107 protein-coding genes (1 of these 107 running past the window's edge) are annotated in these 115,343 nt (G+C 46.7%); 99 read left to right on the top strand and 8 right to left on the bottom strand.

What is annotated here, in order from left to right; genetic code table 11:
• From FYJ39_RS04315 to FYJ39_RS04250, 14 genes are all read left to right on the top strand, one after another.
• Positions 1-945, top strand: the 3' portion of a protein-coding gene (locus tag FYJ39_RS04315) for an alanine/glycine:cation symporter family protein (protein WP_154471225.1). The gene continues 444 nt to the left of window position 1, outside the view; the window shows 945 of its 1,389 coding nt (coding positions 445-1,389); its start codon lies off the left edge, out of view; it ends in the stop codon at positions 943-945.
• Between the two features lie 820 nt (positions 946-1,765).
• Positions 1,766-2,677: an SGNH/GDSL hydrolase family protein gene (locus FYJ39_RS04310; RefSeq protein ID WP_235919734.1), complete on the top strand. Its 912-nt coding sequence runs from the start codon at positions 1,766-1,768 to the stop codon at positions 2,675-2,677.
• Between the two features lie 12 nt (positions 2,678-2,689).
• The gene (locus FYJ39_RS04305) at positions 2,690-3,154 is read left to right on the top strand and encodes a YhcH/YjgK/YiaL family protein (RefSeq protein ID WP_154471224.1); all 465 of its coding nucleotides are present in this window, start codon (positions 2,690-2,692) and stop codon (positions 3,152-3,154) included.
• A gap of 22 nt (positions 3,155-3,176) precedes the next feature.
• Entirely contained in the window at positions 3,177-4,046 is an 870-nt protein-coding gene (locus FYJ39_RS04300; RefSeq protein ID WP_154471223.1) for a helix-turn-helix domain-containing protein, read from the top strand.
• Between the two features lie 282 nt (positions 4,047-4,328).
• A complete protein-coding gene (locus FYJ39_RS04295; protein WP_154471222.1) occupies positions 4,329-5,675 on the top strand; it encodes an ABC transporter substrate-binding protein in 1,347 nt (448 codons plus the stop codon).
• Complete coding sequence (locus FYJ39_RS04290) at positions 5,650-6,639, top strand: carbohydrate ABC transporter permease (protein WP_353847272.1); 990 nt, start codon at positions 5,650-5,652, stop codon at positions 6,637-6,639. The genes FYJ39_RS04295 and FYJ39_RS04290 overlap by 26 nt, the downstream gene beginning before the upstream one ends.
• Complete coding sequence (locus FYJ39_RS04285) at positions 6,639-7,472, top strand: carbohydrate ABC transporter permease (protein WP_154471221.1); 834 nt, start codon at positions 6,639-6,641, stop codon at positions 7,470-7,472. The genes FYJ39_RS04290 and FYJ39_RS04285 overlap by 1 nt, the downstream gene beginning before the upstream one ends.
• A gap of 54 nt (positions 7,473-7,526) precedes the next feature.
• A complete protein-coding gene (locus FYJ39_RS04280; protein WP_154471220.1) occupies positions 7,527-8,648 on the top strand; it encodes a Gfo/Idh/MocA family protein in 1,122 nt (373 codons plus the stop codon).
• 125 nt (positions 8,649-8,773) lie between these two features.
• A complete protein-coding gene (locus FYJ39_RS04275; RefSeq protein WP_154471219.1) occupies positions 8,774-9,292 on the top strand; it encodes a peptidylprolyl isomerase in 519 nt (172 codons plus the stop codon).
• A 48-nt stretch (positions 9,293-9,340) separates the two neighbouring features.
• Positions 9,341-10,165: a GNAT family N-acetyltransferase gene (locus tag FYJ39_RS04270; protein WP_154471218.1), complete on the top strand. Its 825-nt coding sequence runs from the start codon at positions 9,341-9,343 to the stop codon at positions 10,163-10,165.
• A gap of 88 nt (positions 10,166-10,253) precedes the next feature.
• Complete coding sequence (locus tag FYJ39_RS04265) at positions 10,254-10,988, top strand: YesL family protein (protein ID WP_154471217.1); 735 nt, start codon at positions 10,254-10,256, stop codon at positions 10,986-10,988.
• Between the two features lie 148 nt (positions 10,989-11,136).
• A complete protein-coding gene (gene ispE, locus FYJ39_RS04260; RefSeq protein WP_154471216.1) occupies positions 11,137-12,036 on the top strand; it encodes a 4-(cytidine 5'-diphospho)-2-C-methyl-D-erythritol kinase in 900 nt (299 codons plus the stop codon).
• Positions 12,037-12,152: 116 nt separating this feature from the next.
• Entirely contained in the window at positions 12,153-12,860 is a 708-nt protein-coding gene (locus tag FYJ39_RS04255; protein WP_154471215.1) for a GntR family transcriptional regulator, read from the top strand.
• Positions 12,860-13,063, top strand: a complete 204-nt coding sequence (locus FYJ39_RS04250) for a hypothetical protein (RefSeq protein WP_154471214.1) — start codon at positions 12,860-12,862, stop codon at positions 13,061-13,063. The genes FYJ39_RS04255 and FYJ39_RS04250 overlap by 1 nt, the downstream gene beginning before the upstream one ends.
• A 57-nt stretch (positions 13,064-13,120) precedes the next feature.
• Here the strand turns inward: FYJ39_RS04250 and FYJ39_RS04245 are convergent, their stop codons facing one another.
• Positions 13,121-13,795: a stage II sporulation protein R gene (locus FYJ39_RS04245; protein WP_154471213.1), complete on the bottom strand. Its 675-nt coding sequence runs from the start codon at positions 13,793-13,795 to the stop codon at positions 13,121-13,123.
• Positions 13,796-13,909: 114 nt separating this feature from the next.
• On the opposite strand from FYJ39_RS04245, the gene FYJ39_RS04240 reads away from it, so the two are divergent.
• Together FYJ39_RS04240 and FYJ39_RS04235 are read left to right on the top strand one after the other, a co-directional pair.
• Positions 13,910-14,971: a D-alanine--D-alanine ligase family protein gene (locus tag FYJ39_RS04240; RefSeq protein WP_154471212.1), complete on the top strand. Its 1,062-nt coding sequence runs from the start codon at positions 13,910-13,912 to the stop codon at positions 14,969-14,971.
• 17 nt (positions 14,972-14,988) lie between these two features.
• The gene (locus FYJ39_RS04235) at positions 14,989-15,417 is read left to right on the top strand and encodes a DUF1934 domain-containing protein (protein ID WP_154471211.1); all 429 of its coding nucleotides are present in this window, start codon (positions 14,989-14,991) and stop codon (positions 15,415-15,417) included.
• Between the two features lie 53 nt (positions 15,418-15,470).
• Here FYJ39_RS04235 and FYJ39_RS04230 read toward each other — a convergent pair whose 3' ends face one another.
• Positions 15,471-15,917 carry a hypothetical protein gene (locus tag FYJ39_RS04230; protein WP_154471210.1) on the bottom strand — a complete coding sequence of 149 codons (447 nt, stop codon included), beginning with the start codon at positions 15,915-15,917 and terminating at the stop codon, positions 15,471-15,473.
• Between the two features lie 310 nt (positions 15,918-16,227).
• Here FYJ39_RS04230 and rpoB point away from each other — a divergent pair, with 310 nt between their 5' ends.
• The 24 genes from rpoB (at position 16,228) to FYJ39_RS04110 (ending at position 47,459) form a co-directional block, all read left to right on the top strand.
• Positions 16,228-20,106: a DNA-directed RNA polymerase subunit beta gene (gene rpoB, locus FYJ39_RS04225; protein WP_154471209.1), complete on the top strand. Its 3,879-nt coding sequence runs from the start codon at positions 16,228-16,230 to the stop codon at positions 20,104-20,106.
• Positions 20,107-20,122: 16 nt separating this feature from the next.
• Entirely contained in the window at positions 20,123-23,833 is a 3,711-nt protein-coding gene (rpoC, locus tag FYJ39_RS04220; protein WP_154471208.1) for a DNA-directed RNA polymerase subunit beta', read from the top strand.
• Positions 23,834-24,242: 409 nt separating this feature from the next.
• The gene (locus tag FYJ39_RS04215; RefSeq protein ID WP_287847304.1) at positions 24,243-24,974 is read left to right on the top strand and encodes a GntR family transcriptional regulator; all 732 of its coding nucleotides are present in this window, start codon (positions 24,243-24,245) and stop codon (positions 24,972-24,974) included.
• Between the two features lie 219 nt (positions 24,975-25,193).
• Positions 25,194-25,937 (top strand): amidohydrolase family protein, encoded by a 744-nt coding sequence (locus FYJ39_RS04210; RefSeq protein ID WP_154471206.1) that lies wholly within the window; start codon positions 25,194-25,196, stop codon positions 25,935-25,937.
• Positions 25,938-26,067: 130 nt separating this feature from the next.
• A complete protein-coding gene (locus FYJ39_RS04205; protein WP_154471205.1) occupies positions 26,068-26,463 on the top strand; it encodes a PTS sugar transporter subunit IIA in 396 nt (131 codons plus the stop codon).
• A 198-nt stretch (positions 26,464-26,661) separates the two neighbouring features.
• Positions 26,662-27,150 (top strand): PTS system mannose/fructose/N-acetylgalactosamine-transporter subunit IIB, encoded by a 489-nt coding sequence (locus FYJ39_RS04200; RefSeq protein ID WP_154471204.1) that lies wholly within the window; start codon positions 26,662-26,664, stop codon positions 27,148-27,150.
• A gap of 18 nt (positions 27,151-27,168) precedes the next feature.
• Entirely contained in the window at positions 27,169-27,915 is a 747-nt protein-coding gene (locus FYJ39_RS04195; RefSeq protein WP_154471203.1) for a PTS mannose/fructose/sorbose/N-acetylgalactosamine transporter subunit IIC, read from the top strand.
• Between the two features lie 22 nt (positions 27,916-27,937).
• Positions 27,938-28,771 (top strand): PTS system mannose/fructose/sorbose family transporter subunit IID, encoded by an 834-nt coding sequence (locus FYJ39_RS04190; protein ID WP_154471202.1) that lies wholly within the window; start codon positions 27,938-27,940, stop codon positions 28,769-28,771.
• Between the two features lie 16 nt (positions 28,772-28,787).
• Entirely contained in the window at positions 28,788-29,525 is a 738-nt protein-coding gene (locus tag FYJ39_RS04185; RefSeq protein WP_154471201.1) for an amidohydrolase family protein, read from the top strand.
• An 84-nt stretch (positions 29,526-29,609) separates the two neighbouring features.
• On the top strand, positions 29,610-30,584 hold the full coding sequence (locus FYJ39_RS04180) for an IF-2B domain-containing protein (RefSeq protein WP_154471200.1): 975 nt from the start codon (positions 29,610-29,612) through the stop codon (positions 30,582-30,584).
• 26 nt (positions 30,585-30,610) lie between these two features.
• Positions 30,611-31,399, top strand: coding sequence for a BtpA/SgcQ family protein (locus tag FYJ39_RS04175; protein ID WP_154471199.1), 789 nt, complete (start codon positions 30,611-30,613; stop codon positions 31,397-31,399).
• A gap of 296 nt (positions 31,400-31,695) precedes the next feature.
• Positions 31,696-32,115: a 30S ribosomal protein S12 gene (rpsL, locus tag FYJ39_RS04170; protein WP_154471198.1), complete on the top strand. Its 420-nt coding sequence runs from the start codon at positions 31,696-31,698 to the stop codon at positions 32,113-32,115.
• Between the two features lie 284 nt (positions 32,116-32,399).
• Positions 32,400-32,870, top strand: coding sequence for a 30S ribosomal protein S7 (rpsG, locus tag FYJ39_RS04165; RefSeq protein ID WP_178258542.1), 471 nt, complete (start codon positions 32,400-32,402; stop codon positions 32,868-32,870).
• 48 nt (positions 32,871-32,918) lie between these two features.
• A complete protein-coding gene (fusA, locus tag FYJ39_RS04160; protein WP_154471197.1) occupies positions 32,919-35,036 on the top strand; it encodes an elongation factor G in 2,118 nt (705 codons plus the stop codon).
• Positions 35,037-35,155: 119 nt separating this feature from the next.
• Positions 35,156-36,349, top strand: a complete 1,194-nt coding sequence (tuf, locus tag FYJ39_RS04155) for an elongation factor Tu (protein WP_154471196.1) — start codon at positions 35,156-35,158, stop codon at positions 36,347-36,349.
• A gap of 385 nt (positions 36,350-36,734) precedes the next feature.
• Complete coding sequence (locus tag FYJ39_RS04150) at positions 36,735-37,646, top strand: YitT family protein (RefSeq protein WP_154471195.1); 912 nt, start codon at positions 36,735-36,737, stop codon at positions 37,644-37,646.
• 380 nt (positions 37,647-38,026) lie between these two features.
• Positions 38,027-39,709 (top strand): ABC transporter substrate-binding protein, encoded by a 1,683-nt coding sequence (locus tag FYJ39_RS04145; RefSeq protein ID WP_154471194.1) that lies wholly within the window; start codon positions 38,027-38,029, stop codon positions 39,707-39,709.
• 207 nt (positions 39,710-39,916) lie between these two features.
• Positions 39,917-40,879 (top strand): ABC transporter permease, encoded by a 963-nt coding sequence (locus FYJ39_RS04140; protein WP_154471193.1) that lies wholly within the window; start codon positions 39,917-39,919, stop codon positions 40,877-40,879.
• A gap of 12 nt (positions 40,880-40,891) precedes the next feature.
• Positions 40,892-41,812 carry an ABC transporter permease gene (locus FYJ39_RS04135; RefSeq protein WP_022512455.1) on the top strand — a complete coding sequence of 307 codons (921 nt, stop codon included), beginning with the start codon at positions 40,892-40,894 and terminating at the stop codon, positions 41,810-41,812.
• Between the two features lie 12 nt (positions 41,813-41,824).
• Positions 41,825-42,847: an ABC transporter ATP-binding protein gene (locus FYJ39_RS04130; protein WP_154471192.1), complete on the top strand. Its 1,023-nt coding sequence runs from the start codon at positions 41,825-41,827 to the stop codon at positions 42,845-42,847.
• On the top strand, positions 42,837-43,880 hold the full coding sequence (locus tag FYJ39_RS04125; protein ID WP_154471191.1) for an ABC transporter ATP-binding protein: 1,044 nt from the start codon (positions 42,837-42,839) through the stop codon (positions 43,878-43,880). Before FYJ39_RS04130 ends, FYJ39_RS04125 begins: the two co-directional genes overlap by 11 nt.
• Positions 43,853-45,508: an FAD-dependent oxidoreductase gene (locus FYJ39_RS04120; protein WP_154471190.1), complete on the top strand. Its 1,656-nt coding sequence runs from the start codon at positions 43,853-43,855 to the stop codon at positions 45,506-45,508. The genes FYJ39_RS04125 and FYJ39_RS04120 overlap by 28 nt, the downstream gene beginning before the upstream one ends.
• A 23-nt stretch (positions 45,509-45,531) precedes the next feature.
• On the top strand, positions 45,532-46,521 hold the full coding sequence (locus FYJ39_RS04115; protein ID WP_154471189.1) for an acetylxylan esterase: 990 nt from the start codon (positions 45,532-45,534) through the stop codon (positions 46,519-46,521).
• Positions 46,503-47,459 carry an acetylxylan esterase gene (locus FYJ39_RS04110; protein WP_235919733.1) on the top strand — a complete coding sequence of 319 codons (957 nt, stop codon included), beginning with the start codon at positions 46,503-46,505 and terminating at the stop codon, positions 47,457-47,459. Before FYJ39_RS04115 ends, FYJ39_RS04110 begins: the two co-directional genes overlap by 19 nt.
• A gap of 39 nt (positions 47,460-47,498) precedes the next feature.
• On the opposite strand, the gene FYJ39_RS04105 is transcribed toward FYJ39_RS04110, so the two are convergent.
• Positions 47,499-48,590 carry an acyltransferase family protein gene (locus FYJ39_RS04105; RefSeq protein ID WP_154471188.1) on the bottom strand — a complete coding sequence of 364 codons (1,092 nt, stop codon included), beginning with the start codon at positions 48,588-48,590 and terminating at the stop codon, positions 47,499-47,501.
• A gap of 266 nt (positions 48,591-48,856) precedes the next feature.
• Between FYJ39_RS04105 and FYJ39_RS04100 the strand changes: the two genes are divergently transcribed.
• Both FYJ39_RS04100 and FYJ39_RS04095 read left to right on the top strand, forming a co-directional pair.
• A complete protein-coding gene (locus tag FYJ39_RS04100; protein ID WP_154471187.1) occupies positions 48,857-49,291 on the top strand; it encodes a hypothetical protein in 435 nt (144 codons plus the stop codon).
• 289 nt (positions 49,292-49,580) lie between these two features.
• A complete protein-coding gene (locus FYJ39_RS04095; protein ID WP_154471186.1) occupies positions 49,581-51,332 on the top strand; it encodes a DUF5722 domain-containing protein in 1,752 nt (583 codons plus the stop codon).
• Between the two features lie 154 nt (positions 51,333-51,486).
• On the opposite strand, the gene FYJ39_RS04090 is transcribed toward FYJ39_RS04095, so the two are convergent.
• Positions 51,487-52,245, bottom strand: a complete 759-nt coding sequence (locus tag FYJ39_RS04090; RefSeq protein WP_154471185.1) for a DeoR/GlpR family DNA-binding transcription regulator — start codon at positions 52,243-52,245, stop codon at positions 51,487-51,489.
• A 182-nt stretch (positions 52,246-52,427) separates the two neighbouring features.
• Between FYJ39_RS04090 and FYJ39_RS04085 the strand changes: the two genes are divergently transcribed.
• The 12 genes from FYJ39_RS04085 to FYJ39_RS04030 all read left to right on the top strand — a co-directional run bounded on the left by FYJ39_RS04085 (position 52,428) and on the right by FYJ39_RS04030 (position 66,487).
• A complete protein-coding gene (locus tag FYJ39_RS04085) occupies positions 52,428-53,849 on the top strand; it encodes a rhamnulokinase (RefSeq protein ID WP_154471184.1) in 1,422 nt (473 codons plus the stop codon).
• A 28-nt stretch (positions 53,850-53,877) separates the two neighbouring features.
• Positions 53,878-55,659 (top strand): L-fucose isomerase, encoded by a 1,782-nt coding sequence (locus FYJ39_RS04080; protein ID WP_154471183.1) that lies wholly within the window; start codon positions 53,878-53,880, stop codon positions 55,657-55,659.
• Between the two features lie 67 nt (positions 55,660-55,726).
• Entirely contained in the window at positions 55,727-56,380 is a 654-nt protein-coding gene (locus tag FYJ39_RS04075; RefSeq protein ID WP_154471182.1) for an L-fuculose-phosphate aldolase, read from the top strand.
• Positions 56,381-56,404: 24 nt separating this feature from the next.
• On the top strand, positions 56,405-57,895 hold the full coding sequence (locus FYJ39_RS04070; protein ID WP_154471181.1) for a sugar ABC transporter ATP-binding protein: 1,491 nt from the start codon (positions 56,405-56,407) through the stop codon (positions 57,893-57,895).
• 13 nt (positions 57,896-57,908) lie between these two features.
• Positions 57,909-58,889 (top strand): ABC transporter permease, encoded by a 981-nt coding sequence (locus tag FYJ39_RS04065; RefSeq protein WP_178258563.1) that lies wholly within the window; start codon positions 57,909-57,911, stop codon positions 58,887-58,889.
• A 120-nt stretch (positions 58,890-59,009) separates the two neighbouring features.
• Positions 59,010-60,125 carry an ABC transporter substrate-binding protein gene (locus FYJ39_RS04060; protein ID WP_154471180.1) on the top strand — a complete coding sequence of 372 codons (1,116 nt, stop codon included), beginning with the start codon at positions 59,010-59,012 and terminating at the stop codon, positions 60,123-60,125.
• 36 nt (positions 60,126-60,161) lie between these two features.
• A complete protein-coding gene (locus FYJ39_RS04055) occupies positions 60,162-60,602 on the top strand; it encodes an RbsD/FucU family protein (protein ID WP_154471179.1) in 441 nt (146 codons plus the stop codon).
• Positions 60,603-61,078: 476 nt separating this feature from the next.
• A complete protein-coding gene (locus FYJ39_RS04050; protein ID WP_154471178.1) occupies positions 61,079-62,530 on the top strand; it encodes an acyl-CoA carboxylase subunit beta in 1,452 nt (483 codons plus the stop codon).
• 17 nt (positions 62,531-62,547) lie between these two features.
• Entirely contained in the window at positions 62,548-63,342 is a 795-nt protein-coding gene (locus FYJ39_RS04045) for an OadG family transporter subunit (protein WP_154471177.1), read from the top strand.
• 55 nt (positions 63,343-63,397) lie between these two features.
• The gene (locus tag FYJ39_RS04040; protein WP_154471176.1) at positions 63,398-63,772 is read left to right on the top strand and encodes a biotin/lipoyl-containing protein; all 375 of its coding nucleotides are present in this window, start codon (positions 63,398-63,400) and stop codon (positions 63,770-63,772) included.
• Positions 63,773-63,822: 50 nt separating this feature from the next.
• Positions 63,823-64,968 carry a sodium ion-translocating decarboxylase subunit beta gene (locus FYJ39_RS04035; protein ID WP_154471175.1) on the top strand — a complete coding sequence of 382 codons (1,146 nt, stop codon included), beginning with the start codon at positions 63,823-63,825 and terminating at the stop codon, positions 64,966-64,968.
• Between the two features lie 106 nt (positions 64,969-65,074).
• Positions 65,075-66,487, top strand: coding sequence for an oxaloacetate decarboxylase subunit alpha (locus FYJ39_RS04030; protein WP_154471174.1), 1,413 nt, complete (start codon positions 65,075-65,077; stop codon positions 66,485-66,487).
• A gap of 465 nt (positions 66,488-66,952) precedes the next feature.
• Here the strand turns inward: FYJ39_RS04030 and FYJ39_RS04025 are convergent, their stop codons facing one another.
• Complete coding sequence (locus tag FYJ39_RS04025; RefSeq protein WP_154471173.1) at positions 66,953-68,203, bottom strand: S8 family peptidase; 1,251 nt, start codon at positions 68,201-68,203, stop codon at positions 66,953-66,955.
• Between the two features lie 162 nt (positions 68,204-68,365).
• Complete coding sequence (locus FYJ39_RS04020) at positions 68,366-70,657, bottom strand: glycogen/starch/alpha-glucan phosphorylase (protein ID WP_154471172.1); 2,292 nt, start codon at positions 70,655-70,657, stop codon at positions 68,366-68,368.
• A gap of 172 nt (positions 70,658-70,829) precedes the next feature.
• Here FYJ39_RS04020 and FYJ39_RS04015 point away from each other — a divergent pair, with 172 nt between their 5' ends.
• Both FYJ39_RS04015 and FYJ39_RS04010 read left to right on the top strand, forming a co-directional pair.
• Entirely contained in the window at positions 70,830-71,729 is a 900-nt protein-coding gene (locus FYJ39_RS04015; RefSeq protein WP_287848277.1) for an AraC family transcriptional regulator, read from the top strand.
• Positions 71,730-72,006: 277 nt separating this feature from the next.
• Entirely contained in the window at positions 72,007-75,201 is a 3,195-nt protein-coding gene (locus FYJ39_RS04010) for a diguanylate cyclase domain-containing protein (protein ID WP_154471171.1), read from the top strand.
• Positions 75,202-75,244: 43 nt separating this feature from the next.
• Here FYJ39_RS04010 and FYJ39_RS04005 read toward each other — a convergent pair whose 3' ends face one another.
• Positions 75,245-75,832 (bottom strand): GNAT family N-acetyltransferase, encoded by a 588-nt coding sequence (locus tag FYJ39_RS04005; protein WP_154471170.1) that lies wholly within the window; start codon positions 75,830-75,832, stop codon positions 75,245-75,247.
• 277 nt (positions 75,833-76,109) lie between these two features.
• On the opposite strand from FYJ39_RS04005, the gene FYJ39_RS04000 reads away from it, so the two are divergent.
• The 35 genes from FYJ39_RS04000 (at position 76,110) to FYJ39_RS03835 (ending at position 111,106) form a co-directional block, all read left to right on the top strand.
• On the top strand, positions 76,110-77,780 hold the full coding sequence (locus tag FYJ39_RS04000; RefSeq protein ID WP_154471169.1) for a putative manganese-dependent inorganic diphosphatase: 1,671 nt from the start codon (positions 76,110-76,112) through the stop codon (positions 77,778-77,780).
• A gap of 11 nt (positions 77,781-77,791) precedes the next feature.
• On the top strand, positions 77,792-78,415 hold the full coding sequence (locus FYJ39_RS03995; protein ID WP_154471168.1) for a flavin reductase family protein: 624 nt from the start codon (positions 77,792-77,794) through the stop codon (positions 78,413-78,415).
• Positions 78,412-78,927 carry a shikimate kinase gene (locus tag FYJ39_RS03990; protein WP_154471167.1) on the top strand — a complete coding sequence of 172 codons (516 nt, stop codon included), beginning with the start codon at positions 78,412-78,414 and terminating at the stop codon, positions 78,925-78,927. The genes FYJ39_RS03995 and FYJ39_RS03990 overlap by 4 nt, the downstream gene beginning before the upstream one ends.
• A 293-nt stretch (positions 78,928-79,220) precedes the next feature.
• Positions 79,221-80,066, top strand: a complete 846-nt coding sequence (locus FYJ39_RS03985; protein ID WP_407923825.1) for a tyrosine-type recombinase/integrase — start codon at positions 79,221-79,223, stop codon at positions 80,064-80,066.
• A gap of 314 nt (positions 80,067-80,380) precedes the next feature.
• On the top strand, positions 80,381-81,745 hold the full coding sequence (locus FYJ39_RS03980) for a transposase (RefSeq protein ID WP_235919732.1): 1,365 nt from the start codon (positions 80,381-80,383) through the stop codon (positions 81,743-81,745).
• Between the two features lie 269 nt (positions 81,746-82,014).
• Complete coding sequence (locus tag FYJ39_RS03975) at positions 82,015-83,595, top strand: hypothetical protein (protein WP_154471166.1); 1,581 nt, start codon at positions 82,015-82,017, stop codon at positions 83,593-83,595.
• Positions 83,588-85,180 (top strand): phosphoenolpyruvate mutase, encoded by a 1,593-nt coding sequence (gene aepX / locus FYJ39_RS03970; RefSeq protein ID WP_154471165.1) that lies wholly within the window; start codon positions 83,588-83,590, stop codon positions 85,178-85,180. Before FYJ39_RS03975 ends, aepX begins: the two co-directional genes overlap by 8 nt.
• The gene (locus tag FYJ39_RS03965; RefSeq protein WP_154471164.1) at positions 85,177-86,244 is read left to right on the top strand and encodes a thiamine pyrophosphate-dependent enzyme; all 1,068 of its coding nucleotides are present in this window, start codon (positions 85,177-85,179) and stop codon (positions 86,242-86,244) included. The genes aepX and FYJ39_RS03965 overlap by 4 nt, the downstream gene beginning before the upstream one ends.
• Entirely contained in the window at positions 86,241-86,936 is a 696-nt protein-coding gene (locus FYJ39_RS03960; RefSeq protein ID WP_154471163.1) for a metallophosphoesterase family protein, read from the top strand. Before FYJ39_RS03965 ends, FYJ39_RS03960 begins: the two co-directional genes overlap by 4 nt.
• Before the next feature lie 20 nt (positions 86,937-86,956).
• Positions 86,957-87,916 carry an NAD-dependent epimerase/dehydratase family protein gene (locus FYJ39_RS03955; RefSeq protein ID WP_195840372.1) on the top strand — a complete coding sequence of 320 codons (960 nt, stop codon included), beginning with the start codon at positions 86,957-86,959 and terminating at the stop codon, positions 87,914-87,916.
• Positions 87,892-88,689, top strand: a complete 798-nt coding sequence (locus tag FYJ39_RS03950) for an NTP transferase domain-containing protein (protein WP_154471161.1) — start codon at positions 87,892-87,894, stop codon at positions 88,687-88,689. Before FYJ39_RS03955 ends, FYJ39_RS03950 begins: the two co-directional genes overlap by 25 nt.
• On the top strand, positions 88,674-89,768 hold the full coding sequence (locus FYJ39_RS03945) for a hypothetical protein (protein ID WP_154471160.1): 1,095 nt from the start codon (positions 88,674-88,676) through the stop codon (positions 89,766-89,768). The genes FYJ39_RS03950 and FYJ39_RS03945 overlap by 16 nt, the downstream gene beginning before the upstream one ends.
• On the top strand, positions 89,758-90,285 hold the full coding sequence (locus FYJ39_RS03940; RefSeq protein WP_154471159.1) for a class I SAM-dependent methyltransferase: 528 nt from the start codon (positions 89,758-89,760) through the stop codon (positions 90,283-90,285). Before FYJ39_RS03945 ends, FYJ39_RS03940 begins: the two co-directional genes overlap by 11 nt.
• The gene (locus tag FYJ39_RS20430; protein WP_195840371.1) at positions 90,278-90,454 is read left to right on the top strand and encodes a hypothetical protein; all 177 of its coding nucleotides are present in this window, start codon (positions 90,278-90,280) and stop codon (positions 90,452-90,454) included. Before FYJ39_RS03940 ends, FYJ39_RS20430 begins: the two co-directional genes overlap by 8 nt.
• Before the next feature lie 5 nt (positions 90,455-90,459).
• Positions 90,460-91,479: a LicD family protein gene (locus FYJ39_RS03935; protein ID WP_195840370.1), complete on the top strand. Its 1,020-nt coding sequence runs from the start codon at positions 90,460-90,462 to the stop codon at positions 91,477-91,479.
• Complete coding sequence (locus FYJ39_RS03930) at positions 91,472-92,362, top strand: LicD family protein (RefSeq protein WP_195840369.1); 891 nt, start codon at positions 91,472-91,474, stop codon at positions 92,360-92,362. The genes FYJ39_RS03935 and FYJ39_RS03930 overlap by 8 nt, the downstream gene beginning before the upstream one ends.
• Complete coding sequence (locus FYJ39_RS03925; protein ID WP_154471156.1) at positions 92,352-93,491, top strand: asparagine synthase-related protein; 1,140 nt, start codon at positions 92,352-92,354, stop codon at positions 93,489-93,491. The genes FYJ39_RS03930 and FYJ39_RS03925 overlap by 11 nt, the downstream gene beginning before the upstream one ends.
• Positions 93,492-93,570: 79 nt before the next feature.
• Positions 93,571-94,704, top strand: a complete 1,134-nt coding sequence (locus tag FYJ39_RS03920; RefSeq protein WP_154471155.1) for a LicD family protein — start codon at positions 93,571-93,573, stop codon at positions 94,702-94,704.
• 2 nt (positions 94,705-94,706) lie between these two features.
• On the top strand, positions 94,707-95,540 hold the full coding sequence (locus FYJ39_RS03915) for a TylF/MycF/NovP-related O-methyltransferase (RefSeq protein ID WP_154471154.1): 834 nt from the start codon (positions 94,707-94,709) through the stop codon (positions 95,538-95,540).
• A gap of 13 nt (positions 95,541-95,553) precedes the next feature.
• Entirely contained in the window at positions 95,554-96,267 is a 714-nt protein-coding gene (locus FYJ39_RS03910; RefSeq protein WP_154471153.1) for a radical SAM protein, read from the top strand.
• 137 nt (positions 96,268-96,404) lie between these two features.
• Complete coding sequence (locus FYJ39_RS03905) at positions 96,405-97,448, top strand: asparagine synthase-related protein (RefSeq protein ID WP_154471152.1); 1,044 nt, start codon at positions 96,405-96,407, stop codon at positions 97,446-97,448.
• A gap of 5 nt (positions 97,449-97,453) precedes the next feature.
• Positions 97,454-98,680, top strand: coding sequence for a DUF362 domain-containing protein (locus FYJ39_RS03900; RefSeq protein ID WP_195840368.1), 1,227 nt, complete (start codon positions 97,454-97,456; stop codon positions 98,678-98,680).
• A 15-nt stretch (positions 98,681-98,695) separates the two neighbouring features.
• The gene (locus FYJ39_RS03895) at positions 98,696-99,124 is read left to right on the top strand and encodes an adenylyltransferase/cytidyltransferase family protein (protein WP_154471150.1); all 429 of its coding nucleotides are present in this window, start codon (positions 98,696-98,698) and stop codon (positions 99,122-99,124) included.
• A 214-nt stretch (positions 99,125-99,338) separates the two neighbouring features.
• Positions 99,339-100,025, top strand: coding sequence for an N-acetylmannosamine-6-phosphate 2-epimerase (locus FYJ39_RS03890; protein WP_154471149.1), 687 nt, complete (start codon positions 99,339-99,341; stop codon positions 100,023-100,025).
• A gap of 76 nt (positions 100,026-100,101) precedes the next feature.
• Positions 100,102-101,019, top strand: a complete 918-nt coding sequence (locus FYJ39_RS03885) for a dihydrodipicolinate synthase family protein (protein ID WP_154471148.1) — start codon at positions 100,102-100,104, stop codon at positions 101,017-101,019.
• A 258-nt stretch (positions 101,020-101,277) separates the two neighbouring features.
• Positions 101,278-101,733 (top strand): YhcH/YjgK/YiaL family protein, encoded by a 456-nt coding sequence (locus FYJ39_RS03880; protein ID WP_287848259.1) that lies wholly within the window; start codon positions 101,278-101,280, stop codon positions 101,731-101,733.
• Between the two features lie 101 nt (positions 101,734-101,834).
• Positions 101,835-102,743, top strand: a complete 909-nt coding sequence (locus FYJ39_RS03875) for an ROK family protein (RefSeq protein WP_154471146.1) — start codon at positions 101,835-101,837, stop codon at positions 102,741-102,743.
• A gap of 26 nt (positions 102,744-102,769) precedes the next feature.
• The gene (locus FYJ39_RS03870; protein ID WP_154471145.1) at positions 102,770-103,600 is read left to right on the top strand and encodes a MurR/RpiR family transcriptional regulator; all 831 of its coding nucleotides are present in this window, start codon (positions 102,770-102,772) and stop codon (positions 103,598-103,600) included.
• 342 nt (positions 103,601-103,942) lie between these two features.
• On the top strand, positions 103,943-104,329 hold the full coding sequence (locus tag FYJ39_RS03865) for a type II toxin-antitoxin system PemK/MazF family toxin (protein ID WP_154471144.1): 387 nt from the start codon (positions 103,943-103,945) through the stop codon (positions 104,327-104,329).
• Positions 104,330-104,809: 480 nt separating this feature from the next.
• Positions 104,810-107,854, top strand: coding sequence for an SrtB-anchored collagen-binding adhesin (locus tag FYJ39_RS03860; protein ID WP_154471143.1), 3,045 nt, complete (start codon positions 104,810-104,812; stop codon positions 107,852-107,854).
• A 12-nt stretch (positions 107,855-107,866) separates the two neighbouring features.
• Complete coding sequence (locus tag FYJ39_RS21455; RefSeq protein ID WP_235919731.1) at positions 107,867-108,025, top strand: hypothetical protein; 159 nt, start codon at positions 107,867-107,869, stop codon at positions 108,023-108,025.
• Positions 108,026-108,091: 66 nt separating this feature from the next.
• Positions 108,092-108,418 carry a YdcP family protein gene (locus FYJ39_RS03850; RefSeq protein ID WP_005340715.1) on the top strand — a complete coding sequence of 109 codons (327 nt, stop codon included), beginning with the start codon at positions 108,092-108,094 and terminating at the stop codon, positions 108,416-108,418.
• Positions 108,419-108,433: 15 nt separating this feature from the next.
• Complete coding sequence (locus tag FYJ39_RS03845; RefSeq protein WP_154471142.1) at positions 108,434-108,817, top strand: YdcP family protein; 384 nt, start codon at positions 108,434-108,436, stop codon at positions 108,815-108,817.
• Positions 108,818-108,915: 98 nt separating this feature from the next.
• The gene (locus FYJ39_RS03840; protein WP_154471141.1) at positions 108,916-109,674 is read left to right on the top strand and encodes a helix-turn-helix domain-containing protein; all 759 of its coding nucleotides are present in this window, start codon (positions 108,916-108,918) and stop codon (positions 109,672-109,674) included.
• A gap of 64 nt (positions 109,675-109,738) precedes the next feature.
• On the top strand, positions 109,739-111,106 hold the full coding sequence (locus FYJ39_RS03835; RefSeq protein WP_154471140.1) for an FtsK/SpoIIIE domain-containing protein: 1,368 nt from the start codon (positions 109,739-109,741) through the stop codon (positions 111,104-111,106).
• Between the two features lie 5 nt (positions 111,107-111,111).
• Here FYJ39_RS03835 and FYJ39_RS03830 read toward each other — a convergent pair whose 3' ends face one another.
• Entirely contained in the window at positions 111,112-111,312 is a 201-nt protein-coding gene (locus FYJ39_RS03830; RefSeq protein ID WP_004612745.1) for a helix-turn-helix domain-containing protein, read from the bottom strand.
• Positions 111,313-111,423: 111 nt separating this feature from the next.
• Here FYJ39_RS03830 and FYJ39_RS03825 point away from each other — a divergent pair, with 111 nt between their 5' ends.
• The 8 genes from FYJ39_RS03825 to FYJ39_RS03790 all read left to right on the top strand — a co-directional run.
• Complete coding sequence (locus tag FYJ39_RS03825; protein WP_154471139.1) at positions 111,424-111,834, top strand: hypothetical protein; 411 nt, start codon at positions 111,424-111,426, stop codon at positions 111,832-111,834.
• A gap of 238 nt (positions 111,835-112,072) precedes the next feature.
• Positions 112,073-113,269, top strand: a complete 1,197-nt coding sequence (gene mobT / locus FYJ39_RS03820) for a MobT family relaxase (protein WP_005428611.1) — start codon at positions 112,073-112,075, stop codon at positions 113,267-113,269.
• An 11-nt stretch (positions 113,270-113,280) separates the two neighbouring features.
• The gene (locus tag FYJ39_RS03815; protein WP_021374396.1) at positions 113,281-113,415 is read left to right on the top strand and encodes a DUF3789 domain-containing protein; all 135 of its coding nucleotides are present in this window, start codon (positions 113,281-113,283) and stop codon (positions 113,413-113,415) included.
• Positions 113,416-113,637: a hypothetical protein gene (locus tag FYJ39_RS03810; RefSeq protein WP_002323342.1), complete on the top strand. Its 222-nt coding sequence runs from the start codon at positions 113,416-113,418 to the stop codon at positions 113,635-113,637. It begins immediately after the preceding gene.
• 83 nt (positions 113,638-113,720) lie between these two features.
• Positions 113,721-114,029, top strand: coding sequence for a hypothetical protein (locus tag FYJ39_RS03805; RefSeq protein ID WP_154471138.1), 309 nt, complete (start codon positions 113,721-113,723; stop codon positions 114,027-114,029).
• 91 nt (positions 114,030-114,120) lie between these two features.
• Positions 114,121-114,417 carry a conjugal transfer protein gene (locus tag FYJ39_RS03800; protein ID WP_154471137.1) on the top strand — a complete coding sequence of 99 codons (297 nt, stop codon included), beginning with the start codon at positions 114,121-114,123 and terminating at the stop codon, positions 114,415-114,417.
• Positions 114,336-114,839, top strand: a complete 504-nt coding sequence (locus FYJ39_RS03795; RefSeq protein WP_154471136.1) for an antirestriction protein ArdA — start codon at positions 114,336-114,338, stop codon at positions 114,837-114,839. The genes FYJ39_RS03800 and FYJ39_RS03795 overlap by 82 nt, the downstream gene beginning before the upstream one ends.
• 17 nt (positions 114,840-114,856) lie before the next feature.
• Positions 114,857-115,343 (top strand): antirestriction protein ArdA (locus tag FYJ39_RS03790; protein ID WP_154471135.1); only part of this gene is annotated, 487 nt, incomplete at its 3' end.

Here is a 115,343-nt window from a genome sequence, read left to right as displayed (position 1 = left end):
TTGGGAATTTTATATAGCTTTCTGTGCCTGATGTGCTCGCTGAGCATGGGAAGTATGGTACAGGCCAACTCAGCTGTCAGTACCATGGAATATACCTGGCATGTACCGGAACTCACAGGCGGGCTGATTTTTACCATTCTATTAATGCTGGTTATCTGCGGCGGCATCAGCCGTATCGGGGGTGTGGCTGAACGGCTGGTTCCTGCTGCCTCTGGTATTTACATTCTCTTTTCCTTGATAATACTTATCTCCTGTGTCGAAGCGGTTCCAGGCGCTTTTTTTGCCATGTTTGAATCAGCCTTCCGGCCAGAGGCTGCGGCTGGAGGAACCGCAGGCTATGCAGTCAGCCGAAGCGTCCGCTATGGTATTTCCAGAGGGGTATTTTCCAATGAGGCGGGCCTTGGCACTCTGGCAGTGCTCCATGGCCCGGCGGAGAATACCACATGTCATGAGCAGGGAATGTGGGCTATGTTTGAGGTATTCTTCGATACGGTGGTTTTGTGCACCCTGACAGCGCTGGTGATTTTGTGCATGACAGGATCTGCGCCTGAAAAGATACCTTACGAGGGAGCTGCATTGGCTTCCTGGTGCTTTGGTGGACGGCTGGGAATGCTTGGAGAGTATTTGGTCAGCGGCTCTATGGTGGTTTTTGCCTTTGCCACTGTCATGGCATGGTTTTATCTGGGAAAGCAGGCGGCTTCGTATTTAGCAGAGGGAATCGGACTGGGAGTAGACACGGGCGCTTTTTTTTCATCACGTGTCTATCCGGCTCTGTTTCTGGGAGCCGTGTTCTTTGGAAGCGAAGCCCGGCTTAACATGGTTTGGATGTTGTCGGATATATGGAACGGTCTTATGGCCTTTCCTAATCTTACTGCCCTTCTCTTTTTATCCGGGGAGGTGACTTTGCCAGATGAATTTTCGGAGAATCGTAAAAAAGCGCACTAGCCTTAGCCTTTTTTCCATGTTGCCCGGCGGATGCACAAGAAAAAAGAGGGGCAAGAAGCAATCGCTTCTCACCCCTCTTTTTTCTTGCCCTGTATGGCAACTGCATAATTTCAGTGGTTTGGCCGATACTGTTTTATGAGCAGCAGCCAGGCTTGATTTTTAAAAAGTATTATCAAAAAGGGAGGAGAGCTGATAATTACTTATCAGCTCGAGTATTATGAAAAAAATCTTATAAGCAATTTTGTATAACAGCTATGGTTAACTGTTTATAATCAAAGTATATAGAGCAAACATGAAGAAATAATGTTGATTGTGTAAAATGTTTTTGAATGCAGTATGAACAAATTGTAAATAGAATAACTTTCTTGGAAAAGGGAACTGGAAAGAAAAACTGAAAATTTCTTAAGATTTAACGTTTTAATCTGGTCTGTCTGTGCTATAATGATCTTGCAGTTCATTGAGATCAGCTGATTTTAGGATATGAAAGACAGGTTTCTGAGATCCTGTTTTCGGATGCTTAGACTGTTTTTGCCAGGGAAGATGTCAGAGTGATAAGGCTATGACAAACCAGTTATATGTGCCGAACATAAGTGTATTGTGCTATTATTGCGTGATTGGTTTGTAGAAATGCACAAAGGCAGGGTGTAATATATACATATAAAGAAGCAAAAGCGCTTATGCCAATGGGACTTCTTAACCCGATCCGGCCAGCGGTGGAGCTTTTGAGGCTATCGGTTATTTATATATCCATATGAAAGATGATTTCGGGAATTTGCCAGTCCACAAAAGGAAAAGCGGGGATGTTATAGAAGGAGGGTTCATGGCCCGGCTTTATGTTGCGGCTCAAGTGTACCGGGAGGTGACAGCCTTGCCAAACGTCAGTTACCGCCATGGCTGGATGCGCCGGGCGAAATTAGGGAACAGGGAGGGAGGAATAGGAACGGCTCTGTTTGGCTTCCGGCTATTTTCAAGAATTGGAACATATAACAAGGAAATAAAGATGCCGGAAAGGAGCAGGCCTATGATGACAACAGAAGATGGCTATATGCGGCTTGAATATTTTTCGCAGTATGCGGCGGCAGATAGCCGGAGAAAGGAATTTGATATACGGAATCATTCTTTGCTTCGTATGAGAAGGAAGCCGGATTTTCTGTTTATTGGGGATTCCATTACACATTATTGGGAGCTGGGGGCCTTTTTTCACAGGCCGGAGCAGCTGATTGTTAATCGGGGGATTGGAGGAGATACTACCGCTTATCTTAGAAAGCGGTTTTATGTGGATGCGTTACAGCTTCAGCCGGTCAACTGCATTCTTGGGATTGGGATTAATGACTCCATTGATCTGGAAGGAGATTACTGGAAACAGTTGAAGCCTCTCCCCTACGACACTGTGTGTTCGGAAGCCTGTGAAAACGTTGCGGATATCATCCGGCAGGCTAAGGAAAGCAAAAGCCGCCTGATTCTTACATCCCTGCTGCCCATCCGTATCCCTATCCTTCAGAGGGAGCCCATACGCAAGCAATATATTCGGGATATGAATGGATGGCTTGAGGAAACAGCCCGGCGGGATGGACTGATCTTTGTGGATTATTATTCCGCAATGACTGATTGGCAGACAGATACGGTAAAGGATGGGCTTACCTATGACGGTCTTCATCCCAATGGAAGGGGTTATGAGGTTATGGCTGAGGTTTTACAAAAAAAACTATTGGAATATGACATTTTACTGTAAAGGAGAACCTGCATGATATTTGATTCTATTAAAAATAAGGAAAATTATAAAGAGTATGGTACGCTTTACCAAATTCTTTGCTATCTTGACTCACTGGCTCCAGGAGAGCTTCCGGTTCCGGGTACTGTTTTAACTCCGAATGAGGTTTTCTGCAACCCGGTTTCTCTGACATCAAAGCCGGAAGAGGAATGTATCTATGAAGCCCATAGGAGGTATGCGGATCTGCATTATATCGTCAGAGGAAAAGAGCGGATTGCCACAGCAGATGTAAAGAATCTGACTGAGACGGTTCCCTATGACTCAGACCGGGATATCGCATTCTACTCTGGGAAAAAAGCAGGAAGCTATCTGCTGCTGCCGGGAGATTTTATGGTATGCTATCCCAGCGACGCTCATATGGTCGCTGTTATGGAGGAGGAGCCAGGACATATCGATAAGGTTGTGTTTAAGATAAAGATGGGCGTCCATGGAGGCTGATCTATCTGGAAAGGAATAGTTTATGTCGCTCAGCGTAAGCGATAACATCCGTTTTGTATTTCTGTATGCAGACTGCTATTCCATGGGAAGTACCTGGGTGTACCCGGAATCCCGGATTCCCTATAGTATGTTCCGATATATTGCCAGGGGGAAGGCAGAATTTCGCATGAATGGGGAGCCGGTCGTTGTGAAGGAGGGGCAGATCGTGTATATTCCCTGCGGATGTACTCTTTTTTGCCAGGCCTTAAGCCAGCCCTTTGAATTCTTCAGTGTTCGCTTTACGACCTCTGTTTTCTACGACAGGGAGGATCTCTTAAAGGATTATTATAGGATCGCAAAGGTTTCGGAAAATCAGGGGGAGGATGTCTATTTCAAAGAAATCTATCGGTGGGCCAAGACTGCGCATCCGGCAAAGAAATGCTTCCTGCGGGGATATTTAGAGCTGCTGATCGGTTCGCTTTCCTTTCGGGAAGAAGCTATGGTGCCCCGAATGCTGGAAATTCAGGCGGAGCACTACGATCTGGAAGAAATACGCCGCAGAGAGAAGGCTCTGCGCCGGACGGTAGATCCACGAATCCAAATCGTGGCAGATTATGTGTCCCTTCATCCCACAGAACGGTATACGCCGGAGCGTATGGCCGGGATGGCGGAGCTGAGCAAACAACGCTTCAGCAGTCTGTTTAAGTCCAACATAGGGAAAACACCCATGGAATATGTCCGGGAGATCCGGCTGACTGCCGCAGCTCGTCAGCTTCTGGTGAGCACAGACAATATTAGTGATATTGCCTACGAGCTGGGCTATGAAAGCTCCAATTATTTTATTCGGGAATTTAAAAAAGCCTTTGGTTTTACGCCGAATCAGTATCGGAAAAATGGGCGCGAGGGGGGATAAAGGCCGATTTTGGTCAACTTTACCAACAATACTTCTGTCAACAGCAGGACAGGAGTATTTTTTATATAATTATAAGCGCATCGTGCTATCATTGAGCGTATGGTTTATAGAAATACACAATAAAACAGCGTAAAATATACATATAAATAAGCAAAAACACTTATACTGATATGAAGGCAAAACGGAACGCATTCTAACAGCTTAAGCAACAAGATGGATAATGACCTAACTGGCTGTTAGGTATATCAACCATAAATATATTGTAGTAGAAAGGGGAAGCTTATGAGAAAAAAATCAGCAGGTTTATTAATGGGGGCTATCCTGTCTGTTGCAATTCTGTCAGGCTGTGGTTCTCAGACAGAGAGCAGGGAGGCTGCGAAAGTTTCAGAGGAAGGGACAGGAGCGTTGCAGGGAGATATTACCTTTTGGCATTCCTTTACCCAGGGACCGCGTCTGGAGGTTATCCAGAAGACGGCGGATCAGTTTATGAAGGATAACCCTGGCGTCAATATCACGATAGAAACGTTTTCATGGAGCGACTTTTATACGAAGTGGACTACCGGTCTGGCTTCCGGAAACGTGCCGGATATGAGTACGGCCCTTCCCGGGCATGTGGTGGAGATGATGGATGCCGGTGCGCTGATCCCTGTAAACGATCTGGTCGATGGGATCGGGCGTGAACGCTTTTTTGAAGCAGCTTTGTCAGAGGGAAAAAAGGGCAGCGATTATTTTTCCATTCCTCTCTACTCCCATGCCCAGGTTATGTGGTATCGGAAGGATCTGCTTAAGGAGATTGGAGCGGAGGTTCCCGCTACATGGGAGGAGTTCGCCAAGACAGCTAAGAAGCTGACCAAGGATGGAGTATACGGATGCTCCTTCCCCTGCGGTTCCAGCGATATGATGGCAACCCGCTTCCTTAACTTATATGTCAGGAGCGGAGGAGGGAGCCTGCTTACGGATGATCTGAAAGCCAATCTTACCAGCGATCTTGCAATCGACGGGATCAACTTCTGGCTGTATATTTACCGGAACTGCTCTCCGCAGGATTCCATCAACTATGCAGTTTTGGATCAGGCGAACCTTTACTATCAGGGTAAGACGGCATTTGACTTCAATTCTGGTTTTCAAATTGGCGGTGTAGAGACGAACTCTCCTGATTTGTTGGATCAGATTGATTGTGCACCTCTTCCCAAGATTCATGCAGATGACCCGGATTATGGGGCAGAGACATCCAATATCCCCATGGTGGTCTGGAAGAACTCGAAACACCCGGAGATATGTAAAGCATTTATGAGGAAGCTGTATGAGAAGGATATCTACATCAAGTTCCTGGAAGCGACTCCTGTAGGTATGCTTCCCTCCATTACCGGGATTTCTGACACAGAGGAATATAAGTCCAACCCCATGGTTCAGAAGTTTTCCAATGCAGCTACAGTAATCACAGAAGCCATGGATATGGGGACGGCCATTGGATTTGAGCATGGTCCCAGTGTTCAAGCGGGCCTGCTTACATCTCAGGGCATCATTGAGGCCATGTTCCAGGATATCATCACCAATGGAACGCCGGTTGAGGAAGCAGCTCAGGCTGCCCAGGATCAGTTGAATGAGATCTTCCGTACGGTGGAATAATGCCATTTCCATGTCCCAGGGGCTGCGCAAAACCTTATGGGCAGCCCCGTATTTTATAAGAAAGGTGGCAAATATATTGAAACAGGCAAAACACAAGAACTATGCCCAATGGGTTTTTGTTCTCCCGGCAATGCTGGTTGTGGGTGCGCTGCTGATTTACCCGATCTTCTCCAGTCTTTACTACAGCCTTACCACAAAGCATCTAATCAAATCCACCTATGAATTTGTTGGGTTAAAAAATTACAGTATTGTATTACAGGATAAAAATTTTTATCGTGCTTTCCTTACATCTATTATCTGGACAATCTGCTCCCTGACAGGACAGGTGCTAATCGGATTCAGCGCAGCTCTTGCAGTCAACCGGGTCAGACGCGGGAAGGGCATCTACCGGACGCTGATGATTATACCCTGGGCATTCCCATCTATCGTCATTGCTCTTTCCTGGAAATGGATCTTAAATGGTGTGTCTGGCTATATCCCTAACATTCTGGTTCGGCTGGGTATCTGCAGCCAGCTTCCTCAGTTTTTAAGTGACAGCTCTCTGGTGCTTTTGACACTGGTATTTATCAATGTTTGGTTTGGCGCTCCTATGATTATGGTTAATGTTTTGTCTGCCCTGCAAACCATTCCCAGGGATCAATATGAGGCAGCTCAGATTGACGGAGCATCCCATTTCCAGCAATTTTGCCACATTACCATGCCTCACATCCGGGTGGTTGTAGGCCTGCTGATGGTGTTGAGAACCATCTGGATCTTTAATAATTTTGACTTGATCTATCTGATTACAGGCGGGGGCCCGGCCAACGCCACCACCACCGTGCCGATCTACGCCTATAACATGGGATGGGGAACAAAGCTTTTAGGACGGTCATCTGCGGTTACCATACTGCTTCTGGCGTTCCTGCTGTGCATCTGTGCCATTTACTTTACTGTGATTGGAAAATGGGAAAGGGAGGATAAGTGATGAGGAATTATAAAGGAAAGATAGGCAGCTTTTTCTGCCACTGTTATCTGATCGTACTATCCGCTGCCGCCTGTTTTCCCCTTCTGTGGGTGTTGCTGTGCTCTGTAAAGACCTCCGGTGATATGACCTCCAATCCTACCCGTTTTTTTCCAAAGGTATTTACATTGGAAAATTTCACCCATGTGATCCATGACCTGGGATTTTCCAGAAACATGTGCAATAGTGTGCTGATTGCTCTTTGTACGACTCTGATTGCCATTGTGATCTCCTCCATGGCGGCCTACGGGATCGTCCGCTTTTTCCCCAGGCTGGGTTCGCTGATGTCAAAGGCGATGGTGGCGACTTATATGTTTCCTCCCATCCTTTTAGCGATTCCCTATTCCCTGGTTATGGCAAGGCTCGGTTTGGTCAATACGCGGGTGGGACTGGTAATCGTATATCTGTCCTTTAGCGTGCCCTATGCAGTGTGGATGCTGGTGGGATTCTTCCGGACGGTTCCCATTGGGATTGAAGAAGCCGCCCGGGTGGACGGAGCCAATAAATTTCAGACTTTTGTCCGAGTGGTGCTTCCCTTAGTGATTCCCGGCATCGTGTCCACGGCCATCTATACCTTTATTAATGCGTGGAATGAGTTCCTTTATTCTCTCATCTTGATCAACAGTACCAACAAGATGACTGTGTCTGTGGCGCTGAAATCCCTTCAGGGCGCTGAGATATTGAATTGGGGGGATATGATGGCAGCTTCTGCTCTGGTTGTGGTTCCATCTGTGGTCTTCTTTATGTTGATCCAAAACTATATCGCAGGTGGGATGACGGACGGGGCTGTGAAATAAGAGAGTGGTGCTCTAAATTCATTTATAAAACGATTGTAGCAGGAGGAAAAGAAGATGAAAACAGTAGGTTATGCGATCGTAGGCGTAGGGTATTTCGGTGCAGAGCTGGGACGTATTATGAAGGAAGAGGAAGGCGCCTCCATCGTAGCGGTTCTGGACCCGGAAAATGCCGGGCCCATCGCCCGGGAGTTAGGCTGCGACGTGGAAACAGATCTGGATACGCTGTACAGTCGAAGCGACGTAGATGCAGTGATTGTGGCAACACCTAATTATCTCCACAAAGAGCCTGTGATAAAGGCAGCAAAGCATGGCGTTCATGTGTTTTGTGAGAAACCCGTTGCTTTGAGCTATCAGGATTGTGATGAGATGGTAAAAGTCTGCCAGGATCATGGGGTGATCTTTATGGCAGGGCATGTGATGAATTTCTTTAACGGCATTCACCATGCAAAGCAGTTGATTAATGATGGGGTGATCGGAGATGTGTTGTACTGTCATTCAGCCCGCAATGGCTGGGAAGAGCAGCAGACTTCCATTTCCTGGAAGAAAATCCGGGCTAAATCCGGCGGCCATCTGTATCATCACATCCATGAGCTGGACTGTGTTCAGTTCCTGATGGGAGGCATGCCTGCCACCGTTACCATGACCGGCGGCAATGTGGCACACCAGGGAGCTGGGTTTGGAGATGAGGATGATATGCTTTTTGTTAATTTGGAATTTCCTGGAAGACGGTACGCAGTCCTGGAGTGGGGGTCTGCCTTCCGCTGGCCGGAGCATTACGTGCTGATCCAGGGCACTAGGGGCGCGATTCGAATTGATATGTGTAACTGCGGCGGTACCCTGCGGGTGGGTGATAAGGAGGAGCATTTCCTGATCCATGAATCCCAGGAGGAGGATGACGACCGCACCCGGATCTATCACAGCACGGAGATGGATGGAGCCATCATGTACGGACATCCCGGCAAGAAGCCTCCTATGTGGCTCCATAGCATTATGAGGAAGGAGATGGGGTATTTGAACAATATGCTCCACGGTGCAGAGGCAGATGATGAGTTCCGTCCCTTGCTTACTGGAGAAGCAGCGCGGGCGGCTATTGCTACAGCAGATGCCTGCACAAAGTCCCGGTTTGAGGGACGGAAGGTGAAGCTGTCGGAGATTGTTGGGGAGGTGCCTGTCTGACCAAACAAATCCAGAAGCTAAAGCTTTGGTTCAATTAGAGGCCTGTTAAGTGATTTTAGAATGGACAAAGAAGGTATAATTTGCTATAGTGGAAAAGGATTCTAATTGAAAAGGAGAATAGTAATATGGCAAATCCAGTAGTTACCATAACCATGGAAAACGGAGATGTGATGAAGGCGGAGCTATATCCAGAGATAGCCCCTAATACTGTAAATAATTTTATCAGCCTTGTAAAGAAGGGCTATTATAACGGCCTGATTTTTCACAGAGTGATAAACGGCTTTATGATTCAGGGAGGATGCCCTGACGGAAATGGCACAGGAGGCCCTGGCTATACTATAAAGGGCGAGTTTTCTCAGAACGGCGTGCCGAATGATCTGGCTCATACAGAGGGAGTCCTTTCTATGGCGAGAGCGATGCACCCTGACTCTGCCGGCTCCCAGTTCTTTATCATGCATAAGAATGCCCCCCATCTGGACGGAGCATACGCGGCCTTTGGAAAGGTAACGGAGGGGATGGACATTGTGAATAAGATTGCAGAGGTTCAGACGGATTACAGCGATCGTCCTTTGAGGGAGCAGAAAATAAAGACTATGACAGTGGAAACCTTCGGCCAGGAGTATCCACGGCCAGAGACATGCTGAGAAGAGAGAGGAGCACAGCCAAAGTCCGTGAAACAATAGGCGAAATGAATGGTAAGGAAATATAAGGCTTTTATAGAGAATCGCTCTTATGTCGTAGTGGTATCAGATGAGATACAGGCCCTTCTGGAAGCGCAGGCTGCCGGAAGGGCCGTTGTCGGCGTTGCGGAAATAGACGAATGGGATATGAAGGGGATTCCTTATGTGGTTCCCTCCTGGGAGGATGCAACAGAGGAGCTTTTGGATTTGGTGCTGCGCCGCCATCTGGGGCTGCCCTGGCTGATTGATAAGACAGAGCGGCTTATTATAAGGGAATTTGTGAGGGAGGATGCTCTGTGTATTCCGGAGGAGGAGTATGGGCAGGAGGAGGCAGTTTTTCGCTGTTCTGATTCTCTCGCCCTCTATATTAAGAATCAGTATAGATTCTATGAGTACGGTACCTGGGCGCTTGTTCACAGGGAAACAGGACAACTGATAGGAATGGCGGGGGTTTCCAATCCCAGGCTGCCGGCTCATATGGAAGAATATTTGGAAAAGCTGGAACCATGCCAAAGAAGTATGGGAGAGGAAGGGCATGTGGGGCCGGCAGCCTGGCTGGAGCTGGGATATCATATTTTCAAGCCCTGGAGGGGGCAGGGGTATGGAAGGGAGGCCGCAGCGGCTGTGATGTGCTACAGCCATGAGGCGCTGGCCGCCCGCCTGTGCGCTCTGATTCACAGGGATAACCAATTCTCCTGCCGGTTGGCGGAGAGCCTGGGTATGAAACCTGTAATGAAAGACGGCCTGTCTGGAGGAATCCGGGGTGAGCAGCTTTTATATGTGGAGGAGCCTTTGCTATTTGGGCGTTCCTATGGTATACTAGCTTTACAAAGCTGACTGCTCCCAACAGGCGGCATATGCCAGTCCGTCTTGCAGGCTTTTCCTATGGGCGGCGGGCTAATTTACAGAAAGAAGAGGATATAACATGCTGCAAGGGCTATTTAACTATGACAATCCTATATGGAGATTTATCGGCAAGCTGGCCGATTTGATGATTTTAAATTTGCTTTGGATTATCTGCTCCCTTCCTGTTTTTACCATAGGAGCATCCACTACCGCTCTTTACTATGTGACCCTGAAGTTGGCAAGAGACGAAGGAACATCCACTGCAGCCTCCTTTTTCCGCTCCTTTAAAAGCAACTTCAGGCAGGCCACAGCCCTATGGCTGCTTATCATTGCGGCAGGAATCGTGCTGACGGTGGACTGCTGGTTCTTTTTTACTGGTCAAATGCCTATGGCTGAACCGGTAAAGCTGCTGCTTACGTCCCTGTCAATCTGTCTGTTTATTTTCTATCTTTTTATAGTAATATACATATTTCCACTTCAATCCCGGTTTTATAATCCGGTCATGAAAACCCTTGTGAATGCCTTCCTGATGTCCGTCCGCTACCTGCCTATTACCATCGGTATACTAATAACCGATTTATTGATTGGAGCGGTTTTTTGCTTCAGCTTTTTTTACCTGCCTCAGTTAAGTGTATTTTTGACTCTTTTTGGGCTTCCTTTGGCAGCGTTTATAAATTCATTTTTTTTAAATTATGTATTCAAGCGCTTTATGCCCAAAGAAAGCCAGCGTGATGAATTTCAGATTTCTCCCCTTATTGGACAGGAGGATGAAGCCTTAAAAGAGGCCATTGAAAATCTGAAAAACAGAAGCTGATAGTAAAAAACTTGGAAATTAGATCCGCAGGAAAAAATCTACCGGCTTTATAGAAATTTCACTTGATAAATCTTCGAATGTATTGTATACAAAATAATGTATTATAAAAACAGAAATACAAACAATGTACATAGAGGGGAAATGCGGTATGATAACACATTTACGGTTAAAAGCATACGGTAAAATTAACCTTGCTCTGGATGTGCTGGGAAAGCGTGAGGATGGCTATCATGAGGTGCGGATGATTATGCAGACCGTTGGCCTTCACGACAGTATTGATCTTTACAGGATCGGAGAGCCTGGCATACGAATAGAGACGAATCTGTTTTATCTTCCCAACAACGAGCAGAATCTGGCCTACAAGGCTGCCAGCCTTCTGATGGAAGAATTTGGAATCCGGCAGGGGATAGCCATTAGCCTTCGGAAGTTTATTCCTGTGTCTGCAGGTATGGCGGGGGGGAGCGCTGATGCGGCCTCTGTACTGTTCGGGATCAATAAAATGTTCGGCCTGGGCTTGTCTGCCCATGAGCTGATGGAGCGGGGAGTGAGACTGGGGGCGGATATCCCTTACTGCCTGATGAGAGGAACCGCCTTGTCTGAAGGAATTGGAGAGAGGCTTTCCCCATTGCCTCCTATGCCTCAGTGCCAGGTACTGATAGCAAAGCCAGGCATCAGTGTGTCTACCAAAGCGGTATATGAAAGACTGGATACCATGAAGCTGGAAGCTTCCGCTCATCCGGATATCGACGGTATGGTAGATGCCATCCGACGTGGCGCCTTGCTGGAGGTGGCTGGAAAGTTCGGCAATGTACTGGAGCTGGTCACAGGGAAAGGGTATCCCGTGATTGCCCAGATAGAACAGGTGATGAAGGATTACGGTGCGATTAATGCCATGATGAGCGGCAGCGGGCCCACGGTATTTGGGTTGTTTACCAGCCCCCAGGCGGCTCAGGCGGCTTACCAGGCGCTTCGGTTTGGCAAAGCGTCGGAGCTGGCAAAGCAGGTATATCTGACTAACTTTTTCAACGTGCGCCAGAACGGGCTGTAAAAAGCGGCAGGCTTTGTAAGGATAGGTTTTAATTGCCGGCAGCAAGCCTCTAAGGGGCTGACGCAAGAATGAATGAGGAAAATGTGACGTATATACAAGAAAGGGGCCATGATTGAATGGAAAATTATTTCAAGGTAAACATGAACGAGTATTTGCCTCTTCGGGACGTGGTCTTTAACACCCTCCGTCAGGCCATCTTAAAGGGAGAGCTGGCTCCGGGGGAGCGCCTGATGGAAATTCAGCTGGCTGAGAAGCTGGGGGTGAGCCGGACTCCCATCCGGGAGGCTATCCGTAAGCTGGAGCTGGAGGGGTTGGTGCTGATGATACCCCGCAAGGGAGCTGAGGTGGCTAAAATTTCGGAGAAGAGCTTAAGAGATGTTCTGGAGGTTCGCCGTTCCCTGGAGGAGCTGGCGATTGAGCTGGCGTGCCACAGGATGAGCGAGGATGACATGAGAGAGCTGGAGGTAGTCCAAGGCCGGTTCCGCGAAGCAATCGCAAAGGGGGAAGCCATGGCCATTGCTGAGACAGACGAGCATTATCATGATGTTATTTATCAGGGAACAGGCAATGACAAGCTAGTGCAGATGCTGAACAACCTTCGGGAGCAGATGTATCGCTACCGCCTGGAATATATTAAGGACGAGGATAAGCGCCAGGTGCTGCTGGTGGAGCATGAGCATATCCTGACTGCCCTTAAAAGCCGCAACATTGCCGAGGCGAAGGATGCGGCCAGAGAGCATATTGATAACCAGGAAATTACGGTTTCACGCAATATCAAGGAGAAGGAGCAGGAACATGCAGGCGGCAGCCGGGGGAGAAGGTAATGGGAGAGACTACATTTAAAGAGCGGTATCTGGCAGGAGAAATAGAATTTGCGGAAATAGACCGCTACATTAGCCGCTGGAACAACAGCAACGACCCCCGCACACTGGCCCAGTATCTGGGGCTGAACGGGGAGGAAGAGGATGTGTGGATTGATGTCAGCGATGAGGCTCTTAAGGAGCTGCTAGACAGCAGGAAGGAATAAGAGACAGGCCCCGTATGGATACCTCAGCTGTAGAGGGGCAGAGATGAAGCGTGTATATTAGGATGAAGAGATTTTGGAGGAAGCCTGTTTCTTGCCGATTCCCAGAACTTCTAAAAGCCGGAATCTTACATGTACCTCCGGCTTTTTATGCACTTTGCTCTCCGGGGCCAGAAGGGCATTATAGTCATCCTCAGCTAAGAGGGAGGCCAGGGTTTTTCTGGAAGGCTCCGGCACAACTGCATGGATCGGATCTGTATAGCAAAGAGTTGGATAAAGAACGCACCACCAGTTGCGTCCCTTTCCCTGACCGATGGTAATCCGTAAAGCATCATACATACCACAGGGAAATACCATATCACCGTAGGACTTAGTGGGGAAATAATCCCTGGTTACTTCCAGCTGCACAGGATATTCGGCTCCATGGTCTAAAAGCCAGTTTTCAGACATGGCTTCAATGCTGTCTTTATTTTGATTCAGCCATAGAATCAGCTGATTCTTGGAAATCTTTTCAGGAGCCTGGCTATGGACATAATCCAGTACCAGCCCTTTGACCCCAAGCTTTAGGCGTTGGTCATAGGAGCTGTTGCTTTCTGCCAGAATATGGAATCTGAGGATTTCCGGGGCAATGCGGGAAGCCAGAGCTTCCTCACTGGTGGTCCTGGATGACAGGATAATCAGAAATGCGGTAAAAAAACAGAGTGCGGATGCACAAAGGCTGACTTTGCGTTTCATCGATTGAAACCTCCTTGGTTTGAATCAAATTTAATTTCTGTTTGTAATTATTGACACATATGTTATACTATAAACATCAACAAGACGTATTGTTTGCGAGCAAAAGGAGACAGCATGGGTAAGCTTCAGGCAGTTGTTATATTTGGTGGACAATCATCAGAGCACATTGTGTCCTGCATGTCGGCAGTGAATGTAATTAACCATATAGACAGGGAACGGTACAACCTATTATTGATCGGAATAACCCAAGAGGGCCGATGGCTTAAGGTGGAATCGGCTGAAGCCGTAAAGAGCGGCGCATGGAAGGAGGGAACTGTTTGCGCGGCTTTGCTTCCGGATGCCACAAAAAGGTGTGTGCTGGTAATGGACGGGGAACGGACTGAGGAGGTAAAGGTGGACGTGGTATTTCCTGTTCTCCATGGCCTGTACGGAGAGGATGGCACATTGCAGGGGGTGTTGGAGATGGCAAGAGTGCCGTATGTGGGCTGCGGCGTTTTGGCCTCAGCGGTGTCCATGGATAAGCTGTACACAAAGATTGTGGTAGACGCTTTGGGCATCCGCCAGGCAGAATATGAAGCAGTGTACAGGGAGCAGCTTGAGGATATGGAAAGGGTGGTTATGCGGGTGGAGCAGCATTTTTCCTATCCTGTATTTGTCAAGCCCTCCAACGCAGGCTCATCCAGAGGCGTTACCAAGGCAGAAAACCGCCGGACGCTCATGGATGGGCTTATGAATGCGGCAAAACATGACCGCAAGATTTTGGTAGAGGAGACGATTTGCGGAAGGGAGATAGAATGTGCCGTATTTGGCGGCGGCGGTCGGCCGGTGACTGCCTCAGGCGTGGGGGAGATTCTGGCCGCTGCAGAATTTTATGATTTTGACGCCAAATATTTTAATGAAGCCTCCAGAACTGTGGTTAACCCGAAGCTTCCAGGAGGGGCGGCAGAGAACGTCCGCCAGGCAGCGATGGCTATATTTAAGGCTGTGGATGGATACGGCCTTGCGCGTGTAGATTTCTTTGTTAAGGATGACGGAGAGATTATATTTAATGAGATTAATACCATGCCCGGTTTTACAGCCATCAGCATGTATCCCATGCTGTGGGAGGCCCAGGGGATCGGAAAGGCTCAGCTGGTGGAGATGCTGCTGGCCCATGGCATGGAACGCTACGCATAAGGGAAAGAGGAAGGAATATGACAAGAGACGTATTGATAACCATCAGCGGTATTCAGATGATAGATGAGGACGATTCGGATGTGGAGATGATGGTACGGGGGGATTATTACCAGAAAAACGGCAAGCACTATATTCTCTTTGAGGAGATGATGGAAGGCTTTGAGGGCAAGGTGAAAAATGTGATCAAAGTGTCAGGCCGGGGGATTGATATTATCAAAAGAGGCATAGCCAATGTCCATATGCAGTTTGAGAAAAACAAAAAGAATCTGTCCTGCTACACCACTCCGCTGGGAGATATGGTTGTGGGGATACAGGCTAATAAAATTCGGATCAACGAGGAGCCGGACAGCTTGAAGGTAGATATTGACTACTCTCTGGATGTCAATTATGAGCATTTGTCAGAGTGCAGCATCCGGGTGGATGTACAGTCCTGTCCTCAGATGTGAGATGCAAATGAGATACAAAAAAGAAGCGGTTCATTGTGAGCCGCTTCTTTCTCTTACTTCTTTTTAAATTTTGCGAAAAACCCCTTTTTCTTAGGTGGTGCAGAAACTGCGCCGCCTCGCACACTCTTGATTTGTGTTATGTAGATACCGCTTAGAACAACCTTTGCCTCTGTCTTAACCGGCAGAGATTCAAATACCCGTCCATCTGCAATGAGGGTCATGATTTTAGGGCCAATTTTGGCTTTTACCACCGGCACCTTAGCCCAGCGCATGTACTTGGGAGTCTGGTCTGTAACCGCCTTGGGAAGCCCCGCCTGCGTCAGCTTCATTTTCTTCTTGTCAATGACCAGAATGGAAATGGTCTGGGCAGCGGCGTCCAGTAGCTGCTGCTGCTCGACCTGCCGCTTTTGGAGCTTTGTTCCCAGAAAATAAAGAACCGCAAGAACGACTGCTGCGATGATCAGGATGATAAGCACTGCGTTAAGAATGGTTTGCACCATAAAGGTATACCTCCAACCTGTAATGATTATAATTCCCTTTTCCCCTGTTGGCACACCTGTTAAATAGTCAACGGTATCAGGAGACATTCCATAGTAGTATATCATTTATACAGGGAAAATGCAAGCGAAAAATGCTTGACACCTTGACATGGCTATGATATTATGGAGTGTGCACTATTGTGGCGGGGTGGGCTTTTTTTGCCTTATTTCGTCTGATTACAGAGAACGACAGTGATGTCTTGGCTTTTCCGGCATTGGCCGGGGGGCGTTACATCACGGATCAAATTTAGAAAACAGGGGTGAAACGTCAATGGAGAAAAGCAGAATACGTCCGGTGCCGGCCGGGAAAAGCGTAAGAATGAGCTATTCAAGACAGAAGGAAGTTCTTGAGATGCCAAACCTGATTGAGATTCAAAAGGACTCCTACCAATGGTTCTTGGATGAAGGACTGAAGGAAGCATTTGATGATATCTCTCCTATCGCAGACTTTGCAGGACATTTAAGCCTGGAATTCGTTGACTTTACACTTTGTAAGGATGATATTAAGTATACCATCGAGGAGTGTAAAGAACGGGATGCGACTTACGCAGCGCCACTAAAGGTAAAGGTTAGACTGTACAATAAAGATAAAGACGAAATGAACGAGCACGAGATATTCATGGGCGACCTTCCCTTGATGACAGATACCGGTTCCTTTGTGATTAACGGTGCAGAGCGTGTGATTGTCAGCCAGCTGGTACGTTCCCCTGGTATCTATTACGGAATTGGTCATGACAAGGTGGGCAAGGAGCTGTATACCTGTACCGTCATTCCAAACCGTGGCGCATGGCTGGAGTATGAGACAGATTCCAATGACGTATTTTATGTCCGGGTGGACAGAACCCGCAAGGTGCCTGTTACTGTGCTGGTTCGGGCTTTGGGCTTTGGCACCAATGCGGAGATTCTGGATCTTTTCGGCGAGGAACCTAAATTATTAGCCAGCTTTGGTAAGGATACTTCCGATAATTACCAGGATGGCTTATTAGAGTTATACAAGAAGATTCGTCCCGGTGAGCCCTTATCTGTTGACAGCGCAGAGAGCTTGCTTAACAGCATGTTCTTCGACCCCAGAAGATATGACCTGGCAAAGGTGGGCCGTTATAAATTTAATAAGAAGCTTTCCTTTAAATACCGCTTGAACGGGCAGACGCTGGCAGAGGATGTGGTAGATACCTCTACAGGCGAGATTCTGGCAGAGGCAGGCACTAAGCTGAATAAAGAATCTGCTATGAAGATTCAAAACAGCGCCGTTCCGTTTGTGTGGATTGACGGACCTGAGAGAAAGCAGAAGGTTCTCTCAAATATGATGGTAGATCTGAGTTCCTATGTTTCCTTTGATCCGGAGGAGGCAGGGATTACGGAATTAGTATACTATCCTGCTCTGGCTTCTATTCTGGAAGAAGCTGGGGCTGATGAGGAAGCTCTTAAGGAGCATATCCGCAGGAATATCCATGATTTGATTCCAAAGCACATTACAAAGGAAGATATTATCGCTTCTATCAATTATAATATGCATTTGGAGCAGGAGGTGGGAACTCCTGACGATATTGATCATTTAGGCAACCGGCGTATCCGTGCCGTAGGGGAGTTGCTGCAGAACCAGTACCGTATCGGTCTGTCCCGTATGGAGCGGGTGGTAAGAGAGCGCATGACTACCCAGGATATGGATGGCATTACTCCGCAGTCTTTGATTAATATTAAGCCGGTAACTGCGGCGGTCAAGGAGTTTTTTGGAAGTTCCCAGCTGTCCCAGTTTATGGATCAGAATAATCCTCTGGCAGAGCTGACCCATAAGCGCCGTCTTTCAGCCCTGGGCCCCGGCGGTCTGTCGAGAGACAGAGCTGGATTTGAGGTGCGGGATGTACATTATACCCATTATGGCCGTATGTGTCCGATTGAGACGCCTGAAGGCCCGAATATCGGCCTTATCAATTCTCTGGCTACCTATGCAAGGGTAAACCAGTACGGCTTTATTGAAGCTCCCTACCGTGTGGTGGATAAGACCACTGACCCGGAGAATCCAAGGGTAACGGATGAGGTTGTGTACCTGACAGCAGACGAGGAGGATAACTTTGTTGTTGCACAGGCTAACGAGGCTCTGGATCAGGAGGGACATTTCGTCCATAATAACGTATCCGGGCGTTTCCGTACGGAAACCTCTGAGTTTTTAAAGAAAACCATCGACTTGATGGACGTATCTCCCAAGATGGTGTTCTCTGTGGCTACAGCCATGATTCCATTCCTTGAGAATGACGACGCAAACCGTGCCTTGATGGGCTCTAACATGCAGCGTCAGGCAGTGCCTCTTCTGACTACAGAAGCTCCTGCGGTGGGAACCGGTATCGAGGCAAAGGCGGCTGTGGACTCAGGCGTTTGTGTGGTAGCCCGGCATGCAGGCGTGGTTCAGCGTGCCGCTTCCAATGAGATTATCATCAAGAGGGATTCCGATGGAAACCGGGATGTATACCATCTGACTAAATTTAAGAGAAGCAATCAAAGCAACTGCTATAACCAGAAGCCAATCGTTTTCAAGAATGACCATGTAGAGGCAGGAGAGGTAATTGCTGACGGGCCTTCCACTTCTAATGGCGAGATTGCCCTTGGAAAGAACCCCCTGATCGGATTCATGACCTGGGAGGGCTACAACTACGAGGATGCGGTGCTCCTTTCTGAGCGCCTGGTTCAGGAGGATGTGTACACATCTGTCCATATTGAAGAATATGAGGCTGAGGCCCGTGACACCAAGCTTGGGCCGGAGGAGATTACCCGGGATGTTCCGGGAGTAGGAGAGGATGCGTTAAAGGATCTGGATGAGCGAGGCATCATTCGCATAGGCGCTGAGGTTCGGGCAGGAGATATCCTGGTAGGAAAGGTTACGCCGAAGGGAGAGACCGAGCTTACGGCTGAGGAACGTCTGCTCCGCGCCATCTTTGGTGAAAAGGCCAGAGAGGTTCGTGACACCTCCTTAAAGGTGCCGCATGGCGCATATGGAATCATTGTGGATGCCAAGGTGTTTACGAGAGAGAATGGAGACGAGCTGTCTCCGGGAGTGAATGAAACGGTACGTATCTACATTGCTCAGAAGCGTAAGATTTCCGTAGGCGATAAAATGGCCGGACGTCACGGCAATAAGGGTGTGGTTTCCCGCGTGCTTCCTGTAGAAGATATGCCATTCCTTCCAAACGGACGTCCTTTGGACATTGTTCTGAATCCTCTGGGCGTGCCTTCACGTATGAATATTGGGCAGGTGCTGGAGATCCATTTAAGCCTTGCGGCCAAGGCTTTAGGCTTTAACGTATCCACCCCTATCTTTGACGGCGCTAACGAAAATGACATTCAGGATACCCTGGATGTGGCTAACGATTATGTCAATCTGTCCTGGGAGGATTTTCAGGCTAAGTATAATGACAGTCTAAGGCCTGAGGTGATGGATTATCTGGGGAGCCACTTAGAGCACAGAGCTCTCTGGAAGGGCGTTCCCATCAGCCGTGACGGTAAGGTAAGGCTTCGTGACGGCCGCACAGGCGAGTTTTTTGACGGCGCGGTTACGATTGGCCATATGCATTACCTAAAGCTTCATCACCTGGTAGATGATAAGATTCACGCCCGCTCCACCGGGCCATATTCGCTGGTTACGCAGCAGCCTCTGGGCGGTAAAGCTCAATTTGGAGGACAGCGCTTTGGAGAGATGGAGGTTTGGGCGCTGGAGGCGTATGGCGCATCTTATACACTTCAGGAGATAATGACTGTGAAGTCGGATGATGTGGTAGGACGTGTAAAGACCTACGAGGCAATTATTAAGGGTGAGAATATCCCCGAGCCCGGTATTCCTGAATCCTTTAAGGTTCTTCTAAAGGAAATGCAGTCCCTTGGACTGGATGTTCAGGTGCTTCGCGACGATGGCACAGAAGTTGAGATGAATGAGAATATTGATTACGGCGATACGGAGCTCCGCGCTATGCTGGAGGGAGACCGCCGCTTCAACGATAATGAATCCTACGCTGATTACGGCTATCAGGAGCAGGAGTTCAAGAACAATGAGCTTGTGAATGTGGACGAGACAGACGCTGATGATTATGCTGATGAGGCAGATGACGATGATGACGATCTGTTCATTGAGGATTCTGTTGACGGTGATGATGAAGAATAGAAGGGAGTAAATGCTCATGCCAGAAGTGAATGAAACCTATCATCCAATGACATTTGACGCCATAAAGATTGGCCTGGCTTCTCCTGACAAGATTCTGGAGTGGTCCCACGGCGAGGTCAAAAAGCCGGAAACCATCAACTACAGAACCTTAAAGCCTGAAAAGGACGGGTTGTTTTGTGAGAAGATTTTCGGGCCCAGTAAGGACTGGGAGTGTCATTGCGGAAAATACAAGAAAATTCGTTATAAAGGCGTTATCTGCGACCGGTGCGGCGTAGAGGTAACAAAGGCCAGCGTTCGAAGAGAGCGCATGGGCCATATCCAGCTGGCTGCGCCTGTATCCCATATCTGGTATTTTAAGGGAATACCAAGCCGTATGGGTTTGATTCTGGATATCTCTCCAAGGACGCTGGAAAAGGTGCTTTATTTTGCCTCCTATGTGGTGCTGGATCCAGGCTCAACCTCCTTGCAGTATAAGCAGGTTCTGTCTGAGAAGGAATACAGGGAGGAGGTAGAAAAGTACGGCGGCTCAGGAGGCTTTCGTGTGGGAATGGGCGCCGAGGCTATCCAGGAGCTTCTCCGTTCCATCGATTTAGAGAAGGATTCTCAGGACTTAAGAAAGGTTTTGGTTGACGCAACTGGACAAAAGCGGGCGAGGGTGATCAAACGGCTGGAGGTAGTTGAGGCATTTCTTAACTCCGGCAACCGCCCGGAATGGATGATCATGGATGTAATTCCGGTTATTCCTCCTGATATCCGTCCCATGGTGCAGCTGGACGGCGGACGCTTTGCTACCTCAGACTTAAATGATTTATATAGAAGAATTATCAACAGGAATAACCGTCTCGCAAGGCTGCTGGAGCTGGGGGCTCCAGATATAATTGTCCGCAATGAAAAGCGTATGCTCCAGGAGGCGGTTGACGCCCTGATTGATAACGGCCGCCGCGGCCGGCCTGTAACAGGCCCCGGCAACCGCGCTCTTAAGTCCCTTTCCGATATGTTAAAGGGAAAGCAGGGGCGTTTCCGTCAGAACCTGTTAGGAAAGAGGGTTGACTATTCGGGGCGTTCCGTTATTGTAGTTGGGCCTGAGCTTAAGATTTATCAGTGCGGTCTTCCAAAGGAGATGGCTATTGAGCTGTTTAAGCCCTTTGTCATGAAGGAGCTGGTTTCCAACGGAACCGCCCATAATATTAAAAATGCTAAGAAGATGGTAGAGAGACTTCAGCCTGAGGTGTGGGATGTGCTGGAGGACGTGATCAAGGAGCATCCGGTTATGCTGAACCGCGCCCCTACTCTTCACAGACTGGGAATCCAGGCATTTGAACCGATTCTGGTTGAAGGCAAGGCCATCAAGCTGCATCCTCTTGTTTGTACTGCGTTTAATGCGGATTTTGACGGTGATCAGATGGCTGTCCATCTGCCCTTGTCCGTAGAGGCTCAGGCTGAGTGCCGTTTCCTGCTTTTGAGTCCCAATAACCTGTTAAAGCCTTCTGACGGCGGCCCTGTGGCTGTGCCATCTCAGGATATGGTACTGGGAATTTATTATCTGACTCAGGAGCGTCCCGGAGCAAAGGGAGAGGGAATGACATTCAAGAGCGTAAATGAGGCGATTCTGGCTTATGAGAATCAGGAGGCGACTCTCCATTCACGTGTGAGGGTGAGAGTCAGCAAGACCATGCCTGATGGCAGCGTTAAGACAGGCATGATTGATTCTACCATTGGACGCTTCATTTTTAATGAAATTATTCCTCAGGATCTGGGCTTTGTAGACAGAGCTGTTGAAGGAAATGAGCTAAAGCTGGAGGTGGACTTCCACGTAGCAAAGAAGCAGCTGAAGCAGATTCTTGAGAAGGTAATTAATGTCCATGGGGCGACTCAGACGGCAGTTACTCTGGATGACATAAAGTCTATTGGTTACAAGTATTCTACTAGAGCCGCCATGACTGTATCCATCTCTGACATGACGGTGCCTGAAAGCAAGCCCAGGCTGATTGAGGAGGCGCAGGCTACAGTTGACCGTATTGCCAAGAATTACCGTCGCGGTTTGATTACAGAGGAGGAGCGCTACAAGGAGGTTATTGAGACCTGGAAAACTACGGATGATCAGCTGACTCAGGATCTGCTTTCCGGCTTGGATAAGTACAATAACATCTATATGATGGCTGATTCCGGAGCCCGTGGTTCTGATAAGCAGATTAAGCAGCTTGCAGGTATGCGAGGACTGATGGCAGATACCACAGGCCATACCATTGAGCTTCCTATCAAGTCCAATTTCCGTGAAGGTCTTGACGTACTGGAGTACTTTATTTCCGCTCACGGTGCGCGCAAGGGTCTGTCCGATACGGCGCTTCGTACAGCTGACTCCGGTTATCTTACAAGACGTCTGGTAGACGTTTCTCAGGATTTGATTATCCGCGAGGTGGACTGCTGCGAGGGCAAGGACATTCCTTTCATGGAAATCAAGGCCTTTACGGATGGAAATGAAGTAATTGAGGATCTTCAGGAGAGAATTACGGGGCGTTATATCGCTGAGACTATTGTTGACCCGGACACCGGTGAGGTGGTGGTTAAGGCCAACCATATGTGTACGCCAAAGCGTGCGGCAGCTGTTATGGAAGTGCTGAACAAGACGGGCCGCAAGACCGTCAAGATCCGTACGGTATTAAGCTGCAAGTCCCATATCGGTGTGTGCGCGAAGTGCTACGGAGCCAATATGGCGACAGGCCAGCCGGTACAGGTGGGAGAGGCTGTAGGTATCATCGCAGCGCAGTCCATTGGTGAGCCTGGAACTCAGCTGACTATGCGTACCTTCCATACAGGCGGCGTGGCCGGCGGCGATATTACACAGGGTCTTCCCCGTGTGGAGGAGTTGTTTGAGGCCCGTAAGCCCAAGGGATTGGCTATTATAACTGAATTTGGCGGAGTAGTAACGATAAAGGATACCAAGAAGAAGCGCGAGATTACGGTGACAGACAATGAAACCGGAAATACCAAGACCTATTTGATCCCCTACGGCTCCAGAATCAAGGTAGTGGACGGACAGGTGCTGGAGGCCGGAGACGAGCTGACGGAAGGCAGTGTGAATCCCCATGATATCCTTAAGATTAAGGGCGTTCGCGCTGTCCAGGATTATATGATTCAGGAAGTGCAGAGGGTATACCGCCTTCAGGGCGTTGAGATCAATGATAAGCATATTGAGATGATCGTTCATCAGATGCTGAAGAAAATCAAGGTTGAGGAGAGCGGAGACAGCGATGTGCTGCCTGGCGTATCCATGGATGTACTTGACTTCAACGAGATGAATGAGGCTTTGGTTGCGGAGGGAAAGACTCCGGCAGACGGAAGACAGGTAATGCTGGGTATCACAAAGGCATCTCTGGCTACCGATTCCTTCCTGTCAGCCGCGTCCTTCCAGGAGACTACTAAGGTTCTGACTGAGGCCGCTATTAATGGCAAGGTGGATCGTCTGATCGGTTTGAAAGAAAATGTGATAATAGGTAAGCCGATTCCCGCAGGAACAGGTATGAAGCGCTACCGTAATGTAAAGCTGGATACAGATGTGGCAGCGCCAGAGACAGAGGAGATTGTAGTATCGGAGGAAGAGGAGACCCTTACGCCCTCTGAGGAGGGAGATATGAACCTTACCGAAGATAATGTTGCGGAGGAAGTCCTGGCTTTAGATGATACTGCGGATGTGGATGAAGAAGATTTTATGATAGGCGAAGAATAGAAATGCTGTGAAAAGGCTTCAGGAGAGGATGTGACGTTCTCTCTCTGAAAGCCTTTTTTGCTGCATAAAGAGATAGCTATTAATTACTGTACGGACGCCCTTTGTGCACTTTCGTTCTAAGATGTGGGGTAAGATGGGAAGCATTTCCATACTTTTGCCGAAGTAAGAGCCTGTTTGAGCCGTAAGAGCCATGTCTCAGGAAAACGGTTATAATCAGGGGCCGGTCTGCCCTTGATTAAATGCTCTTGGATACAGGTGATTGCATCGGCTATATGCCTGATTCTCCTTCCTAATTACAAAAAGAGGATGAAAAAACACCAATATAATGTTATAATAGTAACATTATAAGATTAGAATGTTATATTTTAATACTGTGTTGCACGGGAAGGCAGGTAAAGGCGTGAATTCGGTGATAGATAAGAAAATCAAGGTCCCCTTGCATTATCAGATTTATCTGGATTTGCTCAAAAAGATTCAAAGCGGCGTACTAAGGTCAGGAGAAAGGATACCATCAGAGGCTGAGCTGGAGCGGATTTATGGAGTCAGTCGGGTAACGGTTCGGGGAGCCATTGAGATGCTGGCCCAGGAAGGCCTGGTGGAAAAAAACCGTGGAAAAAAGGGGACGATTGTCTGTAAGTCAAAGCACTCATATGATATGAAGAAGCTTACAAGTTTTACGGATGATGTTCGTCTGTACGGTGAACGGGCCAGTTCAGAATTGCTGGATTTCCAGGAGATGGTGCCAGAGAAGCGGATTGCACATCTGCTGGAATTAAAGGATGGAGAAAGGGTCTACTATATAAAGAGAAAACGGTGCCGGCAGGATGTGGTGGTGGGCCTTCATAAGTCATACATCAAGATGGTTCATGGGCTGAAACTAAGGTCGGACGAATTTGGAGAGGATGTCTCTCTCTATGCCATATTAAAGTCAAAGGGTATTGTTCCTACCACGGCCTCTGAGGTGCTGGAGGTAAAGACACCGTCGGTACAGATTTTAGATGTGCTGGGATTAAAACAGCAGACGGCAGTATTTTATAAGGAGCGGGTAACCTATTCAGGAGATAAGAATCCCTTTGAGTATGTCCAGATGTTTTATAATCCTGATTATTATCAGTATAAAGTGGAACTGCGTTTGGACTAGAGTGTGTTTGGACACAGATTTTTGGAGTTGCCTCCCGATGGAAAGCCAAATCCATACGATATAAGGAAAATTCTCAACAGGGATATCGGAAAAGCGGTATTCCTGTTATATTTTATGCTTTTTTGAAAAAACTATTGACAAAATGGTATAAATTTATTATATTATCATTATAACATTATAATATTAATATGTTAAAAAGCGAGACAGGAGGATGGTCAGATGTTAATCTATGATATTCATTCTCATCTTGGGAAAACTAGTTCAGGGGATGAGAATTCGCCGGAAGAACTGGTGAACGACTTGAAGGCCTACGGAATATCAAAAGTAGGAATCAGCAGCTTGTCAGGGATTTGCACAAGGGAGCAGAACGATCTGGTTTACAGGGCCATGGAAGCATTTCCGGGCATCATTAAGGGATATGCATTTATTAATCCCAAGGCTAAGGATGCGATTGATGAGGTGAACCGCTGTCTGGGAGACTACAGGATGGACGGTGTAAAATTCCATTCCTGGAAGCACGGATATTACCCGGATAATACACCGGCACTCAATGATATCCTCTCAGAGATCCGCAAATACGGAGTACATGTGCAGATCCATGTGGGAACAGCGCCATTTTCAACACCCTACACCTGGGCCGAATTTGCCAGGAAGTTCCCGGATATTAATTTCCTGTTCACCCATATTGGTTACTATGAATTTGGTTTCTCAACCATAGAGGCGGTGAAGGATCTGAAAAATGTATGGGTTGAGACTTCGGGGCAGATGGACGTGGATGTGCTTCTTAAGGCCATTGATATACTGGGGCCGGAGCGTGTGTGCTTTGGAACAGACTGGCCTTATAAGCCTGTGAACATAGAGATTGAGAAGTTTTATGAATTGAATGTGCCGGAAGAGAAGCTGGAGTATATATTCCATAAGAATGCAGAGTATTTGTGGAGCCGCTCTGCCACAGCTGTGTAAGGCCAGTACTTAGCTGCTAAAGGACAGCGGCTAAGTACTCGCAGATATCATCAAGTGGGGATGGCATGAATGCATATAAGCGTCTAAAAGAAAGCAGCTAAGCGCTTATAATGAGAAAGGAGGCAAAAGAATGATACATATTTTAATCACATCCCACGGCGGTATGGCTGAGGGGATGATGCAATCAGTAAGAATGCTGGTAGGGGAGCAGAAGAATCTGGATTATGTTACCTTTGGCGAGGAGATAGGATACGATCAGCTGGATGAGTTGTTTGGGGAGAAAATAGCCGGTGTCTCACCGGATGACCAGTACCTGATTCTGTGTGATATAAAGGGAGGGACACCCTTTAATGTAGTGTCCAGATATTCCTTTAAGAATGAGAACGTGGCTGTCATTTACGGGATGAACCTTCCCATACTGATTGAGGCCATTGTGCAGTGCGGCAATCCGCAAACAAAATTACAGAACTTAGCTGCATATTTGCAGCAGAAGAGTAGTTCAACCATAGGATTAAGTGAATTATAACTACTCCGCTAGGTTCGTGAAGGATCATCATATGACTAAGTTCATAAATACCTTACTAACTCATATGAATGCATTGCGCTTAGTCGGTAAAAGAAAGCAGTTAAGCGCTCGTAGCAATCGCTAAGTGGGGATGGATATGCATCGCACGCAAGCGTCTGAAAAACAGACTGAAAAACTCTTAACAAGGAGGTTATAGAGATGGAGATTAGTGTATTTCGTATTGATGACAGATTGATTCATGGGCAGATTATCACGGCTTGGATTGCTTATGCTGATGCAAAAACAATTATTGTAGCAGATGACAAGGCTGCGAAGGATGAATTCCAGCAGTCCCTGCTTAAGCTGGCAACGCCGGATTCCATAGCCCTTAAGATCCTCGGAGTGGATGATGCAATCGCATACATCCACTCCGGTGGGGAGGATGGGAAGGCGTTGCTGCTTATGCGTGGACCAAAGCAGGCGCTGAAGTTCATAGAGGCGGGCATTAAGAAGGATCAGATTAATGTGGGCAACATGAACATGAAGAAGGGCAAGACCAAGGTGCTGGGCAACCTGTGGGTATTCCCGGAGGACGTAGAAGCCATAAAGGGTATCTATGACCAGGGTGTAAGCCTGGAGGTTCGTGCAGTTCCTAGTGAGCGCAGCCAGGATGTAATGGAACTTCTGAACAAAAATAAATTAGTATAATAGGGGGAGGGTAAGATCATGAGTTTATTCATGCAGGCATTTTTGGTAGCTGTATTTGTGACAGTGGCGTTTATAGATTCTCACACAACCCAGATGCATATATTCCGTCCGGTTGTGGTTGGCCCGGTTGTGGGCCTTATCATGGGAGATGTGAACACCGGCTTTGCGGTCGGTGTTACAGTGGAGCTTATGTTTCTGGCTGTTATTTTTGTGGGGACAGCAGTACCTCCCAACCCAACAATCAGTACAGCCATTGCAACGGGAATTGCCATTATGGGAGGAGGGGGAACGGATCTGGCTGTAGCAACCGCGCTTCCTGTCTCTTTTATAGGCCAGATGGCGGAGACATTCCAGAATTCCATTATTAACGTATTTTTCATGCACCGCGTGGAAAAGGCGGCGGAGCGCCTTGATACAAGGGGGATTATTGCCAATAACCTGATTTTTCCCATGGCAGCCAATGCGCTGTTATACGGACTTCCTGCATTCCTGGCCATTTATTTTGGAGCAGCGTATGTGCAGGCAATCATCAATGCCATTCCGGACAAGGTCATAACAGGATTATCTGTAGGCGGCAGCATGATTGGTGCAGTGGGTTTTGCGCTTTTGCTGAATTCCATTAAGGTGAAAAAGTTTTGGCCTTTCTTCCTGCTGGGATTCTTTGTGGCGGCGTATCTGAATATCAACATGATTGGAATCGCCCTGCTGGCAGTTATATGTGTGGCAATGTATTACTACTTTAAGATTGGGGATTCAAACGCGTAATTGGGAAAGGACGGACAATGATATGAGTACAGAAAACAGTGGGAATGTCAACAAGCTTACAAACCGAGACTTATGGAAGGTGTTCTTGCATCAGCTTACCATCAGGAGCGCTAATAACTATGAGCGTCAGCAGAATGCAGGATTTACAGAGTCGATGATGCCTGTGATTGAGAAATATTATGATGACCCTGAGGAAAAAAAGGAAGCCTATGAAAGGCATATGGAGTATTTTCTTACCAACGACATTACCTCGGCAATCCCAGTGGGAGTATCTGCTGCCATGGAGGAACGGTATGCCACAGAAGGAGATATTGACCCGGATTCCATCAATGCGGTTAAAACAGCTCTTATGGGACCCTTGGCTGGCCTTGGAGATTCCCTTTTAAATGGTACGGCAAGACCGATTCTGGCTGGCATAGCTATATCACTGATAACTGCTGGCCTTGGATGGGTGGGTCCCATATTCTTTATTATAGGTATGTCCATTGTGTCATTAGGGGTGCGGTATCTGGGGGTGTTCCAGGGATATAGGCAGGGCGTCAAATTTGTGGAGAAGATTCAGTCCAGCGGACTGATCAGCAGGATTTCCGAGTTGGCAGCCATTGCAGCTTACGTAATTGTGGGCGGGTTCATACCGGCTCTGGTGGTCATCTCTATACCGATTGTATATCAGAGCGGCGATACGGTTCTCAGTATTCAGGAAACACTTGACGGGCTGATGCCGGGGATTCTGGGTATGCTGTACACAGGGTTGATGTATCTGCTGATATCCAAAAAAAAGGTATCCGCAGTCAAGCTGATCCTGATGACCATGATTGTGGGTATTGCAGGAACCTACTGCGGTATTTTAGGATAAAACAGGAGGTAGAAGGATGATTACTGATATCCATTCGCATATTAGGAGGAACTCTGCAGGTCAGGAGGAAGAGGAGAGGAAGCTGCTCCGGGACATGGAGAAGAATAAAGTCGACTTCCGTGTGGTGTCCGCCCTGGAAGGCTGGTCCATTGACGCTGGGAATCGGTATATTTCGGGTTTTGTATCTGCTCATCCGAACTGTTTGGCCGGCTGTGCTGTCATTAATCCAAAGGAAGATAACTGCGGGGAAACGGCCAGGAAAGCCCTGGAACTTCCGGGTATGATGATGTTGGAATTTAATTCAATAGAGCACGGGTATTATCCTGACACATGCAGAGGCATAGAGGACGTGCTGGCAGTAGCTGAGGAGAAAAGGGTTCCAATCAAGGTATTTACGGGAATCGGATCCCGTTCCATGCCGCAGCAGTGGCTGGGACATGTGAGGAAGCATCCGGATCTTACCTTTATATTTCTTCACATAGGATGCTTTGATTACGGATATGGCTGTGTGGATCTGGGAAGGGAGATCCCCAATATTTATCTTGAGACCTCCAACCAGTATGAGGTTCAGATTTTAAAGAAAGCAGTGACAAGCCTTCCAAAGGAGAAGCTGGTGTTTGGTTCCTCCTATCCGGAACGGCTGACCAGGTGCTCGCTGGATGTATTTGATATGTTCCATCTGAATGAGACATACAGGGAGTATTTGTTTGGTAAGAATGGAGCTAGGATACTGAAACTTGGTTCAAACGCTTAGATATAATAAAGCAATAAAATGTTTTCAGAAATAAGATGCGGCCGGATTCTTAATCCGCAGCCGCCCAAGGGGAGATCTGATTGAATGGATAATAATGTAAGGGATATACTTCCCGTCCACATGAGGGAAGCATTTGATTCAATTGTAGAGCAGAGGATTCTGGGGGCCAGCAACCATATTGCCATGGTAGGGGATATGATTGAGGCCATAGTTCAAAGGGGAGCAGAGGAACATAGACCCACAGCTCAGGTAATTGAAGAGATTTTTGCAGTGACCGGATTTTTCATTGCTACCAGGGGAGAGGCCAGCCAGGCTGTCAGCAATGCAATCCTGCTCATGATACATAATATCAGATCCTATGCTAAGCTGGATATTAAAAAAGCTGCTGACCTGATTCTAAAGACCAAGAACAGCTACGCCAGATCAGCGGCGGAGGCGGTAAAGCAGTGTGTGTCTTACGGGGTAAAGCTGGCAGAGGATATGGATCGGATATTTGTATATGACTACTCTAGTACGGTTGAAAAGTTCCTTCGGGGCTTAAAGGAAAATGAAAAGAAGTATGAGATATACATTGCTGAGAGCCGGATTATTGACGGGGGCAGGCCTTTTGTGAAGGCATGCCAGGAGTCAGGACATAAGATAAAGTTTATTCCCGATGCAGCCATGATGTATTATCTGAAGGACTGTGACGGCGCCTTTATGGGTGCAGAAGCATTTTATCCGGATGGTACGGGCTTTAATACTACGGGATCAGATATTGTGGGGCTGATCTGCACGTATTACCAAATACCGCTGTATTTCCTTACACCACTGATTAAGGTTGATGTCAGACCGGTGTCTGGCGGCAGGAAGAAGCTGGTGTACGATAATCTGAAGGATAAGCTTACCGCCAGCTGGGGAGCAGATCTGAACCGGGATTCTATTGATTTCATCACGCCTGAATTAGTGGGGGTAGAGCCTGGGTTCATCCGTGGATTTGTAACGGAGAAGGGCGTGATCCCTTCGGGACAGATATATGGGGTCAGTATGGAGTATAGTCGGAGTTTAAGGGAAGCATAGGATGAGGAAAGGGAGAGAGAAATCAGATGAACTGTTTGGGACGTACAGAAAAGGTAATATTGTCCATGATACAGCCTGAACCGCTGCCAGGCAGTTACCGGCATACAGGGATGGAGATCCAGGAGATTGTGGACAGGGCACTGTGGGAAACGGAGATGGTGGCAGAAAACCATTTTGATGGAATCATTGTACAAAATATGAATGACATGCCTATAAAGCAGGAATCCAGTCCTGAGGCCATTGCCTATATGACCAGGATTGCCTATGAAATCAGGAAGCGTTTTCCGGAACTGCTGATGGGAATTTTGATGAACTGGGATGGAGTGGCCGGACTGTGTGTGGCCGATGCTGTGGGAGCTGACTTTGTTAGGGTAGAGCACCTGTTTACGGGAGCCAGTGTTACTAGTGCAGGGATTCTTCAGGCCCAATGTGTGGATATTGCAAAGCTGAGGAAGCGCATCGGAACTAAAGTGCCTGTTTATGCAGACATCTATGAGGTACACGGAATGCCTCTTGGCAGAAAGCCGGTGGGAGATGCTGCATGGGAATGCGTCCATGAGGCTTTTGCGGATGGCCTGTTCATGTCAGGCAGGAGTGTAGAAGAAAGTATCCAGATGGTAAAGGAAGCCAGGAAAAGGGTAGCGGATACGCCCATATTCCTGGGCGGGGGAGCCTCAGGGGATAATATCCATGAGCTGATGCGGTATTTTGACGGTGTGTCCGTAGCTACCTGGATTAAAAACGGGGATATGAAGAACCCTATTGACCCGGAGAGGGCAAAGATATTTATAAGTGAGGCAAGGGGGAAGGTGTAGAGTATGACTGGCAGTGCAGCTGCAGGAATGTAAAAAATAAAAAACCAGAAACCATTTTACAAAAGTCAAGGTTTCTGGTTTTTCGGATTTGGAATAACTCATAATGTCTCCGGTGAAAAAATGATACTTATTTGCACCCAGGTATAAAAACAGCCTGCTTTTGAAGAAAAAAAGAAATTCCTTGACAGAATATTTTTACGTGTATATAATAATATGGCGTGCTGAAACACGTAATGTTTTTGTGCGCAAAAAGCTGACATACAGCAACCACAGACAATATCACAGGAGGTGAAAGAATGCCAACATTTAACCAGTTAGTAAGAAAGGGAAGACAGACCAGCGTTAAGAAGTCTACTGCTCCTGCTCTCCAGAAAGGTTACAATTCTTTACAGAAGAGAGCAACAGATACTTCCTCTCCGCAGAAGCGAGGAGTTTGTACCGCTGTTAAGACTGCTACCCCTAAGAAGCCTAACTCAGCGCTTAGAAAGATAGCCAGAGTTCGTCTGTCTAACGGAATTGAGGTAACAAGCTACATTCCAGGAGAGGGTCACAACCTTCAGGAGCATAGTGTTGTTCTGATCCGCGGCGGCAGAGTAAAGGATCTTCCTGGTACCAGATACCATATTGTTAGAGGTACGCTGGATACCGCAGGTGTGGCAAACAGGAGGCGGGCCCGTTCCAAGTACGGCGCAAAGAGACCAAAAGACAAGAAATAATCAATAAAACCGCATATTTGATTTTAGGATAGTGCCGGAATGATGATATTGGCCTGTAGGTTGCAGGGTTATATATTGTAGTGCCGTGCATGAACACATCCGTGTGCGGGCGGGGATGGAAGGAAGCGCCATGCTCAATGCTGCAAAGAAGACGCGCTCATTTCCCAGGTACGCTTGAACCCTAAGCTCGTGAGAGACCCCGTTAAGCGCTCAATGTGAGTACCTATGATCTAATTGCATACAGGGACATTTTATCTCTGTACCATATTAAGGAGGGAAGTAACGTGCCACGTAAAGGACATACTCAAAAAAGAGACGTTCTGGCAGACCCGATCTATAATAATAAGATTGTTACCAAATTAATTAACAACATTATGTTAGATGGTAAGAAGGGTGTTGCGCAGAAAATCGTATACGGCGCTTTTGAACGTGTTGCTGAGACAACCGGCAAGGACGCTATGGAAGTATTTGAAGAAGCAATGAACAACATTATGCCTGTGCTGGAGGTTAAGGCTAAGCGTATTGGCGGAGCTACCTATCAGGTGCCCATTGAGGTTAGACCTGAGAGAAGGCAGACGCTGGCTCTTCGCTGGCTGACTCTCTATTCCCGCAAGAGAGGAGAAAAAACCCAGAAGGACAGACTGGCGAATGAAATTATGGATGCAGCCAATAATACCGGGGCATCTGTAAAGAAGAAAGAAGATATGCACAAGATGGCAGAAGCAAACAAGGCGTTTTCACACTTCCGCTTCTAATTGCCGGAATGTGCTGAACCGATTTGATTATTTAAGGAGGAAAAAGCCTTGGCTGGAAGAGAATATCCATTGGAGAGAACCAGGAATATCGGAATCATGGCTCATATTGATGCTGGTAAGACCACATTGACTGAGCGTATTCTGTTTTATACTGGTATTAACTATAAGATTGGAGATACCCATGAAGGTACTGCTACCATGGACTGGATGGCTCAGGAGCAGGAGAGAGGTATCACCATCACTTCAGCTGCTACTACCTGTCATTGGACTTTGCAGGAGCATGCAAAGGCAAAACCAGGTGCATTGGAACATCGTATCAATATTATCGATACTCCAGGACACGTTGATTTTACAGTAGAAGTTGAGCGTTCCCTGCGTGTATTGGACGGCGCTGTGGGCGTCTTCTGCGCAAAGGGCGGTGTTGAGCCCCAGTCAGAGAATGTATGGCGTCAGGCAGACACCTATAACGTACCTCGTATGGCCTTCATCAATAAGATGGACATCCTGGGTGCAAACTTCTACGGCGCTGTGGAGCAGATTAAGACAAGACTGGGCAAGAATCCTATCTGCTTACAGCTCCCAATCGGCAAGGAAGATGATTTCCAGGGAATTATCGACCTGTTTGAGATGCAGGCTTATATCTACAATGACGATAAGGGCGAGGACATTAATATCTGCGAGATTCCGGAGGATATGAAGGATGAGGCAGAGCTGTATCACAGCGAGCTGGTAGAGAAGATATGCGAGCTGGATGATGACCTGATGATGCAGTATCTGGAAGGCGAGGAGCCCTCCGTTGAGGAGCTTAAGGCAGTCTTGAGAAAGGCTACCTGCGAGTGCGCGGCTATTCCTGTATGCTGCGGTTCTGCATACCGCAACAGAGGCGTTCAGAAGCTTCTGGATGCCGTCATTGAGTTTATGCCGGCGCCTACTGACATTCCTGCTATTAAGGGCGTTGATTTGGAAGGCAACGAGATTGTGCGCCATTCTTCTGACGAGGAGCCGTTTGCAGCTCTTGCGTTTAAGATTATGACTGACCCCTTCGTTGGCAAGCTGGCGTTCTTCCGTGTGTATTCCGGTACTCTGAATTCCGGTTCCTATGTATTGAATGCGACGAAGGGCAAGAAGGAGCGCGTTGGCCGTATCCTTCAGATGCATGCGAATAAGAGAAATGAGCTGGATAAGGTTTATTCCGGAGATATTGCGGCAGCAGTTGGATTTAAGATGACAACCACCGGAGACACAATCTGTGATGAGAAGAATCCTGTTATTCTGGAGTCCATGGAATTTCCGGAGCCGGTTATTGATATTGCCATTGAGCCTAAGACTAAGGCTAGTCAGGATAAGATGGGCGATGCGCTTGTTAAGCTGGCTGAAGAGGACCCCACGTTCCGTGTTCGTACTGACGAGGAAACCGGACAGACCATTATCTCTGGTATGGGTGAGCTTCACCTCGACATTATCGTAGACCGTCTGCTCCGTGAGTTTAACGTGGAAGCCAACGTAGGCGCTCCTCAGGTTGCCTATAAGGAGACATTTACAAAAGCTGTTGATGTCGACAGCAAGTATGCGAAGCAGTCCGGAGGACGCGGACAGTATGGTCACTGCAAGGTGCACTTTACACCTATGGAAGCAAATGCAGAGGAGACCTTTAAGTTTACCTCATCTGTTGTAGGAGGCGCTATTCCGAAGGAATACATTCCTGCGGTTGGAGCTGGTATCGAGGAAGCTGCAAAGACCGGTGTGCTTGGCGGGTTCCCTGTGCTGGGTGTGCATGCTGACGTATACGACGGCTCTTACCATGAGGTGGACTCTTCTGAGATGGCATTCCATATTGCCGGATCTATGGCGTTTAAGGATGCGATGCATAAGGGCAATCCGATTCTGCTTGAGCCTATTATGAAGGTTGAAGTAACGATGCCTGAGGACTATATGGGCGATGTTATCGGCGATATCAATTCCCGCCGCGGCCGAATTGAGGGTATGGAGGATATCGGCGGCGGAAAGATGGTCAAGGCCTATGTTCCGCTGTCAGAGATGTTTGGTTATTCTACGGATCTTCGCTCCAGAACTCAGGGCCGTGGAAATTACTCCATGTTCTTCGAGAAATACGAGCCGGTTCCAAAGAACGTGCAGGAAAAGGTGCTGTCTGAGCACAAAAAATAAGACCTAATTCTTTATAAAAGGCTTGTAAATCAAGGGAAAATAGAATATAATGATTGATAGCCTGACATTATCTATAGTAGCCCAAGATACAGGGCGCAAATTAAGGAGGACGTTATAAAATGGCTAAAGCTAAGTTTGAGAGAACGAAACCGCATTGTAACATTGGTACCATCGGACACGTTGACCATGGTAAAACCACTTTAACCGCAGCTATCACAAAGACTCTTCATGAGAGATTAGGTACTGGTGAAGCAGTTGCTTTTGAGAACATCGATAAGGCTCCGGAGGAGAGAGAGCGTGGAATTACTATCTCTACCGCACACGTTGAGTATGAGACAGAGAAGAGACATTATGCACACGTTGACTGCCCAGGACATGCTGACTATGTTAAGAATATGATTACCGGAGCTGCGCAGATGGACGGCGCTATTCTGGTTGTAGCAGCTACCGATGGCGTTATGGCTCAGACAAGAGAGCACATCCTGCTTTCCCGTCAGGTAGGCGTTCCTTATATCGTAGTATTTATGAACAAGTGTGATATGGTGGACGATCCAGAGCTTCTGGAGCTGGTAGATATGGAGATTCGTGAGCTGTTAAATGAGTACGAGTTCCCAGGTGATGACACACCAATTATCCAGGGGTCCGCTCTGAAGGCTCTTGAGGACCCGAATGGCGAGTGGGGAGATAAAATCCTTGAGCTTATGAAGGCCGTTGACGAGTGGGTTCCAGATCCAGTTCGTGAGACTGACAAGCCATTCCTGATGCCAGTAGAGGATGTATTCTCTATCACAGGCCGTGGTACGGTTGCTACCGGTAGAGTAGAGCGTGGTACTCTTCACGTATCTGATGAGGTTGAGATCGTTGGTATCAGCGAGGAGACACGTAAAGTTGTTGTTACTGGTATCGAGATGTTCCGCAAGCTTCTTGATGAGGCTCAGGCCGGCGATAACATTGGTGCGCTGCTTCGTGGCGTTCAGAGAACAGAGATTGAAAGAGGACAGTGTCTGGTTAAGCCAGGTTCTGTTAAGTGCCACAAGAAGTTTACCGCTCAGGTTTACGTTCTGACCAAGGACGAGGGTGGCCGTCATACTCCTTTCTTCAACAATTATCGTCCTCAGTTCTATTTCAGAACAACTGACGTTACTGGTGTTTGCGAGCTGCCTGCTGGTACAGAGATGTGCATGCCTGGCGACAACGTAGAGATGACCGTGGAGCTGATTCATCCGGTAGCTATGGAGCAGGGTCTTCGTTTTGCTATCCGTGAGGGCGGAAGAACGGTAGGTTCAGGCCGTGTTGTTACTATTGTTGAATAATTGATAGATTGGTATCAAGCTAAATAAAATAAATGCCGCAGTCCCTTGGAGTGAGGGGGTGCGGCTTTTTAGTGTCTGCAAAAAGAAAAGCATTTCCTTGTGAAAAACAAAAGCCCGGCAGAATGGATTGTTCGAAGAATGTCCATTCATGGGTTGGTCGTGGGGCAGGAAAGACGGCAGCTTGACAGCGGAAGGGAAACATGATACCATACCTTATGGAGTATTTGACAGTATAAACATAAAAGCACAGATGGCATATGATAATTGAGATTATGACTGAGAGGCCTGAAAAGCCTCGTATGATAAAAAGCGTTATGGCGGCAGAGAAATCTGCCGCCGTTTTCTTTGACGTTTCATCTGGGTAAAGTGAGAAAGGGGTAAAAGGATGGAGATAAAAAAGAGGGCAGCGGGGGAGCTTATGAGTATCGGCATGATTATTCTGGGTAATTTGATGTATGCCTTGGCAGTGGTGTTGTTTATTGTGCCGAACAACCTGATGACAGGAGGGACTACCGGCCTGGCGCTGTTTTTTTATCGGTTTGCATGTATTCCGGTGAGCCTGTTTGTGAGTCTATTTAACGTAGCCATGTTTCTTATAGGAGCCTGGATTTTGGGAAGGAGGTTTGCGGTGACGACGGCACTCAGCACAGTCATTTACCCGTTTATGCTGGGGGTGCTGGAGCGTACTGGTTTTCAGGGCTTTGCTATGGAGGAGCGGCTGGTGGCTGTTTTTTATGCAGGTCTGTTGATTGGAGCGGGGATAGGGATTGTGATACGTGCCGGGGCTTCCACGGGCGGAGTGGATATACCTTCTTTGATCCTTAAAAAGAAGCTTGGTATAAATATATCTTTCAGCATTTATCTGATGGACTGTGTGATTCTGGGTCTTCAGATGATTGGGGCAGACTTCCGCGGAGTTTTATATGGAATTCTTTTGATTATTGTGTATACTATGGTGCTGAATAAGGTACTGGTGTCTGGTACTGCAAGAATTCAGGTCAAAATAGTCAGCAAAGCCTATAAGAAGCTGAACCGTCTCATCACAGAGCGTATGGACTGCGGCGCTTCTTTGCTTCACATGGAGACAGGATACCTTCATAAAGAGCAGGAAATGATACTGGCTGTAATAGCCCAAAGAGATTTGCCCAGGCTGAATCAGCTGGTAATGGATGAGGATCCGGAAGCATTTATGATAATTAATCAGATAAATGAGGTCAGAGGCAGAGGGTTTACCATGAAACGGGTTTATCGAAATGCCGAGGAGGAAACAGGTGTAAAAGCTGATGGAATTGTATAATTTGGTGAAAATATGAAGCTTATATTTAGTTAAAAAATCAGTTGCAGCCTTGCAAAAAAAATAATTATATATTTAAGTGGATTTGGAAACAAAAAATAAAAATGTAGAATAAATAAACAAATTCAAATGGATATATGGTGATTAAGTTGGATAAATAAGCAAAGATACAGAAAGAACATTCAATATAATAGCATAGTATTGAAAATAAATTTAAAAACAAATATACTAAAAAAGATCCATTTTTATAATGTTTGCCTAACTATATTAGGTAATATGCCAAAGGAAGGGGTACCATGGGGTTAAACCATTGGGCTAAAAGGGCGTTTATATACTTTTTCTTTGGGTCGGATCACATAAACGATGAAGGAGAAAGGGAAAGAATGAAAAAGAAACTGTTATCTTTAATTCTTGCAGCTTCTATGAGTATGGTTCTTCTGGCAGGCTGCGGCGGCGGACAGGAAACTGCAACAGACACAGGGGCAAAAGCGGAAGGAGGTACAGAAGCAATTCCGGCAGGTGAGGCAGGAGTGCTTTACTCCAATGGAGGGCCGACAGAGTTCTTTGAGACCCCTTGGTTAAATCCGGGAACTTATATGTATAACAAAACTTTATATGCGCGTCTGCTGCTTGCAGACGAAAATTTATCTCCTATATCAGGTGAGGGAGAGTTGGCCTCCAGCTATGAAATGGCAGAAGATGGTTCTTACTTAAAATTCACCTTAAGAGACGGAATAACCTGGCATGACGGAGAGCCCATTACAGCAGAAGAAATTCAATGGAATATTGAGTACGCATTAAAGACAACCGTTTTAAACTCCGTATTTCGCTCCGCTTTTGAAGCTATAGAAGGCTCTGGCGCTTACTTAGATGGAAGTGCGGAACATATTTCCGGTATTGTAGTTGACGGAAATACGATTACATTAAACTTCAATAAGGTAGCTCCTGATGCATTGCTGGTATTTACCCAATTTGCGCCATTGCCGAAAAAATATCTGGCAGATGTGGATCCTGTGAGCCTGCAGCAGGCAGAATACTTCCAGCATCCGGTTGGTTCCGGTCCTTTTAAGGTGGAGGAGGTGCAGATGGGTAACTATACGATACTGGCGCCTTTTGAAGGATACTATGGTGGAGTGGCAAACTACAAGATCCATTTAAATCCCAGCGCCGGAGATTCGGATCCCAACTTTGTTACAAATGCAAAAGCTGGAAAGCTGGATTATGCATACACGAAAAACATTGCTGACGTGCAGGCATTAGAAGGGCAGGCAGGTATTACCTTAGATAAAGTGGATGTACGTTATACACGGCTTTTCTACGTGAATAAATTCCCTAACGCAGATGGAACTCCAGGCGCTCTTTCGGATCCGAGAGTGCGCCAGGCGATTGCTTATGCAATCGATATGGCCTCTATCTGCGAAGGAGTTATGAATGGAGCGGGCGTTCCTGCCAATAGCTTAACCCCTGACGGGCCGGATAAGGTAGATGGATTAAATAACTACGATTACAATCCTGAGAAAGCAAAACAGCTATTAGCAGAAGCGGGCTGGGATTCTAATAGAGAGATCAAAGTAGTTTACTACTATACCGATCAGGCAACTCAGGATTTAATGGCAGTTATCCAGCAGTATCTTGCTGAAGTTGGAATTAAGATGAATGCAAGCCTGGTAGAAGGAGACCTTGCAACAATCCTTTGGAAAGCGCCGGAGGATCCGGTCAATGGACCTAGAGCGGTAGACTGGGATATGTGTTATGCGGCAAATGCGGCGCTGTCCTTACATGAGTACTATGACAGATACGCAACCGGCTACTCCATTAATTCACACACGCCTGGCGATCCAAAGCTGGATGAGTTAATTGCTGCAACAAATGCTTCTGCAGATGCGGAGGTACAGAAAAAGGCGTTTTTTGAATTGCAGAAATACGAAAATGAAACATTATTTGAAATCCCATTATATTACCAGCCAATCTATTTGTTACATAGTGATAGAGTAGAAGGAATTGAGGCGATTGGTAATCCACAGTTTAATTTTAACTGGGGAGTTCAGAACTGGGTTGTAAAGTAAGATAAACAATTCAATTCAAATCTGTTTTATATACCGTGTAAGGATGAGGAGTGTGTCTTAAAAGTCGCTTTAGAATCAAAATCATACCATATGCAGCGTATCGCGCTGTTATAAAATCTCTATATGGCATGATTTCTGAATGAAAATGACTTTTGAGACACTCTCTTTCTTTATGAGAATGGGACGAATCAGAAAGGAAGGCTAAACATGCTTAAGTATACAGTGAAAAAAATCCTGGGAATGATTCCGATGCTGCTGATTATTACCTTTATCATCTATTGGCTGTTGGATTTGACGCCAGGAGATCCTACCTCTTATTTAATGGATCCGGAGTCCCTGGCCCGGTTAACGAATGAACAAATGGCAGCTTTAAGGGCACAGTATGGATTAGATGATCCCTTTGTTATAAGATATTTTAAGTGGTTGTTCCGAATTTTACATGGAGACTTTGGCTATAGTACCTCCAGCGGAGTTCCGGTTATTAAAATTATGGCGCAAAGACTTCCTGCTACGCTGGAGCTGGCGGTGGCGGCCTTATTGATTTCTACCGTTCTTGGAAGTATTCTGGGAGTGTTAGGCGCTATTTATAAAGGAAGCATTGGAGACAATGTTCTGACTGTGGCAGGTATGATTGGAGTTTCGATTCCCCAGTTTTTCTTTGGCGTATGCGCTATTTTAATCTTTGCTTTGAATTTAGGATGGCTGCCGGTTGGAGGGCGTACGGATACCAATGCAGTAACCTTTTTAGATCGCGCGAAATACATGGTATTACCAGCTCTTGTGCTGGGAGTTTCTATGACTGCGGGTGTAATGCGATATGCCAGAAGCAGTATGCTGGATACGATGAATAAAGACTACATAAAAACCGCAAGAAGTAAAGGCCTGCCGGAATGGAGGGTAAATCTGATACATGGATTCAGGGTGTCTCTGACTCCTGTAATTGTATTAATTGGTTTCCGTCTGCCAACGCTGATCGCAGGTTCCGTAGTAATTGAAACAGTATTTCAGTGGCCTGGAATAGGAAGTGCGTTTAATAGTGCAGTACGTTCTCAAAACTATAACCTGGTTATGATGTTAGCCCTGCTTTTTGTATTTATGACCTTGTTTGCCAGTACCTTTGTTGATATCATGACGGCGGCGCTGGATCCAAGGGTGAAGCTGAACGGATAGGAGGTGATAAAGGTGTCAAAACAATCCAGATTGAATCGCAAGTTTGATAGAATAAAAAGACTGGAGGAGTCCGGTGAATTAAAAAGAAGGAAACAGGGGAATCGGGCCTTAAGAAAGCTTCTGAATAACCGCCTGGCCATCGTGGGAGGAGCTATTTTTTTGGTTATTTTGTTAAGCTGTATTTTTGCTCCCTTTCTGGCCTCCTATTCTCCAACGGCAGTAGATATGAAGGCTATTTTAAAGATGCCTTCAGGAAATCACCTTTTTGGAACGGATAAATTAGGAAGAGATGTATTTGCCAGAGTTCTGTACGGAGGACGTATGTCCATCGCTATCGGCTTTGGGAGCGCTCTTGGCTGTGCTGTTATTGGAGTTCTGGCAGGATGTTACAGCGGCTACAGGGGCGGGAGGTTTGACCAGCTCATGGTTCGGATTTCGGAGATTTTTATGTCCATTCCGCAGCTTATTCTGGTTCTGATGCTGGTATCAATCTTAGGGCAGAGCGCAAAGAATATTGTAATTATATTTATAATTTGCGGCTGGGGTTCATCCTTCCGTATGGCAAGATCCCAGGTGCTGTCTATCCGTGAGGAGGAATATGTTCAGTCTTTAAAGGTTTTTGGGCTGAATCCATTTGTTATCTGTTATAAGCATATCCTGCCAAATGCCTTAAGTCCGATTATAGTAAATGTGACCTTAAGTACGGCTATGTTTATTCTTGAAGAGGCGGCGCTGAGCTTTTTAGGTCTGGGCGTTCCCCTGGAGGTTCCCACCTGGGGAAATATTTTAAATGCTGCCCAGGATTTATATACGTTAGAAAATAGTTGGTGGCTGTGGCTTCCAACGGGTATTGTGGTTTCTCTCTTCGTTATGAGTATTAACTTTTTAGGTGATGGAATCCGGGATACAACAGATCCCACGCAGCAGGGTTAGGAGGGCGTAAGAATGAAGAAAGAACAGGATGTAATTATTTCAGTGAACAATCTGAAAACATATTTTTATACCAACCAGCGCTGCAATAAGGCGATTAATGGAGTATCTATGGAAATTAAGAGGGGAAAAACTCTGTGTATTGTTGGAGAATCCGGCTGTGGAAAAAGTGTAACAGCAACCTCTATTATGCAGCTTTTACCGAAGCTTTCCCGTATTGAAGAGGGAGAAATTATCTACCATAGTGAAGACGGGCGTGGAGATATACATATTGAAAGGCTGGAACGGAATGGAAAGCAGATGCGCTCTTTGAGAGGTCATGACATTGCTATGATCTTCCAGGATCCTATGACTGCCTTGAATCCGGTATATACCATCGGCTGGCAAATCTGCGAAATGATCCGTTCTCATGAGAGGGTGACGAAAAAAGAAGCAAGAGCAAGAGCGCTGCAGCTTTTAAAGGATATGGGAATCCCGAATCCTGAAAAACGGATTGACCAATACCCCCATGAATTTTCGGGAGGTATGCGTCAGCGTGCTATGATTGCTATGGCTATGAGCTGCAAGCCTAAGGTGTTAATTGCAGATGAACCGACTACCGCCTTGGATGTGACGATTCAAGCGCAAATTTTTGAATTGATGAAGCATCTGAAGGAAGAATACAATACTGCGATTATGCTGATCACCCATGATATGGGCGTGGTATGTGAGCTGGCTGATGACGTGGCGGTCATGTATATGGGAAATATCATTGAAAGCGGAACGGCTCAGGAGGTTTTAGGCTCTCCGGCCCACCCCTATACAAAAGCGCTCTTAAAGTCAATCCCTATTTTGGGAAAGGGCGCGAAACAAGAGATTCATCCGATTCAGGGCTCCACACCGGATCCCTATGATCGCCCCAGCGGCTGTCAGTTTGCTCCCAGATGCGAGTATGCATGTGCGGCATGTGATGGAAAGATGCCTGAGGAAGCCATAGTAGAGGGGACTCATATGGTGCGCTGCAGCAGATATAAGGAGGTGTTAACAGATGCCAGATAAGAAAGAAAAACAGCCTTTATTAACGATCAGAGGATTAAAAACCTTCTTTCCTGTAAAAAGTGGATTTTTAGGCAGGGCAGAGTCTTACGTGCAGGCTGTAAACGATATCGATCTTACCATTTACAGAGGAGAGACCCTGGGATTAGTAGGAGAATCCGGCTGCGGAAAAACTACTCTGGGAAAAACAATTTTACAGCTATATAAGCCTACGGCAGGTGAAATGATATATGAATTTGAGGATGGTTCCCGCAATCTTGCAGAACTGAAAAAGGATGAAATGGATATGGCCAGAAGAAAGATTCAAATTGTCTTTCAGGATCCGCAGTCATCCCTGAATCCCTCTTTTACCATTTATCAATCCTTGTCAGATCCGTTGAAAAAGTTTGGGGTTAAAACCAAAGCGGAACGCAGAAAGGTGATCGGGGATTTATTAGAAGCAGTTAATATGCGCAGAGAGTATATGGATCGTTATCCTCATGAGTTTTCAGGGGGGCAGAGACAGCGTATAGGAATAGCAAGAGCCTTATGCATCAATCCGGAGCTTGTTATTTGCGATGAAGCCGTATCGGCCCTTGACGTATCGATTCAGGCGCAGGTTCTCCAGCTCTTAAAAGAATTAAAGGAGAAGCATAATCTAACGTATATCTTTATTACCCATGATTTAAGTGTGGTAGAGTATATAAGCGATAGAATCGCGGTTATGTATTTGGGCAGAATTGTAGAGCTTGCAGATGCAGATGAATTGTATCAGCATAGTATTCACCCATATACACAGGCTCTGCTATCTGCCATACCAGTAGCGGACATTAATCATAAAAAGGAAAGAATCGTATTAAAGGGTGATGTTCCGTCTCCAATGAATCCGCCCAGTGGCTGCCATTTCCATGGACGCTGCCGTATGTGCCAGGAAATATGCAAAAAAGAAAAGCCTAAGCTTCAGAAATATATCATTGAAGGAAGGGAACATTTTGTAGCGTGTCATTTTGCAAAGGAGAATATGGAAGCATGCGCTGTACCAGCAGAATCTATGTAGATGTATTAGTAGTTGGGTCTGGCCTGGCTGGTTTGACAGCAGCTATTTCTGCGGCTGAAGAGGGTGCTAGGGCAGCCATTATCAGCAGAGGGAGGCTTTGCTCTGGTTCCAGCTTCTATCCTGGAACCTGGGGGTTAGGCTTGGTAGCTCCAGAGGATGAAAAGGATGAGGCGGATCTGGAAGAAACAATTTTAAGAATTGGAGAAGGAATGGCTAATCCGGCTCTGGTTCACACCTTCACAGGAAAAATAAGGGAAAGTCTGGAATACTTAGAGCATCTGGGAGTCCCCTTAAGAGAGGCAAAGGCAAATAAAGAGAGGGAATTTATCCCGTGCTTTGATCATAAAAACAGGCTTTGGAAGGGAATTGAAAAGCCTGGAAGCTCTCAAATGATGTCGAAGCGGTTGCGTGAATTAAAAGTCGCCTGTCTTGAACATATGACAATCCTAAGGCTGTTAAAAGAAGGAGAACGTGTTTGCGGGGCTCTGGCCGTCAAGAGAAAAGATGAGGGGCTTAGCTTTGTGGAAATCCTAAGCCCGGCAGTGATTTTAGCGACCGGAGGAATGGGAGGCTTGTTTACACACCGTTTGACTACAGATGATGTGACAGGAATTGGTCAATACCTGGCTTTAGAGTCAGGAGCTAAATTGTTTAATCTGGAATTTATGCAGATGATGCTGGGGTATGTACACCCTGCCCCCAAGACCATCTATAATGAAAAGCTGTTCCGATTCAGCCGTTTTTATGGAGAAGATAAGGAATTATTTTCGGAATGGGAAGAGGAAGAAAGGGAGAAGCAGTTAGAATTAAGATCCGGGTATGGGCCCTTTACTACACGCCTTTCGTCTAAAAAGGTGGATCTGGAAATTTATAAGGAAAGCCAAAGGAGAAGAGAGGGAATTCGCGTTGTTTATCAAGAGGAGGTAAAGCGGCATCAGCCTGAGTTTATTAAAACATATTTTGACTGGTTAAAGGAAGAAAAAAATTTGACCATGGATGATCCGGTATGGTTAAGCATGTATGCTCATGCTTCTAACGGTGGCATTGCTATTGATGAAGAGGCATTTACGGGAGTAGAAGGTCTGTATGCCTGTGGTGAAGTAACCGGAGGCATGCATGGGGCAGATAGGCTGGGAGGGCTGTCTTCGGCCAATGGGCTGGTCTTTGGACGTATTGCTGGTAAGGCGGCAGCCCGGTCTGAGAGAGGGAAGAAAGAAGGGGCCGCAGCATATTATTATCAGCCGCTTTATGTCATTTTGGAAGCTAAGAAATATCTTCATACGATACAAAAATTGAATCAACAGCATGCCATGCTCATAAGGAGCGAAAAAGGGAGTAGGAACGTTTTACAGGAACTATCAAAGCTTCAAAGTCAGATGGAACGGGATAAAATTCCCCTGGAAAAGACAGATTGTTCTATGGAGGAGCTGCTTAGAACCGTAGATTTGGAGGCGGCTTTAGAGCTTACCCTTGCGCTGCATCAGGCGATTTTGCTTCGCAGGGAAAGTAGGGGGCCTCATTATCGGGAGGATTGTCCAAAACGGGTGAATGGTTTAAACATACCAATCTATTCATGGAAACAGGCTCAAGAGATAGTAACGCATCTTCAAATGAGCAAATTTACGTAGCAACGATAGAAAGGAAACAAAGCATGCCGGCAAAAGATATGCCTTTACAGCAATTAAAGCAGTATACTGGAAGTACTCCCAGGCCGAAGGATTTTTGGGAATTTTGGGAGAAAAGAGCGGGGGAGGCCTGGGCCCTGCCCTTGGAATATGAGCTGAAGGAAGCGGAAATTCCTCACACCCCTTATACTCAGTATTATGACGTATGGTTAAGGGGAATGGCAGGGGCCAGGCTCCATATTAAATATGTAAAGCCTGTTGGAAAAAGAAAGGTGCCTGTGGTTCTGCAGTTTCATGGATATCCAGGCTCCTCCAGAGGCTGGTTTGAACAATCCAGCTTTGCCGGTTTAGGGATGGCCGTTCTTGCTATGGACTGTCCGGGGCAAGGAGGCATCAGTGAGGATCTTGGCGGACGGCAGGGAACCACTGCCGCAGATCATATTATCATGGGGGCGGATGGTCCGCCGGAGAAGCTGTATTATGTGGAGGTCTTTCAGGACACCTGCCTGATGGTGCGTTTGGCTTTAGCATTAGAGGGATTGGATACAGAGCAAATTTATGTAAATGGAGCCAGTCAGGGGGCTGGCCTAGGATTGGTATGCACAGCATTAAATGCGTCTTATATAAAGCGCTGTGCGGCTCTTTACCCATTTCTTTCTGATTATCGCAGAGTATGGGAGATGGATAGAGATGTTATCGTTTATAATGGCCTGGCTTACCATACCCGTTGGTTTGATCCGATGGGAGAACACCTGGAGAAATTTTTCACTAAATTGGGATACATTGATGTGCAGAATTTTGTAGAACGAATTACCTGTCCGGTTTTATGCGGAACCGGCCTTATGGATGATGTATGTCCGCCATCTACCCAGTTTGCCGTATTTTCCAAGATCACTGCCCGGAAAAAGCATTTTATTTTCTATGAATATGGTCATGAGGAAATTGCTGCGTTTGATAATAAGATTATTAACTTTTTTGGTAACAAGGAGGATGGGGCATGCCTGGAACAGATTTAAGATTGGAGGAATTAAAGACTTATACAGGGGCCTGTCCCGGTCCAAAGGATTTTGCGAAGCATTGGAAGCAGATGAAGGAACAGATTGGGGCTTTGGCTTCACCTGTCTCTATGGATAAATTGGAAATGGAAACAGAGGAACTGGAGTATTATATTATTACAGTTAAGACAAGGGATGGCTGTCTGCTTAAAGCCAAATATATCTGCCCTTCTAAACCGGGCCTGTATCCTACAGCCATACAGTTTCATGACTATCCTCAGTCCTCCCGAAGCTGGCTTCACTTAAGCCGTTATGGCGCTATCGGCTATGCTGTTTTGGCCCCTGACTGCCGGGGCCAGGGAGGAATGAGTGAATGTGGAGCAGCGGGAAAAGGGCCAACGGCCTGCGGCCCCTTGTTTCATGGCCTGGATGGAGAAGTGGAGGATCTATATCTCCACCGGATTTACGAAGATGCGCTGCTGTGGACGGAGGTTGCAAAGGGATTAAAAAAGACCGATAGAGTCCATATGGCTGTGTACGGAGAAGGTCAGGGAGGAGCACTGGCTATAGCATGCGCAGCCCTCTATCCGGAAGTGGAAAAATGCGCCAGCCATTACCCAATGCTCTGTGACTATAAGAGAATCTGGGAAAAGGATTTTTCAGGAGGGCCCTATATGGGGTTGTTTTATTATTTCAGATGGCAGGATCCTATGCATAAAAAGGAACAGGAGATCTTCGATAAGCTGGCTTATGTGGACGCGAAGAATTTTGCCCCATTGCTTCGCAATAAGGTATTAATTAGTATTGGCCTGCAGGATGTGAACACACCGCCGTCTTCTCAATTTGCCCTTGCCAATGGGCTTGCCTGTGACAACAGATGCTGTGTATATCCAAATCATGGTCACGAATTAAACAACTTTTTTGAAAATGAGTACTTGAAATTTTTAATAGAGCAGTAAGCTGGCTGCCCATTCAGGCAGGAGTGTTCTTGGCTGAGATCAGTCAGATACTTCTGCCTGATTTGTTCTATACTTCTCTAACAAAAGATAAGTAAACCGGTCTATGATCCGGTTGGCTATCAGAGACAGGCGGTAGAAGATAATGCCTGTAATGGAGATAAACAAAAAGTACTGAAAGAACAGCTCATGGTTTTCCTGGAAGGACAGGGCTCTGCCTGCGTAGGGCGCCATAAAAATTCCAACCAGTATATGGTGAACCAGAAATACAGAGAAGGAGCAGGCGGACATGGCTTTGCAGAGGGTGGTCAGCCAGCTCCATTGGATGAGCTGGGAGAACCAGGTCAGGAATAAGAAGCAGGACACGCCAGTCCACAGAATGATATAGGGCATAGGCAGGCTTAAGGGGACGAACATGGTGACCAGAAAGGCGGCCAAAGCGCCCAGGCCTAAGGGCCATTTGAGGGGGTTATAGCTTTCTGTATTTTTTTTCGAGCCATCCGCCTTGTAGATATAGTACACGAAATACATACCGAACAATACCTCCGGTATCCTTGTGAGGAAGAACCTCTGCTCCTCCATACGGAAGGGGTAAAAGCGAAGATAGGGGATGTAGAGAAGGGCTGTTACAAGGGCTGTGGCGGCAGGCCTTTTAAGCACAAGGCAGCGCAGCAGGGGAAATACCAGATAGATAAATATGATACAGCCCACGAACCATTCTCCAACCAGGTAATAATTAGGAATCAGATAGTTCAGATATCCATCCATTCCCAGGACGCTTAATAAGAGCGTTATTTTAGAGTGAACCATGGGCAGCCGGTTTATGATATAAAAATGGATAAAAAAGGCGGCGTAGACGATCCAGTACAGGGGGTAGATGGACAGAAACCTTTTTTTAAAGTAATTCTTTAACTCCAGCTTTTCTGCGTAAGCGTACATAAGGGATGCGCCTGACAGAATAAAGAAAAGGGACACGCCGATATGGCCCATGGTGCCGTTGGCATAGCGCAGAAACAGGATGGAGCCGGTCTCAATCTTCCTGTCGATACAGTAGGCATTGTAGTGGAACACTACAATCATTACCATGGCAAAAACTCTTATAAAATCAAATGAAAAGATACGTTTGGTCTTCATTGGCAACCTCTCTCCTCAGACATTTGTCATTACACATACTCTACCAGAAAGGATGCATAAAAGCAAGGAACTCTTTTGGGTCTTCTGGATTCTTGCGTTATGTATTAGCGTCCGGTATCCTGTATGGGGAGCTGGCTATGGCGCACAGACGGCAGGAGAAATTATCAGGGGATCCGGGTCATACGAAAAAATTTTGAAAATGCTGCAACTTTTTCCAAACGCTTAGCGTCTAATAGTAGGAAATCAAAAAAAGGAGGATTTATATCATGAAAAAAAGAAACTTATTTGTCGCAGCTTTTACCACATTAATTATGGCCACCGGCTGCTCTTCTCAGGGAGGGAACACGTCATCCGCAGCTCCAACCCAGGCAGTCAGCAGCACTGCGTCTGAACAGGAAAGCAGTACAGCTAATGCTGATAGTGAAGCTGCCGAAGAGGCCGTAACCACAGCAGCAGAGGAGACAACGCAGGCTGAGGAGTCCACAGAATCCACGGTCACAGGAAAAATCAGCGATATTAAGGATTTTATGTTTACCATTACAGACGCCGACGGTAAGGACTATGGTTTCAGCTTTGATGGTCCGGCGCCAGAGGGATTGTCTTCTGTAAAGGATGGAGATACCGTTACTGTGGTATATACAGGCAAAGTGGAAGAAGCAGAGGCCTTTACAGGAACCATCATTTCTGTTACAAAACAGTAAGAATGACCGGAGATTTTTTCCTATTTTGTTCAGATTAAATGAAGTGATTTGATAGAGCCATTGGAGAGGACGAAGTAAAAACAATCCTCTCCTTTTTTGCGTATCCGCTTAATAAGTATGTGGAAGATTTATGCGGAATAGAGCAAAAGGCTATTTGTGTTGCTTGTGGGCGGTAAGCAGTAAAGAGAATTTTAAGAGACATGTAATAAAATCGATATAGTAAATGTAAGATTATTTGAGTATGATGTAGCATGTAACAGTTTTGGAGAAAGTTGGGAGGACGAATTGAATGAAGATACATAATGTTTTGAAGGGAAAGGCCCTTATGCTGGCGGCAGTTATGTTCTGCAGCACAGCTTTTATAACTCCGGTGGAACCTTTGGGTAACCAGACCTCAGAGGTTTTGGCAGCACAGGAAACCCAGGCATCACAGGAGACTGTGGAGGCACAGGCCTTTGTGCCTGCTGTTACAGGAACCATTCATTCCTGCACCATTACCAGCGATAAGGGAAATATAGCAGTCCGTTACTCCAGTACGGGAGATACAACAGGAACGGACGGTCAGGTCTATGTGTTTGAACTTCAGCCCTATGAGGATGGAGTGGGAGAGCGCAAGGACTTTATTGGCCAGGCGGCTGCAGGTACGGAGAATACTCTTACGGTAGCTCTGAACAGGGGAACGGCTCAGGATCGCCTTTACAGTTCCTTTATTCTTACGGTTTATGATGGCACAAGGTTTATAGAAATCAGCCCGCGCCACTATATTACCAACCCGGAGGCAGTGGCCTCCAACACGGCTGAGTTTAAAGATCCCTTAACGAAAAAGGGACTGAATATTGAGATTGATATGCTCAGTGACGCCTTTGATCTGGGAGTTAAGCATGTAACAACCAACATTGCCTTTTCTCAGATTTGGGGTACCGGAATTGAATACAATTATGACGGAGAGACTTATCATTTTAATAAAGAGGTAATGGACGCCTATGACGCTACCATAAGCGCCCTTTCCAACAAGGGAATGCTGGTTACGGTAATCATACTCAACGACTGGAATCCCAATACGCCCAATCTGATTTATCCGGGAACCCAGAAAACGGACAGCGCGTTCTACTATATGTTCAACGCGGCTACGGAGGCAGGCTTTAAGCAGACCAGGGCTATGGCGGCATTCCTGGCAGAGCATTACGACGGCAGCAATCCTGACCACGGAAAGGTTTCTAACTGGATTATCGGAAACGAGATCAACTGTCAGATATGGAACTATATGGGACCTGCCGATATTTCTACCTATGTGCGGGCATATCAGAGAGCTTTCCGTATGTTCTACACGGCTATAAAGAGCACCAGCGCCAATGACCGGGTGTATTTCTCTCTGTCCTATAACTGGGGCCAGCCCTTTGATAATCAGACGGATATTAACTACAAGGGCAAGGATATCGTGGATTATTTCAATTCCATCGCCAACCGGGAGGGGCAGATGGAGTGGGGGCTTGCCTACCATCCATATCCGGCGCCTCTTACAGAGCCGGAGTTCTGGGATGACGCCCAGATGGGAGTGATTACAGAGGATTACAATTCTCCGGTTATTAACTTTGCTAACCTGAATGTGCTGACCGATTATTTTGCTCAGGAAACCCTGAGGACGCCTTCCGGTCATGTGCGCCATATTATTCTTACAGAGCAGGGCTTTACATCCCAGAGTCCCACCAGGGGGAATGTGGCTGACATACAGGCGGCTGCCTACGCTTACTCCTATTACATTGTAGACAGCAATCCATATATTGATGCGTACACCTTAAGCCGCCAGGTAGACGCGCCTTTAGAGGCTAAGGACAGCTTGAATTTTGGCCTGTGGGAGTGCGATATGAGCAAGCCCAACCTGATTGTGGCTACCAAGCGTAAGAAGATATGGCAGGTATTTCGGGATATTGATAAGAAAAACAGCACTCTGGAGGCAACGGAATTTGCAAAGGAGATTATCGGTATCCAGAAATGGTCAGATGTAATTCCAAACTTCAAGTGGAGAAGTATGGAGAAGTAGATATAAAAAGCAGAGCAAGAGCATATATACACCTTGAAGACAGTTTGTCCAGCTGTCTGCAAGGTGTATTTTTTTACTTTATAAGAACGACGCTGACACGTTCTTATGATAATATGGGGTGGGGCTACGCTCCTCTTGCCGGTTATTCGTAAGGTCAGGAAATAAAGGAGGCGCCTGAAGCATTTATGGCATTCATCACATCCTCTGAAAAGGGCGCGTCACTAATCAAGAAATCCAGATTTTGGAAGGAGGTAAGCTTAAAATACCCGACTGCATGCTCTTTGGTGCTGTCGCAGAGAAGAATTTTTTTGTTAGCGTTTTTCAGCATGCTTCTCTTGGTCAGTGCCTGAAAATCATCTCCTTCAAATATACCAAGCTTGTTTATGGCCTTGCAGGAGAAAAAGAAGGTATCTGCCCGGAAGTTATCCAGGAAATTAGTGGAATATTCCCCAATAATGGAAAGACTTTTGTTTTTCAGCTGGCCGGGGCATACATAGACGCGCACGCCTGGAGCATTGCTTAAAAGGGTGGCCACGTTCAGGCCGTTGGTGATTACAGTCAGATTTTTACATGCCTTTAGAAAGGGGCACAGATAGCTAACTGTGGAGGAGGAGTCCAAAAAGATGACCATATTGTCATGGATATAGTCTCTGCACTGTTTTGCGATTGCTGACTTTTTGTCCGGGTTTTCCATTTTGCGCATCATAACGGGATTTTCGGTGGCGCTTTCTGCAATCAGGGCGACGCCTCCGTGGTGGCGGCGGATAATACCCTCCTCTTCCATCTGTATTAAATCTCTGCGCAGCGTAGACCGGGAGGCATACAGCCTTTTGCAAAGGAGATCCATAGAGCATCCCCCTCCCCTTGAGTCGAGTAAATCAATAATCTCAAATTTTCGCTGCTGGTATGACATGAGGCTCCCTCCCCATTAGCTAAATTTTTGTGAACTACAATGAACTTTTCTGAATAATTATACCAGTAAAATTGATAAAATGTCAATAGAATGTCCAAATATTGAAAAGATATTGTTCAAATAGTATACTGTAAACGATAATAAAAAAGGATTCAAGAGGATGATTTCAGAAGGAGCTGGGTATGAAGAAGGTGCTGGCAATCGATATGGGAGCAACCTCTATCAGGGGTATCCTGGGCTATATTGAGGATGGCTTCCTTGTAACACGGGAGGTTATGCGCATGTCCCATGAGATCGTATATAAACAGGGGCGTATGCGCTGGCAGTGGGAAAAGCTGCTGAATAAGGTTGTGGAGACGATACTCCAGACAGGAGAGGAAATTTCGTCTGTAGGAATTGACACCTGGGGAGTGGATGTTGGACTCATTGGAAGAGACGGCTGTATGGTAGCGGATCCGGTAGCTTATAGAGATCCGGATAATGTGAAGGGCTACAAGCTGGCTGTTGAGAGGATGGGAGCGGAGGACATCTTCCTAAAAACAGGGAATCAGGTTATGCCTATTAATACCCTGTTCCAGTTAGTTGCATTGAAGGAATTATATGGGGAGGAATGGGAGAAGGCGGAAACGATACTTCTGATGCCGGATTTGTTTAACTACATGTTGACCGGGAACAGGACGGCGGAAGAGACAATCCTGTCCACGACCCAGCTGTTTGATTTAAAAGAGAAAACATTCAGCAGAGAAATCCTTCAACGGTTCGGTATAAAAGAGGGGATGTTCCCTCCTGTGGTAAAGGCCGGAACTGTGGTGGGCAACACCGCCGGCGGAAGAATCGAAGCCTTGAAGGGACTGGACGTGGATGTGATAGCTGTCTGCGGCCATGACACTGCAAGCGCGGTTCTCCTTACTGACACATTCCGAAATTCGGACTGTCTGTTTTTAAGCTGCGGCACCTGGTCCCTGCTGGGGGGACTTACAGACCAGGCTGTGCTGGATGTCAAAGCCTTTGAAAAATCGCTCACAAACGAATTGGGCTATGACTCCCGCAATATGTTATTTAAAAATATAACAGGGCTTTACCTTCTGGAGAAATTCAGAAGGCAGATGGGGGAACGGCTGGGAGCTGTGCCGGATTTTGATGAAATTACAGATTATGTTAGGAGGGACAGATCGGCCTCTGTCATTATTGATATTGAGGAGCCGGATTTTGGGGAGGAGGACACGGACGCGAAGGAGGCTATAGACGCCTATCTGCGGCGGACGGGACAGCCTCTTCCAAAGGAGGACATGGGGTATTTCAAGGTGATATATGAAAGTCTTGTACAGAAGTATGCGGAAACGGTGGAGGCCATCCAGGCAGTATCGGGCAAAGCCTACAATGCTCTGCATATGATCGGGGGAGGAGCCAAGTCGCCGCTGCTTTGCCAGATGATTGCCGACACAATATCGCTTCCGGTTACGGCAGGTCCCTTTGAAGCGACGGCTCTGGGCAATATCCTTATACAGCTGGTGGCTCTGGGAGAGCTGGACTCCATGGAGTCTGGACTTCGCCTTGCCTGGAAATCCGCTCATGTAATCAAATATAATGCAAATAAAAAATAGAAGCATAACAGAATAGGAGGAATTAGTTATGAATTATCCCAAAATAGGAATCAGACCAACCATTGATGGAAGATGGGGAGGCGTCAGGGAATCGCTTGAGGATCAGACCATGGGGATGGCAAATGCCGCTAAAGAGCTGATAGAAGGCAATCTGAAGTATCCGGACGGAACGGCTGTTCAATGCGTTATCTCTCCCACTACCATAGGAGGAGGAGCGGAGGCTCAGCTTTGTGAGGAATTTTTTGCTGCCCAGAATGTGGCAGGAACCCTTACGGTCACGCCCTGCTGGTGCTATGGTACGGAAACGATGGATTTAAATCCCAACACCATAAAGGCGGTATGGGGCTTTAATGGAACAGAGCGTCCGGGAGCCGTATATCTGGCTGCTGTTATGGCTGCTTATGCACAGCGCGGCCTTCCCGCGTTTTCCATTTACGGTCATGATGTACAGGATGCAGGAGACAGGACCATTCCTGAGGACGTTCAGAAGAAGATTTTGGATTTCGCCAGGGGCGCGGTAGCAGTGGGCATTATGAGAAACCAGTCCTATGTAAATATCGGTTCTGTGTCCATGGGTATTGCCGGCTCTGTAGCCAACGTGGATTTCCTTCAGAAATATCTGGGCATGCGGACTGAATGGGTGGATATGACCGAGGTGCTAAGACGCATTCAGCTGGGGATTTACGATCATGAGGAATATGCGGCTGCTCTGGAATGGGTAAAGGAAAACTGCAGGGAAGGCTACAACTGCAATGAGGGCAAGAATCTTCCTGAGGTAATTACAAAGAGCAGATATATCCCTGAGGATCAGCAGTGGGAATTTGTGGTAAAGCATGCTCTGGTTGTGAGAGATATTTTAAAAGGCAATCCCAAGCTTGGAGCCATGGGCTGGCATGAGGAAGCTCTTGGAAGGAACGGTCTGGCCGGCGGCTTCCAGGGACAGAGAATGTGGACGGACTGGCTGCCCAACGCAGATTTCACTGAGGCAATTATGGCCTCCAGCTTTGACTGGACAGGGGCCAAGCAGCCGGTTCCCTTTGCTACCGAGAATGATACCCTGAACGGAATTGCCATGATGTTCGGATGGCTTGTAACCAATAAAGCGCCCATTTTCAGCGATGTGCGTACCTACTGGTCTCCTGAGTCGGTTAAGCGTATTACAGGCAAGGAGCTTAAGGGCCATGGGGCGAATGGCATTATCCACCTGATTAATTCGGGAGCAAGCTGCCTGGACGGCTGCGCGGGAGCGAAAAACGAACAGGGTGAGGGCTGCATGAAGGAATGGTGGAATATGACCCAGGAGGATATTCAGGCCTGCCTTAAGGGCACGGACTGGTGCCGGGCCAACTATGAGTACTTCAGGGGAGGCGGCTTCTCCTCTCATTTCAGAACCAGCGCGGAAATGCCGCTTACCATGCTTCGCTGCAATATAGTGGAAGGTGTTGGACCCACGCTGCAGGTTATTGAAGGCTATACCTGCGTGCTGGAGGACGACGTACATAGGATTCTGGATGAGAGAACGGATCGTACCTGGCCTACCACCTGGTTTGCGCCCAACATCGGAATAGGGGCTGCGGACAGTGTGTACAATGTTATGGCCAAATGGGGCGCTAACCACGGAGCCAGCGTATATGGACACGTGGGTGATCGTCTGATTACGTTGGCCTCTATGCTCCGTATTCCGGTTGCTTTCCATAATATAGAGGCGGGACGGATTTATAGGCCTCATTCCTTTAACGGATTTGGCACCTCGGATCTGGAAGGACAGGATTTCAGGGCGTGTGCCTACTATGGCCCGCTGTACAAATAAATAGAAAGACAGGTTTAGGATTACCGCGCGTATAAGATAGTAGAAAAGAAAAAGGTGGGAAAGCGTAATGTTGATGGAGAAAGAAAGAACGGAGCTGGTGAAATACGGAATAAAGCTGGTGGAAGCAGGGCTGACAAAAGGCACAGGAGGGAATCTGAGCGTATTTGACAGGGAGAATGGCCATATGGCCATTACTCCCTCTGGAATTGACTTCTTTGAAATCAAGCCTGAGGATATTGTGATTTTAGATCTTGAGGGTAACAAGGTGGAGGGCGAGCGCACCTGTTCCTCTGAGTGGGAAATGCATCTGCTGCAATATAAGACCAGGCAGGATATAGATGCGGTAATACATGCCCATACCATGTATGCCACGGTTATTTCCTGCCTGCGCTGGGAGCTTCCTGCCACCCACTATATGATAGCGGTAGCGGGGCCGGATGTGCGGTGTGCCGAATACGCTACCTACGGAACCCATGAGCTGGCTGTGAATGCTGCCGAGGCCATGAAGGACAGAAAGGCTGTTATTCTGGCAAATCATGGAATACTTGCGGGAGCTCAGGATTTGCTGAACGCGTTTAATATCATTGAGGAAGTTGAATATTGCGCTCAGGTTTACTGCAATGCCCGCAGCATTGGAAATCCGGTGGTTCTTCCAAAGGAAGAGATGACGCTGATGGCAGAGCGGTTCAAAACCTATGGTCAGAGGAAAACCGTGGTGTAGGAATTCTGTTTAAAGGAGTTTTATATGGGTGAAGTAATACTGAACATGCAGGATATACAGAAATCCTTCTCAGGAGTCCAAGCGCTAAAAAATGCCCAGCTGGAGCTTAGATCAGGGGAGGTAGTGGCCCTGATGGGGGAAAATGGCGCAGGCAAATCTACCCTGATGAAGATCCTGACAGGGATTTATTCAAAGGATGCCGGAACCATCCATTATTTAGGAAAAGAAGTTGAGTATAAGAATCCGGCTCAGTCAGAGGCAGCAGGAATTGCGATTGTTCATCAGGAGCTGAATATGATGAACGATTTGACAGTAGCACAGAACCTGTTTATCGGACATGAATCCATGAATGGCTTTTTCATTAATGACAGGGCGATGATAGAGAAGGCAAAGGAGCTTTTCAAGCTGCTGAATATTGAGATAGATCCATCTGTAAAAATCGGCAGCCTGACCGTAGGGAAGCAGCAGATGGTTGAGATTGCCAAGGCCATTTCCTCCAATGCCAGGGTGATCGTATTTGACGAGCCTACGGCTGCTTTGACGGATTCTGAGATTGAGGAGCTTTTTAAGGTCATTCGGGATCTTAGGAAGAAGGGGGCTGGTATCATCTACATCTCTCACCGTATGGATGAGATCAATGTAATTTCAGACAGAGTGACCGTAATGAGAGACGGAGAGTTTGTAGGTACTCTTGTGACAAAGGAGTGCACTAAGAACGACATCATCAAGATGATGGTGGGAAGGACGGTATTCAGCGAGCCCAAGACGGCTTCCAATGTGAAGAAGGACGCGCCGGTGGTGCTGCGGTGTGAAAATCTCTGCAGGGGAAAGGCTGTTAAAAATGTTACCTTTGAGCTGCGCAAGGGAGAAATTCTGGGCTTTAGCGGGCTTATGGGAGCGGGCAGAACGGAGACTGCAAGGCTGCTGTTTGGAGCAGACAGAATGGACTCCGGGAAAATCATAATCAATGGAAGAGAAGTGAAGATTCAATCTCCAGAGGACGCGGTCAAGGCAGGAATCGGCTATCTGTCCGAGGACAGGAAGCGGTTCGGGCTTATACTGGATAAGGACGTGGAGGAAAATACGGTCCTTGCTACCCTGGATCAGTTTGTAAGCGGGCTTTTTATCAACCGGAAAAAGGTTCGGGAGATTGCTGAAAAATATGTAAGCGAGCTCAGAACAAAGACGCCCAGCGTCAGGCAGCATGTAAAGAAGCTTTCCGGTGGTAACCAGCAGAAGGTAGTAATCGCGAAATGGCTGGTGCGGGACTGTGACATATTGATATTTGACGAGCCTACCAGAGGAATAGACGTGGGCGCCAAAAGTGAGATTTACAGCTTGATGGAGCGCCTTGCAAAGGAAGGAAAGTCAATTATTATGATCTCCTCAGAGCTGCCTGAGGTGCTCAGGATGAGCGACAGGGTCATCGTCATGTGCGAGGGAAAAATTACAGGCGAGATTCCAATTCAGGAAGCTAATCAGGAAGTAATTATGGAAGCAGCCACAAATCGCTAAAGGGGGATTAAAAGTGAACAGTAAGTTAAAAAGGATATGCTCCAATCAACAGGCGGTTGTTGTTTGTGCGCTGGTGGTAATATGTATTGTATTTTCACTGATGACAGACAAATTTTTACAGCCTACTACATTTACAAATATTGCGAAATCTGCATACTATATTGCATTTATGGCTATCGGCGTTACCTTTGTAATCGCCACAGGAGGTATTGACCTTTCCATCGGCACGGTTGCCATCTGCTCCGCCCTGATTGGTGGAACTCTGATGGAAAAAGGGCTTCCCATGGTTTTGGTGCTGCTGGTCATCTTAGCCACAGGCTGTGCCTTTGGCCTTCTCAATGGACTGATGGTGTCAAAGCTGGAGCTGCCGGCCTTTATTGCCACTCTGGGTACTATGATGATGTCCAGAGGACTTGGCTCTATTGTTTCAAAGACCAAAACCATTTCCTTTCCTCAGGGGGAGCAGCCGGGAGCGTGGTTCAGGGAGCTGTTTATGATTACCAGGGCTGATTCGTTTCTGCCCCGGAATTTCCCCACAGGATTTGTGTTGCTGGCAATTACGGTTTTTATAATGGCACTCCTTCTTGGAAGGACCAAGATAGGCCGGTATATCTTATCCATTGGCTCTAATAAGGAGGCTACCAGGCTTTCCGGGATTCCGGTTGCAAAATATGAAACCATTGCGTATGTTCTGTCCGGTTTTTTCGCTTCTCTGGCAGGGATCGCATATGTAGCTGTATTTTCAACGGCCCAGCCTAATACGGGAAACGGCTTTGAGCTGGATGCAATCGCAGGTGTCGTAATCGGAGGGACCTCTCTGGCAGGAGGCGTAGGATCGGTGTTCGGCACAATCGTCGGGGTATTTATCATGACCGTATTAAAAATCGGATTTCCTTATATCGGCGTTCAGTCTCATTATCAGCTGTTTATTACCGGCATTATTCTTGTGTTTGCGGTTTACATGGATATTTTAAACAGAAAGCGCAAGGGTTAAGGAAGGGATTGTGAAATGACCTCGCCTAAAAAGCAGGAAAGGTAGTGTTCAATAAAAAACCAAAGCCGGTTAAACTGGCAAGAACAGAAATTTAAAAACATAAAAAGAGGAGGAATCAAAATGAAAAAATCAAGAAAAGCAATGGCCTTAGCAATGGCGGCAGCAATGGTTCTGACAAGCCTGACTGCATGCGGAGGAAAAGAGGCATCCGTAACGGAAGCAGCTTCCGGGGATAAGACAGAGGCAGCGGCAGACCAGGCCCAGGGGGATACCGGAACTAAAAAGCGGATTGATGTTATCGCCAAGGGCTTCCAGCATCAGTTCTGGAAAGCGGTTGAGCAGGGGACAAAGCAGGCGGCAGAGGAATTTGGCGTGGAGGTGACTTTCCAGGGGCCTGATAATGAATCTGCCATTGCGCAGCAGGTAGAGTACCTGAATGCGGCCATTGCCAACAAACCGGATGCTATCTGTCTGGCAGCTCTGGATACCAATGCATCCTTAGACTCCATTAACATGGCTATGGAAGCAGAAATCCCTATAGTAGGTTTTGACTCTGGTGTTCCGGATGCTCCTGCAGGCGCGATCAAAGCCAATGCTTCTACAGACAATACGGCAGCAGGCGCTATGGCGGCTGAAAAGCTCTATGAAATTATTAAGGATCAGGTGACAAATCCCACCGCTCCTGTGCGTATCGGCGTGATTGCGCAGGAATCCAACTCCCAGTCCATTGTTTCTAGAACAAAGGGCTTTGTAGACAAGATGACAGAGCTGGTAGGTCCGGATCTTGTGTCTGTGGAAGGCCACGACAGCCTGAAGAATGAAAAGGCAGGCGCTATGGTAATTCTGGACGTAGGCATCCCCGCTGAGGTGAAAGATGTAGACGCGGCCGCAGTTGCTTCCGCAATCCTTGAAAAGTCCGATCTGATCGCTATCTATGGTTCCAATGAGTTTGCCTCCAATGCTATCATTACGGCCAATGAGGGTCTGGACAAATTAGGCGAAGGAAAGGTAGTTGCCATTGGCTTTGACGCGGGAGCGAAGCTTTTAGACGCTGTTTCTTCTAAGCTGTTTGCAGGCGCTATCACCCAAGATCCAGTACAGATTGGTTATCAGGCAGTTAAACTTGCGGTAGAGGCTGCAGAGGGGAAGGAAGTTTCCGATATTGATACAGGTGCTCTGTGGTACGATTCTACTAACATGGAGGACCCGGCCATCGCTCCCTGCCTTTACAGATAAGCGCCAGATATGAGAAAGAGATGGGGGTGATATGCTATGCTGAAAGGAATTTCACCTGTTTTATCACCGGATTTGCTGAAAGCCTTATGTGAGATGGGACATTCGGATCGCCTTGTTATATCGGACGGGAATTTCCCGGCTCAGTCCATAGGAAGAAATGGGCTAGTCATACGCATGGACGGTCACGGCGTACCGGAGATTTTGGCCGCCGTATTAAGTGTGTTTCCGCTGGATACCTATGTGGATAAGCCTGTAACGTTGATGGAGAAGGTTCCGGGAGATGAAGTGGAAACTCCTGTTTGGGATCAGTTTGCCAAAATTGTTGAGGAGCAGGATCCAAGGGGAGCCGATGCAATCGGCCATATAGAGCGCTTCCAATTTTATGAGGAAGCAAAAACAGCCTATCTTATAATCGCAACTTCAGAGAAGGCATTGTACGCTAATGTGATGCTTCAGAAAGGTGTTGTAATCGGATAGAGGAATTCGTTATAAAATGGATTTTTTGCTGACAAATAAAGATCTGTGTAAAAAATGCAACAGAAATACACACATAGGAGCGGCGGCCCTGCGGGGACGCCGCTCTTTTGGCAGGGGGCAGTCAGGTGGTGCCTGACCTTTCAGCGCAGGGGGATAACACAGATGCTCTGCTTAAGAAGGCGTACTTTCGTGAGAGAGGCTATTAAAGGCAAACGCCAGTTCCTGCCGGTTGCGGATCAATCTTGGAAACAATAATGATAAAATAGGCTGGGACTTTTCAGATATTTTGTAAAAGCCGCAGCCTGCCCCTCTTCTACTCAATTTTGAAATTCGTTAATATTTTCACTTTTATGGCCGGAACACCTTGAAATTTGACATTTTTATTATTATAATTGTATATGGCGTTTTTTGCGTCATCCCTTCTTGCGGATGATGCTTAAGTATTGTTAAATTTAAGAATGATGGAGGACTGGAAAATGAGTAATTCAGCACAAACTTCAGCAAGCAGACGCATTGCAGCCCTGCTTGATGAGAACAGTTTTGTTGAAGTCGGGGCCTATATTACTGCCAGAAGCACAGACTTTAACATGGCTGAGCAGGAGACCCCGGCTGATGGTGTAGTTACCGGTTACGGCACCATCGGTGGATGCCTGGTGTATGTATACAGCCAGGATGCGTCCGTATTGGGCGGCTCCATAGGTGAAATGCATGCAAAGAAAATATGCGGCATCTACTCCATGGCTATGAAGATGGGAGCGCCTGTAATTGGTTTGGCAGACTGCGCAGGATTGCGTCTGCAGGAGGCTACTGATGCTTTGGATGGCTTTGGAAAGCTGTATTTAAGCCAGGCCATGGCTTCCGGTGTGATTCCTCAGATTATGGCGATCTTCGGAACCTGTGGAGGAGGTATGGCAGTGTCGGCAGGCATGGCGGATTTCATTTTTATGGAGGATAAGTCCGGCAAGCTTTTTGTTAATTCTCCCAATGCCATTGACGGCAATTACAAGGAGAAATGCGATACGTCCAGCGCCGCATTCCAGATGAAGGAGACAGGGCTTGTAGATTTTGCGGGAGACGAGACAGCTGTGCTGGAGCAGATTCGCAGTCTTGTGTCCATCCTGCCCGCTAATAATGAAGATGATATGTCCTTTAGCGAGTGTCAGGATGATTTAAACCGTATGTGCGAAAATATTGAAAGCTGTACAGGCGACGCCGGTCTGGCTTTATCCCTGATTTCTGATAATAATTTCTTTATGGAAATGAAGAAGGACTATGCTCCTTCCATGGCAACCGGCTTTATCCGTCTTAACGGCACAACCATAGGCTGCGTGGCTAACCGCACCGAGCTGTATGAGAATGGAGAGAAAAAGGCGGCGTTTGAGGCTGCTTTGTCCGCCAAGGGCTGCGACAAGGCTGCACAGTTTATTAACTTTTGCGATGCCTTCAACATTCCTGTTCTGACGCTGGTAAATGTTAAGGGCTACAAGGCGAAGCTGTGCAGTGAGAAACGGATCGCCAGGGCAGCCGCACGCCTTACCTATGCTTACGCAAATGCAGCTGTACCGAAGGTAACGGTTGTGATTAAGGAGGCTTTCGGCAGCGCCTATCTGACGATGGGCAGCAAGTCTATCGGAGCGGATGTGGTGTATGCATGGCCAGGGGCGTCTATTGGTATGATGGAGCCTGCTGAGGCTGTTAAAATTATGTATGCGTCTGAGATCAGCGCCTCCGGGAATGCTGCTGCTCTTATCAGTGAGAAGGCTGCCCAGTATGCATCTCTTCAGTCCAGCGCGGAAGCAGCGGCCAGGAGAGGCTATGTAGACGATATTATCAAGGCGGCAGAAACTCGGCAGAGAGTGATCGCGGCTTTTGAAATGCTGTTCACAAAAAGTGAGGACCGTCCGTCTAAGAAGCATGGTACGGTTTAGAGAGAGGTGACAGGTATATGAGACGATTAATGAGACGATTGGCAACGGCAGCTCTAATGGCTGTTTGCCTGGTAAGCCTGTCGGCCTGTACTGCAAAGCAGGAGGATAGCGCAGCCGCGGCTGCCATCAGTACAGATGGGACTCCTGTTACGGATGCCATGGGCGACAGCCTTAAGCTTTCTGCGGTAAGCGTCCTGGGAATGTCTAATGAGCAGCTAATAGTTCAGGAAAAGCTGGCCAAGGCACAGGGAGATATATCCAGCGCCCGGATTTACCGTGCGCAGTTGGATGCCAGAGGTAAGCTGGGCAGCTTAAAGGACATTGATCTTGAGAATGCGGAGGTAGTGATGTTGGCAGACGGAAGCTATACGGTCAGCCTGCCGGTTATCTTCCGTAAAGGAACTATGCTGTATCTTCTGAACCTGAACATGGCAACTCAGGAGATTCAGGCAGAATTTACAGATATGGGAGCGGGAGAGACAGAGGGTTCCGTAGGTGCGCTGATGGCGTCGGCCTCTGTTTATTCAGCGATTGGTATTGGTACAGTATTTGCGGTACTGATATTTATCAGCCTGCTTATTGCGTGCTTTAAGCTGGTACACAAATTTGAGTCAGGAGCATCAAAGAAGGAAGAACCTGCAAAAGCTCCGGTAAAAGCAGCAGCTCCTGAAGGGCCGGGCAATGAAGCTTTGTCCGAAGACTCAGAGCTTGCGGCAGTGATTACGGCAGCCATTGCCGCTTACGAGGGGACCTCTTCCAACGGACTGGTGGTGCGTTCCATCCGCCGTGTACGGGGCTCTGCCAGAAGATAAGAAAAGGGAAGCCTTACATCATTATGATTCTTAATATTTCAGGAGGAATAAAGGAATGAAAACCTATACGATTACAGTAAATGGAAAAGCATATGCAGTAACTGTTGAAGAAGGAGCAGCGCCTGGTGCGGCAGCTTATGCAGCAGCGCCCTCAGCTCCTGCTCCCGCACCGGTATCAGCTCCCACACCGGCAGCGGCTCCCGCAGGCGCGGCTGGGTCTGTTGAGGTAACTGCCCCAATGCCGGGCAAGGTAGTGGCTGTTAAGGGCGCCGTAGGGCAGGCTGTTAAGAAGGGCGATGTGATTTTGGTTCTGGAAGCAATGAAAATGGAAAATGACATTGTTGCTCCACAGGACGGAACCATTGCCAGCATTCATGCATCTACTGGCGATTCCGTTGAATCCGGCGCGGTATTGGCTACTCTGAACTAACTAAAAGGATGGAGCGATAGGAAATATGGCTTCATTATGGAGGAAACATTATGGATTTTGGCAATATAGTATCAAACCTGCTGAACCAGATGGCCTTTTTCCATCTGAGCGCGGGTAATTATGTAATGATAGTAGTAGCTCTGGTGTTCTTATACCTTGCTATTCGAAAAGGTTTCGAACCCCTGCTGCTGATTCCCATTGCCTTTGGTATGCTGTTGGTTAATATTTATCCGGAAATTATGTACTCACCGGAGGAAACCTCCAACGGCACCGGAGGGCTTTTGTGGTACTTTTTTCAGTTGGATGAGTGGAGCATTTTGCCTTCGCTTATCTTCCTGGGCGTAGGGGCTATGACAGACTTTGGCCCGCTGATTGCGAACCCTGTCAGCTTTCTGATGGGAGCGGCCGCTCAGCTAGGTATCTACTCTGCGTACTTCCTTGCAATTCTGTTAGGATTTTCCGGGAAGGAGTCCGCGGCTATCTCCATCATCGGCGGCGCTGACGGACCTACCTCCCTGTTCCTTTGCAGTAAGCTGGGGCAGACCCAGATCATGGGACCTATCGCAGTTGCGGCTTATTCATATATGGCTCTGGTACCGATTATTCAGCCGCCGTTTATGAAGCTTCTGACTACAGAAAAGGAGCGCAAGATAAAGATGGAGCAGCTTCGTCCGGTGTCCAAGCTGGAGAAAATTTTATTCCCCATCATTGTTACCATCGTGGTATGCTTGATTCTGCCTTCTACTGCGCCATTGGTAGGTATGCTGATGTTGGGTAACCTATTTCGTGAGAGCGGCGTTGTGAAACAGCTGGCTGACACTGCCTCCAATGCCCTTATGTATATCGTAGTCATCCTTCTGGGCACTTCCGTTGGCGCTACTACCAGCGCAGAGGCATTTCTGAACGCTACAACCATTAAGATTGTCGTTCTGGGTCTGGTCGCATTTATCTTTGGTACGGTCGGAGGGGTGTTGCTTGGAAAGCTTCTTTGCAAGGTTACAGGAGGAAAAATCAACCCGCTTATCGGTTCTGCCGGTGTATCCGCAGTTCCGATGGCAGCCCGGGTATCCCAGAAGGTTGGCTCTGAGGCAGATCCTACCAATTTCCTGCTGATGCATGCAATGGGACCAAATGTTGCAGGCGTTATTGGTACGGCTGTGGCAGCCGGTACGTTTATGGCGATTTTCGGAGTATAAGCGGCTGTTATCCGCGTCCTGTACCGCCGGTGTTTTTAGAGGGGAATGCTTTGGGCGCGGATGTGAAGGCAACGAAATTTTTGATAATAATAGGAGGATTATAACTATGGCAGAGATAGAGAAGAGGCCAGTTAAGATTGTGGAAACCGTCCTTCGTGACGCTCATCAGTCATTGCTGGCAACCAGAATGTCTACTGAGCAGATGCTGCCTATCATCGAAAAGATGGATAAGGTAGGCTACCATGCAGTAGAGTGCTGGGGCGGCGCTACCTTTGACGCTTCCCTTCGTTTCCTGAAGGAGGATCCATGGGAAAGATTGAGAAAGTTGAGAGACGGATTTAAGAATACAAAGCTGCAGATGCTGTTCCGTGGACAGAATATCCTGGGATATAACCATTATGCAGATGATGTTGTGGAGTATTTCGTTCAGAAGTCTATTTCCAACGGTATTGATATTATTCGTATCTTTGATTGCTTAAATGATATTCGCAATCTGGAGACGGCAGTTAAGGCTACTAACAAAGAAAAGGGGCATGCTCAAATTGCTCTTTGCTATACGCTGGGAGACGCCTACACCCTTGATTACTGGAAGGATATTGCCAAGAGGATTGAGGACATGGGCGCTGATTCCCTGTGCATCAAGGATATGGCAGGCCTTCTAACGCCTTATAAGGCAGCGGAGTTGGTACAGGCTCTGAAGGAAGGCACCAGCCTCCCCATTGATCTGCATACCCATTATACGTCCGGCGTTGCTTCTATGACCTACTTAAAGGCTGTGGAAGCGGGCTGTGAGATCATCGACTGCGCAATATCCCCGCTGGCCTTGGGAACCAGCCAGCCCGCGACTGAGGTTATGGTGGAAACCTTCCGGGGCACCCCATATGACACAGGCTACGATCAGACTCTTCTGGCAGAGATCGCGGATTACTTCCAGCCTGTCAGGGACGAAGCTCTTAAGAGCGGCCTTTTAAATCCCAAGGTTCTGGGGGTTAATATCAAGACCCTTCAGTATCAGGTTCCCGGCGGCATGCTTTCCAATCTGGTAAGCCAGCTAAAGGAGGCTGGTCAGGAGGATAAGTACCGCCAGGTTCTGGAGGAAATTCCCAGAGTGCGTAAGGACTTTGGTGAGCCGCCTCTGGTGACCCCTTCTTCACAGATTGTAGGTACACAGGCGGTTCTGAATGTGATCATGGGAGAGCGCTATAAGATGGTTCCTAAGGAGTCCAAAAAGATTATGCTGGGTGAATTCGGACAGACGGTTAAGCCCTTTAATCCAGAGGTTCAGAAGAAGATTATCGGCGATGAAACTCCGATTACATGCCGTCCCGCAGATTTACTAAAGCCCCAGCTTCCTCAGTTTGAGAAGGAGTGTGCGCAGTGGAAGCAGCAGGAGGAGGATGTGCTTAGCTATGCTCTGTTCCCTGCTGTCGCAAAGGAATTTTTCCAGTACAGAGAGGCGCAGCAGACCAAGGTGGACGGGGCTGCTGCAGACAAGGAAAGCAAGGCTTATCCTGTATAGAATGCCTAAGGTAAAGGCTGCTTCGGCGGCGCGTAGATGATAGGCAAATGAGAGAGTGTCTCAAACATCATGTTGATTCCAGAAATGGCAGGTGACGTTTGGGACACTCTTATTTTTAAGCATTTATTTCATCTGGCTGCTGACCTGACTTGGCTGGCTTTGTAAGTTACGGTGTATATCAGTTCTTTAATATAGTAATTGGCACGACAAATACACCTCTGATCAACCTGATAACGTACTGCCTCCCAGATGTGAGGAACTTCCTGTTATTCACCGATCAGGCGAGGTGTCTCACCTTCCAGTACCAGAGATGGAGACAGCTCTGCCAGCTAACCCGATAAATGTTTAGTTATTAATCTAGTGATTGTTTGAAATATAACCCGATTTTTTCTATAAAGAACTAGACTTCATATGGAGCCTTTTCATGCCTATACAGTAAGAAAGGCGCCGTTATATAAGGGGACGTTACTGCCGTCCCCACTGCAAAGCGGCATTGGCATCCACCATGCCGCCGGAAAGGACTCTGCCGTTTAAGGTATCCAGCTTGTGAGCGGAGGCGATCAGGATATTTTTAACGTCCAGGACGTTTAACTCAGGCCTTGCAGAGTAAACCATGGCGGCAATACCAGTTACCATAGGGGCAGCCATAGAGGTACCGCTCATGAAAGCATAGGATTGCTCCGGTATGGTGCTGAGAATATAGGTGCCAGGAGCGGCAATATCCACGCTGATAGGCCCGTAGTTGGAGCTTTTATCCAGCTTGCCGTTAAACATTAGATTGCCTACTGTAAGAATATTGTCATAGGGCAGACTGGCAGGGTAAACTGGATAGTTGTCAATGTTATATCCGATTTCGTTGTCATCTCCGTTGCCTGCGGCTACGATAAAGAGCATGCTTGATTCCTTCATTAGTGTAGCCATCTCGTCAGTGCAGCCCTGAGACCCAAAGCTTAGGTTGCAGATCTGAGCGCCGTTGGCCTCTGCGTAGCGGATGGCGGCCATAACTGTTTCAGGTGTACCCCGGCCGTTCTCACCTCCAAGAGCCTTTAGGGACATGAGCTTTACATAGCTATTATCTGCAATGCCCGCGATTCCTCCATCGTCTTTTGAGGCGGCGATAGTGCCGGCTGCATGGGTGCCGTGGCTGTCAAATTTTCCTGAATACAGTACATTGTTATTGTCCAGAAAGTTCCAGCCGTTTATGTCATCAGCGTAGCCGTTGCCGTCATTATCAATCCCGTCCCCGGGAATCTCGTCTGTGTTAACCCACATGGAGCTGGCCAAATCTGGATGGCTGGCGTCAATGCCGGTGTCAATGACGGCTACTGTTACAGGACGTTTATGTTCTATCTGCTTATACAATTCCCAGGCTGGCTGGATATTGATATCAATGCCAGGTTTTGCTACAGTGGAGGTGATTTTAAAATTACCGGGAGACAGAGGAGGGAGGGAGATGGTATCTACTCCGTTGCTGTCAGTCGTTACATTCAGGTCAATGGTCGGGAGATCCAGCTTGCGTTCCAGCATTTCGAATTGACCGTCATTTTTCAGACCCCATTGGTAGACCGCGTAGTCATCCCCCAGGGAAAGGTTGTCAAGGCCAGGACCGATCCCAAAGGTATATATGGGATCGGCGGCCAGAGCCATATCATAGGAAATAAAGCTTACGAATGTGGACAATGCCAGGCACAGGGCTGCCATTTTATATTTTTTCATAGTTATAGAGCTCCTTTGCAGTAGTATCCTTTGCAGTGTATGATTGTCTTTCGGCAGGCATGCCTCCAAGCAGCCTGAAGAAAGCAAGTGAAACACGCTCTAGTATAACACAGAAGGAGGCGGATATATTTAAAAATTTTATGAAAAATATAGTCTGATTAATTACAATCTGGAAGCGTCTTTCTCAAGTTTCCAGATATCCCGGTTATACTGGGAGATGGCCCGGTCTGAGGAAAAGTAGCCTGCCTTGCTTATATTGATCAGCATTTTTCTGGCCCAGGAGGAGCGGTTTTCATAATCGTTCAATGCCTGTTCCTTGGTCTTGACATAGGATCTAAAGTCCGGGAAGGTCATAAACCAGTCCTTGGATAAAAGCTCATTTTGCAGCCGTTCCAGGCGCTCTCTGGAGCCGGCGGCCAACATAGCCGGGCCGGTTATAAAGTCCACGGCCTCCCGGAGGTCAGGATTGGAATCGCAATAGTTTTTGGAGCAGTAAGAGCCATCCTGGTAACGGCGGATAACCGTTTCGCTGGAATCGCCGAAGATGTATATATTTTCATCTCCTACCAGCCTGTGGATCTCAACGTTGGCCCCGTCATCAGTACCCAGGGTTACTGCGCCGTTCAGCATTAACTTCATATTGCCGGTACCGCTGGCCTCTTTGGAGGCCAGGGATATCTGCTCTGAGATATCACAGGCTGGGATCAGCTTTTCAGCCAGGGTAACATTATAGTTGCTGACCATTGCCACCTTTAGATAAGGGCTTACCTCTAAGTCGCTGTTGATGATCTGCTGAAGACAAAGAATCATATGAATGATATCCTTGGCGATGGTGTAGGCCGGGGCAGCCTTGGCTCCAAACAGGGCGGTCACGGGAGTAGAGGGCCGCTTTCCCTTCTTAATTGCCAGATATTTATGAACTAGATACAGGGCGTTCAGCTGCTGGCGCTTGTATTCATGGAGGCGTTTGATCTGGATGTCAAAGATGGATTGGGGATTGATATCCAGTCCCTGGGTCTCCTTTAGATATGCCGCCAGCTCTGCTTTTTTATCGGCTTTTATAGCAATCAGGCGATGGAGGAGCTTCTCATCTGCTATAAATGCTTTATCTCCCAGCATTTCTAGCTGGGAGGCATTCTTTTTAAAGCCCTCTCCAATAAGCTGTGACAGGAAGGCGGTGAGCTGCGGGTTGCTGTGGAGGAGCCACCTGCGGAAGGTGATGCCGTTTGTCTTGTTGTTAAACTTTTCCGGGTAGAGCCTGTAAAACGGATTCAGCTCATTTTTCTTTAAGATGTCCGTGTGGAGCGCTGCCACACCATTGACGCTGAAGCCATAATGAATATCGATATGAGCCATGTGGACCCGTTCCTGTTTATCAATGATATATGTGGATAGGTCATCAAATTTACGTCGCACTTTATCATCCAGCACTTCTATTATGGGAATCAGCTGGGGAACCGCTTCCTGAAAAAATTCCATAGGCCAGGTTTCCAGGGCCTCTGCGAGAATGGTGTGATTGGTGTAGGCGCAGGTTTTACTTACCACCTGGATGGCATCGTCCATTTCCATTCCATGCTCTGTGGTGAGCAGGCGGATTAGCTCGGGAATCACCATCGTCGGGTGGGTGTCATTAATCTGGATCACCGCATAGTCAGGCAGATCGTAAAGAGTAGAGCCTTTGGACAGAGCCTCGTTAAGTATCAGACGGGCTCCGCTGCTGACCATAAAATACTGCTGGTAGATCCGCAGAAGCTGGCCTGCGCGATCGCTGTCGTCTGGATAGAGAAAGAGGGTAAGGTTTTCCTTGATATCCGTTTTATCAAAAGAGATCCCCTCTGTCACCAAATCCTCATTCAGGGTTTCCACGTCAAAGAGGTGAAGCTTATTGGTACAATTACCGTAGCCTGTCACCTGGATGTCGTACATCCTGGAGGTGAGGGTGAAGCCTTTGTAGGGAATAGTATAAACTACGTTGGTTTTCGTAAGCCAGGAGGTATCTGTGATCCAGGGGTCTGGCTCTTCCTTCTGAAGGTTGTTTTCAAACAGCTGTTTAAATAGGCCGAAGTGATAATTTAGTCCAATGCCGTCCCCATTGAGTCCGAGAGTGGCAATGGAATCCAGAAAGCAGGCTGCCAGACGGCCCAGGCCTCCGTTTCCAAGAGAGGGCTCCGGCTCCAGCTCCTCCAGGGCGCTTAAGGATTTTCCATAGCTTTCCAGGATGGATTTCACATCCTCATATATCCTTAAGTTGATCAGGTTGTTGGATAGAAGCTTTCCGATAAGAAATTCTGCGGAAATGTAGTAGAGCTTTTTTTTGCCCTTGCCGGACTCGCCTTTTCTTGCAAGGGTCTGCACCAGAGAGAGAAGGCCTGTGTACAGCTCCTTATCTGTGCAGAACTCCGGGCTTTTGCCACAGTGGGTTTTAAGCATTGCTTCCAGTTGCGCTTTGTTCATGTTCGGTTTTTCCTTTCTGAATTGGTTTTATGGGACGGCTGAGCAGAATCAGCTCCCTGTTGCCAGTCACTTGTACATTTATCTGTATTTTATTCTATAAACCTCTGATAATCTTGCATAATTCTGCCTGAATATAATATAATACTATCAAAAAAGCAAAGGGAGGGATACGGTGGAGGTATCTGTAAAAGACTGCTGCCAGGATTGCCATGAAATCAAGGAGCATGCAGGCAGGGAATTTCCCTTTAATATTTATCCTTGCGCGATGCCTGGGGATTTTACACAGGTTCCCATCCATTGGCATGAAGAGCTGGAATTGATTGTCATAAAAAAAGGCAAAGGAATTGTAACAGTGGATATGGAGCCTTATGAGGTAAGCGCCGGGGAAGGGGTTATGGTGTTTCCCGGACAGCTTCACGGCATTGGTCAGTGGCAGGAAGAGGCAGTGGAATATGAAAATATTATATTCCGCCCTTCTATGCTTATGGCGTCTGAGGCGGACGTATGCACCATCCGATTTTTGATTCCTATTACGGAGGGGCGGCTGAACCGTCCCCTGCATATCCAGAAGGGACTAGAAAGCTATGAGGAACTGATGGAATGTATCCGCTGTCTGGACGCCCTATCTGGTGAGAAGAAATACGGATATGAGCTGGGAGTAAAGGGAGCTTTGTTCCGCCTTTTGTATCTGACGGCAGAGGCAGGAGGGCTTGCCGGGGATGATAAAAATACGAAATCCAGGGAGAAAATGAAGCGGCTGCTGGAATATATAGAGACTCATTATGGAGAGCATATAGGTGTGGAGGAGGGGGCGGCTCTTTGCTATTACAGCAATTCCCATTTTATGAAGTATTTTAAGCAGTATATGGGCGTTTCCTTTATCCAGTACCTTAATGATGTTCGGATGTCGAAGGCAGCAGGCTTTTTGCTGGGAACGCCAGATTCGGTTACGGCGATTGCGCAGAGATGCGGATTTGATAATATTTCCTATTTTAACAGGCTGTTCCGAAGGAAATACCGTTTGAGTCCCGGAGAATACCGGAGAAGCCTGGAAGCCGCAGGCAGACCATAGAGGCTCAGAGAGGAGCAAGCCCGGTGTACTGGGAGAAAGGCGGCAGCTTATGCGCAGATGGATAGTATAAACGCAAGAAGCAGCCAGAGGCGCCGGATAAGATAGTGCAGGCGTACGGTCAGGGGGACTGAAAAGAGAGGGATGAGAGTAAAGTCATTTGGAGCAGATTAAGAAAAGTCCGATTTTTGTCGATAGATAGAGTATAGATTGCCTGAGAACGCAGCAGCTAAGTGCTAGGCTTCACCTGAATACCGGAAGAGAGAAAGGGCGGGGAATTATGACTCAAGGATCGAATGCGGAATTTATTAATAATTTATTATCAAGCTGCTCCGGCTATCTGTTTATCATGGAGCCAAACAGCTTTGAATGTTATTGGCCGCAATATATTCTCCAGAGAATTGAGCTGCCTAAGCAACGAGGAGGCATAGAGTGCTTTGCAGGCCAGATCTTTCTCAAGGAGGACAGCAGACGCTTCGTGGATGACTGTCATAAAGTGGCAGAGGGCACGTGCCCTTGCTTAATAGGCTCTTATCAGTGCCTCCCCGGAATCCAGGAGGAGGGAAGAATCTGTATCAGGATGTGGATGCTGGCGGCAGGCTATAGTCCTTCCCGGCGTTATCTCGTGGGAATGATAAGGGAGGAAAATAAAAATTGTTCCTTTGATCTGGTAACCGGTATTCCCAATAATGTCAGCTTTAGAAAGTACCTGTCTAAACAGGTAAGCCAGGGAGGAAGCTGGTGTGTTCTTATGCTGGGAATTGACGATTTTGCAAATATTAATGAGTTGTATTCCTACTCTGTGGGAGATCAACTTCTGAATGCATTTGCGTCACGTGTTCAGAAGCTTTTGCCGGAGCATGCTTTTATGTTCCGCCTGGACGGAGATAAATTTGGCCTTCTGTTTATGGACTGGGATGGAGCAAAGGGAAAAGCCTGGTATGAAACATTCAGGGAAAGCTGTATTGCGGAAAAATTCAATGGGGGAGGCAACACCCTTTTTCTTTCTGCCTCAGGAGGGCTTTGCTGTTTCCCAAAAGATGGGAAGGATTTTGAGGCTATCTATCATAACGCAAGCAAGGCTTTGCAAAAGGCAAAGGAAAATGGAAAGAACCATTTGGTTGTGTATAGTAAAGAGCTGGCGGATCAAGATAAACGAACTGCCTCCCTTTTGGAGGCTTTGCGGGAATCAGTGATTATGGGGTTTTGCGGCTTTTACATGAGGTATCAGCCCATTGTAAGGGCTGAGGATTTAAGTCTTGTGGGAGGGGAGGCGCTTATACGGTGGAGGTGTCCTGGCTTATGGGAAAATCAGGAGATTTCCCCGTCTGAGTTTATACCCATATTGGAGGAAAACGGGCTGATTCTGGAGGCGGGGAACTGGGCATTGGAGACGGCTGTCCGTCAATGCGCCCAGTGGATTCAGCATGAGCCTGATTTTCAGATGCATATCAATGTATCCAGCCGGCAATTTGAGGCTCCTTCCTTCAGATATCATTTGCTGGAGGTGTTAGACCGGTATCATGTGAAGCCGGCAAACATTATACTGGAGCTGACTGAAAGCGGTAAGGTGAAGGAGATGTCTGTGCTAAGCAGGGAGTTTGATTTCATACGCAGCCAGGGAATCCGCATATCTCTGGATGATTTTGGTACAGGCTATTCCTCGCTGGAGGTGCTGCGTCTGCTCAGCGCCGACGAAATGAAAATTGACCGTTCATTTCTGGAACGGATTTCCTATGACACGACGGATCAGGCTCTTTTGTCCACCTTGATTAATCTGAGCCATAAGATGAACATGGCAGTGTGTGTGGAAGGAATAGAAAATAAACAGCTTCAGGAGCAGGTCTGCCGAATGAAGCCGGATTTGCTGCAGGGCTACTATTACAGCCCTCCTCTTAAGGGAGAGGAATTTGCTGTAAAATATTTTACCGTGACTTCGGAGAAGGCGTTAAAGGAGAAGGCTTTCCGGGGTCAGGCGTACAGGCAGAGCCTTGTGTACGCTGAATTCCGGCCGGCGCAGCCGCTTAAGGCTCAGGAACTAATTGATAATGTTTACGCGGGAATCATCCAGATAGGGATAGATGAAAAGTTCACCTTTCTTTCTTGTAATGAAGGAGGGCGGCGTATGCTTGGCTATACGTCCCAGGAGATGGATGAGCTGTTTGCAAACCAGGCCCTGGGCTTTGTGCATCCAGATGACATGGAATACGTTAATAACGAGATTCGCAGGCAGATGGGGCTGGGGGATACGGTTACAGCAGAGTTTCGCCTGGTGCGCAAGGACGGCGCCCCTATCTGGGTTTTAGGCATAGGAACTGTATACCGCAGCAGAGACGGGAGTACAAGCCTGATTGTAGTGGCTATCAACAATGACCAGAGAAAGCGGGCTCAGCTGGAAAAGGAGCGGCAATTTTTGCTCCAGGATCAAATGCTGAATCAGCTTCTTGCAGGAGTTATGTGCCTTCGATTTGATAGAGATTTAACGATCGAGTATATGTCCAAACGCTTTCTGGATTTGCTGGGCTTCACAAAAGAGGACGTAAACCGGATATTTGATAATAAGTATAGGAATATGATATATGAAAAGGATCGGCCGATGGAGCTGGGGGATATTCTGGGGCAAAAGGATCGTAAGGTTCTCACAATGAAATACCGCGTCAAATGTAAAGATGGCCGGCTGGTCCGCCTAAAGACCGTATCCAGGCTTGAAGCCGCAGATACTGACGGAATACAGCGGGTCTTTTCTGTGGTGGTGGATATTACAGATGTTAAAAAGGATATGCTGGAGAAGAGCAAGGGCTTAAAGCGCACCAACTGCTATGGACAGGGGCAAGGGCAGCGGGGAGAGTGGTTTTCTGTTTCTATGTCTTTGCCGGAGCGGTTGAAAAGCAATTCTGTTGCAGTTGTGGAAAACATTCTGGACATTAATAAGGATAAGTGGGACGAAGAGCGTTTTTTGATGGAATCACAGCAGGATTCTGTTACAGAGCTGTTCAATAAGGCCAGCACAGAGGAGAAAATCCGAGGAGTTCTTAAAGAAGCCGGGAAGGAGAAGCATTATGCCCTGTTTATGCTGGATATTGAGCATTTAAAAAAAATCAATGATACCTTCGGACATATGACCGGGGACGCAATTCTTCGCCTTGTGGCTGAACGCCTCACTGGACAGTTTTGTAAGGATGATATTATAGGGCGCATAGGCGGGGATGAATTCCTGCTTCTTACATCTTACAGCGGAGATGTCCAGGAGGTCATCAGGAAGGCGAAGGAGATGAAGGAAGCTATCTGTCAGCCTCTTTTTATAAAGGAGCTTTCTGTAAACATCACAGTCAGCATGGGTATTGCCTGCTATCCTGGAGACGGAACTGAATTTTATACGCTGTACCGCAGCGCGGACAGCGCTCTCTATCGGTGTAAGGCCATGAATAGGAATGGCTATTGTCTTTCGTCATTGTATCACCTGGAGGAGGATTAAAAAAGATAACAGGTAAGGAAACAATATGTCTGGGGCAGAAAGGCTAGGTTGGCTTAAGTCCTTCTTGCTCCAGTTCTGTCACAGGGATAAAAGCCTTGGGCTGACGGGGATGTTCACTCAGCATTTTTTCCATCCAAACCATGTCCCACCAGATGCCCAGCTTGTAGCCGCATTTTGTAAAATGGCCTGCGGTTTTGTATCCCATTTTCTCATGGAAGGCGATGCTGCCTGGATTGGGGTAGGTGATACAGGCATTGACATTGATAACCTGCTGTTTTTTTAAAATGGATTCCAAAGCCTCGTAAAGCATGGCTCCGATGCCGGTCCCCCGGACGTCCTCTCCCACATAGACAGAGGTTTCAGCAGCCCAGCTGTAGGCAGCCCTCTGATGAAAGGGGGAGGCGTAGGCGTAGCCCAGGATCGTTCCGTTCTGGCAGGCAGCCAGATAGGGGTAGCGCGCTCGAATATGGCTGATTCGGCGGGCGAATTCCTTCAGGGTGGGAACCTGATACTCGAAGCTGATGGCTGTATGTTCTACATAGGGAGCATAGATAGCCAGTAAAGCCTCAGCGTCCTTTTCGTTTGCCATGCGTATGGTGATGGGAGGGGGGAAGGTATGTGAACAGGTCATGAAGGACTCCTTTTCTGGGCTGATATAATGTCTAAAACGCCGGTTGTAGTTCCGGTTCTGCTTAAAGCTGTATCTTATTCTAGCATCAATTTCACAACTTTTCTACCGGGTATTTGGTTTTTTTAACTATTTTCAGGCCACAGGAGGAAGGCTGCGCAGGGTGAATTTTGGTTGAAAAATGAAAACTGGTTTGATATACTGAAATAACGAAAATGATCGTGTATACACAAGAGGATGAAGCTTATATTGCCGCAACGGGAGGATAGAGGAAGAGAGAATGGGACAGGAGTTAAAGAGAAAGACCACGGTGATCGGACACAGAAATCCAGATACGGATTCCATTTGTTCCGCCATCTGCTATGCCAATTTAAAGGGCAAGCTAACAGGCGGGGAGTATGTGCCGGCAAGAGCGGGACATGTCAACCGGGAGACTCAGTTTGTCCTCAATTACTTTGGCGTGGATAAGCCAAAGCTGGTGGAGGATGTGAGAACCCAGATAAAGGACATTGAGATACGAAAAACCAGGGGAGTGGCGGATAACATTTCTCTTAAAAAAGCGTGGAACATCATGCAGGAGAATAATGTGGCAACCATCCCGGCAGTAAGGGAAGATGGAATACTGGAAGGGCTGATTACGGTAGGAGACATCACTAAGACCTACATGAATATTTATGACAGCAGTATTTTGTCTAAGGCCCATACGCAGTATACGAATATTATCGAAACGCTGGAGGCGGATCTTTTGGTGGGAGACGAGGAGGCGTACTTTGACCAGGGGAAGGTGCTAATCGCCGCGGCCAATCCGGATTTGATGGAGTTTTATATTGAGCCTCACGACCTTGTGATTCTCGGAAACAGGTATGAGTCACAGCTTTGCGCTATTGAGATGGGAGCAGACTGCATTGTGGTATGCGAAGGCGCAGGCGTTTCCATGACCATTAAGAAGATAGCCCAGGACAGAGGTTGTACAGTGATTGCCACCACCTATGATACCTATACGGCGGCACGCCTTATTAACCAGAGCATGCCTATCAGCTACTTTATGACAAGGGAGCATCTGATTACGTTTAACAGCGACGACTATACGGATGAGATACGGGACGTTATGGCCAGTAAGCGGCACCGGGATTTTCCGATTTTGGATAAAGAGGGCAGATATTTGGGAATGATCTCGCGGAGGAATCTGCTGGGAGCCAGGGGCAAGCAGATTATTCTGGTGGATCACAATGAAAAGAGTCAGGCAGTGGCGGGGATTGAGAGCGCCGAGATTATGGAAATTATCGATCATCACAGGCTGGGAACGGTTCAGACCATGGCTCCGGTATTCTTCCGCAATCAGCCTTTGGGCTGTACGGCGACCATTGTATATCAGATGTACCGGGAATCCAAGGTGGAGATAGAGCCAAAGATTGCAGGTCTGCTGTGCAGCGCCATTGTGTCCGATACGCTGCTGTTTCGCTCTCCCACTTGTACGCCTGTGGATGAGCTGGCTGCCAGAGAGCTGGCTGGGCTTGCGGGGCTGGATATAGAAACATATGCCATGGAAATGTTCGGAGCGGGAAGCAATCTTAAGGATAAGGCGGATGAAGAGATTTTTTATCAGGATTTTAAGCGGTTTGTAGTGGGTAAGGCACAGATAGGCGTAGGCCAGATTACCTCCCTAAACGGAGGGGAGCTGGAGGCTCTCAGGGAAAAGATGCTGGCTTATATGGAGCGTACTCAGCAAAGGAATGGCTTGGATATGGTTTTCTTTATGCTGACGAATATCCTGACTGAGTCTACGGAACTAATCTGCCAGGGGCAGGGAGCCATACAGCTGGCTGCCAAGGCATTCCATCTGGATATAGAAGAGGCTGCCCAGCAGGAGGAGCCGGTTTTAAAGCTTCCGGGTGTGGTATCCCGTAAGAAGCAGCTTATACCGGAGCTGGTGCTTGCTGAGCAGGATTAGGAGTGTGGAATATGAGTAAGGAATACTGGAAGCCGGGAAATATGCTCTATCCCGTACCCGCTGTTATGGTGAGCTGCGGCCGGGAGGGGGAGAGGCCCGGTATTATCACGGTAGCCTGGGCAGGAACCATCTGCTCGGAACCGGCCATGGTGTCCATATCGGTGCGAAAGGAGCGGTTCTCCCATGGAATTATCAAGGACACAGGGGAGTTTGTCATCAACCTGGTGAATAAGAAGCTGGTAAGGGCTGCGGATTACTGCGGCGTCAAATCCGGCAGGGATACGGATAAGTTTAAGGCTACAGGGCTTACACCCCAGCCTTCACGTTATGTAAAGGCTCCGGGGATTGCGGAAAGCCCGGTGAATCTTGAATGCAGGGTAGTGGAGGTGAAGGAGCTGGGAAGCCACGATATGTTCCTTGCGAAGGTGGAGGGAGTTACCATTGACAATCAGTATATGGATGAAAGGGGAAGCTTCGGCCTTAATGCCTCAGGGCTTGTGAGCTATTCTCATGGAGCGTATTTTGAACTGGGGAAAAAGCTGGGAAGCTTTGGCTATTCGGTGAAGAAGCCTGTAAGAGGAAAGGCCTCTTCCAAAGAGAGAAAGAAGCAGAGGACAAGGAGGAAGCAGGGATGAAACCGAATGTCACAATGATTGGAATGCCGTCGTCAGGCAAGAGCACCATTGGTGTGCTTCTGGCTAAAAGGCTGGGGTATTCCTTTGTGGATGTGGATATTGTAATCCAGGAAAGGGAAGGACGACTTTTAAAGGAAATTATTGCCGGCGAGGGGATGGAGGGCTTTCTTAAGGTAGAGGAGCGGATCAATGCCGGATTGGATGTAACCCGTTCCGTCATAGCTCCCGGAGGCAGCGTGATCTACAGCGAGAAGGCCATGAGGCATTTGAAGGAGATCAGTGAAGTGGTTTATCTGAAGATGAGCTATGAGGAGATGGAAAAGCGCATCGGAAACGTAGTGGATCGGGGCGTGGCCTTAAAGCCTGGCTTTACTTTGAGAGACCTTTACAATGAGCGGGCTCCCTATTATGAAATGTATGCGGATCTTATAATTGATGAGGAAGGCAAAACCCCAGGCGAGACGGTGGATGAGTTGAGAGACAGAATTGAGGCGATGATGAACCGAGCATGATATAGTGTATTGTTAAGAGGCGGAAACCGGAGCTGGAGGAGAATCCCAAAAGGCTTGCAGTCTGCGAGGCAAAGCTTGTGTCCATCAGGGCGAAGCTTCAGCTTCGGCGGGGGTGAAATAAACCAGAAAAGAAAAAGGATTGACTTTAAATAGGAGAGAGGAGAAAAAAGCGCAGGTGGACTGCGCTTTTTTGTGCTTCCAACAGGCAGAACCATCAGGCAGCCGTCTTTATTTTGCCGGCATAAAGAATAGGCTGTAACGTATTAAGGAATACTTCTTAGTGGAGGTGGAAAATGATGTCTGAAAACCGCACATTAAACGAATTATTAGAAGATTACGCAGTATATCTGAGGGAAAATGAAAAATCCCGCCTGACCATAGAAAAGTATGTCCATGAGTTGACTTGCTTCCTGCAATTTTTAGACGGGAAAAGGATTACAAAAGCCGTCGTACTGGACTACCGGGAATTTCTGCAAAGTCAAAATCAGGCGCGGACTGTTAACGCAAAGCTCTCGGCAATTCATTCCTACCTGGAATATGCCGGCTTGCCCTGGTGCAAGGTTCGCTTCCTTAAAATTCAGCGGAGGGCATTTCTTGAGGATGACAGAGAGCTGGGTGAAGCAGAATACCATCGCTTGCTGGAGGCTGCCCAAAAACATAAAAACAGCCGGCTTTACCATGTGCTGCTTGCTATCGGCGGAACCGGGATACGTGTCAGCGAGCTTCGGTTTATGACGATAGAGGCGGTGCGTACCGGAAAAGCTGAAATCTGCATGAAGGGAAAAACACGCATGGTACTCTTGCCAAGGGCACTGTCGAAAAAGCTGAAAAATTATGCAAAAGCCTGTGGAATCCGCAGCGGCATTATCTTCCGTACACGAAACGGAAGGCCCCTGGACAGGAGCAATATATGCCATGACATGAAGAAGCTATGCAAAGAAGCAGTAGTTAATCCAAGAAAGGTATTTCCTCATAATTTACGTCATTTATTTGCCAAGACCTATTATGCCATTGAGAAAAATCTGGCACATCTGGCCGATATACTGGGCCATTCGTCCATTGAAACAACCCGTATCTATGTGGCGGCAGGGGTTCGTGAGTATGAACGAACAATCGAAAAGATGAAATTAATAAAATAACCACAGAATTAACATTCTGTGGTATTCCTGCCTATTTTGACACATTCATTCTTATATTGCTGCCTTATCTGAGATTCGATTGGCATGGCAAACAGGCCTGCACAAGTCCTTGCGCATTGCAGGCCTATTTCCCATTGCTTTTCTTCAAAAATTAGTAAATAATAATTGATTTTTAAAGCGCGAAGCCCTATAATAAGGCTGTATGTATTATACTTTGGGGTTGATTTAACGCCAGTTACTACCACAGAATGTTAATTCTGCGGTATTCCTGCCTGTTTCACAGGAGCTGAAGGATAAAGAAAAAAGGGTGCAGGATGAAAGGAAAAGCAGGAGGAACCATGCTGCCGGACACGATTTGCAAAACAGTACGTCAGCATAGCAGGGGAAAGGTTCCGCCAGAGGATATGGAAAAGCTTCAGGAGATCGCGGAGGCTTACAGAAAAGTAAAAAACTATGTCTATCAGAGATACGGAGGTATCAAGAGCCTGGCAAAAATTTATCCTGGCTATACAGTTCAGAATGAGATGACGGACAGCGGCCTGCGGACACAGCTTGGGCTGCCGTCTGTATATTTCTACCTTGCCATCTTTGATGCGCTTGGGGATATAAAAGCTCAGTGGTCACAGGTAAAGAACAGCATGTTAAAAAGCATTAGAGAGAACGAAGGCTTTATGCCGGAGGACAGGCATTATCTGCGGTTTGTCATGAGGGCAGGCAGTCTCTTTGAGGCAGTCCTGTGCAACAGCAGGAGAGAGCTCCCAAAGGAAATGCAAGGGCAATATAAGGCACTCTGTACAGGCGTAGATAGAAAACGGCTGGATCGCTACCTGTGCAGGCAGGTCAGAAGAAAGCTCAGAAGGCTGCATACAGAGAAGTCTGGTGGTTTTGCCATTGCAGAACGGGCGTATCGCTATGCGGATCATGGGATATACATTTCTACGATGGAAAAACGCAGAAGGGTGTTTGTTCCTTTGACAGACGAGAATACCTATAAAAAGCAGCTTTATATCAAGCTTTTTCCTGAGAAAAGCAGCATAGAAATTGATATTCCGGTGGAGGCCAGGGTGCGCAGGAATAAGGAGTTTGAAGCTGTGATCGGGCTGTCGGTTGGTATGTGGCAATTATTTACTTCCGATACAGGGAGGATTTATGGAGAACAGTTCGGCTGCCTTCGTCAGGAGCTGGAGACGTTCATCAGCAGGGGGAACAGAGCCTACGCAAAGGAAAAACGGAACAATCCTGGCAGGCAGAAATATAAGGCTGGGAAGGACAGGCTGGAGGCGGGGCTGCATACCTACATCAATCAGGAAATTAACCGAATGCTTCAGGCGGAGAAGCCAAGGACTGTCTATATTCCCAGATTTCCCCAGAGCTCACCCAAGGGAGCGAAAGGCAAGGTCAATTATTCCGTTACCCTATGGCAGAAAGGTTATGTAAGGAAACGGCTGCGGCAAAAATGCCTGGAGAAGGGAATTGAACTGGCGGAGGTCTTTGGAAACAACATTAGCCGGGAATGCAGCCGATGTGGCAGTATGGGAGCTTATGAAAAGGATACATTCAGATGCTCCGCCTGCGGCTATGAGGATGATAAAAAAAGAAATGCAGCCATAAATGTAAAGAGACGGGGCCAATCAGGCCAGTGTATAGGCAGGGAATTTATGCCGTATGGCTCCAAGTAAGGTCATTAGAAGAATTGTGCAGATAAATAGGGGCGTTGGCCCTGTATTTTACCGGAGGCATAAAGCCAGGCCGGACTGCTAAAGGATTCATGATATAAAAAAGAAAGAACGGCATTGGAATAACAGCTTACTGTGAATTGGGTATGCCAGGACCTTCGGAACACTGAAAGGTGATGTACGGGGGAGCGAAGTGGATAAGATCGCATTACTCTAAAGAGTAACCAATATGCCTTATTCATAATTAGAAGAAGGCACAGGGAGGAGTACGAATGAGAAGGCTTCAAAAGAAGCGGCTTCTGGAGCAGCTTGATATGCTCTGCGAGGCCTGCAATGTGTTGAACGAACAGCCGCCAGGTCCGGGGTATGTGAACCTGTGTGCGGATATGCAGGAATTTGTGTCGGCTATTTTAGATTTTCTGGAACATACCGCAGGAGAAGGAACAGAGACAGCGGGACTTCTTTGTGAATTTTATAAAATGCTGTTCAAAGCAAGTCAGGGGGAAGCCACAGCCAGCCAGCTGCTTTCCCAGGTGGGCAGAATCTCTGCCCGGGCAGGCAGGGAGCTAAAGCCGGATAAAATCGAAGTGGCGTTCTTTTGCTACAAGGCCAGTATGAGCGATTGTCTGGAAAGCATCTACTTTGCCGCTAAGGAGGCTCCTGACTGTCATCCATATTTTATCCCAATCCCATATTATGACAGGAATCCGGACGGATCTCTGGGGCAGATGCATTATGAGGCCGCAGGTTGCTATTCGAACAAGTACGAGCTTACAGACTGGCAGAAATACGATATAGAGGCGCACAGGCCTGACATAGTGTATATCATGGCGCCCTTTGACGAATACAATTTTGTAACCAGTGTGCATCCTGATTTCTACGCCAGGCGTTTGAGAAAATATACGGATTTATTGATTTATATTCCGTATATTGTTCACAGCGAGGTAGTAGATGCCTCTGTAGGGGGATTTCCAGGCGTGCTTTACGCTCACCGGGTGATTGTGCAGTCAGAAAATGTAAGAAAGCAGTATATCAGCAGCATACTTAGCCGGGCGCCGGGATTGACGCCTGAAAGAGTTGAAGAAAAAATCGTTGCCCTTGGTTCGCCAAAAACAGATAAGGTATTGAAAAGTAAAAAAACGGATTACAGCATTCCCCAGGAGTGGATTGACAGATTAAAACCGGATGCTTCTGAAAAGCTGGTTCTTTTATATAACCTCTCCATTGAGACTGCCTTGAATCATTCCGGGGGAGAGAAGGGGGGGCGGTACCTGAATAAGCTGCGCAGCGTGTTTCGTTTTTTTGAGAACCGGAGAGACGTTGTCCTGTGGTGGAGACCCCATCCCTTGTTAGATCAAACCTTCCGCTCAATGCGCCCCCGCCTGTATCAGGAATACCGATCGATTGTGGATAGCTATAAGGCGCAGAGGCAGGGCATATATGACGACAGCGCTGATATGAACCGGGCGATTGCTTACGCGGATGCTTGCTATGGAGATGAAAGCTCCCTGAATTTACTTCTGCAATTTGCGGGCAAACCGATTCTTATACAGAATATAAATAATGCGGGAATGGAACCAGAGACTTCTGAGGGAGCGGAGGCTGTGGAACAGGCAATGGAGGCATTTGCCGCGAAGCAGCATTATAACAGCTATATACTGTATGAGGCATTGGACGCCTCAAAGGGAGGCTTCAGCCTGGCCGGGTTTATAGAGCATATGGATGTTATTAGGAAGCGGGGAAAGGAGCTATCGGAAAAATACCGTCTGAAATACGCAAACGCCGATGGTACGGCAGGACAAAAAATATACGAATATACAAGCTCAATCGTAAGGAGAATGGATAATGAATAAAGCAAAACGGTTCCGGGAATTACTGAATGCAGACAGGCATTTTTTCCTGATGGAAGCTCATGATGGACTTTCGGCCCAAATTGTTGAGGAAACCGGCTTTCCTGCCATTTGGGCCAGCGGCTTGTCTATAACGGCTTCTCTTGGGGTGCGGGATAATAATGAAATTTCCTATACGCAGCTGCTGGATGTGCTGGAGTATATGAACGACGCCTGCAGCCTGCCTATACTGGTGGACGGAGACACTGGCTACGGCAACTTTAACAATGCGTGCAGGCTGCTCCAGAAGCTGGAAAAGATGGGGATTGCCGCTGTCTGCATAGAAGATAAAAAATTTCCTAAAACCAACTCATTCCTGGAGACAAAACTTGACGCACTGGCGGAACCCCTGGAGTTTGCAGGCAAGCTTCGCGCGATGAAGGCCACCCAGACAACACCTGATTTTTCAGTTGTGGCCCGGCTGGAATCGCTGATTGTGGGTGCCGGGGTTGAGGATGCGGTGAAACGGGCGAAGCTGTATCTGGAGGCGGGAGCAGACGCGATTCTGGTGCACTCCAAGCGTCCCAATTCAAAGGACATTGATGATTTTCTGACGGCCTTTCCGGTGGATGTTCCAATCTTTATTGTGCCTACAAAATACTATACAGTGCCGGTCAGTCATTTTATTAAGGACAAGAGAATACGGGGCATTATTTGGGCAAACCATAATGTCCGGGCCTGTGTAACCGCAATGCAGGAGATCAGCAAAAAAATATATAAGGATGGCTCCATCGCCAATGTAGAAGGAAGCATAGCCTCCGTATCCGAGCTGTTCCGGCTGCAAAAGAATGAAGAGTATCTTGAAATGGAGAAAAAGTATTTGCCCATGTATCCGAATCTGAGCGCGGTCATCCTTGCGGCGGGAGGCCCTGGCTCCTTAGACTTTCATAAGCCCAAAGCATTGCTGACCATAAATGGCAAGCAGATTTTGGATCATCAGCTGAATGTGCTGAGGTCGGTAGGAGTATCAAACATTTCGATTGTCAGAGGCTATAAAAAGGAGGAAATACAGGCTGAGGATTTGGCGCTGATCGATAATGATAAGTGGAATACTACCAACGCCGCGTATTCCCTTTCTCTTGCCGCTTCCACCAAGGAACAGCCCTATCTGGTCTTATATGGAGATGTGTTTTTCAAGCGGTATCTGCTGCGATCCATTCTGGATTATGCGGAGGAGCGTTCATCAGCAGACGTGATTTTGGTGTGTGTAAAAGAAGATTATATTGATGCCGGTTATTCCCTTAAGCTGAATAAAAAGCTGGATGTATTTGGGGACGATTCTGAATTGAGCGTGGTTGAGGTCTGCACAGGCAGAGAAACGGGCAAGGATGAATGTGTGGTATATTTCAGCGGGCTGCTGCTGATCCATAATTACTCAGCGGTAAAAGAGCTGCTAAGCGGAGAGGACGCAGAGCGTTTACATACTTCAGATTTTATGCGCCGGGCGTTGGATACAGGACTGACCCTTGCTGTGATTATGTCCTCCCGTGAAGCAATCGTTGATATTAATTCTCTCAATGACTTGATGAAGGCGGGTGAAATACTGTGATTGATACAAAGAAATTTGTGGATCAGCTGATTGCCGGGGGTATTCATAGAATTGCGGGCGTGCCTTGTTCGTTTCTTGGCCCTCTCATTAATGAGGCTGAGAACCGGGGGATGTATGAACCCTTTGTAAACGAAGGAGATGCATTGGCTTATGCTGCAGGGGCGGCTCTGGCCGGACGCAGGTGCGCAGTAGCGATGCAAAGCTCAGGATTGTCAAACGCGCTCTCGCCGCTGACCTCTCTAAATGAGCTGTTCGGGCTGCACACGCTGCTGCTGATTGGAAACCGGGGGATGGATGATGAGCCTCAGCACAAAATTATGGCAGGAGTCCTTAAGCCCTTTCTGGATACGCTGGCCATACCCTATGTGAACGCTGAGGACAGCCAGGCTCTTTCTGCGGCTTTTCCTCAGCTTGATAAGCATTGTGCCGCAGTTCTTGTAAACAGCAGGCATACATTTTCGCCGGTTCCTCTCAAAGTCAAGGCTTCCGGACAGGAGCAGACGGTCTTGCCTCTTCGGTATGATATGCTCAAAGCAATATCCGGCTGTGCCGAGGCTTCCGTGATTGTAACCACAACGGGATTTACCAGCCGGGAAATGTTCTGCATAAAAGACCGGGCAGAGAACTTTTATATGGTAGGTTCCATGGGATGCCTGTCCTCCCTGGCTTTAGGCATAGCTGACTATCTGCCGGAGAGGACGGTCATTGCAATCGACGGGGACAGCGGGTGTCTGATGCGCCTTGGGGCTTTGTATACGCTGACGCAGAAGCGACCTCACAATTTATGCTATATCCTTCTGGACAATGGAGCCAATGAGTCTACAGGAGGACAGCGCAACAGTCTGGGAGAGAGCCGCCTGCTGGAGGTAATGAACAATCTGTATCCGACACAGGAGGTAGGCTCTGTTGATGCTATGACTGCTTGCCTAGGTCAATTTCAGCAATTTCCGGCATACACGCAGCTTTACGTCAAAACCGGATTAGGTACGGTTAAAGACCTCCCCCGTCCGGACAGGCAGCTTATTTATGATCAGGCAAAGCGTTTTCGGAAGGCACTGGTATGAGAATTGGGGTTTTATCTGATATACATGCAAACATACAGGCTTTACAGGCGGTTTTGAAGGACTGCCAGGAGCAGAGAGTGGATAAGTTCTGGCTCCTTGGAGATTACGTTGATTATGGAGGGGATCCGGTGGAAACGGTATCGGAGCTGTCAAAGCTTGGAGCGGAATATATGATAGCGGGCAATCATGACGCCTGCCTGTATACATCCTCTGTCCGCAGCAGCGAGACGCCCCATGGAAAGCAGGCCTTTGAGTACACGAAAGAGATCGTCAAGGAAAACCGGGAACGCTTCAGGCTGCTGGAGGCCATAGCAGATAAGCCGCTGCTGCATCTTGCAGATAGGAAGACGCTGCTGGTACATGGAACTCCGCAGGATCCTTACTGGGGAAAATTTCTGCCGGGAGACAATGCGGATGTATTATTTGATGTTTTGGAACAGATGGATGTCCGTATGATGCTTCTGGGACATTCTCATGTCAGCTTTATGCTCACCAGGGGAGGACGGACGATTATAAATCCCGGCAGCGTCGGGCAGCCCAGGGATGGCAGTCCTAAGGCTGCTTATGGGATTCTTGACGGAGATGCGGTTATATTTAGGCGGGTTCAATACGATATGGATGGGGCTGCTAAGGCGATTCAAGAGGCAGGACTGCCAGAATATCTGTGGAAGCGGTTATATAAGGGCGCGTAATGCCCGGAAGGGAAGATACGATGAAGGTTTTAATTACAGGGGCTGCTGGACTAACAGGCGCACATTTAATACGGAATTGCCTGGACAACGGAGATACGGTTGTAGGCGTGGATAATTTCTTTCGAGGAACGAAAGAGAATATTGAAGGGTTGCTGGACAGGGAGGACTTTACATTTCATGCATGTGATTTTCGTGAGTATATAAAAAAGGAGAAGGAAGCTGATTTTGACGGCATATATCATCTGGCGGCTATTGTCCCAACCAGATATTTTTATGAAGAACCGTGCTTAACATACGAAGTTAACTGCCAGGGGACGTATGAGATTTTTCAATGGGCGCTAAGAAACCATATACCCCGCTTTGTCAATGCGTCCAGCTCAGAAATCTATGGTCATGGGAGGGAGCTGCCCACAAAAGAGACGGCTCCCTCACTGTTTGATTCGGTGGATACCACGACGCGCTGGTCATATGCCCACGGAAAGATTATGACGGAGTATCTTCTGAACCATCACAGCAGCGAAATACTGGTATGCCATCTGCGCTATGCCAATGTGTACGGCCCATATGATGTGGATGACAACCATGTGATACCATATATACTCAACTGCATTGCTCATGACAGGCCCTGCCACTTAAATGCCCAGGCAGGAGAGATTGCCCGTTCTTTTTTGTATATGAGTGATTGCGCCAATGCTACCAGGCTGGCTATGCTGCATATGAGGGGAGGGACAAGCTATAATATAGGAAATCCAGAAGAAACCACCATTCTTGACTTGTACCATAAGGCGGTGAAGGTGGCGGGAGAGCTGGGAATTTCCTATCGCCACAGTCCTCAGTTTGATATATCGCGTGCCGGAGATCCGAAGAGGCGGGTGCTTGATATTTCACGGGCCAGGGAGCAGCTGGGCTATTCCCCGAAGGTGATGCTTGAAGAGGGCTTAAGGAGGACCCTGCAGTGGATAGTAAAACAGAAGCAATAGTCCTATGTGCAGGTATGGGAAGCCGCATTGGACTGCCTCCAGATCAAAACAAGTGCGCGTCTTCAATAGCTGGAACCTCTCCGGTCAGGCATACCGTTTCAGCGCTGCTTCGTGCAGGAGCGTCTCCAATAACAGTTGTGGTCGGGCATGCGGCCGAATCTGTGCAAAGGGCTCTGGCTGATTATGAAAAGGCCGGACAGGTGAGGTTTGCAAAAAATCCCTATTATAATTGGCATGGCTGCAATTATTCCCTGGCCTGCGCAGTGGCAGATAGGCCTAGGGAATACTGGGGAGAATATGCAGGGAGGGTTATAATCGCAGAAGGAGATTCTCTGCTGCACATTGGCTCCATTCAGCAGCTGTCGAATCAGACAGCGCAGGCTGTTTCTCTGGTGCGATCGGAGACCTATGTGGATTATAAAAGAAGCGTAATCGCGATAGGTGAGAAGGGGAAGATCCTGCGCTATGAATATGATGCCACCCATAGGGGGAGCTTGCCTGTATGCTCAGACAGAGAGAGTGTCATAGGAGAGAGTATGCAGCTTTGGTCCTTTTCCGGGCAGCCTCTGAAACAGCTGATAAAGCAGCTCAGGGAGTACAAAGGGGAAGCTGACCGCTCAGAAATACCCTTTGTTCATTCTGGGGTTTACTCTATTAACAGGCTGAAGATACAGATTGAGCCTGTCGTATCAGAGCATCCGGACGACTGGATCAATCTGAATACGCAACAAGATTTGAGAAAGGCAGGAAATGTAAAATGGCTGATAAAGTGATGATAATTGGATATGGCAGCACAGGTAAATATGCCTTGGATATGCTGACCCGTCTGCCGGATCTGGCAGATTGCGAGTATACCATTCTATCGAGAACTCAAAAGGAGGAGGCGGAAAAACGAATCAATCTTACCCTGGTTTCCGCTGGCATGTTTGGCATGTATCCGAAGGTCAGATATATTGCCTGCGATATTAATGATATAGAACGGCTGAGTGAAACCATTGCTCTAAGCGAGCCGGATGTGATCGCATATACGGGACGGTATATGAAGGGCTTTAAATACGGCGAATTTTCTTACCCGAATCAGATCGGATATGGAGTGTGGACGCCTATGGCGGCTGTACTGGTGGAAAAAGTTATGAGAGCCGTAAAACAGGCAGGGGTGAAATCACGTGTGATTAATACTAGCTATGGGGACGCCGTATCCCCGCTTCTGGCAGCCCGCAAACTGGCTCCATATACCAGCGCAGGAAATCTGAATCACCTTATTCCGCGCATTGCCCGGGCTTATGAAACACTTACAGGCCAGCCGGCCGGCTGTACGGACGTAACCTTTGCCGGTTCCCATTACGCCAACACATACATATCAAAAGAGGGAACGGCAAAGGGCTCTCCCTATTTACTACATATTGGGGGAAGCAAACCGGTAAGGGACTGTGATGTCTTTAAGCATTGTGCCATTCCAACTGCGTCAGGACAGGAACGCAATATTATGATTGCTTCGGATGTGGTTATGCTGATTCGGCTCATGCTGGATAAAAGCGGTAATGAGCATAAGATTCACGCGCCTGGTCCCTTTGGCAATGTGGGAGGCTATCCGCTGCTGTTTCGTAATGGGGAAATGAGGGTGGATGAGACGCACTTTACTCTGAGTGAGATGATAGCCGTTAATAAGGATAGTCTGCGCTGCGACGGTATCGAGAGGCTGGATGAGAATGGAATTCACTTTACCGATGAGGTAAGAGACAAAATGAAGGCCGTATTCGGAATGAATTACCCTAAGACTGTTGCCCTTGAAGACTGTGAGAGCTTTGCGGCAAAAATTGCTGAAAGGATAGGAGCTAATTATGGGAGTTAATTTAAAACGCAGCAATTACGCATATAAGTATCCATTTGAAAGAATTGCCTCTTACGCGGCTGCTGTAGCTTCAAAGTATGCAGACCCATCCCTTGTAAAAGCATTAGATTTTGGTTTTGGAGGCGGAAGGCATTTGAAGGTTTTATCCGATCTGGGATATAACACCTATGGAATTGACGTTACAGAAGATGCGATTGATACCGCTTATTACAACTTTGGTGAAAACTTTATTCCTCGTGAAAAATTGAGCATTGATAATATTATGGAGCATCCGATTTATCCTGAAGGATATTTTGATGTGATATTGTCTGTTGGCGTGCTTTGGGCATTAGGCTATGAGCAAATGCTTGCGTTTCTGGACAGGCTTATTCCTCTTATGAAAGAAAATGGGTATCTGATTGCGAACTTTAGGACAAAATTTGATGATTTATATGTGTCAGATTCGAACAAAGCACATGGTAAAGAGGATAGGAAGCATAGGATGGCATTGGGGGAGTGGGGGGGGGGGGGTGAATGATGCTTATGTGCCTCAATTCAATCATATATGGGCTTTTTTGGACATTAACGACTTAAAGCGGTTAATGAAACAATATGGGATGACTATTGAAATGCTTGAGCGCTATGATCGGTATTATAACAATGTGGAATGCATTTCATATTGGTGCGTGGCGGCAAGAAAGGGATAACAAAAATGGCAAAACGTCCGGTAAATGAAATTAAATTTACGCCTGCGCAGCTACGCAGGCTGCAGATGGTTGAGCTTGACATTTTGCTGGAGCTGGATAGGGTCTGCAGGAAAAACAACATAAGCTATTTTTTATGTGGAGGCACGCTGCTGGGAGCGGTACGCCATGGAGGCTTCATTCCATGGGATGATGATGTAGACGTAGGCTTTTTCCGCGACGATTATGAACGGTTCTGCCAGGTGTTTCCGAAAGAAGCAGATTCCTCCCGGTATTTTTTGCAAACCTGGAAAACAGATAAATATTACCGCTGGAACTATGGAAAGATACGCCGGCTTGGTACGGAATATATTCGTGCCGGGCAGGAGCATATGAAATACAAAACAGGTATTTCCATTGATATATTTCCATACGATTATTTGCCGATAGATGAGGAGCTGCACCAGAAGATCCTTGCAAATGTATACAAGAAATACGTAGATCCCTACCGCTGGAAATGGGAGCTGAGGGATGAGTTTGTAAGATCAAAGGAGATGGGACGTCTGCGGAGACAGGCGCGCTCATGCGCTTGCCTCAGAAAAATAGCATATTCGATTGTAGGGAAATATCAGGCCGATCAATGGTATATGCGTCTGTGGTACAGCTTGCTGTCCTTGCTTCCTGGAAGAGCGGTGGCTGCTCTATTAGAGAAAACCGCCCGGAAATATAATGATATAGAGATATATGGCGGCAAGGGAATCAGACAGTTTGGCTATGCCTTCGATTGGGAGCAGCCGGGACTGGGCTGGCGTCCGGATAAGCTGGCTGAACGGGCTGAGATAGAATTTGAGGGCTTTAGGGTGTTTACTGTAAAGGATACGCACTGGTACTTATCTGGAGATTTCGGAGACCACTATATGGAGCTGCCTCCCCCAAAGCTTCGGTATGCAGTAGCTCCGGCCTCCAAAATTGACTTTGGAGATGTGTTTAGAGAAATGGGATGGTGTACAGAAGAATATTTACGTCCGGAGGAATACCAGAATGATTGAGACAAAGCAGGTCCAGCCCCTGCCGGCAGGGGAGCTGCGCAGGCTGCAGCTAACGGAGCTGGAGCTATTAATAGAGTTTGACCGTATCTGCCGGAAAAACAATATCAGATACACAATGATAGGAGGCACGCTGCTAGGAGCAGTGCGGCATAAGGGCTTTATTCCCTGGGATGATGATGCGGACGTAGCGTTGCTGCGTTCTGACTATGACACCTTCGTTTGGGCCTGTGAACAGGAGCTGGACAGCAAACGCTTTTACTTCCAGGATCGGTTTCAGACCGAGGGGTACCGGTGGGGCTATGGTAAGCTGCGCAGGCGCAATACCTCCTTTATACGCCCCAATACAGAGGATTTGCCCTATGAACAGGGAGTATACATTGATATTATGCCGGTGGATTACATTCCCAACAGTAAAACCGGGCAGTTAATCTGCAACCTGGTGGCTTTTTTCTTTCGCAAGGCCTCCTGGGCGGAAATAGGAAAAAGAACCGAGCCTAATTATGTTTACAAAGCTCTGTACTGTCTGCTGGCTCTCATTCCATTTCACACGTTAAACAGGGCATACAAAGCCTTGATAAAGTGGCTGAACCGTAGACCCACTGAATATTTGCGCTGCCTGGCAGTGCCTGTTGTGACCTCAAAAGGCCATAAGGGCTATTGGCGCTATAAGTCGGAGTGGCTGGATCGCCTGAAGGAGTATGAGTTTGAGGGGTATTCTCTGATGGGCTTTGCCGATTGCCAGCTGCCTTTACGGCGGATGTACGGGGAATATATGGAACCTGTGCGGTTTCCTCCTGTCAGCCTGTCAGCCTACGCTCTGCCTCCTCTTAGGGAAATACAGGTTGATGATACATTAAAGGAAGGGATGCAAAATGATCGATAAGCAATATTGTATGAGCTCTTATATGGCCTTTCGCTATATCGAAAAAGAGGATGTGGATTTTTACGAAGAAACAAAGCATCATAATTTTGTTCCGGCGCCAGAACATGAAAAGATCCTGGTCGACTCAGCCGAAGCCATTGACAGGGAGGTTGCCCAGGTATTTGAAGGGCTTAAGGGGCAGAGGCTTGGAATTATGCTCAGCGGCGGGATGGATTCTGCCAGTCTGGCCTCCTATATGGAGGGCTGCGATGGGTATACCTTCCGATTTCTGAGAGGCGGGTTTCAGACGGAGGAGCTGAAAAGAGCAGAGTATTATGCTAAGGTTTATAATCTGAAGCTTCACTATGTAGATATTAATTGGAGTACGGTGACTGAAAATCTTCAGCCTGTTATGAAAGCCAAGGGCGCGCCTGTACATTCTATAGAGCCGCAGCTATATCAGGCAGCCTTGCAGGCGAAAGGAGATGGGATTGAACGGCTGATTATTGGGAACGGAGCGGATTATATTTTTGGAGGAATGGATCAGCTCCTGTCGGAGGACTGGGCCTTTGATGACTTTGTGGAGCGGTATATGTTCACTAAGCCTCAGGATGTTTTGAAAGAGCCAGCGGATGTTTCATACCTGTTTGAGCGGTATCGGTGTGATAGAGAAAAGAAAATAATAGATGGGGCTGGCAGCGGCGCTTGGGAATTAAGAGATAATAGTAAGTTGGCAGAGCTTGACGGAAATAATGGGGGGGGGGGGTGTATTGATTATCTTAAATTTATGGAGGATGTAGCTTTAATTGAAAGCTTTAGCTCCTATTTAAATGCCTTTCATGCAGCCGGAATGCCCTATACAGATCCTTATGCCAAATTGAAAATGGCGGAGAAGCTTGATTTATACAGAATCCGTCATGGTGAACCGAAATACCTGATTCGTGAGTTGTTTGCAATGAAATATCCGGGGTATCCCATTCCCCAAAAGCTGCCTATGCCAAGACCGGTAGACCTGTATTTTAAGGAATGGACTGGACCTCAAAGAGAAGAATTTAGGAAGGATATTGACATGAGGGCCTTGACAGGAAATCAGAAATGGCAGCTGTATTGCTTGGAGGAGTTCCTGAATCTCTATGAACCGTTGAAGTGACGTATAAAAGGGATTGAGGGTGAAATGCAGCAGCTTTTCATAATGCCTTGGGAAAAAAGAAAGGAATGAACCTATCTAAATGAATAAAAGAAAAACCTATATTCGTCATCCCCGTCTGACTGAAAAACCGCTGATACTGTACCCGGCGGGAGAATATGGACGTAATATGCTCAAGGAGCTGCGCCGCCTTGCTATAGAACCTGTTGCCTTTTGCGATGCCAGCGAAGCTAAAATCGGGACAGTGATTAACGGAGTTGCCGTACAATCCCTGGATAGCCTGCTAAAACGGTATGGAAGAGAGGGGGCAAGGTATCTGATCAATTCTGCTTATAATTATCCTCAGATAGAGGCAAGGCTTACAAGCTATGGGGTGCCCCTGGATTGTATCCTTGCTCCTGATATTTACTCCTATTGTGATACAGGCAGGATTGAGCGTCCAATACAGGTAAGTCAGGAGGAGCAGGCACAATTAAAAAGGTGTCTTCTTGATCTGCTCTGTTTTTTCCATAAGGTATGTAAAAAATACGGCATCCCATATTATATAACCTCAGGTACTCTGCTTGGAGCAGTGCGGCATAAGGGCTTCATACCCTGGGATGATGATATTGATGTGGCGATGCTTCGCAAGGATTACAATCGCTTTTACCGGGTGGTGCAAAAGGAGCTTGGTGATACATATGAGATACAGGAAATGCCGTCTAGAAAAAACCTTGGTCTGAAAAACAGCGTGCTGCGTTTGTTTGCTAGCAGTCAGAAAATGATGATTATGATTGACACGTTTCCGATTGACTATGTCTTCCCATTTCCAAACCGTTTTAATCTGCTTCAGGAGAGAGGCTCCATGTTTTTGTTCAGGCTTGCGCAAGCATGTAGATGGTATGATGGGAGCAGCCGGTTCAGCAAGTTAGGACGTTTCCTTCGCAGGCTGGGAGAGGCGGTTGTGCAGCTCTGCAACTGCTTTGATACGGGATGGACCCACTATTTCATATGGGATACGCCTAATATGTACAAAAGTAGGGTATACAGTAAAGCGCTGATAGGAAAAGGCTCCCTTTTAGAGTTTGAGGGACATCAATTCTATGGGCCGGAGCAATATGAGGATATGCTGCGCCAGATGTTTGGCGAGCGCTATATGGAGCTTCCACCCCAGGGGAGGCGTATCTACCCGCATACAATTTCAGAATTACAATTTCCAGGGAGAGAGGATATATAAGTATGAATAAACGAAAGATATTGATTCACGGAGCCGATACCCGCGGTCAAAAGCTTGCAAAGCGCATTGACGCTATGTTTGAAATTGCAGGCTTTATTGAACGGGACTGTAGTATTCGAAAGGCTGTGGGAGACGCCTTTCCCTGCTATGGGGATCTTAAGGAATATCCGGGAGAGGCGGACTTTATTTTTTCCATTGTCGAGGATTTTAACGGTTTACAGCGGGAATATATGAAAAGAGGGATTCCCTTTGATAAGATATTGGATTTCCGTCATGTTCATCAATACGAAAAGCATATTTTACATCAGTGTCTTGCAAATGAAATTCTGCGCCGGAATGTTCCGGGTGCGGTGGCTGAGCTTGGCGTTGACTTTGGCGATACAGCCAAATACCTGAACCTGTATTTTCCAGACAGGCCACTCTATCTGTTTGATACGTTCAGCGGATTTGACAAGCGAGATATGGACGCGTCCCAGGCACGGACAGCTGATCTGCTTGAATACTACAATGTCCGCTCAAATGCGGAGCATGTATTAGAAAAAATGTTCTATCCTGAAAGCTGCATTATAAAGGAAGGCTATTTCCCTGAATCCCTGGAGGGATTGGAAGACAGGTTTGCATTTGTCCACATTGATTGCGACCTGTATAAGCCGATCACAGCCGGCCTGGAATATTTTTATCCTAGGCTGAACCGAGGCGGCTTTATAGCGGTTCATGATTACTACAGCCTGTCCTTCCCGCAGGCAAAGGAGGCTGTGCGCGATTTTGCCGATAAATACCATTTAACCTTCGTAACCGATTTTTTCTCGGAAACAGCCGTATTTTGCAAGGAGTAAGGAGAGGTGTGAAATGAAGGAATCAGAGAGCATTGAGGAACAGAATAAATTATACATACGCTTCTTAGTGGTAATAGTGGGTCAGGCCTGTAACCTCCGCTGCCGTGACTGCGGTAATTTCGCGCCTTTTGCGCCTAAAGAGACCCTCCGCTATGATGTAAACCGCATCATTGGGCATTTAAAGATAATCACCAAATATGCCAGGATTCGATTATTGCAAATCCAGGGCGGAGAGCCGTTCATATATCCCAGATTGGAGACACTCCTTGAATTTGTGCGGCATTGTCCTGAAATAGAAAAATGTCTGATTGCTACAAATGGCACTGTGCTTCCCAATGTAAGTCCTGCTAGCCTGCGCCACGAGAAATTTATCGTCCGTATCAGCCAATATCCGGTCGCTTCTAACATTAGCGGGAAGGTGCAGCAGTGGCTTTATGATCATTCGATCCGATATGAAATGTATCATTTTGTTTCAAAAGAAGACAAGTGGTTTGATTTGGGCAAGGGAAAGACCTATAAGCCTGGAGCTGAGGCAGAAACCCGCTTTCAAAACTGTCTTTTTCGGAATTGTCTTACCCTGGAGGATGGATTCCTTGGACGCTGCTCCCGTTCGGTTATTGCGTGGAAGCTGCAGGGCTTTGCACCCCGTAGGCCAAATGGGGGGGGGGGTGTTATCTTCCGGTATCTGACAGTGAGACCTTTAGGGTATGGCTGGATGAATATATAAGCAACCCAAGGCATATGGAGGCTTGTTGCTACTGTAACGGTACGGACGTGAGGCTGTCCATTGAGCCGGCGATACAGTTAAAATCTGGAGAAAAGTGGGAGGATTTTTGATGTTACAACAGACAAAGGAGAAGCAGCATGGTTGATAAAAATTTTTGTATGAGCTCATATTTAGCGTTTCGGTATGTAGCCTCCCAGGGGGTTGGATTTTCTGAAACATTAATTCCTCAATATCCCCAGAAACCAACGAATCTAATTCAAAGCGTTGCGTCTGCGGATGATATTGATGCTGCGATTAGGCAGGTCTTAGAGGAAAGGTTTGATAAACAAACAGGAATTTTGTTAAGCGGAGGGATAGACTCCGCTATTCTGGCTTCTTATCTGCCCAAAGGCACAAAAGCCTACAGCATTCGGTTCGTAGCTCCTAACGCAGTGGATGAGACCGTGAAGGCTTCTTTGTATGCCCGGCAGTACAGCCTGGATTTTCATGTTGTAGAAGTTACATGGGAGGATTATTTAAAAAGCGGACCGGCTCTTATGAAGAGGAGGAGGGCTCCGCTCCACCAGATTGAGTGTGCGGTGTACGCAGCCGCGAAAAAAGCTAAGGCAGATGGGATTCATAAGCTTTTAATGGGAAATGGCTCTGACTATTTATTTGGAGGCTTAACCGGACTTCTTTCAAAGGACTGGACCTTTGATGAGCTGGTGGAACGGTATACTATGGTAAAGCCGGAACAAGCCCTGACAAATCCTGTGTCTGTTGTTCCCGTGTACGAGCGCTTCAGGACAGGAAGCAATTCCATTGACCTTTTTGGTTTTCTTGAACAGATACATGGGATTGCTTCGATTCCCTCCTTTGAGAACCCCCTGTCCTTAGCTGGAGTTCAGTCCCTGGAGCCTTATGAAGCAATGCATCTGTCCGTCCCCCTGGATCTGGACAGAATTAGGGGAGGAGAAAGCAAATACCTGATCCGTGAATTATTCAGCCGCAAATATCCTCAGATAGCTGCTCCTGATAAGATCCCCTTCAAGCGGCCCATGGATCAATGGCTGGCAAACTGGCGGGGCCCCGTTAGGCCTGAATTTATCAAGGGCTGCACTGCTTCCATGACTGGAGATCAAAAGTGGCTGGTGTTCTGTCTGGAATGGTTTTTGGATTTGATGGAGGAGGGGGTGCTTTAAAATCTATGGGATATGTATATCGTGTTGCAAGGGCGCGGGCAGAGAGCTATGAATTATCTGAGGTAAAAAGGGCTGTGGATGCCTTGTTCTTCCAGCTGGGCTATCATCCCCACAACCCATTGGGACACATAATTACGCCGGGAATGACTGTTTTTATTAAGCCCAACTGGGTTGCCTCCCGCTGGCGTGAATCCTGTCCTCATAAAGATACTCTGTACAGCGTCATTACCCATCCAAATCTGGTGGAGGTAATAGCCGATTATGCCGCAGTTGCTTTGGAGGGAAGGGGAAAGATTATCATTGGGGATAATCCATCCATAGACGCTGATTTCAATGAATTAATGCAGGTATTAAACCTGGAGCACTTAAAAAGCAAATATAACGTTCCCTGCGAAATTTTGGATCTGCGTCCTCTTATTTGCAGGGATTTAAACTATTATGGACAGAAAAACAAAATGGCCGCTGGGCCAGGCGATCCGCTGGGCCAGGAAACCATTAATTTAGGCCGCCGGTCCCTTTTGTATTCTGTAAATCCGCTTTTGTTCCGTGGGGTTTTTAAGCAGAGAAAGGAGACTATAAAGGCCCATACCAAAGACAACCAGCTCTACGGGTTTTCTAAAAGTATATATGATGCGGATGTATATATATCACTTCCAAAGATGAAGACCCATCATAAGGTGGGGGTAACTCTTAATCTGAAGGGATTAGTGGGAGCGATTACCGAGAAGAACCACTTGGTGCATTGGAGGGTGGGATTTCCCTCCATGGGAGGGGACGAGTATCCGGATTTTAAGAGCTGGGTCAGAGGAAGCCTTGCCAAGGTAAAGGAGCGGGGAGCCTGGAGCGGAAATGACACCATATGGAGGATGGTTGTAGATTTATACCATGGGATGGAAATGAAGAAGCGGGGTTACTTTACGGTAGTAGACGGAATAATCGGAGGGGAGGGCAAGGGGCCTTTCTGTGTACATTCAAAGCCTTCTGGTATGCTGGTAGCCGGTGAAAGCCTTCTGGCAGTTGATTTGGCTACGGTAAAATTAATGGGTCTGAATCCCCGGAGGATTCCCTATTTAAATTATTTTTTGGAACATGAAATTGCTTTAGATGAAATTGAAGTTTCAGATGAAGCGAAGCACATGCTTACGGCTGATCAAATAACAGGGAAGCAATTAGACTACCATCCTTCGGAGGGATGGAAGGAGCTTAGGGAGGATGGGCAATGGCTTTCATAAAGGAGAGGACGAAAGATGGCAAACTATAAGATCGGATATACGACAGGAGTTTTTGATTTATTTCATATTGGACATTTAAATTTGTTGAAACGGGCAAGGGAACAGTGCGATTATCTCATTGTAGGCGTAAGCAGCGACGATCTGGTAGCCTATAAAAATAAGCGTGCTGTGATACCCTTTGAGGAACGGATTCAGATTGTAGAAGCGATCCGGTATGTAGACAAGGCAGTGCCCCAAACGAATATGAATAAAATGGAGGCGTGGAGAACCTATCAGTTTGATGTTATATTTGTAGGCGATGACTGGAAAAACACGGAGAAGTGGAATCGGTTTGAGGAGGAGTTTCAAAAGGTCGGAGTAGATATTGTCTATTTCCCTTATACGAGGAATACATCCTCCACTCTTTTAAATGAAACATTGTTAAAGCTAAGAGCGGGTATATAGCAGAAAATGGGCAGAAGCCGGGCATATGCAAAATGCTTTGTAGAAACAACCTTCGAGGAATTGTGCGGTATGCATAAAAAAAGAGAGATAAAATTGGTAATATATACAATAGAAATGTAAAAACAGTGAAAGAACTTTCTTGATTAAATGAAACTATTGAAAATAAATTCATGTCTGCTATACTAAGATCATAAGAACAAAGGAGGAGCAATACATGATCGAGAAAGTTGAAAACCTAAAGGGAAAGCTGATTGTTTCCTGTCAGGCTCTGCCTCATGAACCACTTCATTCTTCCTTCATCATGGGCCGTATGGCTCTGGCAGCAAAGGAAGGGGGAGCCTGGGGCATTCGGGCTAATACCAAGGAAGACATTGCTGAGATTCAAACTCAGGTGGATCTTCCAGTTATAGGAATCGTCAAGCGTGATTATGAGGACAGTAAGGTATACATCACCCCTACCATGAAAGAGATCCATGAGCTTATGGAGGTTAAACCGGAAATTATCGCGCTGGACGCAACATCGGATCTGAAACCCGGAGGCCAAAGCCTGGAGGATTTTTATAAGGAAATCCGTGAAGCCTATCCTGAGCAGCTGCTGATGGCGGATTGTTCTACTGTGGAGGAGGCCCTTCATGCGGATGAGCTGGGGTTTGACTTTATAGGAACAACACTGGTAGGCTATACAGAACAGAGTAAAGGTCTTAAGATTGAGGAAAATGACTTTGAAATCATTCGTGAGATTGTGGCGAAGGCAAAGCACCGGGTGATAGCAGAGGGGAATATCAATACGCCGGCCAAGGCCAGGCGGGTGATTGAACTTGGGGCCTTCAGCGTAGTGGTTGGTTCTATTATCACAAGGCCCCAGTTGATTACAAAGGCCTTTGCTGACGAATTGAAGTAGGTCAGACAGCTGAAGCAATGCGCGTAAGCGTCTGAAGGACAGATGCCAAGCGTTCATAACGAGAGGAGAATAGGAAATGGCAAATTTAGAGAAGTATAAAGGCATTATCCCTGCATTTTATGCATGCTACGATGAGAATGGAGCTATCAGCCCTGAGAGAGTAAGGGCATTGACCGAGTACCATATCAAAAAAGGCGTGAAGGGTGTGTATGTAAACGGTTCCTCTGGTGAGTGTATCTACCAGAGCGTGGAGGATCGGAAAATTACTCTTGAGAATGTTATGGCAGCAGCAAAGGGAAAGCTGACCGTAATTGCCCATGTAGCCTGCAATAACACCAAGGATAGCGTGGAACTGGCAAAACATGCCGAGAGCCTGGGTGTGGATGCCATCGCGGCGATTCCCCCTATTTATTTCCGCCTTCCAGAGTATGCCATTGCGGCCTACTGGAATGCTATGAGCCAGGCTGCTCCCAATACGGATTTTATCATTTACAATATTCCTCAGCTGGCTGGAGTTGCTTTAACCCAGAGCCTGTTTGCTGAGATGAGAAAGAACCCAAGAGTCATCGGTGTTAAAAATTCCTCCATGCCGGTGCAGGATATTCAGATGTTCAAGGCTGCAGGAGGAGACAGCTATGTGATTTTCAACGGCCCGGATGAGCAGTTTATCAGCGGCCGGGTGATCGGAGCCGATGGAGGCATTGGAGGAACCTATGGAGTTATGCCTGAGCTGTTCTTGAAGATGGATGAGCTGGTAAAGGCAGGCAGGCTTGCCGAGGCTATGCCTGTACAGTACGCAGCCAATGAAATCATCTATAAGATGTGCTCCTGCCATGGCAATATGTACGGCGTAATAAAGGAAATACTCCGTATCAATGAAAACCTGGATTTAGGAGGCGTAAGAGAGCCATTGCCGCAGTTGATTGAGTCTGACTATGTAATTGCGAAGGAAGCAGCTTCTATGGTAAAGGCGGCAGTTGCCAAGTACTGCTAGAGCAGCTTTAAATGAGAGAAAGGAAATGCGTCCCTCCCCTTTTGTGACAGCTCAAAAGGGAAGAGACGCCATTTAGTATACAGAAAGGGAAGTTCGCAAGGCAGGGATTTATAGTAATTGATTGGGGGCTTTTGGTAGTGTATCGGGCGGCCGTATTACTGGCAGGCCTTTGCTTTTCTAAGAAGGAGATAAAAGGGGAAGGCAAATATCAATCAAAGCCTGAATATCAGGATACTTTTTAATGAAGGAGGAGAAGCTGTGATTTTTGGAAATATCAGACAGAAGGAGACCTACCGTTTTCTTCCAGACGAGCTGAAGGAGTGCTTTGACTATGCAAATACGCATGACCTGGCAGGGCTTGAGAAGGGCTGTCATCCCATTGACGGAGATCGGCTGTTTGTAAACATTGTGGAGTATGAGACGACTGCTGCTGAAAATCGCTTCTGGGAGGCTCACAGGAAGTATCTGGATTTGCATTTGCTCCTTGAAGGACAGGAGCAGATTGATTTAAACTTTATAGAGAATATGATACAAAAGGAGTTTGTGGAGGCTGATGATTTCCTGCAGCTGGATGGAGAGCCTAACAGCCGGGTGATCTTGAGAAGGGGAGATTTCTTGATTTGCTATCCTGAGGACGGGCACCGCACAGCGATCAAGGTGGAACAGCCGGAGAGAGTTAAAAAGGCAATCTTCAAGATAAGGATTAATCAGTAGTAAGCCTTAAGAAGAAAGAGAAAAGGCAAACCGCATGGAAAAGAGCAGGTTTGCCTTTTACGGATGATATAATTTAATCGGATAAGGAGGCGGTAAAAGAGATGAGGAAATACATATGCATTGACATCGGAGGAACAGAGATTAAGCATGGGGTGTTGAATGAGGAAGAGCAGTTTCTGACAAAGGGAAAGACGCCTACGCAAGCCTGGAAAGGCGGGCCCAGTCTTCTTGAAAAGGCGGTAGGAATTGTGGCGGATTATCTGAGGGAGTGGAAGGCCGAGGGAATCTGTGTCTCTACCGCAGGGATGGTGGATGTAGAAAAGGGGGAGATATTTTACTCTGGCCCTCTGATTCCTAATTATGCAGGGACAAAAATCAAAGCCAGGATGGAAGCGGAATTCGGCCTTCCCTGCCAGGTGGAGAATGATGTAAACTGCGCAGGTCTGGCAGAGGCCAGGTCTGGTGCGGCTTTGGGAAGCAGCCCGGCACTGTGCCTTACTATCGGAACTGGTATCGGAGGCTGTATCCTGATCGGAGGCAGAGTATTTCACGGCTTCAGCGGCAGCGCCTGTGAGGTAGGATATATGCATATGGACGGAAGTGATTTCCAGACCCTGGGAGCTGCCAGCATTTTAGTCAAGAAAGTGTCTGCTGCCAAAAATGAACCAGAGGAGGAGTGGAACGGCTACCGGATATTTGAACTGGCAAAGTCAGGAGACGAGATCTGCGCCGGAGCCATTGAGGAGATGTGCCAGGTGCTGGGAAAGGGGATTGCTAATATCTGTTATGTCATAAATCCCCAGGTGGTAGTGCTGGGTGGAGGTATTATGGCCCAGGAGGAGTATTTAAAGCCCAGAATAGAGTCTGCAATTACAACGTATCTGGTGTCCAGCATTCGGGAAAAGACAAGGCTGGCTTTTGCCATGCACGGCAATGATGCCGGGATGAGAGGGGCCTTCTATCACTTTATGGAAAGAAGCGGCAGGGCGCAGGGATTATCAGAGCCGTAAGCTCTAAAAGAGGAGGAGAGCGTCCTATGGAGTATTTGAGATCAGTGATTCCTGTAATTGAATCCAATTATGAGAATTTTACCCCGGTAGAGAAAAATATCGGGGATTATTTTATTTATAACAGAGAGCTGGCAGATTTTTCCGCAAAAACGGTAGCAGGAAAGCTGTTTGTATCGGAAGCGTCCCTCTCCCGATTTGCGAAAAAATGCGGTTTTCGGGGATATAGGGATTTTATCTACCAGTATGAAGAAAGCTTTGCGGTGAATCGGGAGGATATTACCGGAAATACCCGGACAGTGCTCAATGTTTATCAGGAGCTTTTGAATAAGACCTATAATCTTGTGGATGAAAAGCAGGTGGAGCGTATCTGCCGCTTTATAGCTAAGGCAGGCCGCGTATTTGTCTGCGGACTGGGCAGCTCCGGCCTGGCGGCAAGGGAGATGGAGCTGCGGTTTATGCGGATCGGAGTGGATATTACCTCCATTGACCATGGAGACATGATACGGATGCGCGGGGTATTTCAGGACGAAAGCTGTGTGGTTTTCGGCGTCAGTATTAGCGGCGAATCAGAGACTGTCCTATTTCTCCTGGAGGAAGCCCACAGGAGAAAAGCAAAGACTGTACTTCTGGCAGCCAGAAAAAAGCCGGAGCTGGATGCTTTTTGCGATGAGGTAGTGCTGCTGCCCTCGCTGACCCATTTGAATTATGGAAATGTAATATCTCCCCAGTTCCCTGTTCTGGTTATGACAGATATTATCTATTCTGGTTATCTGGCTCAGAATAAGTATGAGAAGGAGGTGCTTCATGACAGTACCCTAAAGGCTCTGGCAACCGGGAGGTACAGGCCGATGGTCTGAGCCACAGACTTATGGCAATGCTGCTGTGTTCTGGGAAGCTTCTTGTGTACAGGAGCCGGGGAAGCTGTTGCTTTTGGGGATGGATGATGGACGTGGATATGCCTTTCTGTACAAGAAGGCTGTGGAGGAGGAACTGGAGACAGAAGTGCGCCGAAAGCGGAAATGAAAGGATTTCCAGATGGAGCATGATTTTGTATCTATGTGGAATAAAGGGAGTATATACGTGGCGCCTACAGAAATATTTACAGGAAAATGCAGAAGGCTTGATTAAAAGTTAAAATAGCGGGGACAATTTCTACAGGTCAGAGCTGACCGGATAAAAAAATTGAAAGAGGAGCTGCTATGAACAGAGAACATAGAACGAATATGCAATATGTGTACAGGGGTGATTTATATTTCGCGGATCTGTCTCCGGTGATAGGCTCAGAGCAGGGCGGCGTACGTCCTGTACTGGTAATTCAGAACAACGTGGGAAATAAATACAGTCCTACTGTGATTGTGGCTGCCATTACCAGCCGCACCACCAAAGCTTCTATACCAACTCATGTAAGCATACCCAGAACCAGCAAGGGGCTCAAGCAGGATTCCACAGTTTTGGCCGAGCAGATCCGAACTATTGACAGAAACCGTCTGAGGGAATACATAGGACATCTGGAGCAGGAGGAGATGGAGAGAATAGATAAGGCAATGGTTACAAGCCTTGGGCTGGGCCATCTGCTGGAGGCCTGAGAATAGAAGGGGACATAAAAATGCAGTGCTTTATTGGGCCACGGCATATTACTGTATCCTCTGGCTGTATAAAAGGATGATTTGCTGTACTTTATAGTGGGTTTATATTCCCATGTACTCCCGGCAACCAGAGCAGAGAAAATGAAACTGATAGCGGGAGCATTTTAAGGGCTGGAAAACTGGCCCTTTTTACCGTAAAAACACAATAAAAATCTGATTATCCGCTAAAACACAGTATCTATCAGCATTTTCAAGGAAATAAACACATCAATTTACTACTTATTTACTACTAACGAATGAGCCTTGATACGCAAGTTTTCCTAGATATGCAAAGATATGGTACAGCACATCAGTATTGAAACAAGAAAAAATTGAATAACTTATAGACTATGGAACGCCTAACATGACGTTCCTTTTCTATTTTCAGCCGTTCTTATTGGACGGCTATTTTATTACCCGAATGAAAGGAGCATTAGATTTATGAAAAAGACATGGAAACGATTGTGTACGGGCTTCTTAGCTCTTGCAACTGTCGTTACTGCTTTACCGACTACACCCGTTCATGCAGAAAGCAAGCAATACTGGACGGAAAGTGCGGAGCGTGTCGGTATCATTGAAAAAGTAATGAATGACGGTTCTATCGGTTCGACATTCAATGAGGGCTATATGAAAGTCGAGGGCGAAACTGCCTATTGTATTGACATCAATACAGATTTTAAGAACGGCTACAAGACCAGAGCTGACGCAAGCTCACGCATGAGTGCCGACCAGATTTCAGATGTGGCGTTATCCTTAGAGTATGTCAAACAGTATGGCGAAGCTCACAAGGAACTGAACTACAAGCAAGTCTATCTGTTGGAACAATGTGTAGTCTGGCAGAGATTGAGCGTACATCTTGGCTGGCAATGTGATAACGTGCGAGCTTCTTATGACGAAATACCAAAGGCTACGCAGGACGAAGTTTTCGCTGGTGCAAAAGCCTTTGTCAAAGAAAATAAAGGACGCTATGAATGTGGCGGTTATATCTACTCTGGCGAGGGGCAGGAATTGGGACAATTTTGGGCGAAGCTGAATGTCGGAAATGCGAAACTGCAAAAGACTTCCAGTAATACCAGCATTACCGATGGTAACGGGAATTACTCTATCGCTGGTGCGACCTACGGTGTCTTTGCTGATAAGGACTGCACGAAACAGCTTGCCACCCTTACGACTGATAAAAACGGAAATACAGACGTTGCAGAGGTAACGGCTGGCACAGTTTATATCAAGGAATTATCCGCACCAGCAGGATATAAAGTAGATAAAACTGTATATTCTTTAAAGGTTGAAGCTGGAAAGACAGCGACCTTGAATGTATCTGATACACCAAAAGTAACAGACACTTTGATTGAGCTTTTCAAGATTGATATGGAAACACAGAAAGACAATCCGCAGGGGAACGCTTCTCTAGCAGGTGCGGAATTTACATGGAAGTATTATGCAGGCTTCTATACTAAAGACAATCTTCCTGCCGAAGCTACTCGTACATGGGTTACAAAGACAATCGCTGAAACAGACAACGACGGGACAACCCACTACATCACAAAATTAGCGGACGCATACAAGGTATCTGGCGACAGCTTCTATATGCAGGACGGCAAAGCGGTTCTTCCACTTGGGACACTAACCGTTGAAGAAACAAAAGCTCCAAACGGCTACTTGTTAGACGGTGCATATATGCAGGCTGGCGATAAGTCCGAACAGATTAAGGGCTTATATGTAACACAGATTACCGAGGACGGCGACCTTGCCGTACTATCTGGAAGTAACCAGTTTTCCGTATCAGACAAGGTTATCCGTGGCGGTGTCAAAATTCAGAAACGAGATTTAGAAACGGGCGATACAAAGCCACAAGGAAGTGCCACTTTGAAAGATACTGCCTTTGACATCATTTCCTTAAATGATAATTCTGTTTTAGTTGAGGGAAAGCTATACAAGAAAAATGAAGTGGTAAAGACAATTCGTACAGATATTGAGGGTGTCGCTTCTACTTCTGCTGACCTCTTACCTTATGGAAAATTCCGTATCGTTGAAAGTGAAGCTCCCGACGGTTACTTAACTGACGGTGCAAAAACGATTGATTTTACAATCACAGAAAATGGAAAAATCGTGGACTTAACCGACGAAGCCCATTCTATCTACAATCAGATTAAGCGAGGGGATATTGAGGGCGTAAAAATCGGTGCAGGTACACACAAGCGTCTTGCTGATGTTCCGTTTAGGATCACAAGCAAGACGACGGGCGAAAATCATGTAGTGGTAACTGATGATAACGGGCAGTTCTCCACTTCTGCTGAATGGGCTTCACATAAGCATAATACCAACGCAGGTAAGACCAGCGAGGACGGTGTGTGGTTTGGGACTTCTGAACCAGACGACAGCAAAGGTGCGTTACCTTATGATACCTACATCATTGAAGAATTACGCTCTGATAGTAACAAAGGCTTTGAACTTATCCCACCTTTTGAAATCGTGGTATCAAGAAATAACCTTGTGATTGATTTAGGAACGCTGACTGATGAATACGAAAAAGAAATTTCTATCCATACCACAGCGACCAGCAAGGACGGCGAAAAGACTATCCTTGCAGGAAAAGAGGTTACAATCGTTGATACTGTAAAATTAGACGGACTTACCAAAGGCACAAAGTATCAGTTGAAAGGCTGGCAGATGTTAAAAGAAGAAAATGCCGAGCTTATCATTGACGGGAAACGTGTAGAAAACGATTATACCTTTGTCGCTGATGATGAGGAAATGAAAGTGGAAATTTCCTATACATTCAATGCGTCTGCTTTAGGTGGCAAAAACCTTGTTACCTTTGAAGAATTGTATGATTTAAGCAATCCAGACGAACCCGTGAAAGTTGCAGAACATAAGGACATTGAGGACGACGGGCAAACGGTACTTATCACAGAGCGTATCATCAAGATACATACTACCGCTACCGATAAGGACGGCAACAAAGAGATTGAAGCTGGAAAAGACGTTACAATCATTGATACCGTAACCTTAGAGGGCTTAGAAGTCGGTACACAGTACAAACTTGTGGGCTGGCAGATGTTGAAAGAAGAAAATGCAGAGCTTCTTATCAATGGAAAGCGTGTGGAAAGTGATTATACGTTTACTGCTGACAGCGAAGCTATGAAAGTGGAAGTTGCCTTTACCTTTGACGCTACTTCTCTTGACGGCAAACAGCTTGTAACTTTTGAGGAATTGTACGATTTGAGCAATCCAGACGAACCGAAGAAAGTTACCGAACATAAGGATATTGAGGATAAGGGACAGACAATTACCTTTAAGGAAAAGCCAGAAGAACCAGAGAAACCCGAAACACCACAGACACCAGAAAAGCCTAGCAGACCTAGCGACAGTCCCAAAACGGGCGATAACACAAACCTTTACGGACTGCTTGCACTTCTTATGACTTCTGGTGCTGGGCTGGCAGGTATCTTCTTCTACAAACGCCGTAAAATGAAGAAATCATAAGGCGGTAACGGTATGATGAAAGAAAAATCACGCTCTCCGCCGAAGCTGTCAAACGGCAGACTTTTGCTTATTCTGGCTTGTCTGCCTACGACCTGCAAGAACACAGATAGTCAAGGGTGCGAAGCATACATTTTACCCTTTACTATCTGTGGGATTGCTGGTACTTCCTGAACTGCCAGAATAAGAAATCACAATCAATTAACTTATCAAATATAGAAAGAAATGAGGTAAAACACTATGGAAATGAAATATGTCGTGCCAGATATGGCACAGTCTTTTGGAACTCTTGAATTTGCAGGCGAAAGCGACCATGTTTTTGACAGAGATAAAGATAACCGTAGATTTTTCGCAAGAAGAAGCTACAACCTTTATTCAGATGTGCAGAGAGGGGAAAATGTTGTCGTGGAAATTCCCGTGCAGGCTGGCGAAAAGCATTTCAAGTATGAACAGAAAGTAAAACTTGTCAATCCGAAGTTATACGGCAGAGGTTACGCAATCGGGGATATGGGACATACCGATTATGTGTTGCTTGCTGATGATATTGTGGCAGTTGAAGAAAAGTAAAGGAGTGAAGAATTTATGAGATTATCAAACGGTTTTGTCATTGACAAAGAAAAAACATTTGGAGAATTAAAATTTACAGCGGTGCGTGATGTGTTCTTGCAAAATGAGGACGGGACACCGAGTAGCCAGCTTAAAAAGCGTATCTATGACTTGAAGTGCAGTTTACACGGTGGAATTATCCCCGTGTCTGTACCGCCAGAAGTACCGTTAAGGGAATTTCCGTACAATGCAGTCGTGGAGCTTGTCAATCCAGTAGCCGATACCGTATCAAGAAAGACTTTTGGTGGTGCAGATGTGGACTGGTATGTAAAGGCAGAGGATATTGTATTGAAGAATAAAGGCAACCAGAACGCAGGCAATCCACAAAACAACAACACGCAGGGACAGCCGAAAAAATAAAAATTCTCCTCATAAGTTAGAAAAATAGCGGTACTCTCCCGTTAGTAGATTGCCTACCTTATCGTAAATGGTTAAAATAACGATAGGAGGTGGCACAAATGTATCAAATCAACAATGAAAAATTCGGAAAATTTTTAGCCGAAGTGCGAAAGGAAAAACAAATGACACAAAAGGACTTAGCAGATAAGTTGTTTGTGTCCGATAAAACAGTTAGTAAATGGGAACGTGGAAACAGTATGCCAAATGTTACATTACTTATTCCTATTGCTGACGTACTTGGTATTACAGTAACAGAACTTTTACAAGGAGAAAAATTAAAAGAAAACAAAACATTAGATAGTGATGTAGTAGAAAATCTTGTTGTAAATTCGTTAGACTTGTCATTGCGTGATACTATTCGTCAACGAAAAAAGAACTGGATATTTGCATTTCTTATCTCAATCGGTGTGGTAGTTGTAGAAGCAATATTATTAACCGTTTCTGGAATTTCCATAGAAGAAATGGGAGATAGTCTGTATATATCTGCGTTAATGCTTTTGTTTGCAAGTTGGTTTTGCATTTTCGCAAAAGAACTATTGCCGACATATTATGATACAAACAAAGTTAATTTTGTATCACAAGGAATTTTTAGAATACACATGGCAGGTTTATCATTCAACAATGCAAACTGGGGATATGTATTAACAGTATTTAGAGTGTTTACATTAGGAACTGCTATTCTATATCCTATTATCTGCTATATTAGTTTTCTGATTGGTGGTATTTCTGTATGGGATAGTGTAAAATATCCAGCTATCCTTATTTTAGTAATCGGACTGTTAGTAGTAACCTATATTGTTGGAAAAAAATATGAATAACGATATAAGCAGTTAGTCTTAGGATTGACTGCTTTTTTCGTACCCAGAAAGGAGTGATTGATTTATGCGTAAGATTTGGAACAAAGGACACCGTATCAGAGCCAGCGATAAGTACCTTGTCTACCACACTTCCATAGGGACGCTTCTGTTTGTATTCGTGGTGGTTCTTCTGCTATTGAATATAAAACAGCTCATGCGTACCGATTGGGAGCATTTTAGTTTGTTAGAAAACGGCTTGACGCTCTCCCCTTACAACTTCATAACCATACTGATAGCGACTGGTGTTTGTACATTGGTCGCTTTTCTGTATTACCGCTTCTGTTACGACAGTTTTAAGAAGCTCCTGCACCGTCAAAAGCTGGCAAGAATGATACTGGAAAATAAGTGGTATGAAGTAGATACCGTACAAGACAGCGGTTTTTTTACTGACCTGCAAAGCAGATCAAGGGAAAAAATCGTCTGGTTTCCAAAGATTTATTATCAAATGGAAAAAGGACTGCTTCATATCCGCTGTGAAATTACGCTGGGGAAATATCAAGACCAGCTTTTACGGTTAGAGGATAAATTGGAAAGTGGTTTATATTGTGAACTGACCGACAAGACCCTGCATGACGGCTATATCGAATATACCCTGCTTTATGATATGATAGCAAACCGCATTACCATTGATGAAGTACGAGCAGAAAACGGCTGTCTTAGACTGATGAAAAATCTTGTCTGGGAATATGACGCACTCCCTCACGCTCTGATTGCTGGTGGGACTGGTGGCGGTAAAACCTATTTTCTGCTGACGCTCATTGAAGCCTTACTGCATACCAACGCTGTCCTTTATATCTTAGACCCGAAGAACGCTGACCTTGCGGACTTGGGAACAGTTATGGGAAATGTGTATCACACCAAAGAAGAAATGATAGATTGCGTCAATGCCTTTTATGAGGGCATGGTACAGCGAAGTGAGGACATGAAGCGACACCCGAACTATAAGACGGGCGAAAACTACGCCTATCTGGGACTGCCACCCTGCTTTCTTATCTTTGATGAATATGTGGCATTTTTTGAAATGCTGGGGACGAAAGAAAGCGTGAGCTTACTTAGCCAGTTAAAGAAAATCGTTATGTTAGGGCGACAAGCAGGTTATTTCCTTATCGTTGCCTGCCAGCGTCCAGACGCAAAGTATTTCTCGGACGGTATCAGAGATAACTTCAATTTCCGTGTGGGATTGGGGCGTATCAGCGAATTAGGTTACGGTATGCTGTTCGGTTCAGATGTGAAAAAGCAGTTTTTCCAGAAACGTATCAAGGGACGTGGCTATTGTGATGTGGGAACAAGCGTGATAAGCGAATTTTACACGCCTTTAGTCCCAAAAGGACATGATTTTTTACAAGAAATCGGCAGACTGGAAGAAAAAAGGACTGCAAGCAACGAAAGCTGACAATCCTACTTCAATTTCAATATGTCGTTTGGGGAACATTCCAGAAAATCACAGAGCTTTGCAAGGATTGTGAGGTCAATTCTGGAAACTTTGTTCTTGCAATAGTTATTAAGCTGTGTCCGTTGTAATTTGCACGCTTCACAGACTTTGTTTTTACTGATATTCTTCTCTTTCAAAAGATTTTCTAAATCAATATATACCTGCATACGCTGTACCTCGTCTTTTCTTTGAATTATAAGATACAACTGTATTGATAAATAAGATGTATTACCGTAGACTGTATTATAATACACCCTACAAGAAAGGACAGTAACAGTATGTGCAAAAAGAGAAAAATCATAACAATCACGGTACTTTTTGTGCTGGGAGTGGTGTTTTCCTATCTGCAATGGGGACGTGAAATTGATGTAGCAGGAAGTATAGGGACTTCATCAGAAAACTTCCATGAAGAACACGTTACCTTTACGCTCAACCGTCTTATCATAACAGACAAAGAAAAGTGTGCAGAGGAAATCATCAAAAAATGCAGGGAGAATGATTTTGCTTCTACTCTGTTCAGCTATGATGTGGCAAAGCCAAACGCTCTATATGGTACGGTGTACCGTTCCCGTTTTTCCATGAAAGGACAAAAGCCTTTGTTTCATTTCCGCTATACGCAGACAGCGGACACGCTCGGTTCATACAACATTGTTGATGATCCAGAAGCGTTCACGCTGGTAATCGAATAACGCAAGGCAGGACGGGACGGCGACGTGCGAAGCGAAAGGCGACGGCACGGACTAGCCGTTGCTGGTGTGGCGTAAGCCACGCCAGCAGGTAAAACCCCTCGGTATCTAACAGAGGGGTACGTTTGCAAATAGACAATAGACAAAAAACATAGGAAACATAAGACTTCTGGCATGGTTTCCTAACAAAAATCGGCTGTGAAGTCGCTTTAAAAAACTTCACACTTTATAGATTGGGGGTATGGTTCTGAATGAAGAACAATGGATAAAAGAATTACGGGAGAAACGGATTGCTTACGGTATCTCACAAGGCAGGCTGGCGGTGGCTTCTGGTATCACAAGGGAATATCTCAACAAGATAGAAAGCGGAAAAATGAAGCCGTCAAAGGAGCTTTTGGAAACTTTGCATAAAGAACTGGCAAGGTTCAATCCAGAAGCACCGCTTACCATGTTGTTTGATTATGTAAAAATTCGTTTTCCCACGCTGGATATACAGCACATCATCAAAGATATATTAAAACTGAATATCAATTATATGCTCCATGAAGATTACGGACATTACAGCTATACGGAGCATTACTCTTTAGGGGACATCTTTATCTATACGTCGGCTGACGAAGAAAAAGGTGTCCTTTTAGAGTTAAAGGGGCGTGGTTGCAGACAGTTTGAAAGCTACCTGCTGGCACAGCAAAGAAGCTGGTATGACTTTCTCATGGACGCACTTATAGACGGGGGCGTGATGAAGCGTATCGACCTTGCTATCAATGACCATACGGGCATTTTGGATATTCCAGAGCTTGCGGAAAAATGCAGGAAACGGGAATATATCGGAAAGTCCAGAAGCTATAAGTTTTACCAGTCGGGCGAGCTTATCAAGCACAGAGAGGACGACAGAGAATATATGGGACGTACCCTTTATCTTGGTTCGCTGAAATCAGATGTGTATTTCTGTATCTATGAAAAGGACTATGAGCAGTATGTCAAGTTAGGGACACCTCTGGAAGAAGCCGACATTATCAATCGTTTTGAGATACGGCTTCGCAATGAACGAGCTTATTATGCAGTACGAGATTTGCTGACCTATTATGACGCAGAGCAGACCGCCTTTTCTATTATCAACCAGTATGTGCGGTTTGTTGATGAAGAACCAGACAAGCGAAAAAATGACTGGAAACTCAATGACCGCTGGGCTTGGTTTATCGGAGATAACAGACAGAGCTTGAAGCTGACGACAAAGCCAGAGCCTTACACCTTAGACCGTACATTGCGGTGGGTACAAAGGCAGGTAGCACCGACCTTGAAAATGCTAAAAAAGATTGATAAGGGAAACGGTACAGACTACATGGAAACAATCGAACAGCAGGCAAAGCTCACAGAAAAACATGAAATGATAATCAAACAGCAGACGACCCCTGCAAAAGATTTAGTAGAAAGTTAGGAGTGATAAAAATGTGGGTATTATTAAAAGACTTCCTGCTGGTATCTATGGGAATGGGTATCGGCGTAGTCTTGATGTGTATTTTGAATGTCGGCAAAGAAGCTGACTGTGAAATGAAACAATTAGAAGAAAGTGAGGACAATTAAATGAATTTCGGACAAAATTTATATCAATGGTTTTTATCAAACGCACAGAGCTTAGTGCTTATGGCGATTGTGGTTATCGGTATCTACTTAGGGTTTAAACGTGAGTTTTCCAAACTTATCGGCTTCTTGGTAGTTGCCTTGATCGCTGTCGGTTTAGTATTCAATGCTGGCGGTGTGAAAGATGTGCTGTTAGAACTTTTTAATAAGATTATCGGAGCATAAAATTTTATTGTGGTACTGATATGCGAATGGTATAATATGGATATGAAAAAAACGACGAATTAGAGGTTGTAGAGGTGATTAGAATGAAGAAACTATATTGCATGAACTGTGGTGCTCAAATAAAAGGAGGAATACCTAACAAATGTTCTTGTGGAGCTGAATTTGATTTAGCAGATACAAAAAACATAAAAAAAATAATTACAAGCATTATATTCTTTGTAATATTAATGTCTCCACTGCTTATTCTTATTCACTTTGGCAGACAATATTTACAAGCGTCAATTATTTTATATGCTTTACTCCTAATTCTAGGTGTTTTTTGGTATCGTATCGTACAAACTATTTTAGTTCGTCTTGGGTTAGTAACTATGACGAACATTGAAATTAAATAACAACAATAACATCTTCACAACTCTACTGAGCAGGAAATCTGAAAAGGTCTCCTGCTTTTTTCATACCTAAATTTCAGATTGGAGTGATGAAATGAACGATATTTTTAAAGATATGCAGGCAAACGTCGGCTGTGAATACATTTCCGACCTGCCCTCTTACAAGCGTAAGGTGTGGCATGAAATGAAACAACTGAACTCTGCCGATTATGAAGAAAGACAGTTAGAAGATTTTTCAAAGTATGTGTTTGGTATGCCGTACCAGACCTTAAAAGATGTAATGAAACAACAGAAAGGACGTGAGGAACAATGCAGGAAACAAGGGTGCTGGTGGAAACGAAAGGAACAACTGGCGAAAAAACAATATCATACTGGTTTGACCTGCCGATAGATGTTGCCGAGTTTGAAGAAAAGTTAGGTGTCGGTGCAGAAAGTGGGGATTACCGCATTATCGAAAAGGTGTTGCCTTATGCTGATGAAGTCCACGAACATACAAGCGTGTACCAGCTCAACGAATTAGATTTTATGTACCGCCAGCTTTCAAGCGATATGCAGGAAGAATATGTATCACTACTTACGGTGTTTGAGAATTTAGAAGCACTTTATATTTGCAGGAACGTGATTACGGTTTATCCCGACTGCAAAAGCATGATAGATGTCGCAAGGCAAAAGCTGATGAATGACCCGACGTTCAAGCATTTATCCGAGGACTGTCAAGAATATTACTTTGACTTTGAAGCCTACGCTTCTCACTTGCAGGAACACGGGAAATTTTTAGTAACGGAACACGGTATTTTTGAACTGCCAGAGTAGGAAATGAGGTGGTGCTTATGATTGATGATATGGCGGTTTATATTGCTAATCTTGGCAAATACAATGAGGGCTATTTAGTCGGTGCTTGGTTCACGTTCCCCATTGACGAGGAAGATGTGAAAGAAAAAATCGGCTTGAATGAACAGTATGAAGAATATGCAATCCATGATACCGACAACTTCCCGATTGCGATTGGCGAGTATGTTTCCATTGAAGAACTCAATGAGATGTATGAAATGATAGAGGAACTTCCCGATTATATCGTAGAGTGTCTGGACGAATTTATCAGCCACTACGGGACGCTGGAAGAAGTCGTGGAACACAAGGACGACATTTATTATTATCCCGACTGTGAAACCATGACAGATGTTGCCTACTACTACATAGACGAATTGCAGGCACTTGGGGATATTCCACCCAGCTTACAGAATTACATTGACTATGAAGCCTACGGGCGAGATTTGGATATGGGCGGTTGCTTCATTGAAACAAGCCGAGGTATGT

The organism is Clostridium porci, assembly GCF_009696375.1.
In the GTDB taxonomy this organism is placed as follows: domain Bacteria; phylum Bacillota; class Clostridia; order Lachnospirales; family Lachnospiraceae; genus Enterocloster; species Enterocloster porci.
The sequence above is the reverse complement of the archived record's forward strand: the minus strand, read 5'-3'. Positions and strand labels throughout refer to the sequence as shown.

What these genes read in the sequence shown, in the direction of transcription:
- FYJ39_RS04310 (WP_235919734.1), top strand. Translation starts at nt 1,766, where the DNA reads ATGGCCCGGCTTTATGTTGCGGCTCAAGTGTACCGGGAGGTGACAGCC.
- FYJ39_RS04305 (WP_154471224.1), top strand. Translation starts at nt 2,690, where the DNA reads ATGATATTTGATTCTATTAAAAATAAGGAAAATTATAAAGAGTATGGT.
- FYJ39_RS04300 (WP_154471223.1), top strand. Translation starts at nt 3,177, where the DNA reads ATGTCGCTCAGCGTAAGCGATAACATCCGTTTTGTATTTCTGTATGCA.
- FYJ39_RS04295 (WP_154471222.1), top strand. Translation starts at nt 4,329, where the DNA reads ATGAGAAAAAAATCAGCAGGTTTATTAATGGGGGCTATCCTGTCTGTT.
- FYJ39_RS04290 (WP_353847272.1), top strand. Translation starts at nt 5,650, where the DNA reads ATGAGATCTTCCGTACGGTGGAATAATGCCATTTCCATGTCCCAGGGG.
- FYJ39_RS04285 (WP_154471221.1), top strand. Translation starts at nt 6,639, where the DNA reads ATGAGGAATTATAAAGGAAAGATAGGCAGCTTTTTCTGCCACTGTTAT.
- FYJ39_RS04280 (WP_154471220.1), top strand. Translation starts at nt 7,527, where the DNA reads ATGAAAACAGTAGGTTATGCGATCGTAGGCGTAGGGTATTTCGGTGCA.
- FYJ39_RS04275 (WP_154471219.1), top strand. Translation starts at nt 8,774, where the DNA reads ATGGCAAATCCAGTAGTTACCATAACCATGGAAAACGGAGATGTGATG.
- FYJ39_RS04270 (WP_154471218.1), top strand. Translation starts at nt 9,341, where the DNA reads ATGGTAAGGAAATATAAGGCTTTTATAGAGAATCGCTCTTATGTCGTA.
- FYJ39_RS04265 (WP_154471217.1), top strand. Translation starts at nt 10,254, where the DNA reads ATGCTGCAAGGGCTATTTAACTATGACAATCCTATATGGAGATTTATC.
- ispE (WP_154471216.1), top strand. Translation starts at nt 11,137, where the DNA reads ATGATAACACATTTACGGTTAAAAGCATACGGTAAAATTAACCTTGCT.
- FYJ39_RS04255 (WP_154471215.1), top strand. Translation starts at nt 12,153, where the DNA reads ATGGAAAATTATTTCAAGGTAAACATGAACGAGTATTTGCCTCTTCGG.
- FYJ39_RS04250 (WP_154471214.1), top strand. Translation starts at nt 12,860, where the DNA reads ATGGGAGAGACTACATTTAAAGAGCGGTATCTGGCAGGAGAAATAGAA.
- FYJ39_RS04245 (WP_154471213.1), bottom strand. Translation starts at nt 13,795, where the DNA reads ATGAAACGCAAAGTCAGCCTTTGTGCATCCGCACTCTGTTTTTTTACC.
- FYJ39_RS04240 (WP_154471212.1), top strand. Translation starts at nt 13,910, where the DNA reads ATGGGTAAGCTTCAGGCAGTTGTTATATTTGGTGGACAATCATCAGAG.
- FYJ39_RS04235 (WP_154471211.1), top strand. Translation starts at nt 14,989, where the DNA reads ATGACAAGAGACGTATTGATAACCATCAGCGGTATTCAGATGATAGAT.
- FYJ39_RS04230 (WP_154471210.1), bottom strand. Translation starts at nt 15,917, where the DNA reads ATGGTGCAAACCATTCTTAACGCAGTGCTTATCATCCTGATCATCGCA.
- rpoB (WP_154471209.1), top strand. Translation starts at nt 16,228, where the DNA reads ATGGAGAAAAGCAGAATACGTCCGGTGCCGGCCGGGAAAAGCGTAAGA.
- rpoC (WP_154471208.1), top strand. Translation starts at nt 20,123, where the DNA reads ATGCCAGAAGTGAATGAAACCTATCATCCAATGACATTTGACGCCATA.
- FYJ39_RS04210 (WP_154471206.1), top strand. Translation starts at nt 25,194, where the DNA reads ATGTTAATCTATGATATTCATTCTCATCTTGGGAAAACTAGTTCAGGG.
- FYJ39_RS04205 (WP_154471205.1), top strand. Translation starts at nt 26,068, where the DNA reads ATGATACATATTTTAATCACATCCCACGGCGGTATGGCTGAGGGGATG.
- FYJ39_RS04200 (WP_154471204.1), top strand. Translation starts at nt 26,662, where the DNA reads ATGGAGATTAGTGTATTTCGTATTGATGACAGATTGATTCATGGGCAG.
- FYJ39_RS04195 (WP_154471203.1), top strand. Translation starts at nt 27,169, where the DNA reads ATGAGTTTATTCATGCAGGCATTTTTGGTAGCTGTATTTGTGACAGTG.
- FYJ39_RS04190 (WP_154471202.1), top strand. Translation starts at nt 27,938, where the DNA reads ATGAGTACAGAAAACAGTGGGAATGTCAACAAGCTTACAAACCGAGAC.
- FYJ39_RS04185 (WP_154471201.1), top strand. Translation starts at nt 28,788, where the DNA reads ATGATTACTGATATCCATTCGCATATTAGGAGGAACTCTGCAGGTCAG.
- FYJ39_RS04180 (WP_154471200.1), top strand. Translation starts at nt 29,610, where the DNA reads ATGGATAATAATGTAAGGGATATACTTCCCGTCCACATGAGGGAAGCA.
- FYJ39_RS04175 (WP_154471199.1), top strand. Translation starts at nt 30,611, where the DNA reads ATGAACTGTTTGGGACGTACAGAAAAGGTAATATTGTCCATGATACAG.
- rpsL (WP_154471198.1), top strand. Translation starts at nt 31,696, where the DNA reads ATGCCAACATTTAACCAGTTAGTAAGAAAGGGAAGACAGACCAGCGTT.
- tuf (WP_154471196.1), top strand. Translation starts at nt 35,156, where the DNA reads ATGGCTAAAGCTAAGTTTGAGAGAACGAAACCGCATTGTAACATTGGT.
- FYJ39_RS04150 (WP_154471195.1), top strand. Translation starts at nt 36,735, where the DNA reads ATGGAGATAAAAAAGAGGGCAGCGGGGGAGCTTATGAGTATCGGCATG.
- FYJ39_RS04145 (WP_154471194.1), top strand. Translation starts at nt 38,027, where the DNA reads ATGAAAAAGAAACTGTTATCTTTAATTCTTGCAGCTTCTATGAGTATG.
- FYJ39_RS04140 (WP_154471193.1), top strand. Translation starts at nt 39,917, where the DNA reads ATGCTTAAGTATACAGTGAAAAAAATCCTGGGAATGATTCCGATGCTG.
- FYJ39_RS04130 (WP_154471192.1), top strand. Translation starts at nt 41,825, where the DNA reads ATGAAGAAAGAACAGGATGTAATTATTTCAGTGAACAATCTGAAAACA.
- FYJ39_RS04125 (WP_154471191.1), top strand. Translation starts at nt 42,837, where the DNA reads ATGCCAGATAAGAAAGAAAAACAGCCTTTATTAACGATCAGAGGATTA.
- FYJ39_RS04120 (WP_154471190.1), top strand. Translation starts at nt 43,853, where the DNA reads ATGCGCTGTACCAGCAGAATCTATGTAGATGTATTAGTAGTTGGGTCT.
- FYJ39_RS04115 (WP_154471189.1), top strand. Translation starts at nt 45,532, where the DNA reads ATGCCGGCAAAAGATATGCCTTTACAGCAATTAAAGCAGTATACTGGA.
- FYJ39_RS04110 (WP_235919733.1), top strand. Translation starts at nt 46,503, where the DNA reads ATGCCTGGAACAGATTTAAGATTGGAGGAATTAAAGACTTATACAGGG.
- FYJ39_RS04105 (WP_154471188.1), bottom strand. Translation starts at nt 48,590, where the DNA reads ATGAAGACCAAACGTATCTTTTCATTTGATTTTATAAGAGTTTTTGCC.
- FYJ39_RS04100 (WP_154471187.1), top strand. Translation starts at nt 48,857, where the DNA reads ATGAAAAAAAGAAACTTATTTGTCGCAGCTTTTACCACATTAATTATG.
- FYJ39_RS04095 (WP_154471186.1), top strand. Translation starts at nt 49,581, where the DNA reads ATGAAGATACATAATGTTTTGAAGGGAAAGGCCCTTATGCTGGCGGCA.
- FYJ39_RS04090 (WP_154471185.1), bottom strand. Translation starts at nt 52,245, where the DNA reads ATGTCATACCAGCAGCGAAAATTTGAGATTATTGATTTACTCGACTCA.
- FYJ39_RS04085 (WP_154471184.1), top strand. Translation starts at nt 52,428, where the DNA reads ATGAAGAAGGTGCTGGCAATCGATATGGGAGCAACCTCTATCAGGGGT.
- FYJ39_RS04080 (WP_154471183.1), top strand. Translation starts at nt 53,878, where the DNA reads ATGAATTATCCCAAAATAGGAATCAGACCAACCATTGATGGAAGATGG.
- FYJ39_RS04075 (WP_154471182.1), top strand. Translation starts at nt 55,727, where the DNA reads ATGTTGATGGAGAAAGAAAGAACGGAGCTGGTGAAATACGGAATAAAG.
- FYJ39_RS04070 (WP_154471181.1), top strand. Translation starts at nt 56,405, where the DNA reads ATGGGTGAAGTAATACTGAACATGCAGGATATACAGAAATCCTTCTCA.
- FYJ39_RS04060 (WP_154471180.1), top strand. Translation starts at nt 59,010, where the DNA reads ATGAAAAAATCAAGAAAAGCAATGGCCTTAGCAATGGCGGCAGCAATG.
- FYJ39_RS04055 (WP_154471179.1), top strand. Translation starts at nt 60,162, where the DNA reads ATGCTGAAAGGAATTTCACCTGTTTTATCACCGGATTTGCTGAAAGCC.
- FYJ39_RS04050 (WP_154471178.1), top strand. Translation starts at nt 61,079, where the DNA reads ATGAGTAATTCAGCACAAACTTCAGCAAGCAGACGCATTGCAGCCCTG.
- FYJ39_RS04045 (WP_154471177.1), top strand. Translation starts at nt 62,548, where the DNA reads ATGAGACGATTAATGAGACGATTGGCAACGGCAGCTCTAATGGCTGTT.
- FYJ39_RS04040 (WP_154471176.1), top strand. Translation starts at nt 63,398, where the DNA reads ATGAAAACCTATACGATTACAGTAAATGGAAAAGCATATGCAGTAACT.
- FYJ39_RS04035 (WP_154471175.1), top strand. Translation starts at nt 63,823, where the DNA reads ATGGATTTTGGCAATATAGTATCAAACCTGCTGAACCAGATGGCCTTT.
- FYJ39_RS04030 (WP_154471174.1), top strand. Translation starts at nt 65,075, where the DNA reads ATGGCAGAGATAGAGAAGAGGCCAGTTAAGATTGTGGAAACCGTCCTT.
- FYJ39_RS04025 (WP_154471173.1), bottom strand. Translation starts at nt 68,203, where the DNA reads ATGAAAAAATATAAAATGGCAGCCCTGTGCCTGGCATTGTCCACATTC.
- FYJ39_RS04020 (WP_154471172.1), bottom strand. Translation starts at nt 70,657, where the DNA reads ATGAACAAAGCGCAACTGGAAGCAATGCTTAAAACCCACTGTGGCAAA.
- FYJ39_RS04010 (WP_154471171.1), top strand. Translation starts at nt 72,007, where the DNA reads ATGACTCAAGGATCGAATGCGGAATTTATTAATAATTTATTATCAAGC.
- FYJ39_RS04005 (WP_154471170.1), bottom strand. Translation starts at nt 75,832, where the DNA reads ATGACCTGTTCACATACCTTCCCCCCTCCCATCACCATACGCATGGCA.
- FYJ39_RS04000 (WP_154471169.1), top strand. Translation starts at nt 76,110, where the DNA reads ATGGGACAGGAGTTAAAGAGAAAGACCACGGTGATCGGACACAGAAAT.
- FYJ39_RS03995 (WP_154471168.1), top strand. Translation starts at nt 77,792, where the DNA reads ATGAGTAAGGAATACTGGAAGCCGGGAAATATGCTCTATCCCGTACCC.
- FYJ39_RS03990 (WP_154471167.1), top strand. Translation starts at nt 78,412, where the DNA reads ATGAAACCGAATGTCACAATGATTGGAATGCCGTCGTCAGGCAAGAGC.
- FYJ39_RS03985 (WP_407923825.1), top strand. Translation starts at nt 79,221, where the DNA reads ATGATGTCTGAAAACCGCACATTAAACGAATTATTAGAAGATTACGCA.
- FYJ39_RS03980 (WP_235919732.1), top strand. Translation starts at nt 80,381, where the DNA reads ATGAAAGGAAAAGCAGGAGGAACCATGCTGCCGGACACGATTTGCAAA.
- FYJ39_RS03975 (WP_154471166.1), top strand. Translation starts at nt 82,015, where the DNA reads ATGAGAAGGCTTCAAAAGAAGCGGCTTCTGGAGCAGCTTGATATGCTC.
- aepX (WP_154471165.1), top strand. Translation starts at nt 83,588, where the DNA reads ATGAATAAAGCAAAACGGTTCCGGGAATTACTGAATGCAGACAGGCAT.
- FYJ39_RS03960 (WP_154471163.1), top strand. Translation starts at nt 86,241, where the DNA reads ATGAGAATTGGGGTTTTATCTGATATACATGCAAACATACAGGCTTTA.
- FYJ39_RS03955 (WP_195840372.1), top strand. Translation starts at nt 86,957, where the DNA reads ATGAAGGTTTTAATTACAGGGGCTGCTGGACTAACAGGCGCACATTTA.
- FYJ39_RS03945 (WP_154471160.1), top strand. Translation starts at nt 88,674, where the DNA reads ATGGCTGATAAAGTGATGATAATTGGATATGGCAGCACAGGTAAATAT.
- FYJ39_RS03940 (WP_154471159.1), top strand. Translation starts at nt 89,758, where the DNA reads ATGGGAGTTAATTTAAAACGCAGCAATTACGCATATAAGTATCCATTT.
- FYJ39_RS03935 (WP_195840370.1), top strand. Translation starts at nt 90,460, where the DNA reads ATGGCAAAACGTCCGGTAAATGAAATTAAATTTACGCCTGCGCAGCTA.
- FYJ39_RS03930 (WP_195840369.1), top strand. Translation starts at nt 91,472, where the DNA reads ATGATTGAGACAAAGCAGGTCCAGCCCCTGCCGGCAGGGGAGCTGCGC.
- FYJ39_RS03925 (WP_154471156.1), top strand. Translation starts at nt 92,352, where the DNA reads ATGATCGATAAGCAATATTGTATGAGCTCTTATATGGCCTTTCGCTAT.
- FYJ39_RS03920 (WP_154471155.1), top strand. Translation starts at nt 93,571, where the DNA reads ATGAATAAAAGAAAAACCTATATTCGTCATCCCCGTCTGACTGAAAAA.
- FYJ39_RS03915 (WP_154471154.1), top strand. Translation starts at nt 94,707, where the DNA reads ATGAATAAACGAAAGATATTGATTCACGGAGCCGATACCCGCGGTCAA.
- FYJ39_RS03910 (WP_154471153.1), top strand. Translation starts at nt 95,554, where the DNA reads ATGAAGGAATCAGAGAGCATTGAGGAACAGAATAAATTATACATACGC.
- FYJ39_RS03905 (WP_154471152.1), top strand. Translation starts at nt 96,405, where the DNA reads ATGGTTGATAAAAATTTTTGTATGAGCTCATATTTAGCGTTTCGGTAT.
- FYJ39_RS03900 (WP_195840368.1), top strand. Translation starts at nt 97,454, where the DNA reads ATGGGATATGTATATCGTGTTGCAAGGGCGCGGGCAGAGAGCTATGAA.
- FYJ39_RS03895 (WP_154471150.1), top strand. Translation starts at nt 98,696, where the DNA reads ATGGCAAACTATAAGATCGGATATACGACAGGAGTTTTTGATTTATTT.
- FYJ39_RS03890 (WP_154471149.1), top strand. Translation starts at nt 99,339, where the DNA reads ATGATCGAGAAAGTTGAAAACCTAAAGGGAAAGCTGATTGTTTCCTGT.
- FYJ39_RS03885 (WP_154471148.1), top strand. Translation starts at nt 100,102, where the DNA reads ATGGCAAATTTAGAGAAGTATAAAGGCATTATCCCTGCATTTTATGCA.
- FYJ39_RS03875 (WP_154471146.1), top strand. Translation starts at nt 101,835, where the DNA reads ATGAGGAAATACATATGCATTGACATCGGAGGAACAGAGATTAAGCAT.
- FYJ39_RS03870 (WP_154471145.1), top strand. Translation starts at nt 102,770, where the DNA reads ATGGAGTATTTGAGATCAGTGATTCCTGTAATTGAATCCAATTATGAG.
- FYJ39_RS03865 (WP_154471144.1), top strand. Translation starts at nt 103,943, where the DNA reads ATGAACAGAGAACATAGAACGAATATGCAATATGTGTACAGGGGTGAT.
- FYJ39_RS03860 (WP_154471143.1), top strand. Translation starts at nt 104,810, where the DNA reads ATGAAAAAGACATGGAAACGATTGTGTACGGGCTTCTTAGCTCTTGCA.
- FYJ39_RS21455 (WP_235919731.1), top strand. Translation starts at nt 107,867, where the DNA reads ATGATGAAAGAAAAATCACGCTCTCCGCCGAAGCTGTCAAACGGCAGA.
- FYJ39_RS03850 (WP_005340715.1), top strand. Translation starts at nt 108,092, where the DNA reads ATGGAAATGAAATATGTCGTGCCAGATATGGCACAGTCTTTTGGAACT.
- FYJ39_RS03845 (WP_154471142.1), top strand. Translation starts at nt 108,434, where the DNA reads ATGAGATTATCAAACGGTTTTGTCATTGACAAAGAAAAAACATTTGGA.
- FYJ39_RS03840 (WP_154471141.1), top strand. Translation starts at nt 108,916, where the DNA reads ATGTATCAAATCAACAATGAAAAATTCGGAAAATTTTTAGCCGAAGTG.
- FYJ39_RS03835 (WP_154471140.1), top strand. Translation starts at nt 109,739, where the DNA reads ATGCGTAAGATTTGGAACAAAGGACACCGTATCAGAGCCAGCGATAAG.
- FYJ39_RS03830 (WP_004612745.1), bottom strand. Translation starts at nt 111,312, where the DNA reads ATGCAGGTATATATTGATTTAGAAAATCTTTTGAAAGAGAAGAATATC.
- FYJ39_RS03825 (WP_154471139.1), top strand. Translation starts at nt 111,424, where the DNA reads ATGTGCAAAAAGAGAAAAATCATAACAATCACGGTACTTTTTGTGCTG.
- mobT (WP_005428611.1), top strand. Translation starts at nt 112,073, where the DNA reads ATGGTTCTGAATGAAGAACAATGGATAAAAGAATTACGGGAGAAACGG.
- FYJ39_RS03815 (WP_021374396.1), top strand. Translation starts at nt 113,281, where the DNA reads ATGTGGGTATTATTAAAAGACTTCCTGCTGGTATCTATGGGAATGGGT.
- FYJ39_RS03810 (WP_002323342.1), top strand. Translation starts at nt 113,416, where the DNA reads ATGAATTTCGGACAAAATTTATATCAATGGTTTTTATCAAACGCACAG.
- FYJ39_RS03805 (WP_154471138.1), top strand. Translation starts at nt 113,721, where the DNA reads ATGAAGAAACTATATTGCATGAACTGTGGTGCTCAAATAAAAGGAGGA.
- FYJ39_RS03800 (WP_154471137.1), top strand. Translation starts at nt 114,121, where the DNA reads ATGAACGATATTTTTAAAGATATGCAGGCAAACGTCGGCTGTGAATAC.
- FYJ39_RS03795 (WP_154471136.1), top strand. Translation starts at nt 114,336, where the DNA reads ATGCAGGAAACAAGGGTGCTGGTGGAAACGAAAGGAACAACTGGCGAA.